Genomic DNA, 112,738 nt, shown 5'->3' on the forward strand with positions numbered 1-112,738 from the left:
GCTCGCGACGTCGACGCCCGGCGTGCTGCCGGCGAGCAGCTGCACCCGCTGGCCGGCGTGCCGATCGCCGTCAAGGACGTCGTCGTCACGAAGGGGATGCCGTCGACCGCGGGTTCGAAGATCCTCGAGGGATGGATCCCGCCGTACGACGCGACCCTCGTCGAGAAGATCCGGGCCGCGGGCCTGCCGATCCTCGGCAAGACGAACATGGACGAGTTCGCGATGGGCTCCTCCACGGAGCACTCGGCGTTCGGGAACACGCACAACCCGTGGGACCTGGACCGGATCCCCGGGGGCTCGGGCGGCGGCTCGGCCGCCGCGGTCGCGGCCTTCGAGGCCCCGCTGGCCATCGGAACCGACACGGGCGGCTCGATCCGCCAGCCGGGTGCCGTCACGGGCACGGTCGGCGTCAAGCCGACGTACGGCGGCGTCTCCCGCTACGGCCTCATCGCGATGGCGTCGTCCCTCGACCAGGCGGGCCCCGTGACCCGCACGGTGCTCGACTCGGCGCTGCTGCACGAGCTCATCGGCGGTCACGACCCGCGCGACTCGACGTCGATCCCGGAGCCGCTGCCGGCCCTGGTCGACGCCGCACGCCAGGGCGCCGCGGGCGACCTGTCGGGTCTCAAGGTCGGCGTCGTGACGCAGCTCCAGGGCGAGGGCTACCAGCCGGGCGTGCTCGCTCGGTTCCAGGAGTCGCTCGACCTGCTGACGCAGGCCGGTGCGGAGATCGTCGAGGTCTCCTGCCCGTCGTTCGACGCGGCGCTGGCGGCCTACTACCTGATCATGCCGTCGGAGGCGTCGAGCAACCTCGCGAAGTTCGACGGGATGCGGTTCGGCCTGCGCGTGGAGCCCGAGGAGGGTCCGGTCACCGCGGAGCGCGTCATGGCGGCGACCCGTGGTGCGGGCTTCGGCGACGAGGTGAAGCGTCGGGTCATCCTCGGCACCTACGCGCTGTCGGCGGGCTACTACGACGCTTACTACGGCAGCGCGCAGAAGGTCCGCACGCTCATCCAGCGGGACTTCGACGCAGCGTTCGCCCAGGTGGACGTGCTGGTCTCCCCGACGGCGCCGACGACGGCGTTCCCGCTGGGGGAGAAGCTCGACGACCCTCTCGCGATGTACCTCAACGACGTCGCGACGATCCCCGCCAACCTCGCCGGCGTGCCGGGCATCTCGGTGCCGAACGGGCTGTCGGACGACGGGCTGCCCGTCGGGTTCCAGATCCTCGCCCCGGCGAAGGCGGACGACCGGCTGTACCGCGTCGGCGCCGCGCTCGAGGCTGCCCTGGAGAGCGCGTGGGGCGGCCCGCTGCTCGACCGCGCGCCCGAGCTCGGCTGACGGACCCACGAAGGAGATGACTGTGACCCAGCTGGTCGACTACACCGACGCGGTCCGACGGTTCGACCCGGTGCTCGGCATCGAGGTGCACGTCGAGCTCGGCACGCGCACCAAGATGTTCTGCGCGGCGGAGGTGAGCTTCGGCGCGGACCCGAACACGCAGACGACCCCGGTGAGCCTGGGCCTGCCCGGTGCGCTGCCGGTCGTGAACGGCACCGCCGTCGAGTACGCGATCCGCATCGGTCTGGCGCTGAACTGCCAGATCGCGGAGTCGTGCCGCTTCGCCCGGAAGAACTACTTCTACCCGGACGTCCCGAAGAACTTCCAGACCTCCCAGTACGACGAGCCGATCGCCTTCGACGGCTGGCTCGACGTGGAGCTCGAGGACGGCACGGTGCACCGCGTCGAGATCGAGCGCGCCCACATGGAGGAGGACGCGGGCAAGAACACGCACGTCGGCGGCTCCACGGGACGGATCCACGGCGCGGAGTACTCGCTCGTGGACTACAACCGGGCGGGCATCCCGCTGGTGGAGATCGTCACGAAGCCCATCACGGGCGTCGGTGACCGTGGCCCCGAGGTGGCGCGCGCCTACGTGCAGGCGCTGCGGGACATCTTCCGCGTCCTGGACGTGTCCGAGGCACGCATGGAGCGCGGGAACGTCCGCGCGGACGTCAACGTGTCGCTGCGCCCGACGGCGGAGTCCCCGCTGGGCACGCGGACCGAGACCAAGAACGTCAACTCGTTCCGTTCGGTCGAGCGTGTGGTGCGCTACGAGATCTCCCGCCAGGCGGCGCTGCTGGACGCCGGCGAGAAGATCGTGCAGGAGACCCGGCACTGGCACGAGGACACCGGCGTGACCACGGCGGGCCGCGTGAAGTCGGACGCCGAGGACTACCGCTACTTCCCGGAGCCGGACCTGGTGCCGGTCGAGCCGTCGCGCGAGTGGGTCGAGGAGATCCGCGCCACGCTGCCGGAGCTGCCGCAGGCGCGCCGCCGTCGTCTGCACGACGAGTGGGGCTTCGCCGACGCCGAGATGCGTGACGTCGTCAACGCGGGTGCTCTCGACCTCATCGAGTCGACGGTCGCGGCGGGTGCGTCGCCGGCCGCGGCCCGCAAGTGGTGGATGGGTGAGCTCGCCCGCCGTGCGAAGCAGGACGAGGTCGAGCTGGCCGAGCTGGCGATCACGCCCGCCCAGATCGGTGAGCTGCAGGCGCTGGTCGACGCGGGGCGCATCAACGACAAGATCGCGCGCCAGGTGCTCGACGGCGTGCTCGCCGGCGAGGGCGACCCCGAGCAGGTCGTGGTCGCCCGCGGGCTGGAGGTCGTGTCCGACGACGGGGCGCTGCTCGCCGCGATCGACGAGGCGCTGGCCGCCCAGCCCGACGTCGTCGAGAAGGTCCGGTCGGGCAACCAGGGCCCGGTCGGAGCGATCATCGGCGCCGTCATGAAGACGACGAAGGGCCAGGCGGACGCCAAGCGCGTCCGCGAGCTGGTGCTGGAGAGGATCGGCCAGTGAGGACCGCCGTCCTCGTCGGGGAGATGATGCGCCTGCGGCCGCTGGAGGCTCGGGACGGCGCTCGGCTCTGGGAGGCCGTGAACGACCCCGAGGGCCGGCGGCTGACCGGCACGACGGCGGCGTTCACGCGCGCGCAGGTCGACCGGTGGGCCGCGACGGTGGCCGACGAGGACGGTCGCTACGACTGGGCGATCACCCCGGCGGCGGTGCGGGACGGCGGGCTGGTCAGCGACGAGCTGATCGGGGAGATCGTCCTCAACGACCTCGACCCGGTCGCGCGGTCGGCGAACCTGCGCCTCCAGATGCTTCCGGACTACCGGGGCCGCGGCTACGGCCGGGAGGCGATCGTCGAGGTGCTGCGGTTCGCCTTCGACGCGGATCCCGCCGACGGCGGGCCGCGGCTGCACCGGGTCAGCCTGGACGTGCTGAGCATCAACCCGCGGGCCAAGGCGCTGTACGGGTCGGTCGGGTTCGTCGAGGAGGGGCGGCTGCGCGACGCCTACCGGGACGGTGACGACTGGGCGGACGCCGTCGTCATGAGCATCCTGGAGGACGAGTTCCGGGCGACGCAGGACTGACGTCCTCCACGGCCGGGTGATGGTGCGCGAGCGCCGTCACCCGGCCGTCGCCGTCCCTGCGCCCGTGCCGCCGTCGGGCAGGGGCCGTCAGCGGCTCGTCCGCGCGCGGTGGAAGTCGTCGAGGGCGACCTTGCGCTCGGTCGCGTGGTCGACGAGGCGGGCGGGGTACCCCGGCGGTGGTGGGTCCAGCCGCCAGGGCTCGTGCGCCCGGGGGCCGTCGACGTCGCGCAGCTCGGGCACCCAGCGGCGCACGTAGTCGCCGTCGGGGTCGAACTTCTTCGCCTGGGTGACGGGGTTGAAGACGCGGAAGTAGGGGGCGGCGTCGTAGCCGGTGCCCGCGACCCACTGCCAGTTGAGCTGGTTCTGCGACACGTCGCCGTCGACGAGGTGCGCCATGAAGTGCTCGGCGCCGCGCTGCCAGCGCACGTGCAGGTCCTTGACGAGGAACGACGCCACGACCATGCGCACCCGGTTGTGCATCCACCCGGTCGCGAGGAGCTGTCGCATCCCGGCGTCCACGAGCGGGTAGCCGGTGCGTCCCTCGCGCCACGCGTCGAGCAGCTCGGCCTCGGCGTCGTCCTGGGCCCACGCGTCCTCGGGGACGACGGCGCGCAGGGAGCGGCTCCGCGCCCCGGGCTGGTGGTGCAGCACGTCGGCGTGGAACTCCCGCCAGGCGAGCTCGGAGCGGAACGTCGCGACGTCGTCGGAGGGCAGGCCCGGGGTGCCGGCGAGGTCGGCGAGCAGGGTGCGCGGGTGGACCTCGCCCCAGCGCAGGTGGACCGACATCGCCGAGGTCCCCGCGAGGTCGGGACGGTCGCGCTGCTCGGCGTACCCGGAGAGCCCGTCCCGCAGGAACGCGTGCCAGCGTCGGCGTGCCGCGGCCTCGCCGGCGCGGGGCAGCGTCGCGGTGGGTTCGACGGCGGGCAGGTCGTCCCGGCGCAGCGGGCGCCACGGGATCTCCCGCGGGCGTGGGGCGGGGGGACGCCAGCCGTGCTCGAGCCAGGCGCCGCGGAACGGCGTGAACACCTGGTACGGCGTGCCCGAGCCGGTGCGCAAACGGCCGGGGGAGACGGCGTACGCGGAGCCGGTCGTCACCAGCGGGACGCCGGTCGGCAGCGCCGCGCGGACGGCGTCGTCGCGGCGGGCACCGTACGGCTCGTGGCTCGCCGCGGCGTGCACCTCGGACGCGCGGGCCTCGCGCACGACGGCGGGCACCACCTCGCGGGGGTCGCCCCGGCGCACGACCAGCGCTCCCCCGCACGCCTCGTCGAGCGCGCGCAAGGAGTCCACGAGGTAGGCGAGCCGGTTCGCGCCGGCGCGGGACCACAGCGCCTCGTCGAGCACGTACAGGCCGACCACGTCGTCGCCGTCCGCGCGGGCCGCCTCGACGGCGGCCACGAGGGCGGGGTTGTCGGCCAGGCGGAGGTCGCGGCGGAACCACATCACGGTCGTCGGCACCCGGCCACCGTACGGGGCGCGGCCGGGCACCGCCGCACGGCCCGGTCGCAGGGCGCGGGCACCGGTGCCAGAGTTTGCTCATGACCGAGCAGGCAGCGGTACCGGAGCCCCGCCCGCAGCACGAGGGTGACCGGGCGTTCTTCGGCCACCCCCGAGGGCTCATGACGCTGGCGACCACGGAGCTGTGGGAGCGGTTCAGCTACTACGGCATGCGCGCGATCCTCTACCTCTACCTCGTCGACACCGTGCTCAACGGCGGTCTCGCGATGGACGAGACGACCGCTGCGGCGTTCGTCTCCATCTACGGCACGTCGGTGTACCTGCTGTCGATCCTCGGCGGGTGGCTGGCCGACCGGGTGATCGGCGCCCGCCGCTCCGTCCTCTACGGCGGCATCATCATCGCCGCGGGGCACGTGCTGCTGACCATCCCGACGTACGGCGCGTCGATGGCCGGCATCGGTCTCGTGGCGCTCGGTACGGGCCTGCTCAAGCCCAACGTGTCGTCGATGGTCGGCGAGCTCTACGCCCGCGACGACCCGCGCCGCGACCCCGCGTTCACGATCTTCTACATGGGGATCAACCTCGGGTCGTTCTTCTCCCCGATCGTGGTCGGCGCCGTCCAGCGGACCTGGGGCTACCACGCCGGGTTCTCGGTGGCGGCGATCGGCATGGCGATCGCGCTGGTGTTCTTCGTCGGCGGCTACCGCTACCTGGGCAAGGCCGGGACCGACATCGCCAACCCGATCACCCCGGCCGACCGGCCGAAGGTGGTCCGGCTCGGGCTGCTGGTGCTCGGCGCGATCGCCCTCGCGACCGTCGTCGCCGTCCTCGTGTCCGGCGAGTGGGGCATCACCACCTTCATCGACGCGACGTCTTACCTGGCGCTCGTGACGCCCGTCGTGCTGCTCACCGTGATGTACCGGTCCCCGCGGGTCACCGAGGCCGAACGCCCGCGCGTCCTGGCCTACGTGCCGCTGTTCGTCGCGGCGATGCTGTTCTGGATGATCTTCGAGCAGGCCGCGACCACGCTCACCCAGTTCGCCGACGAACGCACCCAGCTCTCCTTGTTCGGGTTCACGTTGTCGCCGGCGTTCTTCCAGTCGGTCAACCCGTTGTCGATCATCCTGCTGGCGCCGGTGTTCGCGTGGATCTGGACGAAGACGAACGACCGGCCGCCGACGGCGTACAAGTTCGTCATGGGTCTGGCGCTCGCGGCGCTGTCGTTCATCTTTCTCGCCGCCGCGTCGGCGGTCCTCGGCGACACCCTGGCGCCGCCATGGGTGCTTATCACCGTGTACGTGGTCCAGACGCTCGGTGAGCTGTGTCTGTCCCCGGTGGGCATCGCGGCGACGACGCTGCTCGCGCCGCGGGCGTTCCGCGGACAGGCGATGGCGCTGTGGTTCCTCGCGTCGGCCGCGGGCCAGGCGATCACGGCCCAGACGATCCAGGCCACCGAAGGGGTGTCCGACACCGTGTACTTCGGCGGGATCGGGGTCGTCGCGCTGGTGTTCGCGGGGATCCTGCTGCTGCTGGCGCCGTGGGTCACCCGGCACATCCGGCACGCGGACGAGCTGGAGGGCACCCGCACCGCGGGCGAGTGACCGACGGCAGGACGCCCGGGAGGAGCGGCGCGGTCGCCGCGCCTCCCGGGCGTCGCCGCGTCGGTGGTCAGGGCCCGTCGCGGTCGCGGGGCCGCCGGGCGGGTCAGCGCATCCAGGTGGCGGTGCCGGGGATGCCGGAGGCGGCCCAGGCGCGGCCGAGGCCCCAGGTGTCGCCGGAGCGGGTGAGGGCGAGCGCGGCGAGGAGCGCGACGTAGACGAGGTGCTGGTCGACGAGCGGGTTGTTCGACCCGGCGCCGAAGGGCCAGGACGCGACGTAGAGCATGGCCATGATGAGCCCGCCGGCGACGGCGGCGACCCGCAGGCCGATGCCGAGCAGCAGCGCCAGGCCGGTGCCCAGCATGCCGCCGATGAACAGGACGTCCGTGACGGGGCCGGCGAGGGCGGCGAAGAGGGCGGCCGGCGGCGAGTCGAGGTGGGTGAGGTAGCCGCCGGTGGGCGAGCTCCCGGCGATCCACGCCTGGTCACGGGGGGTGGCGTGGCCGAGCCCGAAGATCTTGTCGAGGGCGGGCCATAGGAAGACGGCGGCGAGCAGGAGGCGGCAGGTGGCGAGCGCGCGCCGGGCGGAAGGGCTGGAGACGAGCTGGTCTGACGAGGTGCTGGTGATGGTGCTGGCGGGTTCCTTCGTCGTGGCAGTCATGGCCCACGACCGTACTGACGAGTCCGGCCTGGTTGTCCAGAAAAACCGTTTCAGTCTGGAATCTTCTCGGTGGATGAGACTGGGACGCGCCGGGCCTGCGGTCGCCAGGCGGACGGGCCGTCGACCAGCGGACGGGACGGCGTACGCTGCCCTGACGCGTCGCCCCCATGCCGCGAGCGACACCGGTACGAAGGAGCATCCTGATGAGCCGCCCCCTGCGCTCCCGCACGTCCACCCACGGCCGCAACATGTCCGGCGCCCGCGCGCTCTGGCGCGCCACGGGCATGGGGTCGGAGGACTTCGGCAAGCCGATCATCGCCATCGCCAACTCGTACACGCAGTTCGTCCCCGGGCACGTGCACCTCAAGGACATGGGCGACCTCGTCGCCTCGGCGATCCGTGAGGCGGGCGGCGTCTCCAAGGAGTTCAACACGATCGCCGTCGACGACGGCATCGCGATGGGTCACGCCGGCATGCTCTACTCGCTGCCCAGCCGCGACCTCATCGCCGACTCCGTCGAGTACATGGTCAACGCGCACTGCGCCGACGCCCTGGTCTGCATCTCCAACTGCGACAAGATCACCCCGGGCATGCTCAACGCCGCCATGCGGCTCAACATCCCCGTCATCTTCGTCTCCGGCGGGCCGATGGAGGCCGGCAAGGCGATCGTCGCGGACGGCGTCGCCAAGACCCCCCTCAACCTCATCAACGCGATCAACTACGCCGCCGACGACAACGTCTCGGACGAGGCGCTGGCCCAGGTCGAGGAGAACGCCTGCCCCACGTGCGGGTCGTGCTCCGGCATGTTCACGGCGAACTCGATGAACTGCCTCACCGAGGCCCTCGGCCTGTCGCTGCCCGGCAACGGCTCCACGCTGGCGACGCACGCCGCGCGCCGCGACCTGTTCCTCGAGGCCGGGCGCACCATCGTCGACCTGGCCAAGCGGTACTACGAGGACGAGGACGACACGGCGGCGCCGCGGGGGATCGCCACCAAGGAGGCGTTCGCCAACGCGATGGCGCTCGACGTCGCCATGGGCGGCTCGACCAACACGGTGCTGCACGTGCTCGCCGCCGCTCAGGAGGGCGACGTCGACTTCACGCTCGCGGACATCGAGGAGATCTCCCGCCGGGTGCCGTGCCTGAGCAAGGTCGCGCCGAACCACCCGGACTACCACATGGAGGACGTCCACCGGGCGGGCGGCATCCCCGCGCTGCTCGGCGAGCTGCACCGCGCCGGGCTGCTCGCCAAGGACGTCACCAGCGTGCACACCGCCACCCTCGACGACTGGCTGGACGACTGGGACGTCCGCGGCGGCAAGGCCACCGACCGGGCCCTCGAGCTGTTCCACGCCGCGCCGGGTGGCGTGCGCACCACGCAGGCGTTCTCCACGCAGAACCGGTGGGAGTCGCTCGACACCGACCAGGTGAACGGCTGCATCCGCGACGTCGAGCACGCGTACACCGTCGAGGGCGGCCTCGCCGTGCTGCGCGGCAACCTCGCCCAGGACGGCGCCGTGTTCAAGACGGCCGGCGTCGACCCGGACGTCTTCCACTTCGTCGGCACCGCGCTCGTCTGCGAGTCGCAGGACGAGGCCGTCGAGAAGATCCTCACCAAGCAGGTCCAGCCCGGCCACGTCGTCGTCGTGCGGTACGAGGGCCCCGCGGGCGGCCCCGGCATGCAGGAGATGCTCTACCCGACGTCGTTCATCAAGGGCCGCGGCCTGGGCAAGGTGTGCGCGCTCATCACGGACGGCCGGTTCTCCGGCGGGTCGTCCGGCATCTCCATCGGGCACGTCTCGCCCGAGGCCGCTGCGGGCGGCGTCATCGGCCTGGTCGAGGACGGCGACGAGATCGTGATCGACGTCGACTCGCGCTCCGTCCACCTCAACGTGCCCGACGACGTGCTGACCGAGCGCCGCGCCGCGATGGAGGCCCGCGAGCACCCGTGGCAGCCCGTCGCCCGCGACCGCTACGTCTCGCCCGCGCTGCAGGCGTACGCCGCCATGGCGACGTCCGCCGACCGCGGCGCCGTGCGCGACGTCTCGCTCATCACGCGGCGCTGAGCGTCGATCGTGGCTGCTCGCGGTGCGGGGGGGACGGGACGCGCCGGGTCTACCATCCGCGCCGCTCGTCCCTCGCGGCGCTCCCGCCAGACCCGCCACGACCCGGCGCGTCCCGTCCCCCGAACCGTTCGCCGCCCACTTCCGGTGACCCCGGTCAGGAGGACGACGAGTCGTGCCGGGGGAGTCGTGCGTCGAGCCAGCTGATGAGGTCGCCGGTGCTGCGGGTCTGGATCCAGACGCGGCCGGGCCCGGAGAACTCGCCCACCAGGCCCTCGCCGCCGAGGAGCGTCGTCTTCCAGGACCCGGCCTTGCGGATCGAGTAGCGCACGCCCGCGTCGAACGCGACGACGTGGCCGGTGTCGACCGTCATCGTCTCGCCGGGCGCGAGGGTGGCGACACGGATGCCGCCGTAGGCGGCGACCAGCAGGTCGCCGTGCCCGGAGCAGCGCAGGAGCACCAGCCCCGCGCCGGAGAAGAACCCCTTGGCACCGCCCCACTTCGAGTCGACCTCGACCGTGGTGTCCGAGGCGAGCCAGCCGCCGGACTGGACGAGGATCTCCTCGCCGGTCAGCCGGACGACGGTGATGTCGCCGGGCAGCGCCGGTGCCACGCCGACGGATCCGCCGCTGCTCGACGCGAAGTCGTTGACGAAGAAGCTCTCACCGCCGATGGCGCGGCGCAGGCCCTTCATGAAGCCACCGCGGGTGGACGTGGTGACCTGGACGTCGCCACGGGTTGTGGCCATCGCGCCGCCCTCGAGCCGGACCGTCCCTCCGGGCGGCAGCGACACCTCCGCGAACGCGAACGCCGGACCGCCCTCGACCTGAACCTCCACGGAACCCTCCCCGTCGTCGGCGCGGCCCTCGATGGGCGGCGTCCCGAGCCCACTATCGCAGCGCGACGCCCCGGCTGCGCGGCAGCCGGCCGCGCCCCGACCCGGGCCTCGCCGGGCCGGTGGACGCCGTCACGCCTAGCCTGGCCAGCATGACCACCGACGCTGCCGCACCGACGACCCCGGACCTCAAGCCGCGCTCCCGTCAGGTCACCGACGGGCTGGAGGCGACCGCCGCGCGCGGGATGCTGCGCGCCGTCGGCCTGGGCGACGAGGACTTCGCGAAGCCGCAGATCGGCGTCGCCAGCTCGTGGAACGAGATCACGCCGTGCAACCTGTCGCTCGACCGGCTCGCGGCGGGCGTGAAGAACGGCGTGCACGCGGGCGGCGGGTACCCGCTGCAGTTCGGCACCATCTCCGTCTCGGACGGCATCTCCATGGGGCACGAGGGCATGCACTTCTCGCTGGTGAGCCGCGACGTCATCGCCGACTCGGTGGAGACGGTGATGCAGGCCGAACGCCTCGACGGGTCGGTGCTGCTCGCCGGGTGCGACAAGTCGCTGCCGGGGATGCTCATGGCGGCCGCGCGCCTGGACCTGGCGAGCGTGTTCCTCTACGCGGGCTCGATCATGCCCGGCTGGGTGAAGCTGTCCGACGGCACCGAGAAGGACGTCACGCTCATCGACGCGTTCGAGGCGGTCGGCGCGTGCTCGCGCGGCCTGATGAGCCGCGAGGACGTCGACCGCATCGAGCGGGCCATCTGCCCGGGCGAGGGCGCGTGCGGCGGCATGTACACGGCGAACACGATGGCGTCCGTCGCGGAGGCGATGGGGATGTCCCTGCCCGGTTCGGCCGCGCCGCCGTCGGCCGACCGCCGTCGCGACATGTTCGCCGTCCGCTCCGGCGAGGCCGTCGTCGAGCTGCTGCGGCGCGGCATCACCGCGCGCGACATCATGACGAAGGAGGCGTTCGAGAACGCCATCGCCGTCGTCATGGCGTTCGGCGGCTCCACGAACGCGGTGCTGCACCTGCTGGCCATCGCGCACGAGGCCGAGGTCGAGCTCACCCTGGACGACTTCTCCCGCGTGGCCGACCGTGTGCCGCACCTGGGCGACCTCAAGCCGTTCGGGCGCTACGTCATGTACGACGTCGACCGCATCGGGGGAGTGCCGGTGGTCATGAAGGCGCTGCTGGACGCCGGACTGCTCCACGGCGACGCCCTGACGGTCACCGGTCGCACCGTCGCCGAGAACCTCGCCGACATCGCCCCGCCGGACCCGGACGGCAAGATCCTGCGCGCGCTCGACCGCCCCATCCACCCCACCGGCGGCATCACGATCCTGCACGGCACGCTCGCCCCCGAGGGCGCGGTGGTGAAGTCCGCCGGGTTCGACACCGACGTGTTCGAGGGCACGGCCCGCGTCTTCGAGCGCGAGCGCGCCGCCCTCGACGCCCTGGAGGACGGCACCATCACCGACGGCGACGTCGTCGTCATCCGCTACGAGGGCCCGAAGGGCGGGCCGGGCATGCGCGAGATGCTCGCCATCACCGGTGCCATCAAGGGCGCGGGCCTCGGCAAGACGGTCCTGCTGCTCACCGACGGCCGGTTCTCCGGCGGCACCACCGGCCTGTGCGTCGGGCACGTCGCCCCCGAGGCCGTCGACGGCGGCCCGGTCGCGTTCGTCCGCGACGGCGACCGCATCCGCCTCGACGTCGCGAGCAAGACCCTCGACCTGCTCGTCGACGACACCGAGCTCGCCGCGCGCCGCGCCGACTGGGCGCCGATGCCGCCCCGCTACACCCGCGGGGTGCTCGCCAAGTACGCCAAGCTCGTCGGGTCCGCGTCGCGGGGTGCCGTCCTCGGCTGAGAGCCGCCCCTGAGACGACCTGGTGGGACGGGCGGCCACCTGCGACGATCCGGGCATGGGAAAGGTCCACGAGCAGATCGACGACCGGCTGCGCGCGTTCATCACCGCGCAGCACCTGTTCTTCGTGGCGACGGCGCCGCGCGCCGACGACGGGCACGTCAGCCTCTCGCCGAAGGGCATCGCCGGGACGTTCGTCGTCGTCGACGAGCACACCGTCGCCTACCTCGACATCACGGGATCAGGCGTCGAGACGATCGCCCACCTGCGCGAGAACGGCCGGATCACCCTGATGTTCTGCGCCTTCGACGGGCCCCCGAACATCGTGCGCCTCCAGGGCCGCGGCCGCGTCGTGAGCCTGTACGACGACGAGTACCCGCGCTGGGCGGCGCGGTTCGACGACCTGCGCGGCGCGCGGGCGGTGATCGTCGTCGACGTCGAGCGGGTGTCCGACTCGTGCGGGTACACCGTCCCGCTGATGGAGCACGTCGGGGAGCGGGACCTGCTGCAACCGTTCATGGACCGCAAGGGCACCGAGGGTCAGGCCGACTACCGGCGTCTGAAGAACCGCACCAGCATCGACGGGCTGCCCGCCTTCGACGACGACCCGCGGGTCGCGGCCGAGGGGCCACCGGTCGCCGACGCCCGATGAGCCAGGGCGGGCTGCCCGTCCGGGCGGACGACGTCCGCGCCCTGCCGCGCGGCGTCGGCTCCGTCGAGCAGTGGGTGGACGACGTCGACGTCCTCATGGACGCCGGTCGCCGCGTCGCCGCGGCGCGGGCCGTCACCGGGTGACCTCGCGAGGTCGCCCTCGACGGGGCATCGTGGGCAACAGACCCGAGGAGGCGTCATGACCGACGACAGGATCACGGCCGAGGAGTTCGGCCGTCACGACGGCGTGGACGGCTGGACGGTGGCCGACGGCGCGGCGCAGGCGGTGTTCGACACCGGCTCGTTCGCCGCCGGCGTGCAGCTCGTCGACGCGATCGGCGAGCTCGCCGACGCCGCCGACCACCACCCCGACGTCGACCTGCGGTACCCCACCGTCACCGTGCGGTGCACGTCCCACGACGTCGGCGGGCTGAGCGAGCGCGACGTGGCGCTCGCGGCCCGGATCACCGCCGCGGCGCGGGAGCTGGACGTCCCGGTGCGGACCGGTACGGGCTGACCGGACGGGCCCGACCGGACCGGCTGCCCGTCCGGGCCGGGCGTCTGCGCGCCGACCTGCGGCGACACCCCGTGGACGGTCCTTCCCCGCGGGCCTGCCGATGCCCTACTGTGCGGGCAGCACCGCGTCGTGGCGGTGCGTGTTCAGGCCGCCGGGCGGCCACGGAGGGGGAGCGGTGGCGGTCTCAGAGCTCGCGATCGAGACGCACGGTCTGCGCAAGACGTACCGCACGGTGCGCGGTCGCACGGTCGGTGTCGAAGGGCTCGACCTCGCGGTCCCGCAGGGTGGTGTGCACGGCTTCCTCGGGCCCAACGGCTCCGGCAAGACGACGACGATCCGCATGCTCCTCGGCCTGGTGCGTCCGGACAGCGGCACCGCCGCCGTGTTCGGCGTCCCGGTGCCGCAGCGCCTGCCCGAGGTCGTGGCCCGCGTGGGCGCGATCGTCGAGAGCCCGAAGTTCTTCCCCGCGTTCAGCGCGCGCCGCAACCTCCAGCTCCTCGCCGACGGCATCGGCGCGCCCCGCGCGCGGGTCGACGAGGTCATCGAGCAGGTCGGCCTGCACGGCCGGGCACGCGACCGCTACCGCACGTACTCCCTGGGCATGAAGCAGCGGCTCGCCATCGCCGCGACCCTGCTCAAGGACCCCGACCTGCTGATCTTCGACGAGCCCACCAACGGGCTCGACCCGGCCGGCATCCACGAGATCCGCCAGACCATGCGGGCCCTCGGCGACCAGGGCAAGACGGTGCTCGTCTCCAGCCACATCCTGGCCGAGGTCGAGCACGTCGCCGACACCGTGTCGATCGTGACCCGCGGCCGGCTCGTCGCGTCGGGTCGTGTCGCCGACCTCCTCGGCGACGCGACCGGCGCCACGGTGCAGGTGCAGGTCGCGCAGGCCGACGTCGAGCAGGCGACGCGGGTGCTCGCCACCGCGGGGTACGTCGTGCGGTCCGACGGCGGGCGCCTCGTCGTCGACGGCGCCGCCGACGCGGCCGAGCTCAACCGGCTGCTCGGCGGGCAGGGCGTGTGGGCGAGCGAGCTCGTCGTGCGCCGTCCCGACCTGGAGTCGGTGTTCCTCGGTCTCACCCAGCACGACGTGCCCGGCGGGACCTCCCACCGCGGTGAACGGCGCCTGTGGGGCGGCGGGGGTGCCGGAGGGCGGCACGGCGACGACGGCGTCGGGCCGGTCGGCGCGACGGACGAGAGCACGGACGGGGTGCGGGCATGATGCGGCTGTTCCGGGTGGAGCTGCGCCGGCTGTGGTGGCGGCGCGTCACGTGGGGTGCCTGCCTCCTGGCGGTGGTCGTCGCGGGGATCACCGTGTTCAGCGGGCTGGGGAACGCCAGTCCGCCGAGCGCGCAGGAGATCGCCGACGCCGAGCGGTACTACGCCGAGGAGCTCGAGTGGTGGGAGCAGGACGGCGAGGAGCAGGTCGCGCAGTGCCGCGAGGACGAGGCGGCGGACGCCGACCCGGCGGCGGACTACGGCTGCGACCAGATGGCCCCGCAGCTCGAGTTCTTCCTGCCCCCGACGGTCGAGTACTTCCCCGACGCCGGCGCCCGGGAGTGGTTCACCGGCGTCCCGGTCGAGGGTGAACCGGGCACCGACCCGCAGGTCGCCGAGATCCAGGCCGGCTTCTGGCACGGCTGGGGCGGGCTGCCGGGCACCGTGACCGCGACGTGGTTCCTGCTCATGCTGGCGCTCGTCGTCGGCGTCAGCTTCGTCACCGCGGAGATCGGCGCCGGGTCGCTCGGCATGTGGCTGACCTTCGAGCCGCGGCGCCGGCCCGTCTATCTGGCCAAGGCCGCGGCCGCCGCCGTCGGCGCGCTGCCGGTCGTGCTCGCGGGGTGGCTGGTCGTCGTCGGTGGTCTGTACGCGGTGCACGCGGCGTTCGGGACCGTCGGCGACGCGAGCGCCGCCGCCTGGACCGAGGTCGCGACGTTCACCGGACGTCTCGCGGTCGCGGGGGCGGCGGCTGCGGCGATCGGCGTCGCGCTGGGGATCCTGCTCAAGCACGCCGCTGCGGCGATCGGGGTGGCGGTCGGGGTGCTGTGGGCCACCGCGTTCCTCGGCTTCGGCACGGGGGCGGCGCAGCGATGGATGCCGGTCGTCAACCTCGACGCGTGGATGCGCGGTGGGTCGACCTACGGTTTCTCCGTGGTCTCGAGCGACGACTCCGGCCAGTACACCGACCAGTGGGTCGAGCGGGCGGTGACCCAGGCGCAGGGCGGCCTGTACCTGCTCGCGCTGGTCGTCGTGCTGAGCCTCGCGGCCCTCCTGGTGTTCCGGCGTCGCGACGTCTCCTGAGTCCGCAGGTCGTCGAACCGATGTCCCAGATGCTGGGACGATCGAACCGCAGCGTGACATCGGCGCGACGACGGCGTAACGTGCGTCACGTGCAGACGATTCTTCTCGTAGTACTTCCAGGGCGCGCCGGCTGAGGCCACCGCACCGGGCTTCGTCAGCGCGCTCACCCCTCGTCAGTCCCCGCAGCAGCATCAGGGACCGAGGGGTTTTTCGTTGCACCGAGCAGGTCAGCACCACCCCAGCACCACCCCCAGACACCCAGATCGAGCGGCAGGAGAGACCGATGGCCCAGCCGAACCCGACACCCGCCCAGGTGGCAGCGCGCACCGCACCGCGCGGTGTCGAGCAGTCCGCGGGCGTGCCCGTGACCGGCGCGGAGTCGATCGTCCGCTCCCTCGAGGCCGTCGGTGTCGACACGGTCTTCGGCATCCCCGGCGGCGCGATCCTGCCGACCTACGACCCGCTGATGGACTCCGCCTCCGTGCGCCACATCCTCGTGCGCCACGAGCAGGGGGGCGGCCACGCGGCGTCCGGGTACGCCCACGCCACCGGCAAGGTCGGCGTGACCATGGCGACCTCCGGGCCCGGCGCCACCAACCTGGTGACCCCCATCGCGGACGCCAACATGGACTCCATCCCCATGGTCGCCATCACCGGCCAGGTCGGTGAGTCCCTCATCGGGACGGACGGGTTCCAGGAGGCGGACATCGTCGGCATCACCATGCCGATCACCAAGCACTCCTACCTGATCACCGACCCGGCCGAGATCCCCCGCACCATCGCCGAGGCGTTCCACATCGCCTCCACCGGTCGCCCCGGTCCCGTGCTCGTCGACATCGCGAAGTCCGCCATGCAGGCGGCGACCACGTTCTCGTGGCCGCAAGAGCTGGCGCTGCCCGGCTACCACCCGGTGACGAAGCCGCACGCCAAGCAGGTCCGGGAGGCCGCGCGGCTGCTGGCCTCCGCCCGCCGCCCGGTGCTCTACGTCGGTGGTGGCGTCATCCGCGCCGGCGCCGCGCAGGCCCTGCGCAAGCTCGTGGACCTCTCCGGCGCCGCCGTCGTGACCACCCTCATGGCCCGGGGCGCCGTTCCCGACTCCCACCCGCAGCACCTCGGCATGCCCGGCATGCACGGCACCGTCCCCGCCGTCGCCGCCCTGCAGAAGGCCGACCTCGTCGTCGCCCTCGGCGCGCGCTTCGACGACCGCGTCACCGGCAAGCTGTCCAGCTTCGCGCCGCACGCCGCGATCGTGCACGCCGACATCGACCCCGCCGAGATCGGCAAGAACCGGGCCGTCGACGTCCCCATCGTGGGCGACCTGCGCGAGGTGATCACCGACCTCGTGCCCGCGCTCGAGGCCGAGCAGGCGACGGCCGGCAAGCCCGACGTCGAGGCCTGGTGGCGGCAGATCGACACGTGGCGCGAGACGTACCCCCTGGGATACACCGCCACCGCCGACGGCCACCTCGCCCCGCAGCACGTCATCTCGCGCCTCGGCGAGCTCACCGGCCCCGACGCGATCTACGTCTCCGGCGTCGGCCAGCACCAGATGTGGGCCGCGCAGTTCATCCGGTACGAGCGCCCCAACACCTGGATCAACTCCGGCGGCCTGGGCACCATGGGCTACTCGATCCCCGCCGCGATGGGTGCCAAGGTCGGCGCGCCCGACCGCACCGTGTGGTCGATCGACGGTGACGGCTGCTTCCAGATGACCAACCAGGAGCTCGCCACCTGCACGATCAACGACATCCCCATCAAGGTGGCGCTGATCAACAACAGCTCGCTCGGCATGGTCCGGCAGTGGCAGACCCTCTTCTACGAGGAGCGGTACTCGAACACCGACCTGCACACCGGGCACGGCACCGCGCGCGTCCCCGACTTCGTCAAGCTCGCCGACGCGTACGGCTGCATCGGGATCCGCGTCGAGCACGCGAGCGAGGTCGACGACGCCATCAAGCGCGCCAACGAGATCGACGACGTGCCCGTCGTCGTCGACTTCACCGTCTCCCGCGACGCCATGGTGTGGCCGATGGTCGCCTCCGGCGTCAGCAACGACGACATCCAGTACGCCCGCGGCATCTCGCCCGCATGGGACCGCGAAGACTGAGGACGGAGCCACCACCATGTCGTCACGCCACACCCTGTCCGTCCTGGTCGAGAACAAGCCGGGCGTCCTGACGCGGGTCGCCGGCCTGTTCGCCCGCCGCGCGTTCAACATCCACTCCCTCGCGGTCGGTCCGACCGAGCACGAGGAGATCTCCCGCATCACCGTCGTCGTGGACGTCGACGAGCACCCGCTCGAGCAGGTGACCAAGCAGCTCAACAAGCTGATCCACGTCATCAAGATCGTCGAGCTCGACGCCGAGTCGTCCGTGCAGCGCGAGCTGCTGCTCGTCAAGGTCCGCGCCGACGCCGCCACGCGGTCCGGCGTGCTGGAGGTCGTCGAGCTGTTCCGCGCGAACGTCGTCGACGTCGTGCCCGACACGGTCGTCATCGAGGCCACGGGCACCCGCGCCAAGCTGGAGGCGCTGCTGGGCGCACTCGAGCCGTACGGCGTCCGCGAGATCGTCAAGTCCGGGACCCTCGCCGTCGGGCGCGGGTCGCGATCCATCACCGACCGGGCGCTGGAGCGCGTGCGCAGCGCCTGAGACGCGTCGCGGGTGCCGTCACGGCACCTGCCAGAATCACCCCGAGCTTCACCACCGAGGAAAGAGGAGCACCACCGTGGCCGAGATGTTCTACGAGGACGCAGCCGACCTGTCCATCATCCAGAGCAAGAAGGTCGCCGTCATCGGTTACGGCAGCCAGGGTCACGCCCACGCGCTGAACCTCCGCGACTCCGGTGTCGACGTGCGCGTCGGCCTGCGCGAGGGCTCGCCGTCGGGCGTGAAGGCCCAGGACGCCGGCCTGCGCGTCCTCACCGTCGCCGACGCGGTCAAGGAGGCCGACGTCGTCGTCATCCTCGCGCCGGACCAGAACCAGCGCGACCTCTACCGCGACCAGATCGCCCCGAACCTCAACGAGGGCGCTGCGCTCGTCTTCGGGCACGGCTTCAACATCCGCTTCGGCTACATCAAGCCCGAGGCCGGCCACGACATCCTCATGGTCGCCCCCAAGGGCCCGGGCCACCTCGTGCGCCGCGAGTACGTCGACGGCCGCGGCGTGCCCGTGATCGTCGCCGTCGAGCAGGACGCCTCCGGCGCCGCCTGGGACCTCGCGCTGTCCTACGCGGCCGGCATCGGCGGCCTGCGGGCCGGTGGCATCAAGACCACCTTCACCGAGGAGACCGAGACCGACCTGTTCGGCGAGCAGGCCGTCCTGTGCGGTGGCGCGTCGCAGCTCGTCCAGTACGGCTTCGAGGTCCTCACCGAGGCCGGCTACCAGCCCGAGGTCGCCTACTTCGAGGTGCTGCACGAGCTCAAGCTCATCGTCGACCTCATGGTCGAGGGCGGCATCGCCAAGCAGCGCTGGTCCGTCTCCGACACCGCCGAGTACGGCGACTACGTCTCCGGCCCGCGCGTCATCTCGCCCGAGGTCAAGGAGAACATGAAGGCCGTGCTCGCGGACATCCAGTCGGGTGCCTTCGCCGAGCGCTTCATCGCCGACCAGGACGCCGGCGCCCCGGAGTTCAAGGAGCTCCGCGCCAAGGGCGAGACGCACCCCATCGAGACCACCGGTCGCGAGCTCCGCAAGATGTTCGCGTGGATCAAGCCCGCTGACTCCGACTACACGGAGGGCAGCGCCGCTCGCTGACACCACCCCTGTCACGAGCGTCGCGCGCGGCCGTCGTCCCCACCCCGGGACGGCGGCCGCGCGTGCATTCCCGGCCCGCCGCGAGTCAGCGCACGATGGCGCGAGTCAGCGCACGATGGCGCGAGTCAGCGCACGATGGCGCGAGTCAGCGCACGATGGCGCGAGTCAGCGCACGACGGCGCGGGACGGCGCGAGTCAGCGCGAGGGGACGACGACGCCTGCCAGGTCGAGCCCGGTGTCGACGAGCTCGGCCCGCTCCAGCCCCGCGACGTCCTCCAGCCGGTGCCAGGCGACGTCGTCGGTGGAGCCGTCCACCTCGACCCGGAGCTCACCGCCGACGACGTGCGCCCGGTAGAGGATGCGCAGCCCGTGCATCGCGGACGGGTCGTCGACGTGCGTCGGCGCGAGGACCCGTCTGCCCTCGGCCACGACGATGCTGTCGATGCCGAGCAGGCCGTCCAAGACGACGTCGTAGCCGGTCTCCTCCCGCACCTCGCGCACGGCGGCGTCGGCCGGGTCCTCACCGGGGTCGAGGCCGCCGCCGGGGAGCGTCCAACCGGACTGGTGGTCGCCGGACCGCCAGTGGGGGAGCAGCACCCGGCCTTCGTCGACGATCACGGCGTAGGCCGCCACCCGCAGTCTCATGCCGCCATCCTGGCGTGCCGTGCCGCGCACTGCTGCCCGCAACGTCCGTCCCCGTCCCCGTCGGCTCGGGGCCGGCCGCCTCGCCGGCCGGTGCGCTGACTCGCGGTGGTGTGCGCTGACTCGGGTGGTCCGTGCGCTGACTCGCGGTGGTGTGCGCTGACTCGCCGACCGGTGGCGGGGGCGGCGGCCGGTGGCGCAGGGTGGCAGGATGGCCGCATGACTGACGACGTGACCTCGGGCGACGTCCCGCAGGACCCGCAGCAGAGTGGTCTGGACGACCTCGTGCAGGCGGAGCGCATCACCGCGTTCTGGGAGTCGGCCCGGCCGAAGGCGGGGCGGACGAGCCACGGCGGCGCCGTGGGGGAGCGGTCGGAGAACGTGGTGCCGCCGCCCGCATGGGCCTTCGGGGACTCGCCGGGGCTCGCCGACGAGCTGCTGGGTCTGGTGCTGGCGGGGACGAAGACGGCGACGGCGAGCGCGCTGTGGGAGTTCGAGGTGGCGGAGGAGCCGCTGCCACGGCGCGGCGACCTGTCGATCGTGCTCGACGGCGAGGGCGCCCCGCGAGCCCTGATCCGCACGGACGCGGTGGAGACGGTGCCGTTCGACGAGGTCACCGCCGAGCACGCCCGGCTCGAGGGCGAGGACGACCTCTCGCTGGCGGCATGGCGCGAGGGCCACGAGACGTACTGGCGGCGCACGCTGGAGGCGGCGGGTCGCACGTTCGACCCGTCGATGCCGGTGGTCTGCGAGCGGTTCACCGTCCTGTACTCCGAGTGATGTCGGTGGCCCGCGCTAGCGTGCGGGTCACCGAGAGGAGACGACGATGACCCTGCGCTGGTACTCCACGGTGGTGGAGTCGACGGACCCGGGTGCGCTCGCCGCGTGGTGGGCGGGGGCGCTCGGCTGGGAAACGGCGTACGCGGCCGACGACGAGGTCGTCCTCGTGCCGCCGTGGGCGCGTGAGCTCACCGAGCAGCTGGAGTTCCACCGGGTGCCGCCGGGCATGGTGTTCGTCCGGGTGGAGCACGAGAAGGTGGGCAAGAACCGGCTGCACTGGGACTTCGCGCCGCACACGAGCGACGACCGGGACGCGGAGATCGCGCGGCTGGTCGGGCTGGGGGCGACGGTGGTCGACGTGGGGCAGCCCGCGGACGCGTCGTGGACGGTGCTCGCGGACCCGGACGGCAACGAGTTCTGCGTGCTGTCGGCACGCGAGTTCTGACACAGGCTGCCATCCGCATCGTGAGACAGGTGTCCCGCATCCTGGTAGGTGCGGCGTAGCATCGCCGCATGACGCGCAACATCGACCTGGCAGTGGTGGCGGGTGACGGCATCGGGACGGAGGTCGTCGAGCAGGGCCTCGCGGTCCTCGAGGCGGCCCTGGCCGGCTCCGACGTCAAGGTCGCCACCACCGAGTTCGACCTCGGGGCGCGTCGCTGGCACGCGACCGGTGAGACGCTCACCGACGACGACCTCGGCCGCATCCGCGAGCACGACGCGATCCTGCTCGGCGCCATCGGCGACCCGACCGTGCCCTCCGGCGTGCTGGAGCGCGGTCTGCTGCTCAAGCTGAGGTTCGCGCTGGACCACTACGTCAACCTCCGCCCGGGCAAGCTGTACCCGGGCGTGAAGAGCCCGCTCGCCGAGCCGGGCGAGGTCGACTTCGTGGTGGTCCGCGAGGGCACCGAGGGTCCGTACGTCGGCAACGGCGGTTCGGTCCGCACCGGCACCCCGCACGAGATCGCGACCGAGGTGTCGGTCAACACGGCCTTCGGTGTCGAGCGCGTGGTGCGGGACGCCTTCGCCCGCGCCCAGGCGCGCCCCCGCCGGCACCTGACGCTGGTGCACAAGCACAACGTGCTCGTGCACGCCGGGCACCTGTGGCGCCGCACCGTCGAGGCCGTGAACGCCGAGTTCCCGGACGTGACGACCGACTACCTGCACGTCGACGCCGCCACCATCTTCCTCACGACGAACCCGTCGCGCTTCGACGTCATCGTCACGGACAACCTGTTCGGTGACATCCTCACCGACCAGGCCGCCGCGATCACCGGTGGCATCGGCCTCGCGGCGTCGGCGAACATCAACCCCGACCGGACCGCGCCGTCGATGTTCGAGCCGGTGCACGGCTCCGCGCCCGACATCGCCGGTCAGGGCAAGGCCGACCCGACCGCCACGGTCCTGTCGGTCTCCCTCCTGCTCGACCACCTCGGCCTCACCGCCGAGGCGGCGCGCGTCGAGGCGGCGGTCGCGGCCGACCTCGCCGAGCGTGGCGGGCGAGTACGGTCGACGGCCGAGGTCGGGCAGGAGCTCGCTGCCCGCGTCGCCGGCTGACCGGCGCACCTCGACGACCTCGGCCGTCGTCCCCGAACCGTCCCCCCGACTCCCGTCCGGGGTGGCCGTGTGGTGGACGCGTCCGACCGGTGCCCGCGGGACCGCGAGTCGTGGAAAACTACAGGGGTCACCCGGTGAAAGGCCCTTGCGATCATGACCACGACCTCCCCCATCCTGCCCACCGAGCTCGAGGACCTCGTCGAGCTGTTCGACGTCGCCCCGACGGACTCGCCCACGCCTGACGACGAGCGCGAGGCCGCGCTCGCGAGCCCGCGCTTCGGCACGGTGTTCACCGACCACATGGCGCGCATCACGTGGCGCAAGGACACGGGCTGGATCGACCGCCGCATCGAGAAGTACGGCCCGCTCCAGCTCGACCCGGCGACCGCCGTCCTGCACTACGCGCAGGAGATCTTCGAGGGCATGAAGGCGTACAAGCACGCCGACGGCTCGGTGTGGACGTTCCGCCCGGACGCCAACGCGGCGCGGTTCGCCCGCTCGGCGCACCGGCTGGCGCTGCCCGCCCTCAGCGTGGACGACTTCATCGGGTCGATCGCCGCCCTGGTGCGCACCGACCTCGCCTGGGTGCCCGGCGGCGAGGACTCCAGCCTGTACCTGCGCCCCTTCATGTTCGCCTCGGAGGCGTTCCTCGGCGTGCGCCCGGCGACCGAGGTCGAGTACCTGTGCATCGCGTCGCCGGTGGGCCCGTACTTCGCGGGCGGTGTGAAGCCGGTGTCGATCTGGGTGTCGCAGGACTACCACCGTGCGGCCCCGGGCGGCACGGGCGACGCCAAGTGCGGCGGCAACTACGCGGCCAGCCTGCTCCCGCAGACCGAGGCGCAGGAGAACGGCTGCGACCAGGTGTGCTTCCTCGACTCCACGACGAACACGTTCCTCGAGGAGCTCGGCGGCATGAACGTGTTCGTCGTCAAGGCGGACGGCACGGTGCACACGCCCGAGCTCACGGGATCGATCCTCGAGGGCGTGACGCGCTCGTCGATCCTGCAGCTCGTGACGGACCGCGGCCACGGGGTGGTCGAGCGTCGGATCCCGCTGACGGAGATCGTCGACGGGCTCGCCGACGGCAGCATCACGGAGATCTTCGCCTGCGGCACGGCGGCGGTCGTGACGCCGATCGGCCGGCTCGCCGGTGGCTCGTTCGACCACCAGGTCGGTGGCGGTGAGCCCGGCGAGCTGACGATGGCGATCCGCACCGAGCTCACGGACATCCAGTACGGCCGTACGCCCGACCGCCACGGCTGGATGCGCCGCCTGGCCTGACGGCACCGCACGACGACCTGACCGTCCGACGGGAGGGGCCGGGACGCGTGGCTTCCACGACGACCCTCGCGGAGCTGAACCGGACGACGCTGGCGCGCCAGCACCTGCTCCGCCGGTCCGGCGCCCGCCGGACGGCGGAGCAGATCGCCGGTGACGTCGGCGGGCTGCAGGCGCAGCACGCCGACATGCCGTACCTCGGCCTGGCGGCACGGCGGACCGGTGCCGCGGTCGACGCCGTCCAGGACGCACTGACGGCACGCCTCCTCGTCAAGGCCACCGCGATGCGGTCGACGCTCCACCTGCTGCCGGCCGCACGGTGGGCGGCCGCCGACGTGGTGTCGGCGGAGGCCCGGCTGGCGGCGTGGCGTCCGAGCGCACGTCGCGCCGGCATCGATCTCGTCGAGCTCAACGCGGCGGTGCGTGAGCACTGCGCGCAGCCCCGCACGGTCGACGAGGTGGAGGCGTTCGTCGTCGACCGGCACCCGGGGGTCGACGCCGCGGCGGCAGTCCCGGGCGGCGTGTCCCGGGCGTGGTGGCGGCTCGCGTCGGCCGGTGGCGGGCTGGTGCACGTGCCGCCGAGCGGGTTCTGGCACGAGCACGGCACCCACCGGGTGGTGGCCGGTGCCACGTGGCTCGGTTCCGCCGACCGTCCGGACCCCGACGGCGCGCGAGCCGACGTCGTCGAACGCTACCTGCGGGCCTTCGGGCCGGCGACGCGCGCCGACGTGGCCCGCGGCGTCGGGATCCGCGGTCGACGGCTCCTCGAGGCCGCCCTGGACCGCCTGGACCTGCGGGAGCTGACCGGTCCTGACGGTGCGGGGCTGCTGGACCTGGCCGACGCCGAACTGGTGCCGGGCGACGCCCCGGCGCCCGTCCGCCTCCTGCCGCGCTGGGACCACCTGCTGGTGGCGTTCGACGACCGCTCCCGGCTGCTCGACCCGGCCGTCGTCGAGCACGTGTACCGGCGCAACGGCGACGTGCTGCCCACGGTCTGGGTCGCCGGGCGGGTGGTGGGCACCTGGTCGTGGGACGGCGGAGCGGTGCGGCTGACCGCCGTCGCGGACCTGGCCCCCGACGTGCGGGCCGCCATCGAGGCCGAGGCGCGCACGGTCCTGGCCGCGGTCGCGCCGGGCCGGCGGGGGTCGGACCTGGAGATCAGATGGGCCGACGATGCACGAGGGTCCGGCCGAGCACGCCGCTGAGCATCGAGAACACGGCGATGCCGAGGACGATCCAGACCAGTCCCGTCATCGTGGCGTCGAGGGGGTCGGCGCCGCCGGTGAACGGCAGCGCCACGAGGATCACCGTGGTCAGGGCGACGAGCCAGCCGAAGAACATGCGGGCCCGGGGCGCCGCGAGCACGAGGAGCTGCAGCACCACGGCCGCGACGAGCGCGTACACGGCCCCCGTGAAGACCCACGACACGTGGTGCCCGACACCGAGCGGGTCGGGCGCGACGAGCGTGAGCCCGAACACCTCCTCGAAGATGACGGAGCACGCGAGGCCGAGGAGCGCGCTGACGAGCACCGTCACGGCGGCGCCCGACCAGTACCGGCTGACGACGAGTCCTGGCTGCGTGGGCCGGGTGTCGTCGACGACGGGGTCCCAGGCGGGGTCGTCCGCGGCGGGCACGACACCGGGCGGGACGTCCGCCTGACCGGCCGCGTAGCCGGCGTCGTAGGCCTGACCGGCCGGGTGTCCGGCGGTGGGGGTCGTGCCGTGGGGGGCAGGCTGGTGCGAGCCGCCCGCGGTGCGGTACGGGTCGGGCTGTGCGGGGTACGCGCCGGGGTCGTCCTGCGCGCCGGGCCGCCGAGGGTCGTTCACGTCTGCCTCCTCCAGGAGTGGTGGGACACAGCGGACCACAGATCGGGCGAACCCACCACACATCGCCCGAGCCGGACGTCCCGGCGGCGGGTGTCCACGTCGCGGAACCGCGTGACCGCGGCGTGGACGGTGTGGCACCATGTGACGCATGACTCGCGCGTACCCGCGTCCGCAGCACCACAGCCGGTGGCTCTGCCTCATTAGCTAGCGCGTCCGGCCCACCCGCCGGACGCGCAGACCTTCCGTACCCGGAGGGTCTTTTTTGTTGTCCCGAATCGTTCAGCCCCTGGGGAGCCCCCGATGGTCACCGCCCCGTTCCACGTGTACGACACCACCCTGCGCGACGGTGCGCAGCAGGAGGGGATGAACCTCTCCGTCGCCGACAAGCTCGCGATCGCGCCGCTGCTGGACGAGCTCGGCGTCGGGTTCATCGAGGGCGGCTGGCCGGGCGCGATCCCCAAGGACACGGAGTTCTTCCGGCGCGCGGCCAAGGAGCTGGAGCTGCGGAACGCGGTGCTCGCGGCCTTCGGCTCCACCCGCAAGGCCGGCACCCGGGCGTGGGACGACCCGCAGGTGCGGGCCCTGCTGGACTCCGAGGCTCCCGTCGTCACGCTGGTGTCGAAGTCGGACGTGCGGCACGTCGAGCGGGCCCTGCGGACCACCCCCGACGAGGGCCTGGCGATGATCCGCGACACCGTCGAGTTCCTCGTGCGCGAGGGACGCCGCGTCGTGGTCGACGCCGAGCACTTCTTCGACGGCTACCGGTTCGACGCCGCCTTCACCACCGAGGCCGTGCGGGTCGCCTTCGAGGCGGGCGCCGAGGTCGTGGCGCTCTGCGACACGAACGGCGGCATGCTCCCGGCGTGGGTGAGCGACACGGTGGGGGCGCTGCGCGACACCCTCGGCCTCGTGCACGGCCGCGACGCCCGCGACGGCGACCCGCTGCTCGGCATGCACGCCCACAACGACTCGGGCTGCGCCGTGGCGAACACCCTCGCCGCCGTCGACGCCGGGTGCGCCCACGTGCAGGGCACGGTCAACGGGTACGGCGAGCGCACGGGCAACGTCGACCTGGTGACGGTCGTGGCGAACCTCGCGCTGAAGAGCGGCATCGACACCCTCGCAGGGGACGGCCTGGCCGAGGCCTCGCGCATCGCGCACGCCGTCGCCGAGATCACGAACATCTCCCCGTACGGACGCCAGCCCTACGTCGGCGCGAGCGCCTTCGCGCACAAGGCGGGCCTGCACGCCAGCGCCATCAAGATCGACCCCGACCTGTACCAGCACATCGACCCCACCGCCGTGGGCAACGACATGCGGATGCTCGTCTCCGACATGGCCGGCCGCGCGTCCATCGAGCTCAAGGGCCGCGAGCTCGGCTTCGACCTCGCCGGTCAGGGCGAGCTCCTCACCCGGGTGACCACCCGGGTCAAGGACGCCGAGGCGCGCGGCTACACGTTCGACGCCGCCGACGCCTCCTTCGAGCTCATCCTGCGCGAGGAGCTCACCGGCGAGCGGCCCCACTACTTCCGCATCGAGTCGTGGCGCACGATCGTCGAGACCACCGGCGACGCCCGCAACGCCGACCGGCACGACGCCGAGGCCGTGGCCGAGGCGACGGTCAAGCTGCACGCCGGGGGCGAGCGGATCGTCGTCACCGGAGAGGGCAACGGCCCGGTCAACGCGCTCGACCAGGCGCTGCGGCACGCCCTGACCCGCGTCTACCCGGCCATCGAGAAGTTCGACCTCATCGACTTCAAGGTGCGCATCCTCGACGCCGAGCACGGCACCGACGCCACCACCCGCGTCCTGGTGGAGACCAGCGACGGCGAGCGGTCCTGGTCGACGGTCGGCGTGGGCCCCAACATCATCGAGGCCGCCTGGGAGGCGCTCATCGACGCGCACGTCTACGGGCTGGTGCACGCCGGCGTCGAGGCGCTCTGAGGAGGCCACGGCTCCCGCGTCGGTCGGTTCCTCCCCAGACGAGCAGAGGGCCCTGGCGCACGATCGTCTCTTCCCGAAGTGGAGCGCCCCCTGGGGCGCGTGAACGCGATCGTGCGCCAGGGCCCTCTGCTCGTCGTCGGCGGGCCCGGGTCACCGCGTGCCGGTTAGGCTGGCCGGGTGCGCGGTGAGTACAAGGTTCCCGGTGGCAAGCTCGTGGCGGTCGACCTGACGGTCGACGACTCGTCGGGACCCGGCGTCCTGCGGGACGTCCGGATCTCGGGCGACTTCTTCCTCGAGCCCGACGAGGCTCTCGAGGTCATCGACCGGGCGCTGACCGGGCTGGCTGCCACGACGTCGTCCGCCGAGCTGACCCGGGTCGTCGACGACGCGCTCGCCGCGGCGGAGGCGTCCGGCGAGGTGCCCGGCCCGGTGGCGATGGTCGGTTTCGACGCCCGGGCCGTCGCGGTCGCCGTCCGCCGTGCGCTGGGACTCGCCACCACGTGGGACGACCACACGTTCGAGGTGCTGCGGCCCGGCCCGCTGCCCCCGCGCACGCTCGGCGCCCTCGACCAGGTCCTCACCGAGGAGCTCGCCCAGGGCCGTCGCGGCCCCACCCTGCGGTTCTGGGAGTGGGACGAGCGCGCCGTGTTCATCGGCTCCTTCCAGTCGTACCGCAACGAGATCGACGACGCGGGGGTCGAGAAGCACGACGTCACGGTGGTGCGCCGCATCTCCGGCGGCGGCGCCATGTTCATGGAGGCGGGCAACTGCGTGACGTTCTCCCTCGTCGTGCCGGCGTCGCTGGTCGACGGGCTGAGCTTCGAGGCGTCGTACGCGTTCCTCGACGACTGGGTGCTGGGTGCGCTCGCCGAGCTGGGTGTCGAGGCACGGTTCGCCGGGATGAACGACGTCGCCTCTCCCGCGGGCAAGATCGCCGGGTCGGCGCAGAAGCGGCTGGCCGGGGGAGCGGTGCTCCACCACATGACGATGGCCTACGACATCGACGCCGACAAGATGCTCGAGGTGCTGCGCATCGGCCGCGAGAAGTTGTCCGACAAGGGCACGAAGAGCGCCAACAAGCGGGTGGACCCCCTGCGCTCGCAGACGGGGCTGCCGCGCGAGAAGGTCGTCGACGCGTTCGCCGACTACTTCGCCCAGCGGTACTCGACGGTTCCCTCCGCGCTGCGGCCCGACGAGCTGGCCCGCGCCGAGGAGCTCGTGCGCACCAAGTTCGCCACGCCGGAGTGGACCCACCGGGTGCCCTGACCGGCCGGACGGCGGCGTGCCGCGGCGCATCGTCGTCGGGCGGAGCGGTCAGGCGGCGGGACGCGCCCCGAACACGGCGGTGCCGAGCCGCACGATCGTCGCACCCTCCGCGACGGCGAGCTCGAGGTCGGTCGACATCCCCATGGACAGGTCGCGGGCGTCCGCGGTGCCGGGCGCCCCGGACGCCAGCACCTCGTCGCGCACGTCGCGCAGGCGTGCGAACCCGGCGCGCACGACGGTCGTGTCGTCGGACCGCGCGCCGATGGTGAGGAAGCCGGTGAGCCGCAGCCCGTCGAGCCGGGCGACGGCGGCGGCCAGCGCCGGGGCGTCCGCTGGAGTCACGCCGGACTTCGTCGCCTCGCCCGAGACGTTGACCTGCACCAGGACGTCGAGCGTGCGCCCGGCGCGCACGCACCGCTGCGCCACGGCCTCGGCCAGCGGGAGCCGGTCCACCGACGCGAGCCCTGTGACGACGGGCAGCATCTGGTTGACCTTGTTGCGCTGCAGCGGGCCGATCATCTGCACCTCGAGGCGGCCGGCCGCCACGAGGTCCGCCAGTGCCGGCGCCTTGGCCACGAGCTCCTGCACCCGGTTCTCGCCGACCAGGACGGGGGCGTCGTCCCCGCGCGCGGCGGCGAGCTCGGTCGCGGCGGCGACGGCGTCCAGCACGGTCGCGGCGTCCTGCGTCTTGGTCGCGAGCATCATCCGGACGGACGCCGGGTCACGGCCCGCGGCGGTCGCGGCAGCGTCGAGGCGGGCGCGCGCGGCGAGCACCCGGTCGTGGAGCGTGGAGGGCATGGGACCAGTCTAGGAACCGGTCCGGGGGTTCCCTGATACCGCGGGGGCGCCTCGTCGGGGGACAATCGGTCCATGAAGGCGCTGCTCAACATCATCTGGCTCGTGTTCGGCGGGTTCCTGCTGGCTCTCGGCTACGTCGTGGCGGGCATCCTGTGCTGCATCACGATCGTGGCGATCCCGTGGGGCATCGCGTCGTTCCGCATCGCGGGGTACACCCTGTGGCCGTTCGGCCGGTCGGTCGTCGACAAGCCGGGCGCCGGCGGCTGGTCCGTGCTGGGCAACGTCGTCTGGTTCGTCTTTGCCGGCTGGTGGCTCGCCCTCGGGCACGTGGCCACGGCGATCGCGCAGGCGATCACCATCATCGGGATCCCGCTGGCGATCGCGAACCTCAAGCTCATCCCGATCTCCCTGCTCCCGCTGGGCAAGGACATCGTGGACAGCGACGCCCGGTACCCGGCCTACCAGCACTGAGTCGCGGTCCCGACCGGCTCCCCGCAGGAGCCGGGCCGTCTCAGAAGAGCGTCGCGATGAGCAGCGCGGTGGGCACCGAGACCGCGGCCATGACGAGCGTCGGCAGGATGAACGAGTGGTTCACCACGTACTTGCCGATCCGGGTGGAGCCGGTCCGGTCGATCTCGACCGCGGCGAGCTGGGAGCCGTTGGCCGGCAGCGTCATGACGCCGCCCATCGCGGGCAGGTAGGCCGCGAGGGTCGCCGTCGGCAGGCCGAGGCTCATGCCCAACGGGATCATCGTGTTCACCGCCGCCGACTGGCTCGTGGTGGCCGCCGCGACGAGGAACAGGCCGACGGCGAGGAACCACGGGTTGTTGGTCGCCACCTCCGTGAGCCCGCCGATGACGGTCTCCTCGTTCCCGGCGATGAACGTGTTCGCCAGCCACGCGATACCGAGCAGGGCGATGATCGCCGTCAGTCCGGACTTGGTGAGCGGGGCGTCCAGCACCTCGGCCGGCTTGACCTGGCCGACCAGCATGACGACGAGCGCGACGGCGAGCATCACCATCGTCAGCAGGGTGGTGAGGCTGAGCGTCACCGTCTCGCCGTCGACGGTCCACGACGGCAGCAGCCCGTCGAACGCGCCGAGCAGCACGACCAGCGCGACGCCGAGGAAGAACACGCCCGCCGCCCGCTTGGCGCGCGGCTCGACGGCGGTGACGGTCGTCGTGGCGGTGGCCGCGCCGTCGGCACCCCCGGCGGAGCGCGGCGGCGTGACGAGACCTTCGGCCAGGCGGCGCTGGTACTCGGGGTCGTCGGCGAGCTCGCGACCGACCCGGGACTGGACGAGGGCCGCGACGATCGTGCCGAGCAGGACGGCGGGCAGCGTGATGAGCAGGATCTCGCCGAGCGAGAGCGCGTCGTCCCGGTTGCCCGTGAGGCCGACGAACGCCGCCATCGCCGCGGCGACGGGGCTGGCCGCCAGCGCGAACCCGGACACGGCGACCGACGTCGCCAGCGGTCGTTCGGGCCGGATGCCGCGCTCGTAGGAGACCTCGTAGATGACCGGCAGCAGCGGGAAGATGATGTTGCCCGTGCCGGATCCGGCGCAGAACAGGAACGTCATGAGCGGCGCGAGGTAGTTGACCAGGCGCGGACGCGAGCGGATGACCTTCTCGGCGAGCACGACCAGGTAGTCGATGCCGCCGGCGGACTGCATGGCCGACGCGGCGGTGATCACCGCGAGGATGACGAGGATCGCCTCCCACGGGATGTCGCCGGGCTGCTCCTGGAAGACGAAGACGAGCACCAGGACGCCGACGGCGCCCCAGAGGCCGAGGCCGATGCCGCCCATGCGCACGCCGAGGTAGATCCCGGCGACGACGACGAGCGCTTCCAGCACGAGGACGAGGGTGTCCACGGTGCTCCTTCCGTTCGGCGGGGCACGGCTGCGGGCTGCCGGCCCGCGCGGCGGGTCAGTCCTGGGCGAGCGCCTGGAGCAGGAGCGCCTGCGCGAGGGCCATGTGCTCGATCTCGCTCGGGTCGACGCTCTCGTCGGGCCCGTGGATGTTGGCGTGCTGGGCGTCCTCCGGTCCGACGAGCACGAAGTCGGCGTGCGGCGCGACGGCGCGCAGGGTCTCCAGGAGCGGGATCGAGCCACCGGAGCCGACCGTCTCGACGGGCCGTCCGTAGGACGTGGCGAGCGCGTCCCGCATGAGGCCGAACGCCCGCCCGTCGGTGGGCTGCGAGAACGGCGGCGACTTCTTGTCCTCGGTGACGGTGACCCGCGCGTTGCCGGGCACGTGCGCGCGCAGGTGCGCGACGAGGGCGTCCATCGCCTCCTGGGCGTCCTGCCCCGGCGGGATGCGCATCGCCACCACGGCCTTCGCCCGCGGCTGGAGCACGTTGGACGCCTCGGCGGTCGGGGTCACGTCCATGCCGAGCACGCTGACCGACGGGCGGGCCCACAGCCGGGACGCGACGCGGCCCGTACCGACGAGGTCGACGCCGTCGAGCACGCCCGCGTTCGCGCGCAGCAGCTCCTCGGCGTGGTCCGCGCCGTCCCACTCGCCCGACGCGACGCCCTGGACCGCGCACGCGCCGTCGTCGTCGACGAGCGTGGCGAGGGCCCGGATCAGCGCCATGAGGGCGTCGGGCGCGGCGCCGCCGAAGAGGCCGGAGTGGACGGGTGCGGCGAGCGTCTCGACCTCGATCACGGCCTTGACGTGGCCGCGCAGCCCGACGCTCAGCACGGGCTCGCCCACCACGAGGTTGCCCATGTCGGCGACCACCATGACGTCGGCCTGGAAGTCGTCCGGGTGCGCCACGACGTGCGCCTCCAGGTGGGAGATCGTCTCCTCCTCGCCCTCGACCACCAGCCGCACCCCGACGGGCGGGCGACCGTCGAACGCGGCGAGCGTGGCGAGGTGGATCGCGACGCCGCCCTTGTCGTCGGCGGCGCCGCGCCCGTGCAGGCGTCCGTCCACCCAGGTCGGCGTCCACGGGTCGGTGGACCACTGCTGCGACGCGGGCACCGGCTGGACGTCGTAGTGGGCGTACAGCAGGACGGTCGGGCGGCCCGGGGGAGCCGGGATCTCCGCGGTGACGGCGGGGTACCCGCCGTCGACGGGCGTCACGTGCGCCTCGACGCCGTGCCGGCCGAACGCGTCGACGATCCGCTGTGCCGCCGCGTGGACGGGCTCGGGCGGGAAGCCCGGGAACGCGCACGACGGGATCGCGACGAGCGCCTCGAGCTCGGCGAGCACCTCGGGCATGAGGCCGGCGATCTTCGGGCGCAGCACGGAGTCGTCGAGGGCGGGGCCGCCCGGTCCCGGGACGCCGTCGCTGGTGGGAGCGGTCATGGCTCGACGGTAGCGCCGGGCCGCGGGCTCGGCGCGACGAAGCCGGCCGCCCGGACCCGGTCGGTGCGGACGGCGCTCAGCGGGCGACGTCGGCGGTGACGCCCCCGGTGAGCCGCAGCAGGTCCGCCGGGGCGAGGGAGAGGTCGAGGCCGCGGCGTCCGGCCGAGATGTAGACGACGTCGAACCCGGTCGCGGTGGCGTCCAGCACGGTGCGCAGCCGCTGCTTCTGCCCGAGCGGGGAGATGCCGCCGACGACGTACCCGGTGGCGCGCTGCGCGACGGCCAGGTCGGCCATCGTGGCCCGCTTGCCGCCGACGGCGCGGGCCAGCGCCTTGAGGTCGAGGCTCCCGGCGACGGGCACGATCCCGACGACGAGCGCGCCGTCGACGTCCGCGAGGAGCGTCTTGAACACCTGGGCGGGGTCGGCGCCCAGCGCGGCGGCGGCCTCCAGCCCGTAGCTCAGACCGGAGGCGGGGTCGTGCTCGTAGGGGTGCAGGGTGTAAGGGACGCCCGCCCGGTCGAGCGCGACGATCGCCGGGGTGCCGTGGGAGGTCTGCGCGTTCTTCTTCGCCACGCGGCCGATTGTGCCGGACGGCACCCACCGGGCGCCCGGTCGCGTCCGGTCCGTGGGCGCAGTCCCGTACCGTGGGCGGGTGCTCGCCCTCCTCGTCCTGGCCATCCTCGTCGGCGGGGCGCTCCAGCGTGTGACGGGGATGGGCTTCGGGCTGGTCGCCGGACCGTTCATCGTGCTCATCGTCGGCCCGCTCGAGGGTGTCCTGTTCGTCAACCTCGCGGGCGCGATCGCCTCGACGGTGATCCTCGGGCGCGTGGTGCGCGACGTCGAGTGGGCGAAGTTCGGCTGGCTGCTCGCCTCGTCGCTGGTCGTCACCGTGCCCGCCGCGCTGCTGCTGCGCGACGTCAGCGCCCCGGTCCTGGAGATCACGGTCGGCGCGATCGTGATCCTCGCGATGACGCTCGCCGTGGTCACCTCGCGGCTGCGCGCGCACGGCACCCACGTGGTGCGGCCGGACGCCCGCTGGCCGCTCACGCTGACGGGGATGTCCAGCGGCGTCGGGTCGGTGGCCGCCGGGATCGGCGGCCCGCCCGTGGCCGTCTACGCCGTCCTCAGCGACTGGGAGCCGAAGAAGTTCGCCGCGACCGCCCAGCCGTACTTCGCCGCGAACGCGCTGGCCGCGCTCACCGCCAAGCTGGTCCTCGCCGACGCGTCGTTCCCCGCCCTCGACCCGTGGCAGTGGGTGGTGGTGATGGCGGCGATCCTGGGCGGCCTCGGCATCGGCGAGGTCCTCGCGCCGCGCGTGTCGGCCGCGCGCACCCGTCAGGTGCTCGTCGCGCTGGCGTACGTCGGCGGCGCCGCGACCCTCGTGCGCGGCGCCGTCGGCCTCTGAGCCCTGGTCGTCGGGCTGGTCAGAGGCGCCCGACGCCGAGCACCCGCACCGCCGGTGCGCCCGCCTCGTCGCTCGCGGCGAGGTCGACGTGGGCGGTGATCGCCCAGTCGCGGTCGCCGTCGGCGTCGTCGAGCACCTGCCGCACCCACCACACGCCCGCCGGGACCGCGGACGAGTCCGCCGGCAGCGCGCCGGACGGCAGCTCGGCGCCCGGCTCCAGGATCGTCACGAGCGCGCTGGCGCGGGACTGCGGCCCGATGCCGATCGCCTCGTCGCCCTGCGCCTCGAACAGCGCGTCGAGGGCGTCGGCCCACGCGTCGCCGTCCCAGCCGGACGCGGCGTCGAGCCGGCCCAGGGCGTCGTAGTCCTCGCGGGCGGCGAGCTCGACCCGGCGGTACAGCGCGTTGCGCACCAGGCGGCGGAACGAGCGCGGGTTGCCCGTGACCGGGCGGGCCGGGGCCTCGGCACCCGCCTCGGCGAGCTCACCCTCCACGACGTCGTCGGCGTCGTCGTCGACCGGGTTCTGCAGCCGCTCCCACTCGTCCAGCAGCGACGAGTCGACGCCGCGCACCAGCTCACCGAGCCACTCGACGACCTCCGCGACGTCCTCGGTGCGGTGCTCCTCGGGCACGACCTGGCGCACCGCGCGGTAGGCGTCGGCGAGGTAGCGCAGCACCACGCCCTCGGTGCGCTCCAGCGCGTAGGTGCTGACGAGCTCGGCGAACGTCATCGCCTGCTCCAGCATGTCCCGCACCACCGACTTGGGGGCGAGCTCGGCGTCGGCGACCCACGGGTTCGAGCGCTTGTACATCTCGAAGGCCGGGCCGAGGAGGTCCGCCAGCGGCTTCGGCCAGGACACCTCCTCGAGCAGCTCCATGCGCTCGTCGTACTCGATGCCCTCGGCCTTCATCGCCGCGACGGCCTCGCCGCGTGCCTTCTTCTGCTGGCCGTAGAGGATCTGGCGCGGGTCGTCGAGGGTGGCCTCGATGACGGAGACGACGTCGAGGGCGTGCGTGGGCGAGTCCACGTCCAGCAGGTCCATCGCGGCCAGGGCGAACGGGGACAGCGGCGCGTTGAGCGCGAAGTCGCGGGGCAGGTCGACGACGAGCCGCACGCTCGGCCGGTACCCGGCGGGGCGCGAAGCGTCGGGCACGCGGACCTTCTCCACGACGCCCGCGACGCGCAGCGACCGGTAGATGCGCAGCGCCTGGCGCACGTGCTCGGCCTGCTGGGCGTCGGTGTCGTGGTTGGCGGTGAGCAGGTGCCGCATCGCCTCGACCGGGTCGACGGCGTCGTGCCGGGCGCCGTCGCCGCGGGTGCGCGCCAGCACGTTGAGCACCATCGCGTGGTTGACGGAGAACCGGCTCGACAGCGGCTCCGGCGGGGCGTCCCGCAGCCGCTCGAACGTCGAGTCCGTCCAGTTGACCGACCCGGTGGGGGCCTTCTTGCGGACGATCTTCTTCAGCTTCTTCGGGTCGTCGCCCGCCTTGGCGACGGCCTTGCGGTTCTCGATGACGTGCTCGGGCGCCATGACGAGCACCTCGCCGAGCGTGTCGAACCCGGCCCGCCCGGCACGGCCCGCGATCTGGTGGAACTCGCGCGCCGACAGGTGACGCATCCGCTCGCCGTCGAACTTCACCAGCGACGTCATGAGCACGGTGCGGATCGGCACGTTGATGCCGACGCCGAGCGTGTCGGTGCCGCAGACGACCTTGAGCAGACCCTTCTGGGTGAGCCGTTCGACGAGCCGCCGGTACTTGGGCAGCATCCCTGCGTGGTGGACGCCGATGCCGGAGCGCAGGTACTTGCTCAGCACCTTGCCGAACCCGGTGCCGAACCGGAACGCGCCGATCTCGGCGACGATCGCGTCCTTCTCCTCCTTGGTCGCGATCTTCGAGCTGAGCAGCGCCTGCGCCCGGTCGACGGCGTCCTTCTGCGTGAAGTGCACGACGTACACCGGGGCGCGGCGGGTCTGGACGAGCTCGTCGATGACCTCGGGCAGCGGCTCCAGCACGTAGGAGAAGGTCAGCGGGACGGGCCGCTCGGCGTCCGCGACCTCGGCGACGTCACGGCCCGTGCGCTCGGTGAGGTCCTCGCGCAGCCGCGTGGTGTCCCCGAGGGTGGCGCTCATGAGCAGGAACTGGGTGTGCGGCAGCTCCAGCAGCGGCACCTGCCACGCCCAGCCGCGCTGCGGGTCGCCGTAGTAGTGGAACTCGTCCATGACGACCTGCGCGATGAAGTCGTCGTCGCCGGGCGTGCCGGCGCCGCGGCGCAGCGCGAGGTTGGCGAGGATCTCCGCGGTGCAGCAGATGATCGGGGCGTCGGCGTTGACCGCGGAGTCGCCCGTCATCATGCCGACGTTGCGCGAGCCGAACGCCGCGACGAGGTCGAAGAACTTCTCGCTGACCAGCGCCTTGAGCGGCGCGGTGTAGTAGGTGCGGCCGCCGCCGCCGGAGCGGCGGGCCGCGAGCGCCGCGAACTGGGCGCCCATCGCGACCATCGACTTGCCGGACCCGGTGGGGGTCGCCAGGACGACGTGCGAGCCCGTCATGAGCTCGAGCAGCGCCTCCTCCTGGTGCGGGTAGAGGCTGCGGCCACCGCCGGCGGCCCACTGACCGAAGCCCTCGAACAGCACGTCCGGGTCCGGTGCCTTGCCGGTGGGGGCGGGCAGGTACGGCAGGAGCGTGCCGGCGGGGCGGGCGGTCGTGGGGGCGGCGTCGGTGGCAGTCATCGTGCGGTCATTGTGTCAGCCGGGACGCCGGGCCCGGGTGCCGGTGGGCGAGGGGTGCCCGACGTGCCCCCGGCGCGCGACGCGCGCCGGCTCTCTCCACGAGGAGTCGCGGGGAGAACCGGCACGCTCGATGCCGTGCACGCCCGGGATCGGGGGACCGGGCGGTCGTCCGGGGTGCTGCGTCAACAGGCTCCGAGGTCCTGCCAGACGCCCCACTGGCCGGCGGACGCCGGGCTCTCGCCGCGGGTCCACCACTTGGCCTTGTAGACGTGGCCCTGGTAGGTGACCTCCGTGCCGCCGACGTAGGCGGTGCCGGCGTCCCAGACGGTGCCGGTGCAGTCGCCCGGCGGCGTGGGATCGGTGGGCGTCGGGGTGGGGGTCGGGTTGCCGCCACCGCTGCCGACGGTGACGTCGACGCAGGAGTAGAACGCCATCGCGGTGTCGGCGACGTTCCAGCGCGCGAGGATGGTGTGGTTCCCCTGGGGCAGGTTGTCGAGCGAGTGCTCGACGATCTGGTTCGGGCGTGCTCCGTTGTCGTTGAACGTGCGGTGCAGCACGCCGTCGACGAAGTACTCCCAGGTGCTCGTGGCGTGCATGGCCGTGAGCTTCCACTTCATGGTCACCGAGGAACCGATCTGGGTGCGGGGCCACGGCTTGGAGGTGTCGTCGAGGATCGCGAACCCGGCGTTGTCGCCGGAGCACTTCATCGAGCCCTTGGGGGCCTCGACGCTCTGGGGCTCGTACTTGACGCCTCCGCAGTCGAAGGACACGGCGCCGCTGGCGCAGTGGTCCTGGCGGCTCGGGGGGTTGGTGATCCAGCCGTGGGCCGAGGCCGCGGGGGCCAGGGCCACGGGGGCGAGCAGGGCGGCCGCGCCGACCACGGCACCGACCAGGGCTGAACGCCATCGCATGGGGAACTCCTGTTCGTCAGGAAACTGGACAAATTCGACGCTAGGTCGTCGTCCGTCCCCGCACATCAGGAGAACCGCGTAGATCTGCCCACTTTCCCGAGGCGTGCGGGTACGTGGTCGCCCGTATGCGGGCGACCACGTACCCGCACGGCCTCAGGCGACGGGGGTCACCGCGACCGGGACCGCCCGGCGGGCCGTGGCGGCCTCGCCCTGCTGGACGGCGACGACGCCGCCGAGCACCAGCAGTCCGCCGAGCAGCTGGACGGGGGCGGGCAGCTCGCCGAGCAGGAGCCAGGCGAGCACGACGGCGGAGACCACCTCGAGCAGCCCGACGAAGGACGCCCGCCGCGCGCCGAGCCGGCGTCCGGCGGCGATGCCCGAGACGTAGGCGAGCCCGGCGGTGACCAGGCCGAGCGCGCCGAGCACCACGCCGACCGGCACGGTGGCGCCGCCGAGGGTGGCGGGCTCGGCCGCGACCGTCAGGGGCAGGAGGCCGACGGCGCCGAGAGTGCCCAGCAGCACCGTGCCGACGGTGAGCCCGCCCGCGGCGAGGGTGAGCGGGGGCAGGCCCGTGTCGGCCCGGGCGTTGATGACGAAGTAGGTCGCCGCACCCACCATGGCGCCGAGCGACCAGGCCACGCCCACGGGCGAGGGTGCCGCGCCCGACAGGTCGAGCACGAGCACCAGGCCGGCGGCGGCCAGGCCGACGCCGAGCAGCGTCAGGCCGCCCGGGCGCTGACCGTGGCGGACCCAGAACCAGCCGACGACGGCCGCGGGCGCCGTGTACTCGATGAGCAGCGCCGGCCCGACCTGCATGTGCTGGATGGCGGCGAAGTAGCAGAACTGGGCGCCGGCGACGCCGAGCGCACCGTAGGCGACGACGATCCGCCAGCTCCGGCGCACGGGCGTCCAGTCGCCGCGGAGGGCGGCGATGCCGAACGGCAGGACGACCAGCGCCCCGGTGGCCACGCGCACGAGCACGACGGCGCCGGGCGACCACCCGGTGGCGAAGAGGCTCGCGGCCAGTGGGCCGGACAGGCTGAAGCTGAGCGCGGAGACGACGGCGAGGGCCAGGCCGACGGTCGTCGTGGACCGGAATCCGGTCGAGGAGGGCGCGCCCCCCGGGGCGGCGTCATGCGCCATCGATGTCATGGCACATGACGCTACGCGGGGGCCTGATAACGTGTCAACATGGTCTTCGCGCATGACACCGCGTCCGCGCTCGTGTCCGCCGCCGCCCTCGCCAACGCCGTCGAACCCCCGCGGACGATCACCTCCGTCGCGGACCTCGACGCCTTCTACCGCGAGCAGGGGTACACCGGACGCCACGACCGCACCACCGCCGAGCTCGACGCCGTCCTCGCCCTCGCCCCCCGGCTGCGCGCCCTGCTCCTCGCCGACCGCGACGACGCCCCCGACCTCGTCAACGCCGCCCTCGCCGAGACCCGCGCCGTGCCGCGCCTCGTCCGGCACGACCCCGAGGACTGGCACGTCCACGCCGTCCCCGACGACGCGCCCCTGGCCACCCGCATCCTCGTGGAGACCGCCATGGCGATGATCGACGTCGTGCGCGCCGACGCCCACGACCGCATCGGCACGTGCGCCGACGACACCTGCGAGGGTGTCGTCGTCGACCTGTCACGCAACCGGTCGCGCCGCTACTGCTCCACGACCTGCACCAACCGCAACGCCCAGGCCGCCCTGCGCGCGCGCCGCGCCGCCGAGGTCTGAGGCCGCCCCGCCGGGCTCAGGCCAGCGCGTCGCACACGGCCAGCAGCCGCGCCCGCACCGCCTGGCCGCGCTCGGCGAACCCGCGCTGACGGCGCACGTACTCCGCCTTGCCCTCCGGCGTCTCGATGGCCACCGGCTGCACGCCGTACGAGGACACGTCGTAGGGCGCCGCCGCCATGTCCGTGTACCGGATGTCGCGCGCCAGCTCGAACGCGTCCAGCAGCAGGTCGCCCGGCACCGCGGGCCCCAGCTTGAGGCACCACTTGTACAGGTCCATGCCCGCGTGCAGGCAGCCCGGCTGCTCCAGGGCGGGCTGGCGCTCGCGGGTCGGGGCGAGCAGGTTGCGGTCCCGGGCCTCGGGCGTGAAGAACCGGAACGCGTCGAAGTGGGAGCAGGCGATGCGGTGCGACTCGACGACGGCGTCGGTGCCGTCGTGGCCGAGCCGCAGCGGCAGCGGGTGCCGGTGGTCCCGCCCGGCGCGCGCGTCGCGGTAGACCATCGCCCACTCGTGCAGCCCGAAGCAGCCGAACGACCCCGGGCGGGACGCCGTCGCACCGACGAGCGCCCGCACGTAGGCCACGGTGTCACCGCGGTCGGCGAGGAACGCCGCGACGTCGAGCGCTGCGCCCGAGCCGCCGTCGGGCAGGGTCGTCTCGCGGTACCACCGCCACGACGCGTGCTCGTCGGCGTCGGCCAGCACCGTGCCCGCGCCGGGGTGCCAGCGGCGTAGCTGCGCGACCCGCGTCGGGTAGTAGGTGAACAGGAAGTCCTCGATCGCGTGCTTCTCGCCGCGCTCGCGGGCCTCGCGCCAGACGCGCGTCAGGTCGTCGGCGCGGTCGGCGTGCGCCTGCGCCCGCGGGTGCCAGACGTCGGCGGGCAGCACGCGCGCGGACGCCGTCGGCGTCGAGACGGGGGCGGGAGGCACTCGTCCAGGGTACGAGCCGGGCGCGGCGACCCGGGGGCGGGCGCCGCGCTAGCGTGGGTGGCGTGACCCACACCCTCGCCTTCCGCCAGGTCGACGTGTTCGCGCCCGGCCCGCTCACCGGCAACCCGCTCGCCGTCGTGCACGACGCCGACGACCTCACCGACGCCGAGATGGCCGCGTTCGCCCGTTGGACGAACCTCTCGGAGACGACGTTCCTGCTGGCGCCGACGGACCCGGCCGCCGACTACCGGGTGCGGATCTGGACGCCGTCGGGCGAGCTCCCGTTCGCGGGCCACCCGACGCTCGGCACCGCGCACGCCTGGCTGGAGGCCGGGGGCGTGGCGCAGGCCGCCGACGGCGCCGGCGACCTCGTGCAGGAGTGCGGCGTCGGCCTGGTCACCGTGCGGCCCGACAGTGGCCGCCTCGCGTTCGGGGCGCCTCCGCTGCTCCGCTCCGGGCCGGTCGCGCCGGACGACCTCGCGGACCTCGCCCGCGCGCTGAGGGTCGCGGCCGACGACGTCGTGGACGCCGCGTGGATCGACAACGGTCCCGGCTGGGTCGGGGTGCGCCTCGCCGACGCCGCCGCGGTGCTCGCCGTCCGCCCCGACCCGGTCGCGTTCGGTGACTGGAAGGTCGGGGTCGTGGGGGAGCACGCCGCCGGCGAGGCGGCCGTCGAGGTCCGGGCGTTCCTCCCCGGCGACGGCGGGGTGGTGGAGGACCCGGTCACCGGCAGCCTCAACGCCGGGCTCGGCCAGTGGCTCGCCGGGTCGGTGCTGCCGGGCGAGTACGTCGCGGCGCAGGGCACCGTGCTCGGCCGTCGCGGGCGCGTGCACGTGCGCCGCGACGGCGCGGGCACCGTGTGGGTCGGCGGGGACACGCGGACCACGATCGCCGGCACCGTCACGCTCTGACCGCTCGGTCGCTCACCCACCCCACCAGCCGCTCCAGCGGGCCCCGGCCCAGCGCGAGCCGCCAGGCCGTGGCCGCCGCCAGCGTCACCAGCACCATGACGACCAGCGGCCCGTTGGTCGCCGAGCCCACGAGGTCCCACCACCAGATCGCGACGATCTGCGCGGAGTAGACGGTCAGCGCCATCGACCCGGTGGCGGCCAGCGGCGACAGCGCCCACGCGCCGACGCCCCGGACGAACAGGCAGGCGGCGAGCACGGCGACGGCGAAGCCGCCGGAGCCGAGCACCTCGAAGAACGTGTCGTCGTGGGGGCCGGACTGCACGAGGTACCAGGAGGTGGGCCACGGGTCGGACCAGGCGTGCACGGCGCCGGCCGTGCTGGTGGTCGCCCCGACCTGCGCCTCGACGAGGACGTCGCCGGGGAGCTGGCCGGGCGGGCCGGCGACCACGTCCCCGGGCACGTCGATCACCAGCCCGCTCAGCAGCACCCCGGACACGGTGTAGCCCACCGCGGTCGCCGCCAGCCCGCCCACGAGCAGCCGCTCCCGCAGCCTCGGCGCCGTGAGGTCGCAGCGCCCGATCGCCATCCCGGCGAACACGTACGCCATCCACACGACGGCGGGGTAGTGGCCGGTGACGACGAAGTCGGTCACGGCGCCCGAGCCGTCGTCGGGCAGGTGCAGCCCGGCGCGGGCCAGCACCTCGGGCCCCCAGTAGGCGATCGGCGGCCCGACGACGGCCACCAGCGCCGCGGCCGCGGCGAGCCGGCGCGGCCCCCAGGTGAGGAACGGCAGCGCGAGGACGAAGTAGGCCGCGTAGAAGCCGAGGATGAGCAGCACGGGGGTGCCCAGCAGGTCGAGCACCGCCACGACGACCAGCAGCATCACGGCCCGCACCAGCAGCCGGGTGCGGGCGTGCACGAGCCGGTCCCCGGCGAGCGGGCGCGGCCCGCCCGACACGACGGCGAGGGACACCCCGGCCACGAGGGCGAACAGGACCGAGGAGCGTCCGTCGGCGATCTCCAGCCACGACGCGGCCCCGTCGGTCGAGCCGACGTGGGCGGCGAACATGCCGAGGATCGCCAGCCCGCGCGCGACGTCGAGGCCCACCACCCGGTCGGGCCCGCCGAGCAGGCGGTCGCGCAGCGTCATGGCCGCAGCGTGCCAGACGTCCCGGCCCGTGAGAAGGACGTGTCCGTCCGCGGCGGCGTGTCTTACGTTAGGTCCATGAACGCAGCGACCGACCCCGGACCCGACTTCCCGGACCCGCCGAGCCTGGGCAGCCCCGTCGAGGGACCCTCGAGCGGGGAGCCGTCGGGTGCGGCGTTGTCGGACGCGATCGAGGCGCCCAGCACCCACCACACGGTCCCCAGCCAGGAGTCCGAGTCGTACACGCACGGCCACCACGAGTCCGTGCTGCGCGCCCACCGGGCCCGCACCGCGCAGAACTCCGCCGGGTTCCTGCTGCCGCACCTCAAGGACGACCTGCGGCTCCTCGACGTCGGCTGCGGGCCGGGCACCGTGACAGTCGACCTGGCGCGCGTCCTCGCGGGCGGCGAGGTCGTCGGCGTCGACGCCTCGGCCACCGTGCTCGACGCCGCCCGCTCGCACGCCGAGGCGCTCGGCGCGCAGAACGTGCACTTCGAGCAGGCCAACGCCTACGAGCTGCCGTTCGACGACGACTCCTTCGACGTCGTCTACGCCCACCAGCTCCTGCAGCACCTGTCCGACCCCGTCGCCGCGCTGCGCGAGATGAAGCGCGTGACGAAGCCGGGCGGGCTCGTGGCCGTGCGCGACGCCGACTACGCCGCGATGGCCTGGTACCCGGAGTCGCCGGGGCTGACGGAGTGGAACACGCTCTACCACGAGGTCACGCACGCCTACGGGTTCCAGCCCGACGCCGGGCGGCGCCTGTTCTCCTGGGTGCAGCAGGCCGGGTTCGACGTCGCCGGGGCGGTGCCCGGCGCGTCGTCGTGGTGCTACGCCACCCCGACCGACCGGCAGTGGTGGGGCCAGGTGTGGGCCGAGCGCTGCGTCGAGTCGAACTTCGCGCGCCAGGCCGTCGAGTCCAACCTTGCCGACGACGTGGCCCTGGAGCAGCTCGCCCAGGACTGGCTCGCCTGGGCGCAGGCGCCCGACGGCTGGTTCGCAGTCCTGCACGGCGAGGTGCTGGCGCGCGCCTGACGCGCCGGCGCCCCGCGGCTCAGTAGCTCTGTTCCATCTCGTCCATCTGCTGCTGGAGCTCCTCCTGGAACTCCTCCTCCCAGAAGGGCGCGTTGTTCTCGAAGGCCGTCACGGCGATGACGGTGACGACGATCGAGAGCACGATCGCGGCCACGGACAGCGCGGCACCGGTGATCGCCATGCCCCGCCCGCCCGCCGTGCCCTTGGAGATCTGGACGAGCGCCACGATGCCGAGCACGAGGCCGACGATGCCGAGGACCACCGAACCCAGGTTGAGGAACGGGATCCAGAAGCCGAGCAGCGCGACGATGCCGAGCACCAGGGCGGCGATCGCGAAGCCCTTGCGCTCGGACGCCGGCCGCGGCTGCGGCGGCCCGTAGTAGCCGGGCTGCCCGGGCGGCGGGGCACCGTAGTACCCCGGGGGCTGGGCTCCGTACGGGGCGCCGGGCTGCGGGGCGTTCGGCTCCCCCGAGCCCGACGGCGCCGGGCCGGGCCGGCCGTACGGGTCCCCGGGAGGGGTCGGGGCGGAGTGCGGCTGCGGCGGCTCGGGCTGCTGGCCGGACGGGTCCTGCGGGCCGTACGGAGGCGTGCTCATGATCGTCCTTCGTCCGTCGTCGGAGGTGGTCCTTCGACCCTATCCCCGCAGGCCCCGGGACGGGCGGACGGCGCGGGCGTCGCGTGCCGCGCGCGCCGGATAGCCTGGGTCCGTGCGCATCGCGAGATTCACCACCGGAGACGACCCCCGCTTCGCCTTCGTGCAGACGGAGGGTGATCGGACCTACCTGGCCGTGCTCAGCGGCGACCCGCTCTACATGCCGGCCATGCCGACCGGGGAGCGCGTCGAGCTCGGCGACGGCGTGCGGCTCCTGGCGCCCGTCATCCCGCGCTCGAAGGTGGTCGCCGTGGGCCGCAACTACCTGGACCACATCAAGGAGATGGGCAACGAGCCGCCGGCGACGCCGCTGCTGTTCCTCAAGCCCAACACGTCCGTCGTCGGCCCCGACGACCCGATCGTCCTGCCCGACTGGACGGCCGAGGTGTCCTACGAGGCCGAGCTGGCCGTCGTGATCTCCCGGCTGTGCAAGGACGTCGAGCCGGAGAACGCCCGCGCCTACGTCCTCGGCTACACGGTCGCGAACGACGTCACCGCTCGGGACGCCCAGCGCACCGACGACCAGTGGGCCCGCGCCAAGGGCTTCGACTCCTCGTGCCCGCTCGGGCCGTGGATCGAGACCGAGCTGAACCCGGAGGACGTCGGCGTGCGCTCCCGCGTCAACGGCGAGACCAAGCAGGACGGCCGCACGGCCGACATGATCTTCGACGTCAACTACCTGGTGTCGTACGCGTCGAAGGCGATGACCCTGCTGCCCGGTGACGTGCTGCTCACCGGCACCCCGGCGGGCGTCGGCCGGATCGACCACGGCGACCGCGTCGAGTGCGAGGTCGAGGGCATCGGCGTGCTCTCCAACCCGGTGCTGCGCCGCCAGGACTGAGCTCGTTCCCGCGCGTGCCGGGGCGCCCGGGTGCTACGGCATCTCGGCGCCCCGGCCCGCGCGGGACAACTAGGCTGTCTCCCGTGATCCCCGCAGCAGGTACCTCTGACGTCCGTGTCCGCTTCGCGCCCTCGCCCACCGGCATGTTCCACGTGGGCGGCGCCCGGTCGGCCCTGTTCAACTGGACCGTCGCCAAGCAGACCGGCGGGACGTTCGTCCTGCGCATCGAGGACACCGACGCCTCGCGCAACAAGCCGGAGTGGGTGGACGGCATCCTCGCCGCGCACGCCGCGCTGGGCATGCACGCCGACGACCCGACGTTCGAGGGCCCGTACTTCCAGTCCCAGAACCTGGAGAAGCACAGCGAGGCACTCCGTGTCCTGCGCGACGCGGGCCGCGCCTACTACTGCGACTGCACCCGCGACGACGTGCAGGCCCGCACCGGCAACCAGCACTCCGGCTACGACGGCCACTGCCGCGACCGCGGGCTGACGCAGGCGCCGGGCCGCGCGCTGCGCTTCCGCACGCCCGACGACGGCGAGACGGCCGTCGTCGACCTCATCCGCGGCAACCCGACGTTCCCGAACGCGGCGATGGAGGACTTCGTCGTCGCGCGCGGCGACGGCTCGCCGGTGTTCCTGCTCGCGAACGTCGTCGACGACCTCGACGAGCGGATCACCCACGTGATCCGCGGCGAGGAGCACCTGCCGAACACCCCCAAGCAGCAGCTGCTGTGGGAGGCGCTCGGCGCGCAGCCGCCCGTGTGGGCGCACCTGCCCGTCATCGTCAACGAGAAGCGGCAGAAGCTCTCCAAGCGTCGCGACAAGGTCGCCCTCGAGGACTACCTGGCCGAGGGCTACCTGCCCGAGGCGATGGTCAACTACCTCATGCTGCTCGGCTGGGCGCCGGGCAACGACGAGGAGATCCTGCCGTTCGAGGAGATGATCTCCCGGTTCCGCATCGAGGACGTCAACTCTGCGTCGGCGTTCTTCGACCTGAAGAAGCTGACCGCGTTCAACGGCGAGTACATCCGTGCGCTGTCCGTGGACGCGTTCGTCGCGGCCGTCGGTCCGTGGCTGCAGGCGCCGCACGCCCCCTGGGCCGCCGAGCAGTTCGACCCGGAGGCCTTCGCCGCCGTCGCGCCGCTCGCCCAGTCGCGCGTCGCGCTGCTCAGCGACATCACCGCCAACGTGGACTTCCTGTTCCTCGACGCGCCCGTCGAGGACGAGCAGTCGTGGAACAAGGCGATGAAGGCCGGGGCGCCGGAGCTGCTCGCCGACGTGCGGGCCGCGTTCGCCACGCTCGAGCCGTGGACCGCCGAGCCGCTCAAGGAGACGGTGCTGACGGTGGGGGAGCGGCACGGCCTCAAGCTCGGCAAGGCGCAGGCGCCCGTGCGCGTCGCCGTCACCGGGCGGACGATCGGCCTGCCGCTGTTCGAGTCCCTCGAGGTGCTCGGCCGCGACCGCACGCTGGGCCGGATCGACGTCGCGCTCGCGCGGCTCGCCGAGAACCCGCCCGCGGCCCCCGCGTCGTGACGGAGCCCGCCGGGCACCCGGCGTTCGGGGCACGCGTCGACGGCGTGCTGCTCGACGTCGACGACACGCTCGTCGACACGCGGGCCGCGTTCGCCACGGCGCTCGTCGCTGTGGCGGACGCCCACCTGCCCGCGGACGTCGACCACGCGGCCCTGCTGGACCACTGGCGCTCCGACCCGGGCGGGCACTACCTGCGGTACACCCGGGGCGAGACCGACCATCGCACCCAGCGCCGGCTGCGCGCCGACCTGATGCACCGCACGTTCGGCGGCGCACCCGTGGGCGAGCAGGCGTTCGACGCGTGGGACGACCTGTTCTGGGGCACGTTCGAGCGGTCCTGGCGGGCGTTCGACGACGCCGCGCCGTTCCTCGCGGGCCTGCGGGCCGCGGGGCTCGCCGTCGGCGTCGTGACGAACGCCGCGGTGGAGCTCCAGGAGCGCAAGCTCGCCGCCGCCGGGCTCGACGTGCCCGTCCTCGTGGGGGTCGACACCCTCGGCTACGGCAAGCCGCACCCGGACGTGTTCACCGAGGGCGCCCGCGGGCTCGGCACAGCTCCCGAGCGCACCGCGTACGTCGGCGACGAGCCGCGCGTCGACGCCCGCGCCGCCCACGACGCCGGGCTGCTCGGCGTGTGGCTCGACCGCCCGGGTGCGCGCCGGTCCTCCGAGCACGACGCCGACGTCGCGGCGATGCGCGCCGACGGCATCGTCGTCGTGGCGGGACTGGCCGAGGCCGGCGCGGCGCTGCACGCCTGAGCCGCCCCGCCGGTCAGGTCAGGGCGAGGACCGCGACCAGCGACGTCCCCGTGAGGACGACGGCGGAGCCGGCGCCGAGGGCCAGCGGACGACGGGCGGTACGTGCGAGGCGGGGCACGTCGACGCCGAGACCGAGGGCGAACATCGCCGCGACGAAGAGCGTCGTGGTGACCTGCGCGGCGGCGTCGAGGACGCCTGGCGGGAGCACCCCAAGGCTGCGCAGCGCCACCGCGGCGAGAAACCCGAGCACGAACCCCGGGACTGGCGGCGGTCCGCCACGGCGGAGCCGGCCGCTCCCGGGGGCCGGGGCGGTCGGCGCGCTGCGGCGCCCCCGTACCGCGCCGGCGCCCGCGACGAGCGGTGCCAGCAGCGCGACCCGGGCCAGCTTGGCGACCGTCGCCGTGGCCAGCGCTGCCGTCCCGGCGACCGTGCCCGCGGCGGCCACGACCTGCGCCACCTCCTGGACGCTCGCCCCGATCCAGAGGCCCGCCTGAGCCGCTGTGAGGTCGAGCAGGCCCGCCAGCCACGGCAGCACGACGACGGCGGCCGTGCCGAACAGGGCGACCAGCGCGAGGGCGGTGGCAACGGCGTCCGCGGGTGTGTCCTGCGAGCGCCAGCCTGACCCGCCCTCCGGCGGACGGGCCGGGCCGGCGCCGGGCGACGGGATCCTGGCCCCGCCGCGGACGCGCCGCGGCGTGCGGTCGACGACGCCGGTCATCGCGGAGATCGCGGCGGCCCCGCAGATCGAGAACCCGGTGGCGACGAGCAGCGTGGTGTCCCGGTCGACGCCGAGCCGCCGACCGAGGGCAAGGGTGGCGGCGAACGTCGTCGCGACCGTGACCGCGACGACGGCCAGGCCGCGCCAGCCCAGGCCCACCACGTCGCCGACGGCGAGCTGGAGGCCCAGCAGCACGACTCCGGCCCGCAGCAGGTGCCGGGCGGCCCAGTCGGTGCCGGGGCGTGCCGCCGTCAGCAGCCGGGCCGCGCCGCGACGCTGCGCCACCGCGCCGGGGCCCCGCCGGGACCGTACGCCCACGACGGACCCGACGAGCGCCCCGACGAGCAGGGCGAGCACGAGCGGCGACAGTGACGGCGCCGTGCGGGCCAGGGCGGGCGCGACGGCGAGCAGCGCGGCGGTGGCGCCGGCCGTGAGCCCGAGCCCGGGGAGCAGTCGTGCCATGGACCCACCCTCGCCGTGGCGCCGTGCGCCCGGTAGGCCGAGGTGCCGATCCATCCATAGACTCGGGCTATGGCGGACCGGACCTCGCTCGCAGCGCTCGAGCTGCTCGTCGCGCTCGACGTGCACGGCTCGATCAGCGCGGCCGCCCGCGCGCTCGGGATCGCCCAGCCCACCGCGTCGGCGGGGCTGCGACGCCTCGAGCGCCACCTGGGCCTGGAGCTCGTCTCCCGCGGCCCCCGCGGCACCGTCCTGACCCCGACCGGGCGCGCCTGCGCCGGGTGGGCCCGCGACGTCGTCGCCGCCGCCGACCGGTTCGAGACCTCCGTCGCCGGCCTGCGGGCGGGCCCGCCGACGGCGCTGCGGGTCGCCGCGAGCCTCACGGTCGCCGAGTACCTGGTGCCGCGCTGGCTCGCCCGGCTCGCGGCCGCCGGGGACGGCGTCGACGTCGAACTCGTCGTGCGCAACTCCGCCGACGTCATGGACCTCGTCCTCGACGGCGCCGCCGACCTCGGCTTCGTGGAGAGCGTCGGGGTGCGGCGTGGCCTGCGCAGCCGGACCGTCGCGGGCGACGAGCTGGTCGCCGTCGTCGCGCCCGGGCACCCGTGGGCCGGACGACGCTCCGTGGGGCCGGCGGACCTCGTCGAGTCGCGGCTCGTGCTGCGCGAGGCCGGCTCCGGCACGCGCGAGATCCTCGAGGGCGCGCTGGCCCGTGCGGGGGAGTCGCTGCCCGAGCACCTGCCGACGCTCGGCTCCACGGCCGCCCTCAAGGCCGCCGTGCAGCACGGCGGGTCCGTCGCGGTGCTGTCCGCGCTCACCGTGGCCGACGACGTCGCCGCCGGACGCCTCGTCGCCCTCCCGATGGCGGGGGTCGACCTCACCCGGCGGCTGCGCGTCGTGTGGCGCGAGGGCGCGACGCCGAGCGCCGCCGCCCGGCGCCTCAGTGCCGTCGCGCTCGATACGCCACCGTGACGTAGGGCATCGCCACCTCCGCGCCGGCGAGGTCCGGGTGGGTCACCACGAGGTCGTCCACGCGGCCCAGCAGGGCCTCGCGCTCGTCGTCGGCCAGTGTCAGCAGGAAGCTGCGCGTGCCCGCGAGGTCGCGCAGGCGCGACGTCGGCAGATGGTGCAGCCAGCGGAACTCCGCCGACTCCGGTCGGCCGAACGCCGTGCCCAGGTCCGGGGTGGCGGGCCGGGCGGTCACCCGGGCGTGCAGCCGGTCGCCGGTGTGGACGATCTGCCCGAACCGCCGCACCCAGTCGATCCGCTCGTCGCGGTCGTTCCAGCACAGGCCCAGGGTGCCTCCCGGGCGCAGGACGCGCGCGATCTCCGCGGTGGCGCGCGGCTCGTCGAACCAGTGCCAGGCGTGCCCGACCACGACGGCGTCGACGGAGGCGTCCGGCAGGGGGATGTCCTCCGCCGAGCCGTGGAGGGCCTGGACGTCCGGCAGCTCCGCCTCGAGCTCCGCGAGCATGGCCGCGGCCGGGTCGATCGCGACCACCTCGTGCCCCGCGTCGACGAGCCCGCGCGTGAGGAGACCGGTACCGGCTGCGAGGTCGAGCACGCGCGACGACGGCGCGGGGACCAGCCACTCGACGGCCTCGGACGGGTAGGACGGCCGCACCCGGGCGTAGACGTCGGCGCCGTGCGTGAAGGCGGCGGCGCGGTCGGACACGGACTGCGGGTCGGGCGTCGTCGGCATGGTGGCAGCGTGCCACGAGCGGTGCCCGGATGTCAGCGCCCGGGCCCCGAGACCCGTGACGTACGGCACGTGTCGGCCGGTTTGGTTCCAGGGCTCCGGTCCGGTAATGTTTCCGGTCGTTGGGCCTTCACGGAACGGCGCCGCAGGGTGTCTGTTTTCTCCGGGTAGGTCTACATACCATGGGGTATGGTGTAATTGGCAGCACGAGAGATTCTGATTCTCTTAGTCTAGGTTCGAGTCCTGGTACCCCAGCGCAGCGCTCTACGTCACACAGACGGGTCCCTGATCAGGCCCGACGGTGCGCTAGAGTTCTCACCGGCACGTCGATCCTCGGACCGACGAACCATAGGCCCCCATCGTCTAGCGGCCTAGGACGCCGCCCTCTCACGGCGGTAACGCGGGTTCAAATCCCGCTGGGGGTACGCAGCAGTCCGGCAACGGACGCAGCAGCGGTTCCGGCGACGGAACCTCGTCCGGCCCCCATCGTCTAGCGGCCTAGGACGTCGCCCTCTCACGGCGGTAACGCGGGTTCAAATCCCGCTGGGGGTACAGCAGAAGGACCCGATCCACACGGATCGGGTCCTTCGTCGTTCCCGGACCGTTGCGGGCCGCTCGGCCGTTCCGTCCCAGCACTGAGCGTCGGGCCCGGTCGGGGCGGACGTCAGAGGAACGGGTCGGGGACGTGCGGGCCCGCGCCGCTGCTGGGCGGGGGAGCGTACGGCGGGCGCTTCGCCGGGCGCCGCCACCACGGACGCCCGCCGTTCCCGGACGGGGCGGCCGGCCAGCCCGAGGACTGTCCGCCCGTCGGCGGCGGCGTCGGCGGGGAGTCGGGGTGGTCGTCCGGTCCGTCCGTGCGGTCGTCGCGGGACCGCTCGGCGACGTCGGCGTCGGTGATCACGGGGAGCTCGGCGGTGATCGGCCGCTGGTCGCGCTGCGTGGGCGGGAACATCGCGGGCGGGGTGCCGCGCCCGGCCGGCTTCTGCGGCGGGGCCATCGGGATGAACATCGTGTCGCACAGGGTGCGGTACGTCCGGTCCGGGTCGGGGACGTAGTCGATCTGGCGCAGCGCCTGGTCCTGGCCCGCGGACTCCATGACGAAGCGGCCGTAGCCGAGGAGCTGTCCCGTCGGCGTGCGCGAGTAGCCCATGTCCGTGACCTTGGTCAGCGGCATCATCGCGACCTTGTGGATGACGAACCCGTAGGTCAGGATCAGCCGCTTGTCCGTCGCGACGAACCACTCGTAGTTCCACTCGGCGATCTTGAGCAGCAGCCGCCCCGCGACCACGAGCCAGAGCAGCCAGACCCAGCCGACGCCGGTGACGGAGTGCAGCCAGCCCGCCAGGACCGTCGCCGCGAGCGTGGTCGCGACCGGTTCGAGCAGCGAGGACCAGTGCAGACGGGTCGCCAGGGCCACCCGCTCCTGGCCGAGCACGTACCGGCGCAGGTGGCGGTGCGTGCGGACGGCGTGGTCGGGCGAGTCCACGTCAGTTCAGCAGACCGCCCAGGAACTCGCCGAACGCGGCGACCGCGTTGACGACGACGTCCCAGATCGCCGAGACGACCTCGGACGCACGGTCCGGGCTGTTGTAGATCGCGAAGATCACGAAGATCACCACGAGCCAGATCAGAACGGTCTTGGCCTTGGCCGGCATCGGGTCCTCACGCCTCTCGGTCGGCGGGGCAGGGTCGCCACGCTTCTCGGGAGCCTACTGACATTCCGGGCGCGGTCGCCATCATCTCGACGGCGTGCCGCGTCACTCGCCGGCGCGCTGGACGACCTCGGTGAGGCGGTTCGCCGCCGCGACGACGGAGGCGGAGTGCAGGCGTCCCGGCTGGCGGGTCAGGCGCTCGACCGGCCCCGACACCGAGACGGCGGCGACGATCCGCCCGGACGGGCCGCGCACGGGCGCGGACACCGACGCGACGCCGAGCTCGCGCTCGGACACCGACTGGGCCCAGCCGCGCCGCCGGACGCCGGACAGGATCGTGGCGGTGAAGACGGCGTCGCGCAGGCCGCGGTGCAGGCGGTCCGGCTCCTCCCAGGCGAGCAGGATCTGCGCGGCGGAACCGGCGTGCATGGTGAGGGTGGCGCCCACCGGGATGGAGTCGCGCAGGCCGACGGGACGCTCGGCGGCGGCGACGCAGACGCGGTGGTCGCCCTGGCGCCGGTAGAGCTGGGCGCTCTCGCCGGTGTGGTCGCGCAGCGCCGTGAGCACGGGGTTCGCGGCGGCGAGCAGACGGTCCTCGCCGGCGGCGGTCGCGAGCTCGTTGAGCCGCGGGCCGAGCACGAAGCGACCCTGCATGTCGCGCGTCACGAACCGGTGGTGCTCGAGCGCCACGGCGAGGCGGTGCGCGGTCGGTCGGGCCAGGCCCGTCGAGCTGACGAGCTGCGCCAGGGTGGCGGGTCCGGCCTCGAGTGCCCCGAGAACGGACGCGGCCTTGTCCAGTACGCCGACTCCGCTAGTATCGTCCATAGGTCGATACTGACGTCTCGCTTGCTGAGATTGCAAGTCCTGGGAAAGAACCCGCGTCGGTGTCGCGACACCAGAGAAGGACGACAGCCGCCACCAGGGCGGCGGACGAGGAGCTCGAGATGGCCGGGACGCTGGCAGAGAAGGTCTGGGAGGCGCACCTGGTGCGCCGCGGTGCCGACGGGGCGCCCGACCTCCTCTACATCGACCTCCACCTCGTCCACGAGGTGACCAGCCCGCAGGCGTTCGAAGGCCTCCGGCTCGCCGGGCGCCCCGTGCGCCGGCCGGACCTCACGATCGCCACCGAGGACCACAACACCCCCACCCTCGACATCGACCTGCCCATCGCGGACCTCACCAGCCGCACGCAGATCGACACCCTGCGCAACAACGCGAAGGAGTTCGGGGTCCGCATCCACTCCCTCGGCGACGCCGACCAGGGCATCGTCCACCAGGTGGGCCCCCAGCTCGGCCTCACCATGCCTGGCCTCACCGTCGTCTGCGGCGACTCCCACACCTCGACGCACGGAGCGTTCGGCGCCCTCGCGTTCGGCATCGGCACCTCCGAGGTCGAGCACGTGCTCGCCACCCAGACGCTGCCGCTGGCCCCGTTCAAGACGATGGCGATCACCGTCGACGGCGAGCTGCCCCCCGGCGCCACCAGCAAGGACATCATCCTCGCGATCATCGCCAAGATCGGCACCGGCGGCGGGCAGGGCTACGTGCTCGAGTACCGCGGCGAGGCCATCCGCCGCCTCTCCATGGAGGCGCGCATGACCATCTGCAACATGTCCATCGAGGCCGGTGCCCGCGCCGGCATGATCGCGCCCGACGACACCACCTTCGAGTACCTCGAGGGCCGCCCCCACGCGCCCGAGGGCGAGGACTGGGACGCCGCCGTCGACTACTGGCGCACCCTGCGCAGCGACGACGACGCCGTCTTCGACGCCGAGGTCGTGCTCAAGGCCGAGGACCTCGAGCCGTTCGTCACCTGGGGCACCAACCCCGGCCAGGGCCTGCCCCTGTCCGCCAACGTGCCCGTGCCCGCCGAGATCGCCGACGCCAACGAGCGCGTCGCCGCCGAGCGCGCCCTGGAGTACATGGGCCTCGAGGCCGGCCAGCCGCTGCGCGACATCAAGGTCGACACCGTCTTCATCGGCTCCTGCACCAACGGCCGCATCGAGGACCTCCGCTCCGTCGCCAAGGTCGTCCAGGGCCGCCACAAGGCCGACGACGTCCGCGTCCTCGTCGTCCCCGCCTCCGCCCGCGTGCGCCTCCAGGCCGAGGCCGAGGGCCTCGACGTCATCTTCAAGGACTTCGGCGCCGAGTGGCGCAACGCCGGCTGCTCCATGTGCCTCGGCATGAACCCCGACCAGCTCACCCCCGGCGAGCGGGCCGCCTCCACCTCGAACCGCAACTTCGAGGGCCGCCAGGGCAAGGGCGGGCGCACCCACCTCGTGTCGCCGCTCGTCGCCGCCGCCACCGCCATCCGCGGCACCCTGTCGTCCGTGTCCGACCTCGACCTCGGCCACGACGTCGACCTCACGACCTTCGACGGCACGCCGCTGACGCCCCTCGCCGCGCCGTCGTTCGTCTGACCCGACCCCTCGCTAGGAGCACCGCCATGGAGAAGTTCACCACCCACACCGGCGTCGGGGTCCCGCTGCGCCGCAGCAACGTCGACACCGACCAGATCATCCCCGCCGTCTACCTCAAGCGCGTCACCCGCACCGGCTTCGAGGACGCCCTCTTCGCCGCCTGGCGCAGCGACCCGTCGTTCGTCCTCAACCAGGACGCCTACCGTGCCGGGTCCGTGCTCGTCGCCGGCCCCGACTTCGGCACCGGCTCGTCCCGCGAGCACGCCGTCTGGGCGCTCAAGGACTACGGCTTCAAGGTCGTCCTCGCCTCCCGGTTCGCCGACATCTTCCGCGGCAACTCCGGCAAGCAGGGCCTCGTCGCCGGCATCGTCGCGCAGGAGGACATCGAGCTCCTCTGGAAGATCCTCGAGGCCCACCCCGGCACCGAGATCACCGTCGACCTCGACGCGCGCACCGCCACCGCCGACGACGTCACCGTGCCCTTCCAGATCGACGACTACACCCGCTGGCGCCTCATGGAGGGCCTCGACGACATCGGTCTCACCCTCCAGAACGAGGCCGACATCACCGCGTTCGAGGCACAGCGCGCCGCTTGGCGGCCCAAGACCCTGCCCGCGAAGCACCTCCCGAAGGTGGAGATCGAGCCGGCTCGCCCCGTCTCCTGACCTTTCCCGGGACTCGTGCGTCCTTGGGCCTCGCTAGTGCGTCCGCGAGGGTGGTGAGGACTCCGCGCGCGGTCGCGCTCACGGTCGCTGCGCGACCTGCGCTTCCCGTCTGACGACCGCGCGCGGAATCCTCACCACCCTCGCTCCGTTCGTCGGGTGCGTCCGTCGTGGCGCGAGTCAGCTCAGGTTCCGTCAGTCAGCGCAGGTTTCCGTCAGTCAGCGCAGGACGGCGCGAGTCAGCACCGGGTTGCGCGAGTCGGCGCACATGTCGTCGAGTCAGTGCGGGTTTGCGTGAGTCAGCGCAGGGTCTCGCCAGTCAGCACGGGTCGGTGCCACTCAGTGCAGTGTCGCGTGGGTCGTGGCCGACGACGTCGGTCGGCCTGGGGCGGACGCTCGGCGCTGGGGTCGTCAGACAGTCGGCGGGCCCTGCCGGACTCGGTCGAAGAGGGACTCCGGGGTGGTCGCCGGGTCCCACCAGGACTCCATCCACCAGGTGGCGCCCGCCTCTGCTGCTTCGGCGGCCTGCCGGCGTGCGACGTCGGGATCGGGGTCGAGGCGGCCCTGATGGACGACGTCGAACGGCGGGGCGTCGGGGCCGCGCTGCTCGGCGAGCCATGCCGTGAGGGAGCGGAGGTCGTCGGCGTCGGGCTCGGCGTCCTCGGGGGTCTCGCCGCCACGGACCTGGACCACCATCCCGTCCCAGCGCAAGGCGCGCTGCAGGCTGCGCAGCGGCGGCTGCTCCGCGTCCCAGACGGCGACGGGCCACACCGGCACCCGGCCGTTCACCGGCGTCTGCGGGAGCTGGAACGGACCCGTGGCCGCCCACTCGCCGTCGTGCTCGAACAGCTCGCCCGACCACGACCGCTGCAGCCAGTCGAGGACCTCGTCCAGGGCGTGGGCCCGGTCCCGCAGCGACGTCGGCTGGCCCGGCACGGACGTGAACGCGCGGTCGTTCGGGACGCCCACCCCCACGGGTAGCACCAGCCGGCCGCCCGACAAGTGGTCGACCGTGAGGATCTGCTGCGCGAGCTCCCACGGGCGACGTCGTGGCGGAGCGAAGACCACCGCACCCAGCGTGATGCGGTCGGTCACCGCGGCGACCGCACCGAGCAGCGCGAACGGGTCCCACGTCGGGACGACGTCGAAGCCGGGCTCCGCGAGAGACACCCCGTCCCAGGTGAAGAAGCCGTCCCAGCCATGCTCCTCGCACTCGCGCGCGAGCCGGACCTGCTGCTGCGGCGAGCCGAAGCTGCCGATGAACCCGAACCTCATGCCGACCTCCCCGTCGTCAGGCTCCGACGCCGGCCCCAGCCCGCCGTCGTCGCTACCCGTCGACCGTACGGGCCGCCCCTGACACCCGCCGCCCGTCGAGCTCCCCGTAGGCAACGAGCGTGCGGACTCGGCACCTCATCGAGCCCTTTGAGGTGCCAAGTCCGCACGCTCGATGGCTTGCGGGGAGGGCAGGGCGGGGGAGCGGCATAGGGTGTCCCGCGTGAACGACACCCCCACCGTGGAGATCTGGACCGACGGCGCGTGCAAGGGCAACCCCGGGCTCGGCGGCTGGGGGGTGCTGCTGCGCTCCGGCGAGCACGTCAAGGAGCTGTTCGGCGGCGAGAAGCTCACCACCAACAACCGGATGGAGCTCACCGCCGTCGTCGAAGGGCTGCGCGCCCTCAAGGGACCCAGCTCGGTCACCGTGCACACCGACTCGTCCTACGTCATGAACGGCATGAAGACGTGGATCGCGGGATGGAAGCGCAACGGCTGGCAGACCTCCGCGAAGAAGCCCGTCAAGAACGTCGACCTGTGGCAAGCCCTCGACACCGAGGTCGCCCGCCACGACGTGCACTGGGTGTGGGTCAAGGGCCACGCCGGCGACCCCGGCAACGAGCGCGCCGACCAGCTTGCCAACAAGGGCGTCGACTCCGTCCGCTGAAACCCTGCGACCGACGTCACAACACACCGGTCGCCCCGCCCGAATAGGCTGTCCCCATGGCTTCTCACTACGACGTCGTCCTCCTCGGAGCTGGCCCCGGCGGCTACGTCGCCGCGATCCGTGCGGCCCAGCTCGGCAAGTCCGTCGCCATCATCGAGGAGAAGTACTGGGGTGGTGTGTGCCTGAACGTGGGCTGCATCCCCTCCAAGGCGCTCCTCCGCAACGCCGAGCTCGCCCACATCTTCCACACGCAGGCCGACTTCTTCGGCATGTCGGGAGACGTGACGTTCGACTTCGGCAAGGCCTTCGACCGGTCCCGCGACGTCGCGGACGGCCGGACCAAGGGCGTCCACTTCCTCATGAAGAAGAACAAGATCACCGAGTACGACGGCCGCGGCACGTTCCGCGACGCCAACACGATCGAGGTGACGCTCAACAAGGGCGGCACCGAGACGGTGACCTTCGACAACGCGATCATCGCCACCGGCTCCAAGGTGCGCCTGCTGCCCGGCGTCGAGCTCAGCGACAACGTCGTGACCTACGAGAAGCAGATCATGACCCGCGAGCTGCCGAAGTCGATCGCCATCGTCGGCGCCGGCGCCATCGGCATGGAGTTCGGCTACGTCCTCAAGAACTACGGCGTCGACGTCACCATCATCGAGTTCCTCGACCGCGCCCTGCCCAACGAGGACGCCGACGTCTCCAAGGAGATCGCCAAGCAGTACAAGAAGCTCGGCATCAAGCTCCTCACCTCCACCGCCGTCCAGACCGTCAAGGACAACGGCTCGTCCGTCACCGTCTCCTACAAGGGCGTCAAGGACGACAAGCCCGGCGAGATCGTCGTCGACAAGGTGCTCTCCGCCGTCGGGTTCGCGCCCAACGTCGAGAACTTCGGCCTCGAGAACACCGGCGTCCAGCTCACCGAGCGCGGCGCCATCGCCATCGACGACCACATGCGCACCAACGTGCCGCACATCTTCGCCATCGGTGACGTCACCGCCAAGCTCATGCTCGCCCACGTCGCCGAGGCCCAGGGCGTCGTCGCCGCCGAGACCATCGGCGGCGCCGAGACCATGACGCTCGGCGACTACCGCATGATGCCGCGCGCCACGTTCTGCTCCCCGCAGGTCGCCTCCTTCGGCCTCACCGAGGCCCAGGCCAAGGACGAGGGCTACGACGTCAAGGTCTCCACCTTCCCGTTCATGGCCAACGGCAAGGCCCACGGCCTCGGCGACCCCACCGGCTTCGTCAAGATCGTCGCCGACGCCAAGTACAACGAGCTCCTCGGCGCCCACATGATCGGCCCCGACGTCTCCGAGATGCTGCCCGAGCTCACCCTCGCGCAGAAGTGGGACCTCACCGCCGACGAGGTCGCCCGCAACGTCCACACCCACCCCACGCTGTCCGAGGCCGTCCAGGAGTCCATCCACGGCATCGCGGGACACATGATCAACTTCTGACCGCGATCACGTCGGCCAGGCTGGATCGGCCGAGGAGAGGCCCGGGTCTGCGAGCTGTCGCAGGGCCGGGCCTCTCTCGTGTTGCGGGAGGCCTGGGCACCTCAGACAGGAAGACCCAGGACTAGCCGGGAAAGGTTGGCCCGCCTCGGGAACCCAGCACGACCGGGGGCGTGTCCGCGGAAGCGGTACGCCAGCGCCTCGTCCGCAAAGGCCGCCGTTGTCAGGCAGGCCTGTTGAAGCGGGCCAGACCTGGAGCGGGGTCGTCGCGACGCCATTCGCCGCCGAGGGAAGCTGCGGATCGCCCGCTGTCGTCCCTCATGATCAGGAGGTCCGGTGCGGCAGCCACGACACCCGGACGGATGACGTAGGTGTCCCAGTCGAAGTCGGCCGTCGCACCTCGACGATCGACGACGAGTGCCACGACCTCGGCGGGAGATCGGGTGACGCGTTCTGTCGCCGCGCGCGTGGCAGCGTCGATCTCGGCGGCGTCCAGCCCGTCCAGGTAACAGGTGACGCTGTACAGCTGGTCGCTCACGCGTCGAGCGGTGACGATCATGTCGTCCGATTCGGAGAGCCACGTCTGGAAGGTGCGGTTCAGCTCCTCGTCGGCGAGGGACCGATGGAACGTGCTGAGGTCGACAAGATGTCGGTCACCGTCGAAGTCGATGAGGGCGACCAGCTGTTCGGCGCCGGGAGATGTCAGGCGGGCGCCCAGGGCCGTGAGCCAATCAGGGAGCCAGTTGTGCGGGGCGGAATCGCCGTAGAGGGTGAAGAAGCCGTCAGACATCTGCTAGTCCTTGGGGAAGGTGAACTGAACCGCACTCGCTTTCTCGGCACTCGGAGTCGTAACGACTGCAGACGTAACCACGGCCCGCGCTTGCGCTCGCGTACGCCGTCGGGCGACGAGCGCCACGAGAACTGGGGCAGGAGTGGACATGCAGACCAGGAGGGCGATTGGGCCCTGGGCGAGGAGTGCGAGTTCGCGCAGCGTGGAGGCATCGACGTTGCTTGGACCGATCGGTGCTGGGTGGCTGTGCCATTCGCCGACGTAGCCTGTCGGATCGTCGGGATCACGGTCCGCGATGAACTGCCGCAGCAGCTCGTTGGCACCGACGTCGTCCCTCACGTAGACGTGCCGGCGGTGTGTTGCATCCGGGACCACGATCGCGTGGGTGACGACGATCGCGTCACCATCCCGGTATCCGGTCAGGACGCCGCCCGCCTCCAGTGGGTGCTGGCGTGCCGTCTCGAGCTCGATGGCTCGCTTCGCGGCCTGCGACACCCAGACTTCTGTTTGCCTGACCACGTCAAGGAGCATCCGGTGCCGGGGCGAGGTTGCGTACTTCGCCAGATCGGTTGATGGGTTTCCCGAGCAGAAGGCCGACTGCGTGTCGGACAGTCGCCGCGGCGGCTTCGACGACGGCGTGTGGCGGTGTCGGAGAGATCGGGCTCCCACAGCCAGCCTCGAAGTACTCATCGGAATGGTCGGGCCTCGATGTCGACGAGTCCGGTAGCGGCGAGGCGCTTTCGAGGGGCGGGAGCACATCGAGACGGTAGGAAGTCCCGTCGTTCTGCAGCGCTGCGGACAACGAGTGCTTGCCCGTGGCTCGCGACACCGCGTGGACCGCAGCCGTCACGGCGAAGTCTGCCGTGGCGTTGATAACGAGGTCGTGGTCTCGAACAAGAAGGAGGACGGAGTCGGGGTTCGCGCTCTCCACGCGTGGGTCGAGCTTCAGGTCAACCGCATGCTGGTACTTCAGGTGGGTAGCGACGGCGTCGACCTTGGACATGCCGATTGCTGCTGGTCCGACAAGGTGACGTACGAGGTTGCCAGGCTTGATCACGTCGTCGTCGATGAGGGTCAGCTCGGTCACGCCAGCGCGCACAAGGAGATCGGCGACGAACGAGCCGAGGGCACCCAGACCGATGACAGCGACCTTATACCGAGTGAGTTCAGAGGACGCGAGGCCGGACCTCGCGACCCGCGCAGCCTTCGTGTCGGGCGCGCTCGAGAGACGCGTGACGTGGATGCCGCTGCCTTCCTCATGGCTTACGCGCAGCAGAATCGCGCCCGGATGCCCGCCCCGGTCGTACCGCAGCGCAAGCACCTGCAGTACCCGGTCTCGGATCTTGCGCTCCAGCGTCTCGCTGTTCTCGAGGCGCCGGGCGAGGTCATCCCAGGACCGCGGTGGGATGGCGAGGCTCCCGAGGTCTGCCACGTACGCAAACGCGTCTTTCAGGTGCTTCGTGCGCTTCCTCGGCGGGACTCCGCTACTTGCGAGGCGCATGGTGTGGTGCTGCCCGGGGCGAAACCGCACCCAGGTCCCGACCCGATGTTCGAGCTCGTCGTACAGGTACAGGCGAGGGTCGGGACCCGGGGTGAAGTAGCGGTCGAGGTCGAGATCCGGGCGGTCTTCTGCCCACGATGCATCCGCGCGCTCGAACCATTCTGCGACGTGCTCGATGAAGGCTTCAGCCTCGGACCACCAGAGGTTCTCGTGGTCGCCTTCGGCGACGAGGCACAGTGACCCATCGAGCTCGCGGTGCCATGACCAAGGCGTGCCGTCCGGGTCTGTCGGTGTGACCTTGGGCTGCCTAAAGGGAAACGCTGGCGTCAATTCGATGCGGACTTTGGTCGACCCTGAGGGATGCTTGATCGATCCCACCCAGCCGCGAGCTTGTTCTACGAACCCGAGCCTGAGAAGCCCTTCGGCGAAGTGCAGGCGGGAGTGCTCGATGTCGTCGCGGAAAGTGCCAAGGTTCACCCGAACGTCCTCTTGCCGGCCGGCACGAGCCGGTCGCCAGCCGAGATGAGCGACGCCCGCTTGGTGCCGTCCTCGTTGTACCCCGGCGGCATCGGGAACACGATCTCGTCGTCGCCGTTCTTCGCGAGCAGCTCGCGGTACGCGAGCGCGGCCTTCCCTTCGTCGGCTTCCGCCAATGCGTCCTCGGCGGCCGCTGCCGCGTCGTCGAACTTGTCACGGGCGGTGGTGAGCTCGTCGTCCGTGGCGCGGATCGTGATCTTGGAACTGGGCAGCGTGGGGTCATCGACCCCGATCCCGTAGTCGACGAAGGACTTGATGAGCGTGCTCACAGCCCTGAGCGTGGACACGAAGTACTCGGCCTGGTCGCTACCGGCCACCTCTCCGTTCTTGAACGCCTGGTAGGTGGCAGCCTCGATGAAGAAGCCCCCGGGCTTGTGCTTGCCGAGCAGGGCCCGCCGAGTCTGGCGCAGCAGCTTGACGGTCGGGACGTAGAACCCGTCGTGCGCCTTGTTCATCTCGCTGGACAGCGAGGTGAGCGCCTCCGGGTTGGTGCGCACCCACTCATCGTCGTCCCCCTTCTGCGGGATCTCCCAGGTCTCGCCGTCACCGTATGGGCGAGCCGGAACCGCATCGACGTACAGGTCGTACTCGGGGAAGCTGACCTGCAGACTTCGGTCTTGACGCTTGGTGCGGCGGTGACCGTCGTCGTCCGTGCCGAACTCGGCGTGCAGGACCTTGAAGAACCTGTCGAGGATCTCGGACGACGTGACGTCCTCCGAGATGTCGGGGAGTCGAACGAACACATCGACGTCCTTCACGCGGCGGATCGCGACATTCCGCTTGTAGGAGCCGATGAGCACCGAGTCGACGCGGTAGCCGGCGAGCGTCGGATCTGCTTCGAGAGCGGCCCGGACGGTCTTGTGGGCCTCGGGGGCGTTGACCTTGTCGTCACTGGGCTCGATGTTGCCCAGGGCGTCCTTGAACTGCGAGTTGAGGTGAGCCACGTGGGCCTCTCCGATCGTGGTAATGGGGCTGGTTCTGGTGCCGAGTCTCGCGCGCGCCACCGACAGCGGGCGCGAGACTCGGCAGAGTTGGCCGTTACTTCTTCTTGCCGGACTTGCCGGTGGACTCGTTCACCGTCGTGGACGGGTGCCGCTTCACCGTCGACTGCTTGACGAACCGGCCCGTCGACGCGCTACGACCACGCTTGGCTCCTGCCATCTGACTCACCCCCTCTCGCGCCGAAACTGACCCAGTGTTTCAATACTAACACCGTGTGCCGACGTCGCCGCAACGTTGCACTTGTGAGACACTGGATGAATGGCCAAGACAACGATCGACACGGCCGCGCTTTACGCCGCGCTTGATGCGGCTCGGACGCAGCGCGAGCTCTCATGGCGTGCCCTCGCCAAGGAGATCGGCGTCAGCCCATCCTTGCTCTCGCGAATCGGGAACGGGCTCAAGCCTGACACCGACGGTTTCGCGACGATCGTGGGATGGTTGCGTGTGCCCGCCGAACAGTTCTTCGAGGGTGTCGAGGGTGGTGCGACACAAGAGGCGCCAGACCTGATGGTTCAGCTCGCGCCTCTGCTTAGGGCCGACAAGAACCTGAACGAGACCGATGTCGAGTACCTGGAGCAGGTGATCGGCGCGACGATCAAGCGCGCCCGAGCCAAGGAATGAACATACGACGCGGCTTCAAGACCGAGGCCAAGTCCCTTGCGTTGGAACTGCGCACCGAGCTCGGGCTCGGGCCGTATGTCCCGTTCGACCCCTACGCGCTCGCCGCCGAGTACGGAATCAGCGTGGTGGCTCTCAGCGAGCTCGATTGCGCTGAGCGGGCGCATTTCCTGAAGCGTGACGGCAGCGCGCTCTCGGGGGCACTGATCCCCGACGGCACCTCGGTCATCATCCTCGACAACGACGCCCAGATGGTCGTCCGGCGCCGCACCACCATGAGCCACGAGCTCGCACATGTTGTTCTCGAGCATGCGTTCGGCCTCTCTCTTGCGGACGAGCGCAAGTGCGGGCTCGGCGGCGCCCAGGAGGAAGAAGCCGACTGGCTGGCCGGCGAGTTGCTTGTCCCATACGGGGCGGCACTCAGGCTTGCCCGCGCGGGAGCGACCGACGAGATCGTTGCCCAACGGATGGATGTCAGCCTTGCGGTCGCCCGCTGGCGGATGAACGGAAGCGGAGCCCGCAAGGTTGCCGCGAGGGCGCGCAGTCGTTGGGCGAGCACCCGTCGCTAGGCATCCATTCGCCCCCTCGTCCCACGATTCCGAAAGAGGTAGTCGCCCGTGGCAGAGCCGTTCGACCTCGGCAAGGCCTTCGGTGCCAAGCAGGAGCACATGCTGACCGGCCTTGGGCTCATGCCGAGCTTCACGGACCACCCGACATCGAAGGGCGACGCGACCGAGGGCCAATGGATTACCGTCCTCCAGGAGTTCCTGCCACGTCGCTACGGCGTGGGGCGTGTGTTCGCCATCGATTCCCGTGGCGGGCAGAGCCAGCAGATCGACCTCGCGATCTACGACCAGCAGTACTCACCGCTCTTCTTCGAGCAGGAGGGGCTGCGCTTCGTTCCCGTGGAGAGCATTTACGCGGTGTTCGAGGTCAAGCCCACACTCAACAAGGCCTACGTCGAGTACGCACGAACGAAGATCGCGAGTGTGCGATCGCTCCACCGGACCACGGTCCCGATCCGCCACGCCGGCGGCGAGTATCCTGCCCAGGACCCCGCGTCCAAGCCGATCATCGGCGGAATCCTTGCGACAGACTCCGAGTGGACCGACCTTAGCTCGGCGGCTGCGAGAGACGCCATTCTCGCCGGTGACGCTGCGGAGTCCCTCGACTTCGCGATCGCGGTCCGCCACAGTGCGGCCGAGCGGGTCCAAGGCGAATTGCACTTTGCTCCCACGGGGCAACACCTGATCTGGTTCGCGGTCCAGCTCTTCCAGCGACTCGCGAAGATCGGAACCGTGCTCGCTCTCGACCTTGACGCGTACGCAATCCCGATCCGGTCGGGTCAAGACATCGCGGTGTCCGACGACATCGGCCCCGCGTAGGGGCGCGACCGACAACCGCCCGAGACTGCGGGTGTGCGCGAAGGCGTGAGCGGGGGCGTGCGCCCAAGGGGCCTGCGAACACCCGTATCAGTATCTGGATGCCGATGAGGGCTCGCGTGGCGGCATGCAGGTCGCCGAACTCGGTGGTGATGTGTGTGTGGAAGTCGGTTCACGGGATTGGGTGATCCTAGGGCGTTTGTCGTTGCGGGAGGCCGAAGGTTGCGGTGACGGGCCTGTCATGTGTTGGACGGAACACATGTTGTGAAACTGTCCGCACCCCCTGATTCGAGTTGCACGCGAGTTGCACGGCCGCACGGAACGAGTTCAGAAACCGCGGAACTCAAATCCTGAGACCTCGGACTTGACAATCAACTTCTAGTGAGTCGGTCGGATCGGACATCGTCCGATCGCCAGGTCTGAGGCCCGGATCCGCGGAATGCCGCGGTCCGGGTCTATCTTTGTTCTGGGAGCGGTGGCGATGTCGCCTTCACCGGTTACCCTCCGATCATGTCTGACCCCGTGCGCCTGACCGGCGACGAGATCTTCACCGACGTCGACGCCACCGTCCGCGACTTCTGGGCCTACGCGCTCTCGAACCTGAAGGAGAACACCGCCCGCGGATACCTCGCCGAGTTCCTCGTAGCGCGCGCCGTGGGCGCGACAGGCCCACGCATCGAGTGGGATGCGTACGACGTTCTCGCTCCGGACGGCACCACGATCGAGGTCAAGACCAGCGGCCACACACAGGCATGGGAGCGTCGCGGCCCAGCCGTGCTGAAGTTCGGCGGCCTGCCTGGCGGCCAGGAGGCCACGAAGATCAAGCGTTCCTGGAGCGCAGCGACGGGCGAGACGATCGAAGCCTTCGTTGCCGACGCATATGTCTTCTGTGTCCAGACCACCACGACCGATCAGGAGTACGACGGCCTCGACATCGGCGCATGGGACTTCTATGTGTTGCCGGGCAGCCTGGTCGCCGAGAGCGGCCAGAAGTCGATGGTGCTCTCCACCGTGAAGAGACTCGGCGGTGAACGCTTCGGCTGGCGGGATCTCGCTCCTGCAATCGCCGCCAGTGCCGAGATGAACTCTACGTGGGGTCAGGCGGCGGGCGCTACGGCCGTCGTGGCTTCGGACCAGTAGGGCCCTCGTGGATCACCCGAAGCTGACACTGCGCACGGAAGTGCTCCGGGTACGCATCGCGGTAATCAGTCGCCTGGGGCCACACCGGTTGGCACGGGCAGGATCCCGGGGTTCCTGCAGGAGCTGGCCGAGCGCCACGGAGAGTGACGCCGCCGGGGCCCTGCGCAGTACGGTGGTCGGGTCCTGGTGGCGCGAGGAGCGGAGTCCTGGTGCGAGCGGTGCTGCAGGAGGTCTACGGCCCGCCGGGCGTGGTGCGCGTGGCCGACGTGCCGGAGCCGACGCCGGCGGACGACGAGGTGCTGCTGGACGTGCGAACGGTGTCGCTCAACGGGTCGGACCGCGAGAACCTGGCCGGTCGCCCGCTGTACTCACGGGTCGCGGGTCTGCGCCGTCCCCGGAACCCGGTGCCGGGCTCGGACGTCGCGGGCGTCGTCGTGGCTGCCGGTCCGGCCGTCACCGGTTTCGCCCCGGGCGACGAGGTGTTCGGCGAGCTGCCCGGCTATCGGGGCGGCCTGGCGGAGCGGGTGGCGACGTCGCCGCGCACCCTCGCGATCAAGCCGCCCGACCTGTCCTTCGTCGTGGCGGCGTCGATCCCGCAGGCGGGCTGCATCGCCTGGCGGGCGCTGCAGGGCGTGAGCGCGGGTGACCACGTGCTGGTCAACGGTGCGGGAGGCGCGGGCGGGGCGTTCGCCGTCGGGCTGGCGCGGCACCTCGGCGCGGAGGTGACGGCCGTCGACCTCGCGCGCAAGGTCGAGCACCTGCGCCGCCTCGGCGCGGACCACACGGTCGCCGCCGACGAGGACGACTGGGCCGCCCACCGCGACCGCTATGACCGCGTCGTCGACCTGGCGGCGCACCGCGCCCCGTGGCGGGTGCACCGGGCGCTGCGCCGCGGCGGCCGCTACCTCATGGTGGGCGGGCGCGCCGACCTGCTGCTGACGATGCCGACGCTCGGCGCGCTGATCGGGCGGGCGCGGGGCCGGCGGGTCGGCGTGCTCGTCGCGCCGCAGTCGGCCAGCGACCTGGCGGAGGCCACGGCGCTCGTGACGAGCGGCGCCGTCGTCCCGGTGATCGACGCCGTCTTCGGGCTGGAGGAGGCGCCGGCGGCCTTCGCACGCCTCGCGGCGGGGGAGAACCGCGGCAAGGTCGTCGTCGAGGTCCGCTGAACCCTGCCCTCGAGAGCCACGGCCGCCCGCCCCGCCGGCCCACGACGGTCAGGCGTGCCCGGCCTCGCCCTCGACGGTCTCCTCGAGGACCTCGGCCGCGGTGACGCGGCGCGCGCGCCGCAGCGACAGGTTCGCCACCACGGCGACGACGGCGACGAGCACGGCCGCGGTGAGCAGCGCCCGGTGCATGCCGGTGACGTACGCGTCTTCCAGCACGGCGCGCGTGGCGGCGTCGACGCCGTCGGGGAGGGTGGCCAAGGCCAGGCCGTGCGCGTCGTCGGGCGACAGACCGAGCCCCGCGGCGCCGGACGCGGTGGAGGCCGCGATGATCGCGGAGAGCACGGCGGTGCCGATCGCGCCGCCGAGCTGGATGCACGTGGCCTGGAAGCCGCCCGCCACGCCTGCGTACCGCAGGGGCGCGGAGCCGACGATGGCCTCGGCGGCGGCGGTCATCGTCATGCCGGTGCCGAAGGCGAGGAGCACGAACCCGACGGCCAGCATCCCGTAGGGGGAGGTCACCGTGGTGGTGAGCAGCACGAGCAGGCCGGCCGTGGTGAGGCTCAGGCTGACGGTGGCGGCCACCCGGGTGCCCGCCTTGGCGACGAACAACGCACCGATCGGCGCGGTGACGATCGACAGCGCGCTGAGCGGCACCAGCATGAGACCGGCCTGCAGGGGGTCCGCGCCGCGCATCCCCATGAAGAACATGGGCAGGAAGAACGTGACGCCGACGAGGACGAACATGTTCGCGACGAGGACCAGGCCGCCGGCACCGACGGTGGTGCCGCGGAAGATGTCCAGCGGCAGCAGGGCGTGCGGAGTGCGGGCTTGCAGGGCGACGAACCCGACGAGGAGCAGGACGCCCACGGCGAGGAGGCCGAGCGTGCGCGAGTCGCCCCAGCCCCACGACTCGGACTGCACGATGGTGAAGACGACGGCGACGAGGCCGAGGGCCAGGACGACGACGCCGCGCACGTCGAGCCTCGTCTCGCCGGGGAAGCTGGTGCGGGGGAGGAACAGGGCGGCCATGACGAGGCCGACGACGACGACGGGCAGGTTGATCCAGAAGACGGCCTCCCAGCCGAAGGCGCCGTCGAGGGCTCCGGCGACGGTCGGCCCGGCGGCGATGGCGATGGAGGAGACGCCGCCCCAGATGCCGACGGCCATGCCGAACTTCTCGCGGGGGAATGTGGCGCGGAGCAGGGCGAGGGTCTGCGGCATGAGGAGGGCGGCGCCGACGCCCTGGAGCACGCGGAAGCCGATGACCCCGGCGATGGTCCCGACGGTCGCGATGCCGACGGAGGCGATCGCGAACACGACGAGGCCCGCGACGAACAGCCGGCGATGCCCGTACCGGTCGCCGAGCTTGCCCGCGAGGATGAGGAAGACGGCGAGCCCGAGCAGGTAGCCGTGGGTGACCCACTGGAGCTGGGCGAAGCTGGTGTGCAGGTCGGCGGCGATGGACGGGTTGACGATCGACACGACGGTGGCGTCGAGGCCGACGAGGAACAGGCCGAACGACACGCTGAGGAGCACGAGCCAGGGGCGGCCCCGCAGGGGCGGCCGGGCGGTCGCCGTGGTGTCGGCGACGGTCGGGGTGGGCACAGCGGTGGTCATCGGGCTCCTTCGAGGGTGTCCGGCGGTCGGGGACGGCACGACCTGTCGGGCAGGACGACGCGACGGTCGTCGGCTGATAGTTATAGAACTATAACTATCAGCGAAGCCTAGGATCTGACCATGGACGACGAGACGCTCGTCACCCCCACGCCGGGGCTGACCTCAGGACTGGGCGGCCTCGCCGACGTCGTCGTCGAGCTGTCCCGGCACCTGGACCTGCGCTCGCCCGAGCTGCGCGGGATCGTCGAGCTCACCGGCACGGAGGTCGCCGTCATCCGCGCGATCCACCACCACCCGCGCACCTCGCCGTCCCAGGTCGCCATCACGACAGGCCTCGCGCGCAGCAACATCAGCACCGCGCTGCGCACGCTGGAGGCGCGTGGGCTCGTCGTGCGCGAGCACCCGCCGGGGGACCGGCGGACGGTCGAACTCGTCGCGACCGACCTCGCCGAGGAGAACGTCGCCCTCATCCACCGGTTCTGGGAGCAGCGGCTCTCCGCCGCCCCGCCGGACGTGCGCGCGGCCGCGCTGCGGGCGCTCCCCGCCCTCCAGGACCTCGCCGCGGCACTGGCCCGCGGCTGATCCTCGTCCGGCCGGCTCGACCTGTCCTCCGTCGACCTGGACGGCCTGCCGTGGCCGATCGCGGACCGGCTCAGCCGTGCAGCCCGGCGAGCACCTCGTCGCCATGGGCGGAGGGCGACGACAAGCGCCGGTCGCGCCCGCGCGGCTACGAGCCCAGGGAGTCGACGAACCGGACGCTGGCTGCGGAGATCTGGTCGCGCGCGTCGTCGTGGGTGATGGCCGGGTCGCCGTCGCCCGGCTGCGGGCCGTAGTCGGCGAAGTAGGCGTGCACGGCGCCGTCGACGACGGTGAAGGTGCTGCCCGCCGGGAGGTCCGCCCGGGACGCCTCGACCTTGGCCGGCGTGGACAGCCCGTCGCGCGACCCGGAGATCGACTCGACGGCGGCGGTGAGCGTGCCGCTGACGTCCCCGGCGGGGTACGACGCGTACAGCAGCAGCCCGGCGACGGGAGCGGACCCGTCGGCGTGGTTGTCACCCTCGTCGGCCTCGGACGACGCGACGACCCCGCCGAGCGAGTGCCCGCCCACGACCCACCGCTCGACCTCGGGGTGCTGCGCGCGGGCGTCGTCGAACGCGCCGGTGGCGAGGAACGCGATGCCGAGCGGTTGCTGGGCGATGACGACGGTGTGCCCGGCCTCGGCGAGCGGCCGCAGCACGGCCGCGTACGCCCGGGCCTCGACCTTCGCGCCGGGCTGGAAGAACACGGCGGTGCCGTCGCCGCCGTCGGCCGGGGCGAGCTCGATCCGGGTGGCGCTCGCGGTGACGGTCACCTCGCCGTCGGAGGTCAGGGCCGCGAGGGCCGGCTCGACGGCGGTGAACGGGCGCAGCCAGGCGGTCGCCGCGATCCACACGACGGCGCCGACGACGAGCGCGACGTCGAGGGCCCGCCGCCAGCCGCGATGCGCGCGCCGCGGGCGCAGCGAGCGCCACAGGACGAGCGCGCAGCCGAGCACGGTGAGCCCGAGCCAGACCGCGTACGCCGGGTGGCCGTGGACGACGGCTTCGCCCGCGGTCAGGCAGGCCCACGCCACGACGGCCAGCCCGGCGGTGGCGACCGCCCGGACCGTCCACGTGTGCCAGGCGGGCCGGGAGTCGGGGAGCGGTTCAGGTGCGGGGCGGTCGGCGCGGGTCACGACCCCATCGTCGCGGGTCGGCGGCGGTCGCGGGCCTCCCGTGCGGGTGGTCCTCGTCACGCGGGGTCGACCCGCGGCGCGACGTCCAGCGGGCACCCAGGCTCGTCGCGTATCGTCCTGCGTCCCGCTCCCAGCCCTCGGAGGCCCCGTGACCCCCCTCGACGTGATCCTTGTCGTGATCCTCGTGGTCGCGCTCGCGGCCGGGCTGAGCCGCGGCCTGCTCGCCACGCTGGGCGGACTGGTGGGCCTCGTGGTCGGGGGGATCGCCGCCTACCTTCTGGTTCCGCTGGTGCTGGACCTGCTGCCGACGGCGCAGTGGCGCGGGCCGGTGACCGTGCTCCTCGCCGTCGCGCTGCCGCTGGTGGGTGCGTCCGTGGGGTCGAGCGTCGGGCACAGCGCCCGGGCGCAGGTGGACCGCACCCCGCTGCGTCCCGTCGACCGTCTGCTCGGCGGCGTCGCGAACCTGCTGGTGGCCGTCCTCGCGGTGTCGTTCGTCGCCTCGACGATCAAGGCCGCCGGCATGCCCGTCCTCACGCCGGCGATCTCGTCGTCGGTGGTGCTGCGCACCATCGAGGAGAACACCCCCGACCCGGTGCAGCGCACGATGGCGCAGGCCCGGGCCGCCGTCCTCGACGACGGGCTGCCGCAGATCGACGCCCTGCTCGACCCGGCGCGCACCCGCACCGCCCCGGACGTCGACCTCGACGACCCCGCCCTGGAGGTCGCCGCGCAGTCCGTCGCCCGCGTCTGGGGGACGGCGTACGCGTGCGGGATCAGCTCGACCGGGTCGGGATTCGTCGCGTCCCCGGACCGCGTCGTCACCAACGCGCACGTCGTGGCGGGGGTCGAGCGACCCGTCGTCGAGCTGCCGGGACGCCCGGCGGCCGAGGGGCGCGTCGTCTACTACGACCCCGCTGCCGACCTGGCCGTGGTCGCGGTCGACGACCTCGACGGCGACCCGCTGCCCGTGGCGCCGACGCTCGCCACCGGCGACCCCGCCGTCGTGCAGGGCTACCCCTACGGCGGGCCCTTCACGTCGGTCGGCGCGGAGGTCCTCGACGTCGGCACGGTCCGCACGCAGGCCTCCGACGACAGCGGCGACGTCGAGCGGGACGTGTACGCGCTCGCGGCGCAGGTGCGGGCCGGCAACTCGGGCGGGCCGGTGCTGTCCACGGACGGCGAGGTCGTCGGCGTGGTGTTCGCCCGCTCCGACTCCGACGACGACCTGGCCTACGGCGTCACGACGACGGAGCTGATGCCGGTGGTGGCGCAGGCGCCCGACCTGGCCGACGCCGTGACTCCCGGTCGCTGCGCCGGCTGAGCCCCCGACCGGCCTCAGGCGTCCAGGTGCACCGGGTGGTGCTCGAACGCGGCGATGTCGTCCGACGTCGCGGCGAGCAGCCGGTCGGCGAGGTCGCGCAGGGCCCGGGCGGTGGCGAGCTCCTCGCCGATCTCCGGCACGGGCGGGTCGTCGGGGTTGCGGCGCGCCTCGCCGTGCGCCTCGAGCGTCGTGCCGGCCGACGTGGTGAGGACGGCGTGGGCCGTGGTGAGGCGGCCCTCGCGCACGAGGTCGTCGGCGTCGAAGAGCTGGACGGTGACGTTCCAGGTGTGGGTCATGGCAGTGCTCCTGTCGGGTGGGTCGGCGGACGCGCGGGGTCACGGCCGCCGAGGTCGAGGCGGAACGGCGGGTAGACGTCCGTCATGAGTGCCGCGTAGGCCGTCACGCGCCAGGCCCAGCGCTGCATCCCGACGACGAGGTCGAACATGCCGTGGGGGTACCGGCCCCGGAACAGCAGCACGACGGCGGCGAAGAGGACCAGCACCCCGACCAGGCCGACGTACGGCGGGGTGTCGACGACGACGGTCTCGCCGGACACGGTCTCGACGGTCTGGCTGCTGCCGGCGCCGAGGAAGAGCGCGACGACGACGTAGTGCGGCAGGGCGAGCAGCCACCACTTGACCAGCACGAGGCCGCGGGACAGCCGCCCGGGCTGCGCGATCTCGAGGTGTGCCGGGTAGTCGGGCACGTCGGCGAGGGTGAAGGGCGCGTAGCGGTCGGTCCCCAGCACGCCGTAGCCGTAGGCGGTGACGCGCCAGGTCCAGCGCAGCACGCCGACGTTGAACCGGAAGATCCCCGCGGGGTACCGGGCGGTGAGCAGGATCGCGAAGAACACGACCACGGTGAGCGCCCCGAACGCGATCCAGAGGAACACCAGGACGACGACGTGCGGGACCAGGAGGACCCACTTGACCAGCCACAGCCAGCGCGAGAGGTCTGCGGGAGCGCCCACGTCCACCAGGACGGGCGGGCCGACCGGCCGACGTCCCTCGGCGAGCACGGCGGACACGTCCGTCACCCCTTGCCGGTCACGAGCCGGACGAGCCCGGCCAGGATGACGAGCACGCTCCCGACGGCGCCGAGCACCAGCAGGATGCGCACGAGCAGCTCCCAGTCGAACGTCTGCCCGGGGAACGTGAACGGGAAGACGTTCCAGACCGTCACGATCGCGACGAGCCCGACGGCGGTGACGACGACGTCACCGAGCGCGCGCAGCCGCGGCGGGTCCGCGACGACGTAGACGAGCTGGGCGACGAGCCCGACGACGATCGCGGCGTCCACCGCGGGAAGGACCTCGACGGTCCGGGCCGTGAGGAACGGTGCGGACTCCCAGCCGGGCCAGCCGTGCAGCCCCACCAGGAGCAGGACCTGGACGGCCGCGCCGACGAGGTAGCCGGCGCGGCGGCTCCCGACGGCCGGTCGCGCGGCGGCGGTGGTGGGCGCCTCCATGACGGTCTCCGATCGCAGGCGGGACGGGCGGTCTCGCTCGATCGTCCCGCGCGGGGGCGCCGCCGGTCAGGGCCGTTGGTCCCGGCCCGGCCGGGACCTTCGCTGTCGCCGGACCGTGCGCAGCCGTGGAGCCGAACCCCGCCGGGGAGCATGATGGCTGCCATGAGCACCGACACCGGGCGGACCGTGACGCCGTTGGTCGACCTGCACGGCCGTTCCGCGTGGAGCGTGCTGCCCCCGCTGATCCTCGGCTTCTTCATGATCATGGTGGACACCACGATCGTGAACATCGCCATCCCGACGCTGACGGACGCGTTCTCCGCGTCGCTGGTCGAGGTGGGCTGGGTGAACAGCTCCTACCTGCTCACCTACGCGACGCTCATGCTGCTGGCGGGCCGACTGGGGGACCGGTACGGGCAGAAGGCGATCTTCGTCGCGGGACTCGTCGTCTTCACGGTGTTCTCGTTCCTGTGCGGGTTCTCCGGGGAGCTCGGCAGCACCCCGGAGATCGGCTGGCTCATCGCGTTCCGCGCCCTGCAGGGCATCGGCGCGGCCCTCATGACGCCGCAGACGATGTCGATGATCACCCGGGTGTTCCCGGCGCAGCAGCGCGGCGCCGCGCTGGGTCTGTGGGGCGCGACGGCGGGCGTCGCGACCATCACCGGACCCCTGCTGGGCGGTGTGCTGGTCGAGACGGTCGGCTGGGAGTGGATCTTCTACGTCAACATCCCCGTCGGGGTGGTCGCGCTGTGGTTCGCCGTGACCCGGCTGCCGCACCTCGCCTCGCGCGAGACGTCCATCGACGTGCTCGGCGTCGTGCTGTCGATCCTGGGCCTGGGGCTGGTGGTGTTCGGCCTGCAGGAGGGCTCGACCTACGACTGGGGCCACCTGTGGGGTCCGTTCACCGTCTGGAACGTGGTGGGTCTCGGCCTGGTGCTCGTCGGGGTGTTCGTGTGGTGGCAGCACCGGCTGGGCGACGTCGCCCTGCTGCCGCTGCGGCTGTTCCGCAGCCGGAACTTCTCGCTGGCCAACGTGGACGGCATGGCCGTGTCGTTCGCGATGATCGCGATCTTCTTCCCCCTGACGATCTTCCTGCAGTCCGTGCTCGGCCTCACGCCCATCCACGCGGCGCTCGTCATGGCGCCCGGCTCGCTGGTGTCGGGGGTCGTGGCACCGTTCGCCGGGCGGTGGTCCGACCGGGTGCCGGGCAAGTGGGTGGTGGCGGCGGGCTTCGCGGCGATCGCCGCCGCGGTGGGCTGGCTCGCGCTGGTCCTCGACCCGGCCGCGTCGCCGTACGTGCTGCTGGCACCGATGGCGCTGTTCGGCGTCGGCACGGGCCTGACGTTCTCCCCGCTGTCCAACCTCGCGACGTCGGGCCTCGACGCCCGCACCGCGGGGGCGGGGGCGGGCGCGTTCAACACCAACCGGCAGGTCGGCGGCGTGATCGGTTCGGCCGCCGTCGTCGCGCTGCTGTCCTCCCGCCTCGGGGTGACGATCCCCGCCGCCGCGCAGGACGCCGCGGCGGGGCTGCCCGAGCAGTACCGCGCCGCGTTCGTCGACGGCGTCTCCGCCGCCGCGGGCAGCGCCGAGGGGATGGGCCAGGGCGCGTTCCGGCTCCCGCCCGGCGTGCCCGACGACGTCGCCGCGCAGCTCGCCGCCGCCGCGCAGGACGCCGTCGGCACCGGCTTCGCGACGGCCGCCGCGCAGACCCTCCTGCTCGTCGTCGCGGTGCTCGTCGTCGGCGTCGTCTGCGCGGCGTTCATGTCCGCGGCCCCGGCGTCGTCCGCGGCCCCGGCGACCCCGGAGGCGCCGGCCCGACCGGCGGGGTGAGGCCGTGTCACGGGACGGTCGAGGAGTGGTCACGTCGTGGCCAGGCGCCGCGGCGCGCCGCGCGAGTCCGCGCGTGCGGGGTGAAGGTGTGGTGAACGTGAATACGGCGGGCGTGCCGGATGTTGGCACCACCGGCACCGCGGGGGCAGGATCGATCGCGGCGCGCGGCCCCCGCACCACGAGGGCTGCACGACGCGGGCCGCACCACCGCCCCCGGCCGCAGCGGACCCGCTGCGACACCCGAGCGAGGACAGGACGAACCACAGGCCATGACTGATCTGCTGTACGTGAACGGCGGCACGCCGCTGCAGGGCACCATCTCGGTGCGTGGCGCGAAGAACTTCGTGTCGAAGGCGATGGTGGCCTCCTTGCTGGGCGAGTCCCCGAGCGTGCTGCGCAACGTGCCGCAGATCCGTGACGTGGGCGTCGTGTCCGGCCTGCTGGAGCTGCACGGCGTGGGGGTGAAGTACGACCCCGAGGCGGGTGTGCTGGACCTCGACCCGTCGGACGTCGAGGCGGCGCACGTGGCGGACATCGACGCGCACGCGGGCTCGAGCCGCATCCCGATCCTGTTCTGCGGCCCGCTGCTGCACCGGCTGGGCGAGGCGTTCATCCCGGACCTGGGCGGCTGCCGCATCGGTGACCGGCCGATCGACTACCACCTGGAGATCCTGCGCCAGTTCGGCGCCGTGGTGGACAAGCGCCCCAACGGCATCCACCTGCGCGCCCCCCGGCGCCTGCAGGGGACGAAGATCTCGCTGCCGTACCCGTCGGTCGGCGCGACGGAGCAGCTGCTGCTGACGGCCGTGCGCGCGGAGGGCATCACCGAGCTCACCGGCGCGGCGACCGAGCCCGAGATCATGGACCTCATCGCGGTGCTGCAGAAGATGGGCGCGATCATCTCGGTGGACACCGACCGGGTGATCAAGATCGAGGGCGTGGACCGTCTCGACGGCTACTCGCACACCGCGCTGGGCGACCGGATCGAGGCGGCGTCGTGGGCGTCGGCCGCGCTGGCGACCGGCGGCGACGTGACGATCAAGGGCGCGACGCAGCCCGAGATGATGACGTTCCTCAACACGTTCCGCAAGGTCGGCGGGCAGTTCGACGTCCAGGAGGACGGCATCCGGTTCTGGCACCCGGGCGGCGATCTGCGCTCGATCGTGCTGGAGACCGACGTGCACCCCGGCTTCATGACGGACTGGCAGCAGCCGCTGGTGGTCGCCCTCACGCAGGCCACCGGCCTGTCGATCGTGCACGAGACGGTCTACGAGAACCGGTTCGGGTTCACCGAGGCGCTGCGCCAGATGGGCGCGACGATCCAGGTGTACAAGGAGTGCCTCGGCGGTGGCGCGTGCCGGTTCGGCGCCCGCAACTTCCACCACTCCGCGGTCGTGTCGGGCCCGACGCCGCTGGAGGCCGCGGACATCGAGGTGCCGGACCTGCGCGGCGGGTTCTCCCACCTCATCGCCGCGCTCGCCGCGAAGGGCACGTCCACGGTGCGCGGGATCTCGCTCATCGACCGCGGCTACGAAGCCTTCCAGGACAAGCTCGTCGCCCTCGGCGCCGACGTCGCCCGCGGCTGAGACCACCGGCCCGCCCGCCGTCGGACCCGGCGTCCGCACGGCGGGCGGGTAGGCTCTGGACCCGTGCCGAAAGCCAGACCCGAGTCGCGTCTCTACCGCCTCATCGCCGTCGTCGTCCGCAACTCGATGTTCGCGATGTGCCGGTACGAGTGGAGCGGCGGTGAGAACCTGCCGGCGTCCGGCGGGTTCATCGCCGCGGCGAACCACGTCACCGAGCTCGACGCGCTGACGTTCGTCCACTACCTGTTCGACCACGGCTACGAGCCGCGCGTCATGGCGAAGAAGAGCCTGTTCACCGCCCCGGTGCTCGGCGGCGTCATGCGCGCGACGAAGATGATCCCCGTCGACCGCGGCAGCGCCGCCGCCGCGGAGTCGTTGGAGCGCGCGGGCCAGGAGCTCGGCGACGGCGCCTGCGTGGCGATCCTGCCCGAGGGCACCCTCACCCGGGACCCGGACCTGTGGCCGATGGAGCCGAAGACCGGTCTCGCCCGCGTGGCGCTGGTCACCCGGCTCCCCGTCGTGCCGATCGCCCAGTGGGGCGTCACCGAGATCCTGCCGCGCTACGGCCGGTGGCTGAAGCCCTTCCCGCGCAAGCGGGTGCAGGTCCGGGCCGGCAAGCCCGTCGACCTGTCCGACCTCTACGACCGACCGATCGACTCGGCGACGCTGCGCGAGGTGATGAACCGCGTCATGGACGCCGTCACCGCCGAGCTCGCCGTGCTGCGCGCGGAGCAGCCGCCCGCGCGGCGCTTCGACCTGCGCAAGCACCCCGACCACGAGGAGAAGAAGATGCACTACCCGCCGGTGGAGCGCCCGTGAGCGGCGTGAGAGCCGCCGTCCTCGGCTCGGGCTCCTGGGGCACCACGTTCGCGATGGTCATGGCCGACGCCGGCTGCGACGTCACGCTGTGGGGCCGCGACGAGGCCGTGGCGCGCGAGGTCGCCGAGCAGCACAGCAACACCAAGTACCTGCCGGGCGTCGAGCTGCCCCCGATGTCCGCGACGACGGACGCCGCCGCCGCGCTCGCCGGGGCCAGGATCGTCGTCGTCGCGATCCCCTCGCAGGTCTCCCGCGTCACCCTGGAGGGCCTGCGCGAGCACTTGGAGCCGGACGCCGTCGTCGTCTCCCTCATGAAGGGCGTCGAGCTCAGCACCGACAAGCGGATGAGCCAGGTCGTCTCCGAGGCGCTCGACATCCCGCTGGAGCGGGTGGCCGTCGTGTCGGGGCCCAACCTGGCCAAGGAGATCGCGGCCCGGCAGCCCACCGCGACCGTCGTGGCGTGCCCGGACGAGGACAACGCCCGGCTGGTGGCCGAGGCCTGCTCCAACACGTACTTCCGCCCGTACACCAACACCGACGTCGTCGGCGTGGAGCTGTGCGGCGCGGTGAAGAACGTCATCGCGCTCGCGATCGGCATGGCGCAGGGCCGCGGCTTCGGCTGGAACACCACCGCGACCGTCATCACGCGCGGTCTGGTGGAGATCACCCGGCTCGGGCGCGCGCTCGGCGCGCAGCCGGAGACGTTCGCCGGCCTGGCGGGCATGGGCGACCTCGTGGCGACCTGCGCGTCCCCGCTGTCGCGCAACCACACCCTCGGCAAGCACATCGGGCAGGGCATGACCCTGGACGAGGCGCTGGTCGCCACCGGCACGACCGCGGAGGGCGTGAAGTCGTCCCGCTCCGTGCTGGAGCTCGCCGAGAAGCACGGCGTCGACATGCCCATCACCGCGGGCGTCGTCGCGGTGCTGCACGAGGGGCTCTCCGTCGAGGAGATGGCCCGCGCGCTGCTGTCGCGCCCCCAGAAGGCCGAGGGCGTCGTCTCCTGACGCACCCCCCGCACGACCCCCGGGCGGCGGTCGGTCAACGCTGGACGTCGACCACCACCGCCAGGGGGTCGTCGTGCGTCTGCACCCGGAACGGCCGGGCCTGCCCGGTGACACCGACGAACGCCGTCGTGGCGCCCTCGAACACGAACCGGTAGACGACCTCCGCCACCGCCACCGCCTCGCGGGTGCCGGCGACCGGGTCGCCGCCGTACTCGGTGACGCCCGAGTCCATCGGCATCGCGGTGCCGGTCAGCGCGACCTCCAGCACGGCGTCCCCGGCGACCGGGACCACGTCGCCCGTGCCGGCGTCCAGCGCCTCGTCGACGTACCCGACCCGCCAGCCCGGCGTCCCGTCGCCGTCGAGCGCGAGCACCACGCGGTCGAACCCGTCGTGCTCCTCCACCGTGACGTCGGTGACCGTGAGCAGCTGCGCGCCGCCCGGCTCGGCCACGGACGTCTCCGCCGGGTCGGTGAACGACGCGCCGTCGTCGGCGGGGGCGCTGCCGGAGGTCGTGCCGGAGGGCGCCGCGGCCGACGACGAGGGCCGCACCCCGGAGCCGTAGCCGGGCAGGTCGCTGCCCTCGCAGGCCGCCAGGAGCAGCACCCCGGCCACGGCGATCGCCGCCGTGCGGAACCGCGTCGTCGTCATGGGGACCTCCCGTCGTCGGGGCCCTGCCGGCCCGTCACCCGAGCCTAGGCCGAGGGCCGGGCCACCACACCCGCTCCCGGCGGGGAGGGTCAGCCGCCGACGACGTCCAGCGCCTGGGCGAGGTCGGCCCAGAGGTCCTCGACGTCCTCGATCCCGACGGACAGCCGCAGCAGGTCCTCGGGCACGGTGACCGACTCCGTGGCGAAGCGTCGGCGACGCTCCAGGGTGGACTCCACGCCGCCGAGGGACGTCGCGGGCACCCACAGCCGCAGGGCGGCGACGAGGGCGTCGGCCCCGGCCGCCCCACCGGCGGGACGCAGCCCGACGATCCCGCCGAAGCCGTTCATCTGCGCGGCGGCGCGCTCGTGCCCGGGGTCGGTGGGCAGCGAGGGGTGCCGCACCTCCACGACGCCGGGGTGCTCGGCGAGGCGCCGCGCCAGCTCGGCCGCGTTCGCGTTCGACCGCTCGACGCGCAGGTGCAGGGTGCGCAGGCCGCGCAGCGCCAGGTAGACCTCCATCGGGCCGGCGATCGCCCCGTGCATGGTGCGGTAGGCGCGCACGTCGGCGGCGGTGGCGTCGTCGTCGGTGACGACGGCACCGAGCACGACGTCGGAGTGCCCGGCGAGGTACTTCGTCACCGAGTGCACGACGACGTCCGCGCCGAGCGCGAGCGGCTGCTGCCCCAGCGGGGTCGCGAACGTGTTGTCGACGACCGTGCGGACGCCGCGGGCGCGCGCCTCGGCGAGCAGCCGCGGGAGGTCGGCGACCTCGAGCATCGGGTTCGTGGGGGACTCGGCCAGCAGCACGGTCGCACCGTCCAGCGCTGCGACGACGGCGGCGGTGTCCGCGACGTCGACCCGGCGCACCTCGACGCCGCGGCGGGCCGCGCGGTCGTCGAGGAAGCCGAGCGTCGCCTGGTACGAGTGCCGCGGCACCACGACGACGTCGTCCGCGCCGAGGTCACCCAGCGCGGCGGCGATCGCCGCCATGCCGGAGGCGAGCACGATCCCGTGGCGGCCGCCCTCGAGCGCGGCGAGCGCCTCCTCGAACGGCTCCCACGTCTCGGTGCCCATCCGGGCGTAGAGGCGGGCGCCGGCGGGGTCGCCCGCGGAGACGTACGTGGAGCTCAGCACCACCGGCGGGTTGACGGGCCCGCCCTGGACGCGGGGCGGGCGGCCGGCGGTGACGGCGATGGTGCCGGGCGCCGGGTGGCGGGAGTCCGAGGGGGAGGCGTGCTGCGACGACATGGGCGTCAGCCTACGTCCGTGCCACGGTTGCCCGGGGCGGCGTCCGGGGCGTCAGCGCGGCTCGACCAGCCGCGCCAGGAGCTCGACGAGCAGCCGCTCGGCGACGGGGGCGGGCAGCGTCTCGACGGCGGCCAGCAGGGGAGCCATCGGCCCGACGCCGGGGCCGTCGTCCCCGATCCGGGACGGGTCGAGGCCGAGGCCGCCGAGCACGGCCCCGGCGGTCGCGGAGTCCAGCGGACCAGCTCCGGTACCCGCGTCGGCACCGTGCCCGGCGCCGCCCGACAGCGCGGCGGCGAGCGGCGCCACCACGGCGCCGGCGTCCGGGCGCGGCGTGCCGCGCACGTCGTCGGCCGCCGCCACCAGCGCGGGGACCAGCGCGTCGAGGACCCGCTCGGTCACGGGCGTCACCGTGAGGTGCGTGGTGTGGGGGAGCACGGTCCCGTCCGGCTGGGCGCACGACGGCTGCGCCTGGAGCACCCAGCCGTGACCGGCGACGGCGTCGGCCCACACGTGCGGGTCGACGCGCCGCTCGGGCGCCACCGTGTCGTCGGTCGCGACGGCGAGCAGCGGGCCGGTCGGGTCGCCCACGACGCGCAGCCCCTCGATCGCCCGGACCGCCTCCACCAGCGCCGCCGTCGCGCGGTACGAGCGCCCGGCGAGCTCGGCGAACCCGTCGTGCCCCAGGGCGTGCGTGATCGCCCACGCGGCGGCCAGCGGCCCGCCCGAGCGCGAGCCCAGCAGCGTCGGGTTGACCACGGGGTAGCCGGGCCAGCGGGTGGTCGCGAAGTACTGCCCGCGCTGGCGGTCTCGGCCGCGGTGCAGCAGCACCGAGACACCCTTGGGGGCGTACCCGTACTTGTGCAGGTCCACCGACAGGCTCGTCACGCCCGGCACCCGCAGGTCCCAGGCCGGCAGGCCCGGCCAGAACGGCAGCGCCATCCCGCCGATGCACGCGTCCACGTGCACGGGGATCCCGGCGGCGCTCGCGGCGGCGGCCACCTCGACGACGGGGTCGAGCGCGGCGTGCGGGTACGACGGCGCGGAGACGACGACGAGCGCGACGTCGTCGCCGAGCCGCTCGGCCACGGTGCCGGCGGCCACGGCACCGTCGTCGCCGACGGGCAGCAGGTCCAGCGCGAGCCCGAAGTAGTGGGCGGCCTTCTGGAACGCGGCGTGCACGGTGACGGGCGCGACGAGGCGGGGGCGCGCGGCGCCCGGTTCCAGCCCGCGGGCGGCGAGCCAGGCGTCCCGGGCGGTCTTGACGGCGAGCAGGCAGCTCTCGGTGCCGCCGGACGTCACCGTGCCCACGACGTCGTCGTCCCCGCCGAGCAGCGTGCGCGTGAAGGCGACGAGGTCGCGCTCGAGGGCCGCCACGGAACCGAACGTCGTCGGGTCGAGGCCGTTGACGGGCTGCATGGTGCGGATCGCGGCCGCGGCGAGCTCGTCCAGCTCCGGCTCGCCGGAGTCGTAGACGTAGCTCAGGACGTGCCCGCCGTGCGTGGGCGCGTCGCCGGCGCGCAGGGCGTCGAGCCGCGCCAGGACGTCGGCGGGAGCGGTGGCGAACCTCATGCGGTCTCCTCGGGGAGGGCCGCGGGTCGCGCGGCGTCGATGTCGGCCTTGCGCAGCGGGTAGCGGCGCAGGGTCAGCAGGCTGAGCGCGACCAGGACGGCCGGCAGGACGGAGAAGGCGAGCACGATGCCGAGGACGGCGGACTCGGGCTGGGCGACGTCCTGCCCGGCGCGGGAGGACACGTACCCGGTGGCGGCGAGCGTCACCGACATCACCGTGGTGCCGAGCCCGAACCCGGTGGTCTCCCCGGCGGTCCAGAGCCCCGAGAACGCGCCCGCCCGGCCGGGGCCGCGGGTCGCGGCGTCGTGGGAGACGACGTCGGGCAGCATCGCCATCGGCAGCGACTGGAGCCCGGCGTACGCGGCACCGGCCACCGCGACGACGGCGTACACCCAGGCGCCCGGCGCCCACGCCAGACCGACCAGGCAGACGGCGGCCACGGTGAAGACGACCGAGGCGACGAGGAACGCCCGCTCCTTGCCGACGCGGTGCGCGACCGCACCCCACACCGGCGCGAAGACGACGGCGGGGGCGACGAGGGCGGCGAAGAGGAACGTCACCGCGGCCTCGTCGTGCAGCACCCACCGGGCCACGTACTGGGCGCCGGCGAGCATCGTGCCCGTGGCCAGCGCCTGGAGGACGAACGTCGCCAGCAGCAGCCGGAACGGCCGGCTCGCGCGCAGCGCCTCGACGCCGTGGCGGTACGACGCGCCGACGCGCCGGTGCCACGGGGCGCCGACGACCGGGCGGACGCCCTCGGCCCCGGCCGCAGGACGGCTCGCGGGGGCACCGGCGGGCGCCGCGGTGACGTCGCGACGACGTTCCACGCCCGCCGCGACGAGCAGCGAGGCGCCCAGCACGAGCCCCGCGACGGCGGCCATGAGCAGGTAGCCGTCGTGCTCGTCCGGCACCACCGAGCGCAGCGCGGGGGCACCGCCCCCGAACGCGAGGATCGAGACGGTGAGCACGACGACGCGGGCGGTGAGCAGCCGGGTGCGCTGACCGTAGTCGTCGGTGAGCTCGGCGGGCAGGGCGATGTAGGGGACCTGGAAGAGGCTGAACGCGGTGGCGGCGGCGAGGAACGCGAGCAGCACCCAGGCCGCGCCCGCACCAGGGCTCCACGACGCGGGCACCGCGAACGTCAGCAGGAAGAACACCGGGAGCGCCACGCCGCCGACGACCATCAGCCGCCGGCGGGTGCCGCGGCGGGCCCGGTCGGTGTCGCTGGCCGTGCCGATGACCGGGTCGATGACGACGTCCCACACCTTGGCGAGCGTGACGATCAGGCCGGCGGCCAGGGCCGCGACCCCGAGCGTGTCGGTCAGGTAGTAGACGAGCACCAGGCCCGGCAGCGTGCCGAACCCGCCGGTGCCGACCGAGCCGGTCGCGTAGCGGGCGACGGTGCCCCGGCCGAGAGTCATGGCGGGCATCCTAGGCGACGTGCCGACACCCCCGTGACCCCCGCCCGGCCGCGCGAGGTAGTACCTCCGGCGTCGAGGTCGGGTCCCCGGGGTACGACCTCGACGCCGGAGGTACTACCTCGCGGTCAGTCCTGGACGGGGCCCAGCAGCGACTGCGCCACCGTGGAGTGCGCGGACTCGTCGTCGCTGGGGTGGAAGATCCCCGCGAGGACGTCGCGGTACAGGCGCCCGAGCTCGGACCGGTTGAAGTAGGTGGACCCGCCGGAGCAGCGGATGGCCTCGTCGACCACCTGGCGGGCCGTCTCGGTGACCCGCACCTTGAGGCCGGCGGTGTCGCGGAACCAGCGCGCGCCGCGGTCCTCGCCCCGGGCGGGCTCGGCGTCGAGGGCGCCCGCGAGGTGGTCGATCTGCGGCCACACGCCGTCCTGCGCGAGGGTCGCCGTCGCGATGCGCCACCGGATGTCCGGGTCCTGGGAGTACGCCCTGCCGGTCTTCATCGACGTGCGCCGCCCCACCGTCTCCACGGCGAGCGCCAGCGCGCGGTCCGCGATGCCGGCGTACACCGACGCGAGCAGGATCTCGAAGCTGGTGAAGATCCCCAGCACGTACGGGTCGAGGCTCGGGCCGGGGGCGATCCGCCGCATGACGCGGTCGGCGGGGGCACGGGCGCCGTCGAGCAGGGTGGTGCAGGACTGCGAGGCCCGCATGCCGAGCGTGTCCCAGTCGTCGAGGATCTCGAAGCCGCCGCCGTCGCGGGTGATGAACGCGTGCACGATCCGCGGGTCGTCGGGGTCCGTCGTGGTGTCGAGGCCCATGACGCCGAGCCGCGTCCAGCCGGGGGAGTTGGAGGTGAAGATCTTGCGGCCGTGGAACGTGTACCCGCCCTCGCCGTCGGGCCGGGCCTCGGTGCGCGAGCCGAGCAGCACCAGGTCGTTGCCCGCCTCGGAGTAGCCGAACCCGAACACCTCGCCGCGGGCCGCCTCGGCGAGCAGCCAGTCGAGGGAGTCGTCGCCGCGCTCGTGGAGGTAGCGGCCGACGCCGGTCCACACGTGGTGCATGTTGACGGCGAGCGCGGTGGCGGGGGCGGCGCCCGCGAGCCGCGCCTGCTCGTGGCACAGCTCGCGCAGGCTCAGGCCCGCGCCGCCCAGGGACTCCGGGACGAGGGCGCCGAGGTAGCCGGCGGCGCGCAGGTCGGCCAGGTCGTCGGCGAAGTAGGTGTTCTCGCGGTCGTGGATGGCCGCCCGGCCGCGGACGGACGCGACGAGGTCGTCGTCGAGCATCGAGGTCATGCCTCGATTCAAGCACCGATGCCGGATCGCCGGGACGTCGCGAACACTCGGCATACCGTCCGGTCGGTCTTGTCCGGTACGCTGGGCGTCAGCGTGGTCGACGAGGACCGCACCGCCGAGAGGAGCCACCGTTGGTCATCCGCAGCCCGCACCCCGACGTCGAGATCCCGGACGTCTCGCTCTACGACTTCCTGTTCACCGGGCTCACCGACGACGACCTGGCCCGCGCCGCCGTCGTCGACGGCCCCAGCGGGGCCACCACCACCTACGGCGAGCTGCGCGGCCAGGTCGACGCCGTCGCCGGCGCCGTCGCGGCCCGCGGCTACCGCCCCGGGGACGTCGTCGCCCTGCACAGCCCCAACGTCCCGGCGTTCGTCGCCGTCTTCCACGGGCTCCTGCGTGCCGGCGTCACCGTCACCACCGTCAACGCCCTCGCCTCCGGGCCCGAGGTGGCCAAGCAGCTCCGCGCCTCCGGCGCTCGCGGGCTCGTGACCGTCTCGCCGCTGCTCGCCCAGGCGCTGGAGGGCGCCGACGCCGCCGGCCTGCCCCGCGACGCCGTCGTCGTCCTCGACGGGGCCGAGGGCCACGCGAACCTGCGCGACCTGCTCACCGCCGGCGCGCCCGCCCCCGACGTCACCCTCGACCCCGCCACCCACCTCGCCGTGCTGCCCTACTCGTCCGGCACCACCGGGCTGCCCAAGGGCGTCATGCTCACCCACCGCAACCTCGTGGCGAACGTGCTCCAGGCCGAGCCCTACATCCCGCTCACCCGCGACGACGTCATCCCCGCCGTCCTGCCGTTCTTCCACATCTACGGCATGACGGTCCTCATGAACGGGGCGCTCTACCAGCGCTCCAGCGTCGTCACCCTGCCGCGGTTCGACCTCGCGGAGTACCTGCGGATCATCACCGAGCACCGCGCCACCGTGCTGTTCGTCGCCCCGCCCATCGCGCTCGCCGTCGCGAAGCACCCCCTGGCCGCGCAGGCCGACCTGTCCAGCGTGCGCCTCATGATGTCGGGCGCCGCCCCGTTCGACGAGCACCTCGCCGGCCTCGTCGGGCAGCGGCTCCCGCACGCGAGCGTCACCCAGGGCTACGGCATGAGCGAGATGTCGCCCGTCTCCCACACCATCCCCGTGGGGCGCGACGACATCTCGCCCGGATCCATCGGGCTGCTCATCCCCAACATGCAGGCGCGGATCGTCGACCCCGCCACCGGCGAGGAGATCCACCAGCCCGCCGTGGGGACGAGCGCGCCCGGCGAGCTGCTGTGCGCCGGACCCAACGTCATGGTCGGCTACCTCGGCGACGAGCAGGCGACCCGCGACACCCTCACCGACGACGGGTTCCTGCACACCGGCGACATCGTCACCGTCGACGCCGACGGGGCCTTCTACGTCGTGGACCGGCTCAAGGAGCTCATCAAGTACAAGGGCTACCAGGTGCCGCCCGCCGAGCTGGAGGCGCTGCTGCTCGCCCACCCGCAGATCGCCGACGCCGCCGTCGTCGGCGTGCCCGACGGCACGGGGGAGGAGCTGCCCAAGGCGTTCGTCGTGCTCGCCGAGGGTGCCGAGCTCACCGCCGACGACGTCATGGCGTACGTCGCCGCGAAGGTCGCCCCCTACAAGAAGATCCGCCTCGTGCAGTTCACGCACGCCATCCCCAAGTCCGCCGCGGGCAAGATCCTGCGCAAGGACCTCCGGGCGGCCTGACCTGGTGCGCGGGGACGTCGGCCCGGCCCGGTCCGGTAGGGTCGGGCCGATGTCCCAGACGCAGCCTGAAGCCCCCGCGCGCAAGCCGCGCGTCGCCCTCCTGTTCGGCGGCCGTTCCGGCGAGCACGCGATCTCCGCGGCCACCGCCGCGGGCGTGCTCGGCGCGATCGACCGCGACCGCTACGACGTCGTCCCCGTCGGCATCACGCGACAGGGCCGCTGGGTCGTCGCCGCGGACGACGTCGACCGCTGGCGCATCACCGACGGGCGGCTGCCCGAGGTCACGGCCGACGACGGGGCCGAGGTCGTGCTGTCCCTCACCCAGGGGGAGAAGGCGCTGCGCGTGCTCGAGCCCGGCGAGGTGCCGTCCGTCCTCGGGGACGTCGACGTCGTCTTCCCGCTGCTGCACGGGCCGTTCGGCGAGGACGGCACCGTCCAGGGCCTGCTCGAGCTCGCCGACGTGCACTACGTCGGCGCAGGCGTGCTCGCCTCAGCCGTCGGCATGGACAAGCACTTCATGAAGCTCGTCCTCGCGGGGCACGGCCTGCCCGTCGGCCCCTACGAGGTGCTCAAGCCCCACGAGTGGACCGCCGACCCCGAGGCCTGCACCGACCGCGTCGCCGCCCTCGGGCTGCCGCTGTTCGTCAAGCCCGCCCGCGCCGGCTCCTCCCTCGGGATCTCCCGCGTCGACGACCTCGCCGACCTGCCCGCCGCCGTCGAGGCCGCCCGCGAGCACGACCCCAAGGTCGTCGTCGAGGCCGGGATCGTCGGCCGCGAGATCGAGTGCGCCGTCCTCGGCGGCCGCGACGGCGAACGTCCCCGGGCGTCCCTGCCCGGCGAGATCGTCGTCGACGACACGCACGCGTTCTACGACTTCGAGGCCAAGTACCTCGACGAGGCCCACGTGCAGCTCTCCTGCCCGGCCGACCTTCCCGACGACGTCACCGCCCGCGTCCGCGACCTCGCCGTGCGCACCTTCGAGGCCGTCGAGGCCGAGGGCCTCTCCCGGGTGGACGTCTTCGTCACGCCCGACCACGAGGTCGTCGTCAACGAGATCAACACGATGCCCGGCTTCACGCCGTACTCCATGTACCCGCGCATGTGGGAGGCGACCGGCATGACCTACCCCGAGCTCGTCGACGAGCTCATCCGGCTCGCGCTCGAACGCCCCACCGGCCTGCGCTGACGACCGGCACCGGTCAGGGCAGCACGATCCGGCCGACCTCGCCCGGGTTGTGCGCCACCTCCCAGCGGAACCCGTCCGGGTCCGCGAAGTAGCCCGACCGCCCGCCCCAGCTGCGGTCCTGCGCCGTCGACACGTGCGGCGCACCCGCCCGGCGGGCGTCGTCCAGCACCGCGTCCACCTGCGCCGGGTCCGCGACGTTGTGCGCCAGCGTCACCGGCGGCGTCCCGCCCCGCGTGACCGGACCGATCTCCGCGGCCGCCGCGGCCTCATCCCAGAGGGACAGCACCACCCGGTCCGCGACCCGGAACATCAGCACCTCGCCCGGCGCTTCCAGCACGGGCTCCCACCCGAGCCCCTCCACGTAGAACCGGCGGGACGCGGCCAGGTCCGCGACGACCAGGGTGACGAAGCTCAGACGAGGTTCCATCGGACCACGCTCGCACGACCCCGCACGTCGCGCCGCCGCGACGCACCCCTCAGGTGCACTCCTTCGTCGCGGGCACCAGCTCCACCGCCGACGTCAGGTCCCCGACGAACGACGACGAGTGGTCCGTCAGGACCGTCGGCGGGATCGTCACCTCCATCGCCGGCTCCCGCCCGTACGTCGTGAACCGCCACGTGCCGTCCTCGCCCGTCACGGTCACCCAGTCCACGCTGCCCTGCCCCGACTCCACCCGCTGGCAGTCCGGTGACGGCGGCGGCTGGTCCACGCCGCAGCGGAACGTCACCGCCGCGCCCGAGACCCCCCACGCCGCCGTCGCCTGCGCGTTCGTGTCGACCTTCTCCAGGTCGCCCGCCACCACGTCCGGCAGGGCCAGCATCACCGGCGCGCAGTCCGGGTCCGCGGCACCCGGAGCGGCCTCCACCCCGATCATCGGGGTGCAGGCGGACAGCAGGACCAGGCAGCCGAGAGCCACCGGGGCGGACGCACGGGGGAGAGGCACGGGCCCACGCTACCGGCCCGCCAGGCACCCTCCGGCCGGTTAGGGTTCCGTCGTGACCGACCCCACGACCCGCGTGCACGACCTCGACGAGACCGAGCTGCTGGCCCGCATCTTCCCGCTGCTGCCCACCGGTCCCGCCGTCGTCGTCGGCCCCGGCGACGACGCCGCCGTCGTGCGCGCCCCCGACGGCCGGTTCGTCGTCACCACCGACGTCCTCGTCCAGGACCGGCACTTCCGGCGCGACTGGTCCACCGGGTACGACGTCGGCCGCCGCGCCGCCGTGCAGAACCTCGCCGACGTCGCCGCCATGGGCGCCCACGCCACCTCGCTCGTCGTGTCCCTCGTCGTGCCCGGCGACCTCGAGGTCGACTGGGTCACCGGCCTCGCCCGCGGCCTCGCCGAGGCGTCCGCCCCCGCCGCCGTCGTCGGCGGCGACCTCTCCGGCGGCGACGCCGTGGTGGTGTCCGTCACCGTCCACGGCGACCTCGCCGGCCGCGACCCCGTGCTGCGCTCCGGCGCCCGCCCCGGCGACGTCGTCGCCCACGCCGGCACCCTCGGCACCTCCGCCGCCGGCCTCGACCTCCTCACCTGCGGCGCCGCCGAGCCGCGCGACGGCGCCCCCGACGGCGGGGGACCGCTCCACCCGTACGTCAGCGCCTACCTGCGCCCCCGCTCACCGCTCGCCGCCGGCCCCGCGGCGGCGGCCGCCGGGGCCACCGCCATGCTCGACGTGTCCGACGGGCTGCTGCGCGACGCCGGCCGCCTCGCCCGCGCCGGCGGCGTCACCCTCGACATCGCCCGCAGCGACCTCGGGCCCGACGTCGTCGCGCTCCTGCCCGCCGCCGTCCAGGTGTCCGTCACCACCGGCGACGACGGCGACCCCGACCGTGCCCTGCGCTGGGTCCTCGCCGGCGGCGAGGACCACGGCCTCCTCGCCACGTTCCCCGCCCACGTCGCCGCCACGGGGCTGCCCGCACCGTTCCGGCCGATCGGGGTCGTCACCACCGCCGACGACGCACCGACCGTCCTCCTCGACGGCGAGCAGCCCGACGTCGCACCCGGGTGGGACCACTTCCGCCCCTGAGCCCGCGCCGGGTCCGCTGCGCTCCGGGTCAGCGGCTGTTCCTTCGGTCGCGTCAGCCGACGTTCCGCTCGGGTGCCCGGGCGAAACGGATCTCCGTCACCGGCACGTCCGCGATGTCCTCGATGCGCTCCACACCGTCCGGCTGGAAGCCGTGGCGGCGGTAGAAGTGGTGGGCACGGTCGTTCTGCGCGAGCACCCACAGCGTCATCCGCACCTGCGGCGGGACGTCGGCGAGCACCGTGCGCATGAGGTCCCGGGCCACGCCGCGCCCCCACGCCTCCGGGTCGAGGTAGATCGCGTACAGCTCGAGGCAGCCCTCCTCGGCGTCCTCGTCGCGGGACGCGCCGTAGCTCGCGAACCCGAGGGTGCGGCCGTCGGCCTGCGCGACGAGCGTCGTCCCCGTGCCCGCACCGAGGATGCCCTCCCAGCGGGTGGTGCGCTCGGCCACGTCGAGGGAGTCGAGGTAGTCGGCCGGCAGCACGTGGGCGTACGCGCCGCGCCACGAGATGATGTGCACCCGGGCGATGTCGGCGGCGTCGGCCGGTGTGGCCGAGCGGATGAGCACGTCGTTGTCGGTCTCCACCTTCATGGGCTCAGCCTGCCACGCGCCACCCGCCGGGCCAAGAGGAATTGGGAAAGACTTCACCATCTCTTTGCATGGAACGAGGTCGCGCGGGGACGACGAAGAGCCCGCCGGGTTCTCACCCGACGGGCTCGTCGTCGATCACGGCGCCCAGGCGCCGGCAGAGATCAGGCGCTGCGGCGCTGCACCTTGCCCGCCTTGAGGCACGACGTGCACACGTTCACGCGCTTGGGCGTGCCCGCGACGACGGCGCGCACGCGCTGGATGTTCGGGTTCCAGCGGCGCTTGGTGCGGATGTGGGAGTGCGAGATGCTGTGCCCGAAGCCCGGGCCCTTGCCGCAGACGTCGCAGTTGGCAGCCACGGTGTCTCCTGAATCGTCGATCACGTCCCGCGCACGGGGCAGCAGGGCGTGATGGTGAGTGGTCTTGGGGGGTGCCCGGATCACCCGGGCAACCACACGATGATAGCCGATCGGCGGAGCACCCCTCAACGTGCCCTGGGTCACCGCTACGGTGGGGGACGTGGACCGGCCCGAGCTGATCGACCCCGACGTCGTACGGACGTGGCTGCGTGCGGCCACCGCCGCGCTCGGCGCGTCCCGGGAGGACCTGGACCGCGTCAACGTCTTCCCCGTCGCCGACGGCGACACCGGCACCAACATGTACCTCACCGTGCGGGAGGCCTCCGCGGCGGTCCACGACGCGGACGACGACGCGAGCGGACGGCGGCTGCTGCGCCTGGCGGCCCGCGCCGCCCTGCTCGGTGCGCGCGGCAACTCCGGGGTGATCCTCAGCGAGTGGCTGCGTGGCCTCGCCGTCGCCGCGAGCCGGGGCGAGGGTCTCGGGCCCGGCCTCGACGTCGCCGCGCGGTCGGCCCGTCAGGCCGTCGCCCGGCCGGCTCCCGGGACCATCCTCACGGCGGCCGAGTCCGCCGCCGCGGCCGCCCGGCACGCCGAGGCCGGGGGGATGGTGGGCCCGCTGGGCGCCCCCGCCCACCTGCCCGTGCTGGACGCCGCCCGGCGGGGCGCCCGCGAGGCCGCGCTGCGCAGCGTCGGGGCGCTCGCCCCCCTGCGCGACGCCGGGGTGCTCGACGCCGGCGCCTGCGGCCTGGTGCTCGTCCTCGACGCCCTCGCCGCCGCCCAGCGGCACGTCGACCTGCGCGCGGGCGCGGTGTCGGAGGCGGACGCCAGCATGGGTCCCGTGCTGCTCGACATGGACCTGCGCGGCCACCGGCCGCCCCCGGACGCCGACCCGGCCGCTCCCGCGCCCGCCGGGACGGAGCACGCCGCCGCCGACGAGGTCGAGCTCATGTTCGTGCTGCACCGCCCCCACCACGCCTCCGGGTTCCGCGACGGCGCCGTCGCGGACGCCCTGCGGGCCGACCTCGACGAGGTCGGCGACTCGGTGGTCGTCGTGGGCGGCAGCGACGGCGGCGAGGGCCACGACGACTCCCTGTGGCAGGCGCACGTGCACACCCCCGACCTGGAGGCCGCGCTCGAGGTGCCCCGCCGCTGGGCCCGCCGCGGCGAGGTGTCCCGGGTGTACGTCCGGCACCTCGCGGTGGCCGCCGAGGACTGGGCGGTCGTCGTCACGACGTCGGCGCCGCACCTCGCCGCCGAGCTCGCCTCCGGCGGTGCCGTCGTCCTGCTCGACCTCGACACCGCGCCCACCGTCGACGACGTCGCGCAGACCGTGCTCGGGGCCGGGACGCCGCACGTCCTCGTCCTCGCGCCCAGCGACGTGCTCGACGACGGTCGCCTCGCCGACGCGACGGCGGCGATCCGCGCCCGCGACGTCGCCCGCGACGACCGGGCCGCGATCGCCCCGGCACCGGGCGTCACGGTCGTCGCCGCCGACGACGACGTGCACCTCGTGACGGCGGTCGCCGCGCTCGCCGACGCCCTCGACGCCGCCGGACCGGCCGGCCCGCCCGACGTCCCGCACGTCGTGCGGGCCGCCCTGGGCCGCCTGCGCACGGCCCGCACGGCCGCCGCGGAGGCCGTCGGGGTGCTGGGCGGGCTCGTCGCCGACGTCCCGGCGCCCGGCATCGTCGCGCTGCTGCCCGACACAGGTCTGCCGGCGTCCGTCCTCGACGACCTGGCGGAGGCGGCGGCCGCGCTCGCGCCCGACGCCGACGTCGTCGTGCTGCCCACCGGTCGCCCCGGCACGGGGGTCGGGATCGGCGTCGAGCCGGCGTCCGACGACGCCGCGCCGCAGCCCGTCGGAGGACCCGTCGACGAGGAGGCCCGGTGAGCGACCGCCTCGCTGAGCCCCTGGCCAAGAGCCTCGGGGCGCGAGCGGCGAACCCGCTCGCCACGATGGGCCTGGAGACGGTCGACGACCTCCTGCGCCACTACCCGCGCCGCTACGGCGAGCCCGGCACCATGACGGACATGGACCAGCTCGCGCTCGGCGAGCACGTCACCGTCATGGCGCAGGTCGCCCGCGCCACGGTCCGCCAGATGCGCAGCAGGGGCGGTGCGCTGCTCCAGGTCACCGTGACCGACGGCCGGCACGAGCTCGCCCTGACGTTCTTCGCCAAGCGGCCGGGCGCGCTGCGCCCCCACGAGGACAAGCTGCGCCCCGGCCGCCACGGGCTGTTCACCGGCGTCGTGACGGAGTACCGCGGCACCCGGCAGCTCACCCACCCCGACTACGTGCTCGTCGGGGTGGACGCCGACGACGACGCCGACGCGATCGACGAGGCGTCGCGACCCATCCCGATCTACCCCGCCACCGCCGCCGTGCCGACCTGGCGCCTCCAGCGGGCCGTCCGCACCGTCCTCGACCCCCTCACGGAGGACGACGTCCCGGACCCGGTGCCGGCGGAGGTCCGCGACCGGCTCCGGATGCCGACCCGGCTGGCCGCGCTGCGCGCCGTGCACGTGCCCGAGGACGCCGCCACGTGGCAGGCCGGACGACGCCGGCTCCGCCTCGAGGAGGCGTTCGTGCTGCAGACCGTGCTCGCGCAGCGCCGGGCCCGGGCCGCGGAGCAGGACGCCGCCGCCCGCCCGCCCCGCGCCGACGGGCTGCTCGCCGACTTCGACGCCGCGCTGCCGTTCACCCTCACCGCCGGGCAGCAGGAGGTCGGCAAGGAGGTCGCCGCCGAGCTCGCCCGCCCTCGTCCCATGCAGCGGCTCCTCCAGGGCGAGGTCGGCTCCGGCAAGACGGTCGTCGCGCTGCGGGCCATGCTCCAGGTCGTCGACGCCGGCGGGCAGGCCGCCCTGCTCGCCCCCACCGAGGTGCTCGCCGCCCAGCACGCCCGCAGCCTGCGGGCGATGCTCGGTCCGCTCGCCGAGCAGGGGATGCTCGGCGGCGCCGACCGCGCCACCACCGTCGCCCTCCTCACGGGCTCCCTCGGCGCCGCCGCCCGCAAGGAGGCGCTGCTCGACGCCGCGAGCGGCCGGGCCGGCATCGTCGTGGGCACGCACGCCCTGCTCGGCGACCAGGTGCAGTTCGCCGACCTCGGCCTCGTCGTCGTCGACGAGCAGCACCGGTTCGGCGTGGAGCAGCGCGACGCGCTGCGCGCCAAGGGCCGCACGGCGCCGCACCTGCTCGTCATGACGGCGACCCCCATCCCGCGCACCGTCGCGATGACCGTGTTCGGCGACCTCGAGACCTCCACGCTGCGCGAGATCCCCGCCGGTCGCTCCGGCATCACCTCCCACGTCGTGCCGGCCGCGAACGAGCGGTGGATGGAGCGGGTCTGGGAGAAGGTCCGCGAGGAGGTCGACGCCGGACGGCGCGCCTACGTCGTGTGCGCCCGCATCCACCCCGACGACGACGCCCCCGCCAAGGCCACCGCCGACGTCGAGGAGATGCCCGAGCTCCTCGACCTCGACGGCGCCGCGGACACCGGACGCGCCCCGCTGCGGGCCGTGCTCGAGGTCGCCGACGAGCTCCGCCGGGTGCCACGCCTCGACGGCGTCGGCGTCGGGGTGCTGCACGGGCAGATGGCCCCCGCCGACAAGGACGCCGCGATGGCGCGCTTCGCGTCCGGCGACGTGCCCGTCCTGGTGTCCACCACCGTCGTCGAGGTCGGCGTGGACGTCCCCGAGGCGACCGTCATGGTGGTCTTCGACGCCGACCGGTTCGGCATCTCCCAGCTCCACCAGCTGCGCGGTCGCGTCGGGCGCGGCAGCGACCCCGGCCTGTGCCTGCTCGTCTCCACCGCGCAGCCCGGCACGCCGGCCGCCGCCCGGGTCGAGGCGCTCGCCGCGACCACGGACGGGTTCGAGCTCGCCTCCCTCGACCTGGAGCTCCGCGCCGAGGGCGACGTGCTCGGCGCGGCCCAGTCCGGCCGCGCCAGCTCGCTGCGGCTGCTGCGCGTCGTCCAGGACGCGGACCTCATCGCGCAGGCCCGCACCGAGGCCGCCGCCGTCGTCGACGCCGACCCCGGCCTCGCCACCCACCCGGCGCTCGCGGACGCCATCGCCGCCCAGGTCGACGCCGACCAGGAGGAGTACCTGGAGCGTGCCTGACCGGTGCCGGCCGCGTCCGGGCCGCCGGTTAGGCTCGACGCCATGACCAGGATCGTCGCGGGCACCGTGGGCGGGCGGACGCTCGCCGTGCCGCCGTCGGGCACCCGTCCCACCAGCGAGCGGGTGCGGGAGGCGATGTTCTCCCGGCTGGAGCACCTCGGCGTCGTCGACGGCGGCCGCGTCCTCGACCTGTTCGCCGGCTCCGGCGCTCTCGGGCTGGAGGCCGCCAGCCGGGGGGCCGCCCACGTCACCCTGGTCGACTCCGGTCGCAAGGCGGCCGACGTCGCGCGGCGCAACGTCGCCGCCCTGGACCTGGCGCGCGACGTCCGGGTGGTCGCCGAGCCCGCCGAGCGGTACGCGGCCCGGCTCGCCGAGGCCGCCCGCGCCGGCGCGGGCGACGCGCTGGACCTCGTGCTGCTCGACCCGCCGTACGACCTCGCTGGTGCCGCCCTCGACGCGATCCTCGCCGACCTCGCCGTGCCCGGCGTGCTGGCGCCCTCGGCCGTCGTCGTGGTGGAGCGCGCCAAGCGCAGCGGCGAGCCGACCTGGCCCGGCAGCCTCGCCGCGTTCGCGGCGAAGACCTACGGCGACACGACGGTCCACTACGCCGAGGTGATCGAGCCCGATCCGCGCGACGCCGCCGAACCTCCCACGGATCGGTGAGACCGGCGCCTACGGTGGCGGCGTGAGCATCGCCGTCTGTCCCGGGTCCTTCGACCCGATCACCCTCGGTCACCTCGACGTCGTCCGCCGGGCCGCCCGGCTGTTCGACGTCGTCGTGGTCGGTGTCGCCGTCAACGCGTCGAAGAACGCCCTGCTGAGCCCGGTCGAACGGGTCGAGGTGGCCCGCGCGGCCGTCGCCGACGACCCGGAGCTGTCCGGCGTGCGGGTCGAGGAGGTCCCCGGCCTGCTCGTCGACTTCTGCCGCGACGTCGGCGCCGTCGCCGTCGTCAAGGGCCTGCGCGGCGGGGCGGACTTCGACGGCGAACAGCCCATGGCCCTGATGAACCGGCACCTCAGCGGTGTCGAGACCGTCTTCCTGTCGGCCGAGCAGCGTTTCGCCCACGTGGCGTCGTCGCTCGTCAAGGACATCGCCCGCCACGGCGGGCCGATCGATGACCTCGTGCCGCAGGCAGCGGCCGAGGCGGTGCGCGCCGCGATCGCGCACCGAGCGTGAGGAGCACCGTCATGACCCAGACCGCACCCAACCCCACCGCCGGGCTGCTCGAGATCATCGACGACCTGGCCGCGCTCGTCGAGAACGCGCGGACGTCACCGCTGTCGACGAACGTCAAGATCGACCGCGACGAGGCGCTCGGGCTCGTCGCGGACCTGCGGGCGAGCGTGCCCACGCAGGTGTCGCGCGCCGACGAGGTCCTCGCCGACGCCGAGCAGGCGCTCGACGACGCCCACCGGCAGGCGGAGGAGATCCTCGCCACCGCGCGGGCACGGGCCATCGAGCTCGTGCGCGACGAGCAGGTCGTCGTGCAGGCCGAGTCGCGCGCCGCCGAGATCGTGGCCGAGGCCGAGCAGAAGGCCGCCGGGCTGCGTGCCGACGCCGACGAGTACTGCGACGGCCGCCTCGCCGACCTCGAGGCGGACCTCGCCCAGCTCTCCACGCAGGTGCGGGCGGGACGGGCCCGCCTCGCGGAGCGCCTGGACAGCAGCGGGCCCCGCGTCCGCTGGGACCACGTGCAGGACCCGCGGTGGCCGGGTGACGACCCGGGCGAACCCGGTCGCTGACCCTGGTCGGGGACGCCGTTCCGCGGGTCGTGGGGCGTTGCCTACGTCACGCGCAGGGGGCGTTGGCCCACGTCGGCGGATCGCGTAGACTGGGTCGCTGGCCCATCCGGCCGTCATCCACCTGCACACCGCCCGCTGCGGCGTGCCTGGCCCCTGGAGCACCTCATCACCACCGAGAAGCGCTCGCCGCTCGTGCTCGACACGCACGAGCTCACGCGGCGTCCCGGCACCCTGCGGGAGGTCGCGCGCGTCGTCGCTGCGCCCCCCGACCTGGGCACCGGCGTGATCGGCGTGCCCGAGGGCGCCGACATGACGCTCGGGCTGCGGCTGGAGTCGGTCCTGGAGGGTGTGCTGGTCTCGGGGGTCGTGCGCGCCACGGCCGTCGGCGAGTGCGCCCGTTGCCTGGACGAGATCTCCACCCAGGTGACGGTCCGGGTCCAGGAGCTGTTCGTGTACCCCGAGCGGGTCGTCGCGGCCGAGGAATCGGGTGACGAGGACGTCGAGGACGAGCCGGTGCTGACCGACGACCTCGCGGACATCGAGCCCGCGGTTCGGGATTCGCTGGTCACTGCACTACCATTTCAACCGCTGTGCCGGCCGGACTGTCCTGGTCTGTGCTCCGAGTGTGGAGCACGACTCGCGGACGACCCGGGGCACCATCATGACGTCGTCGACCCGCGATGGGCGGCGCTGCAGACCATGCTCGAGGAATCGGGCGTGTCCGACGAGACGAAAGAGAGCTGACCGTGGCTGTTCCCAAGCGCAAGATGTCGCGCAGCAACACCCGTGCGCGCCGCTCGCAGTGGAAGACCACCGCGACGCCGCTCGCCACGTGCCCGAACTGCAAGGGCCAGAAGCTGTCCCACGCGGCGTGCCCGACGTGCGGCGCGTACAAGGGTCGCCAGTACGCCGAGGCGCTGCGCACCGAGCACGCGGGCTGACATGCCGGCACGCGGTACCGCTCGACCGGAGCCGACCGCCCTTCTCGAGAAGCTCGGGGTCCACCTGGACCCCGAGCTTCTCGTTCTTGCGCTGACGCACCGGTCGTTCGCGCACGAGGCGGGCGGCATCCCCACCAACGAACGGCTGGAGTTCCTCGGCGACACGGTGCTGGGGCTCGTCGTCACCGAGGCGCTCTACCGCCGCCACCCGGACAAGTCCGAGGGCGAGCTGGCGAAGATGCGCGCGGCGACGGTCTCGCAGCGCTCCCTCGCCGCCGTCGCGCGCGAGCTCGACCTGGGCCGCTACGTGCTGCTCGGCAAGGGCGAGGTGCACACCCGCGGCTTCGACAAGGACTCGATCCTGTCGGACACGGTCGAGGCGCTGCTCGGCGCGACCTACCTGTCGCACGGCCTGGAGGTCGCGCGCGGCCTGGTGCACCGGCTGGTCGACGACACCCTGGAGCACGCGGCCGACCTCGGCGCGGGGCTCGACTGGAAGACCTCCCTGCAGGAGGTGGCCGCCGCCCACGGCTTCACCGCGCCCGTGTACGAGGTGACCGGCGAGGGCCCCGAGCACGCCCGGCACTTCCACGCGCGCGTCACGACCGGTCCGGTCGTCGGGCTGGGCGAGGGGTCGGCGAAGAAGCACGCCGAGCAGGCCGCCGCCGAGGAGGCGTACCACGCGGTCGTGGCGCTCCCGCTGCCCGGCCCTGACGCCGACGGTGCCTGAGCTCCCCGAGGTCGAGACCGTCCGTGCCGGTCTCGACCGGCTCGTCGTCGGTGCGGTGGTGCGCGACGTCGAGGTGTTCCGCGAGTACTCGGTGCGGCGGCACGCGGGTGGCCCCGCCGGGTTCGCCGACCAGCTCCGCGGCGTCCGCGTCACGGGTGCCGCGCGGCGCGGCAAGTACCTGTGGCTGCCGGTGGCGCCCGCGGGCGGCGGCGAGCCCGCGGCCGCGCTGCTGGCGCACCTGGGCATGTCGGGCCAGCTCCTGGTCCGCGACCCGGCCGTCGCGGGGGAGTGGGAGCACCCGCACCTGCGGGTGCGCCTCCACCTCTCCGGCGCGCCGTCCGGCGCGCGGTACCTCGACTTCGTCGACCAGAGGACGTTCGGCCACCTGTCGGTGACCGACCTCGCGCCCACGCCCGACGGCGCCCCCGGCGGTCACGGCTCCCCGCTCACGGCGGTGCCGGAGCCCGTGGCGCACATCGCCCGTGACCTGCTCGACCCGGCGCTCGACCGGGACGCCGCCGTGGAACGGGTCCGCCGCCGTCGGACCGGGATCAAGCGCGCCCTGCTCGACCAGACCGTGGTGTCCGGCGTCGGGAACATCTACGCCGACGAGGCGCTCTGGCGGGCCCGGGTGCACTTCGCGCGGGCCACGGACACCATGACCCGTCCGGTGGTGCGGCGCGTGCTCGACGCCGCGACCGAGGTCATGACGGAGTCCCTCGCCCAGGGCGGCACGAGCTTCGACGACCTCTACGTCAACGTCAACGGCGAGTCCGGCTACTTCTCGCGGTCGCTCGCCGCCTACGGCCGGGCGGGGGAGCCGTGCCCGCGGTGCGGCACGCCCGTGCGGCGCGACGAGTTCATGAACCGCTCGTCCTTCACGTGCCCCCGCTGCCAGCCGCGTCCGCGACAGGGCCGCTGGTAGCCGGCACGTCCGGCCGGCACGTACCGCCGCCGCGCTCTCAGCGGGCGACGACGTTGTGCAGGCCGTCCGGGCCGTCGGCGAGCCAGCGCCGCACCTGCGCGGTGACGAATCCGGCGGCGCCCTGCGGGCGGCCACCGGCGACGTGCGGGGTGAGGATCAGGTTCGGCACGTCCCAGAGCGGTGAGTCCTCGGGCAGCGGCTCGGACTCGGTGACGTCGAGCGCCGCCCCGGCCAGCGCCCCGGACCGCAGGGCCTCGACCAGGGCAGTCTCGTCGACGGTGGCACCGCGGCCCACGTTGACGAACCGGGCGTGCGGGGGCAGCAGGGCGAGCAGCTGGGCGTCGAGCGCGTGCCGGGTCCCCGGTGTCGCGGGCAGCAGCGAGATCAGCACGTCGGCGCCGGGGAGGACCTCGGACAGCCGCTCCTGGGCGACCACCGGGTGCCCGTAGCGCTCGCCGTCCGACGTGGCCACGCCCGTCACCCGGGCACCGAGGGCGGTGAGCAGCGGCGTCAGGCGGGCGGCGATGGAGCCGAAGCCCCACACGACGACGTGCCGGCCCTGGAGGCTGAACATCTCCTGCTCGCGCACCTGCTCGCGGCCGAGCGCCCGGTCCCACTCGTGCCGGCGCTGGGCGTCCAGGGAGCGGTCGAGGCGGCGCACGGACGCCAGCAGCAGGGCGACCGTGTGCTCGGCGACCGTCGCGTCGTGCAGGCCGCGACCGGACGCGATCGTCACGTCGGGCCCGAACCCGGCGGCCAGCGCGAGGTCGGGGCCCGCGTTGAGGGTCTGCACCCAGCGCAGGGCGGTCAGCCGTGCGGCGGCGTCGCGCAGCACCGTGCCGGAGCTGGCCCAGGTGACGATCGCCTCGGCGTCGGTGTGCTCGTCGGGGACGGGGTCGCGCATGACGTAGGGCGCGACCTCCACCCCCTCGACGTCGATCGTCAGGTCGAACGGGACGTTGCTCGGGACGAGGATCTTCACGTCCCGGACGCTACCCGAGCGCCGGGCTGACCCGCGGTCGTCCGCCCGCGGGTCCACCGGACTCGCAGGTCAGCGGACCTCCACGCGCAGCACCCGCCGCAGACCCAGGGCGAGCGGGAGCGCGATCCACACCAGGGCGGACGTGCCGACCTGCGCCCACTGCTCGCCGGTGATGTCCGGCGAGGTGACGTACTGCATCGACCAGGACAGGTCGAGCCAGGCACCGTGCTGCGCCCACCAGCCGAACAGGGCCGCCGCGACGCTGGAGATCATGGGGAACACCAGCATCGTGCCGAGGAACACCACGAGCGCGGGCGCCGAGCTGCGGATCACGACGGCGACGGTGAAGCCGAACGCCACCGCGACGAGGTTGGCCAGCGCGAGCCGGGCCGCGAGGTCCACCGGCAGGTTCCACACGGGCTCGATGCCGCGGGCCGCCGACGCGACCAGGGTGCCGACCGCGCTGAGGACGAACGTCAGGGCCGTCGCCGCGAGGGTCACCAGGAGCGCGGCCAGGGCCTTCGCCCCCATCACCCGTGCGCGGCGGGGGACCAGGGCGAACGTCGTCAGCGCTCCGCGCTGGCTCCACTCGCTCGTCGCGGCGAGCACCGCCACGAGCGGCAGCAGCAGCCGCAGCGGGAACGAGTTGTTGCTCGCGAACGACCCGAAGGACACCTCGTCGTCGGAACCCCAGAAGCCGAGCGCCGCGACCACGCAGGCGACGAGGGCGGCCACGCTCACCAGGAGCCACAGGCTGGACCGCGTGTCGACCATCTTGCGGGACTCGACGTCGACCAGGCGGGCCAGGGGGACGGGGTCCTGCGGGTCCGGCCGCTGCGCGGGGGCGAGCCCGGCGAGGGTGGGTGCGGTCATGACGGGACTCCCGAGGTCGTGGCGGGCGCGGCGGCGCGGGCGAGGGCGGGATCGCGCTGGTCGTCGGCGGTGAGCTGGAGGAACATCTCCTCCAGGCCGGCGCCGTCGGCGGCGCGCAGCTCCGTGACGGCGAGCCCGGCGGCGAAGGCGGCGCGACCCGCGGTGGCGGGGTCGGCGTCCGTCAGCACGGTGCCGTCCGGGCCGAGCGACGCCTGGTGCCCGGCCGCGACGAGCGCCGCGGCGAGCCCGCGGCCGTCGTCGGCGCGGACCAGCGTCCCGGCCCCGGCGAGCAGGTCGGACTTCGTCCCGGACGCGACGATCCGACCGTGCCCGATGACGACGATGTCGTCGGCGATCGTCTCGATCTCGGCGAGCAGGTGGCTGGACAGCAGCACCGTCCCGCCCGCGTCGGCGAAGCCGCGCAGCAGGTCCCGCATCCAGCGGATGCCCGCCGGGTCGAGGCCGTTGGCGGGCTCGTCGAGCACCAGCACGCGGGGACCGCCGAGCAGCGCGGTGGCGATCCCGAGGCGCTGACGCATGCCGAGGGAGTAGTCACGCACGCGCCGCCGGCCCTCGGTACGGGTCAGGCCGACGAGCTCGAGCATCTCGTCGACCCGGGCCGGGGCCAGGCCCATCGTGCGCTGCGCCAGCACGAGCGTCTCCCGGCCGGTGCGGCCGCCGTGCTGCGCCGACGCGTCCAGCAGCACCCCGACCTCGAGCCCCGGGTTCGGCAGGTCGGCGTAGCGGCGCCCGAGCACGGTCGCCCGGCCCGACGTCGCGACGGCGAGGCCCGTCAGGACCCGCAGCGTGGTGGACTTCCCGGCGCCGTTCGGCCCGAGGAAGCCGGTGACGCGGCCCGGCAGGGCCGTGAAGGTGACGTCGTCGACGGCGGCGAGGTCGCCGTACCGCTTCGTGAGCGAGTCGATCCTGATCATGGCTCGACGCTAGGGGAGCGCCCCGGCCGGCCGGAACCGGGGAACACCCTGGGACCGACCCTGAAAGGCTGGACGCCGTGCGGCCGATGTCTCGTCAGCCGGTCGCAGGGAGCGTCGCGGTGTCCTCCTGGGCGGCGGCCCAGCCGTACCCGGGCACGTCGCGCACCAGGTCGGCGTGCCGGCCCCGGGCCACGACGCGTGCCGTGCCGCCGGTGCCGGCGGCGCCCAGCAGCAGCACCTCGTCGGCGGTCGCGAGCGGCCTGAGCCGGTGCGAGGCGACGACGACGGCGCGCCCGGTCGACCGGGCAGCCTCGGCGAGCGTGGTGACCAGCGCGTCCGCGGTGGCGGCGTCCAGGTGCTCGGCTGGCTCGTCGACCAGCAGCACCCGGTGCGGCGCCAGCAGCGCGCGGGCGACGAGCAGCCGGCGGCGCTCGCCGCCGGACACGTCCGTGCCGCCGGCGCCGAGCACGGTGCCCAGGCCGTCGGGCAGCCCGGCGAGCCAGGTGCCCAGCCCGGCGGCGGCGAGCGCGGTGGTGGCCTCGTCGGCCGTGACGTCCGCGCGGGCGACGCGCAGGTTCTCCAGCACGGTGGTGCCGAACACGTGCCCGTCCTCGGCGACGAACAGCCCGCCGCCCTCCACCCGCCCGGCCTGCGGGGCGAGCAACCCGGCCGCCGTGAGCAGCAGCGTCGTCTTGCCGACGCCGGACGGCCCGGCCAGCGCCACCACGGAACCCGGCCGCAGCGTGAGGCCGACGCCGTGCACCACGGGCGGGTGCCCGGGCCAGCCCGCGTCGACGCCGTCGAGGGCGAGCAGCACGCCTCCCGTGGCGGCGTCCGCCCGGCCCTCGTCCGGGTCGACGGCGAGAGGCTGCGTGGACCCGGCGCCCACGTCGTCGGGCAGCAGGTCGAGCAGCCGCCGCGCGGCGGCGCGCGACCGGCGCAGCTGCACGGCGGCGCCGGGCAGGGCGGAGGTCACCTCGAACACGGCCAGCGGTGTCAGGACGACGACGGCGAGCTCGGTCGCGGCGAGGTCCCCGGCCAGCGCCGCGGGGATGCCGACCAGCAGGCAGCCGAGCACCGCGAGGGTCTGCGCCCCGGCCTCGACCGCGGCGGCGACGCCGGACACGCGGGCACCGTCGGCGGTCGCGGCGGCGAGCCGGTCGTCCGCGCCGCGCAACCCGTCGAGGCGGTCGGCGACGCGCCCCGCCACGCGGAGCTGCTGGCCGTCCTCCACCAGCTCCAGGGTGCGCGCGGACACCTCGCCGCGCGCCGCCGCCCCCCGGACCTCCACCGCGGCCGACGCCCGCGAGGCCAGCCACGGGGACAGCACGCCGGTGAGGAGCAGGCAGGCGAGCAGGACCAGCGCGGCCGCGGGCAGGAAGACACCGACGAGCGCCACCGCCGCGGCCCCGGTCACGACGGCCACCGCGCCGGGGACCAGTGCCCGCACGACGAGGTCACCGACGTCGTCGACGTCGCGCCCCACCCGGGCGAGCAGGTCGCCGCGGCGCAGCGCCACGACGTCGGCGCCACCGCGGGCGAGGCGGTCGTAGAGGTTGGCGCGCAGGGCCGCCATGCCCCGCAGTGCGACGTCGTGGGAGGCGAGCCGCTCCAGGTAGCGGAAGAACGCCCGACCGGTGCCGAACGCGCGCACCCCCACCGTCGCGATCGACAGCGTGAGCACCGGCGGCATCTGGGACGCCCGGGCGATGAGCCACGCCGCCGCGGCCGCGAGCCCGATCGCGCACGTCAGGGTCAGGACGCCGAGCCCGACGGCGCGGGCGACCCGCGTCCAGCGGATCTCCAGCAGGGGCAGCACCCGGCGCAGCGGGTCGCGCGCGGACCACGGACGCTCAGGCACGGGCCACCTCCTCGGCGGTGACGTCGACGACCTGGTCGGCCAGCGCCAGCAGCGAGGCGCGGTGCGCGACGACGACGACGGTGCGGCCGGCGTCGCGCCAGGCCCGCACGGTGTCCAGCACGCACCGCTCGCCGCGGGCGTCCAGGTGGGCGGTCGGCTCGTCGAGGACGACGACCGGCCGGTCGGCGGAGCCGACGAGCGCGCGGGTCAGCGCGACGCGCTGCCGCTGCCCGACGCTGAGGCCGACCCCGCCGAGGCCGACGGGGGTGTCCCACCCGGTGGGGAGGTCCGCCAGGACGTCGTCGAGGCCGGTGGTGGCCGCGGCGACGGCGAGGGCGTCGGCGTCCACGGGACGTCCGTCGGTGACGACGTCGCGCACGGTGCCGGGCCCGATCGCGGGGCGCTGCGGCACCCAGGCGACGCGGTCCCACCAGGCGGCGGCGTCGACGTCGGCGACGTCCACCGGTTCGACGGCACCGGCCGCGGGGGAGCGGAGCGCGACCCGTCCGGCGTCGGGGCGCAGCAGCCCCAGCAGGAGCAGCACGACGGTCGACTTGCCCGCGCCGCTGGGACCACGCAGCGCGACGACGCGCCCGCCTCCCGGCGACCCGTTGCCGAGGTCGATCCGCGCCGACAGGCGCGCTGGGGCGAGGACGTCGCGGCCGGGCGCGCGCACGCTCACGTCGTCCAGCTCGATCGAGGCACCCACGAGGTCGGGGACCGGGCGGGTGCCGGGCCGGGGAGAGGGGGCGTCGAGCACGGCGAACGCGCGCTCGCCCGCGGCCAGCCCGTCGGTGGAGGCGTGGAACTCGAAGCCGACCCGCCGCAGCGGCAGGAAGATCTCGGGGGCGAGGACGAGCACCGCGATCGCGGGCACCAGCTCGACGTGGCCGTACACGAGGCGCAGGCCCACGCCGACGGCGATGACGGCGACGCAGAGCGTGGTGAGCAGCTCCAGCACCGCCCCGGACAGGAACGCGATCCGCAGGGTGCCCATGGTGGCGCGCCGCGAGGACTCCCCGAGGGCCCGCACACGCGCTCCGGGGCCGATCTCGCGCCCGAACGCCCGCAGCGTGGGCAGCCCGGCGACGAGGTCGAGGACCTGGGAGCCGAGGCGCTCGACGGTGGCCAGGCGCCTCTCGGAGGTGCCCGCCGTCATCGTGCCGATCAGCCACATGAAGAACGGCACCAGGGGGATCGTGACCACCGCGACGACGGCCGACACCCAGTCGAGCCCCCACACGACTAGCACGGCCGCGGGGGTGACCAGCGCCGTCAGCAGCAGCTGGGGCAGGAACCGCACCAGGTACGGCTCCAGGTCTCCCAGCCCGCGGGTGGCGAGCGTCGTGACGTCGGCCGGGGACGTGCCGGCCGGCGGGCGGGGCCCCAGCGCCACGGCGTGCTGCACCACCTGGCGGCGCAGGTCCGCCACGACGAGCGTCGCGGCGCGGCGGCCGAACCGCTCCTGCGCCCAGGCGACGCCCGCGCGTCCGACGACGACGCACGCCAGCACGGTCAGCCACCGGGCCAGGGCGCCGTCGTCGACCGCGCCGCTCCCGCCGGGGCTCGTCGCGGCCACGACGGGACCGAGGGCGTGCGCGATCGCGAACGCCTGCACCACCACCAGCGCGGCGGAGAGCACGCCGAGCGCGGCGGTGAGGACGACGTAGGAGCGGGCTGCACGGGCCTGCCGCAGCAGCCGGGGGTCGAGCGGTCTCACGTCAGAACGCCGCGTCCTTGATCTTCTGCCAGGTCAGCCCCGCCGGCGCGGGGATGTCCTTCGTGGACAGCCGGCGCCGGAACACCCAGTAGGTCCAGCCCTGGTACAGCAGCACCAGCGGCGTGAGGACGACGGCGACCCAGCTCATGATCGTCAACGTGTAGTCGGTGGACGACGCCTCGGCGACGGTGAGGGAGTTGCCGCCGTCGAGGCCGGGGATCACGTCGGGGTACATGGACCCGAAGATGAGCACCACGGCGGCCACGATGGTCACCGCCGACAGCGTGAACGCCCAACCCTCGCGGCGGGCCCGGGTGGCGACGACGACCCCGACCAGGGCGCCGGCGGCGACGAGCACCGCGACCCAGGTCCAGGCCACCGAGAAGGCGAGCTGCGCCCAGATCGCCCACCCGCCCGCGACGACCAGCGCGACGACCGCCAGGCCGGACGCGAGCCGTGCGGAGCGCTCGCGGACGTCGCCGTCGGTCTTCAGCGCGACGAACACGGCGCCGTGCAGCAGGAACAGCACCGTGGTGGTGAGCCCGCCGACGAGCGCGAACGGGTTGAGCAGGGCCCAGAACCCGCCGACGTACTGGTGGGCGTCGTCGAGCGCCAGCCCGCGCACCAGGTTGCCGAACGCGACGCCCCACATCACGGCCGGGACCCACGAGCCGAACTGGATCGCCCAGTCGCAGCGGCGGGCCCAGGCGGCGTCGGCGATCTTGCCGCGGTACTCGAAGGCGACGCCGCGGGCGACGAGCCCCAGCAGGATGATCAGCAGCGGGATGTAGAAGCCCGAGAACATCGTCGCGTACCACTCGGGGAACGCGGCGAACGTCGCACCGCCGGCGGTGAGCAGCCACACCTCGTTGCCGTCCCAGACGGGGCCGATGGTGTTGACGAGCACACGCCGCTCCTTCTCGCGGTGCTCCTTGTCACCCCGGGGCAGGATCGACAGCAGCATGCCGACGCCGAAGTCGAAGCCCTCGAGCACGAGGTAGCCGGTCCACAGGACGGCGATGAGGACGAACCAGAGGATCGCGAGGTCCACGTCAGGTCTCCAGTACGGGTTCGGCGCTCAGTACGCGAAGGACAGGGGGCGGTCGGTCTCGTCGGGGTCCTGCGCCTCGGGCGACTCGTCGCGCGCGACGTCGGGGACCCCCTCGATCGCGTACCGGTGCATGAGCCGGAACCAGACGACGGCGAGGACGGCGTAGACGAGGGTGAGCACGATCATCGAGGTGAGGATGACGCCCGGTGGCACGGCCGTGGAGACCCCGCGGTCGGTGAGGAGCCGCACCTGGTCGATGCCCGTCGGGTTGGGGGCCACGACCCACGGCTGGCGGCCGACCTCGGTGAAGATCCAGCCGAAGGAGCAGGCGAGGAACGGCATGGGGATGGCCAGCAGCCCCAGGCGGGAGAGCCAGACGTTGTCGCTGACGCGCCCCTTGCGGGTGAACCACAGGGCGGCGGCCGCCAGGGCCACGGAGAAGGCGGCGAGCCCGATCATGAGGCGGAACGACCAGTAGGTGACGGCGAGCGGCGGGGTGTAGGTGACGGGCTCGCCGTCGACCGTGAGATCGCCGTAGCGCTCGGTGTACTCCCGCTGGACGTCGTAGACGCCGGGCAGGTAGGACTCCTCGCCGGAGAAGTGCCCGGTGCCGAGGTAGCTGGTGAGACCGGGCACGGACAGGACGTGGTTGACGTCCTCGCAGCCCGCCTGGAGGGGGCCGATGGCGAGGATGGAGAACTCGGCGGACTCGGTGCCCTCGCAGAGGGCCTCGGCGGACGACATCTTGCCGGGCTGCTGCTCGTACATGAGCTTGCCCTGGACGTCGCCGGAGAGGCCGACGCCGATCCCGGCGAAGATCATGACCCACACGCCGACGAGGATCGCGGGCCGGTACACGGTGCGTGCCTTCTCGACGTTCTCGGGGACCTTGGTGCGCACGAGCCGGACCATCCACCAGGTCGCGATGCCGGTGACGAACGTCCCGGCGGTGAGGAACGCGGCGGTGATGGTGTGCGGGAAGGCCGCCAGCAGGGTGTTGTTGGTGAGCACGGCCCAGATCGACTCCATCTCGGCGCGCCCGGTCTCGGGGTTGTAGACGGTGCCGACGGGGTGCTGCATCCACGAGTTGGCGGCCAGGATGAAGAAGGCGGACAGGCTGGTCGCCAGCGCGAAGAGCCAGATGGACGCCAGGTGGACCTTCTTGGACACGCGGTCCCAGCCGAAGATCCACACACCGAGGAACACGGACTCCACGAAGAACGCGGCGAGGGCCTCCATGGCGAGCGGGGCGCCGAACACGTCGCCCACGAACCGCGAGTACTCGCTCCAGGCCATCCCGAACTGGAACTCCTGCCAGATGCCGGTGACGACGCCGAGGGCGAAGTTGATGAGCAGGAGCTTGCCGAAGAACTTGGTCAGACGCAGCCAGTGGTCCTTCTTCGTGACGACCCAGGCCGTCTGCATGCCCGCGACGATCGGGGCGAGCCCGATGGTCAGCGGCACGAAGATGAAGTGGTAGACGGTGGTGATGGCGAACTGCCACCGGGCCAGTTCGAGTGCGTCCACGGGGACTCCTTCGGTGCGTGCCGTCACGGCGGGGCCGGCGGGCCGGGGCCTGTGGTTCGACGGTAGGTCCGTCGTCGCAGGTCCGCACGGTGGAGCGGATCTCCCGGCCCGGCGGTTGTGAAGACTTTCACGAACCATTCGTGAAGACGTTCACAATGTCAACCCGGTGGGCCCGGATGTGGTGCACGCCACGCCGCCGTCCCGGCCGCGCGGCCCCGGGTGGCGGAAGGTGCGATACTGGACCGAAGGTTGCCGGGGCACCACATCCCCTGGCAGCCGGCGAGCTTGCGGCCCCTGCGTCCGCACGCGGTGCCGCGACCGGGCGCGAAGGGACCGGTCGCGCGGCGTCAGCGAAGACCACGGGGCCCAGGCCGAGACCGAGACTTCCGTCCGGGCGGCTCCTCAGCGGTGCCGCCGACCGACGACGACCGCCGCGGCGGCCCGCAGGTGTGGGTGGGCTCCCGTGGAGCAGGAGCACTTCCGTGACGTCCGAGACCCCCGAGCAGAACGACAGCACGACGCCCGCACGCCGCGCACCGCGCCGCCGTGCGACCCGCGCCGCCGCCGCGCCGCAGCCGACCCCCGCGCCGATCGTCGTCCCCGCCACGCCGGCCGCCGAGCCGACGCCCGAGCCGACCCCCGTGCCGGCGGCGACCGAGGCCCCCGCCGTCGAGACCCCCGTGGAGAAGCCCGCGCGTCGTTCGCGCCGCGCCACCCGGTCGACGACCGGGGCCGCTCCCGCAGACGCCGGCACGCCGACCGCCCCCGAGGCCCCCGCCGCTGCCACGCCGGTCACCGCGCCGGCCGCCGAGGAGCCCGCCGTCGCGGAGCCCGCCGAGGAGTCCGCGGCCCCCGCGGTCGCCCTGGACCTGCCCGTCGCCACCGACCCCGGCGCGGCGACCTCGTCCACCCTGAGCCTGGACGACATCGTGCTGCCCGCGGGACCCGCCACCCCCGCCGCCAAGGCCCCGGCGCGCGGTCGCAAGCGCGCCGCCGCCGCCGACGTCGAGCCGGCCGAGAAGGCCGCCGCACCGGCGCAGGAGGCCCCGGCCCAGGAGGCGCCGACGAAGCGCCGCCGCGCCTCGCGCGGGACCGGCGCCGCCACGAAGGCCGCCGAGGTCCCGGCGGCGCCCGCCGAGACCCCGGCCGCGGACGCACCGGCCGTCGAGGACGCCGCCGAGCAGGCGCCCGCCGCGCAGGAGGCGCCGACCCGCTCCGGGCGCGCCCCGCGCGGTTCCGCCGCCCGGGAGAAGAAGCAGGGTGGCACGCGGCGCGGTGACGTACCGGCGCCCGACGAGCAGCCCGCGGGTACCCCGCGCCTGGCCACGACCGCGCTGCTGTTCCAGGCGCCGGACCTCTCGGCGCCCCGGACGCGGCGCCGTGCCCCGGGCCGGGCCGCCGAGGCCGCCGCGCCCACCTTCGCCGGCGTCAGCACGGCCGGGTCCGCGACCGAGGCGCCCGACGCGCAGCCCGCCGAGAAGTCCGCCGCGAAGACGGGGACGAAGGCCGGTGCGAAGACCGGCGCGAAGTCCTCCGGAAGGTCCCGCCGGGCGTCGGCGGAGCCGGCTCGCGAGCAGGCGCCCGCCGTCACCCCCGAGGACACCGTCGCCCCGGACCCGAGCGAGGGCACGGTCGCCCCGGACCCGAGCAAGGAGGCCGCCGCGCCCGCCGAGGCCGCCGTCGAGGTCGAGACGCAGGACGCGCAGTCCCTCGACCTCACCGAGGCCGACGAGGCCGCGGTGGGCGAGATCGCGGAGATCGAGTCCGAGCTGGCCGCCGAGGGCGTCGAGCTGGTCGAGCTCGGGCCGGCGGACTTCCTGGACGACGGCGAGGAGACGGAGATCCGTCCGCGCCGGCGTCGTCGTCGCGGGGGCCGGGGCCGCCGTAGCGGCCGCCGTCCCGAGGACGACGCGACGGACGACGGCCACGACGGGGCGGACGACGACGAGTCCGACGCCTCGGCCGACGAGCCCGTCGACGACCAGGAGTCCGACACCGGCACGACCGCTGTCGAGGACGAGGGGGCCGGCACCGGTCCCGTCGACGACGCGGACGCCGAGGGTGACGACGAGGGGTCGTCGTCGAGCCGTCGTCGTCGCCGCCGTCGTCGTGGTGGCCGGACCGCCGAGCGCGAGGCGCGTACCCCGCGCGTCGACGACGAGATCGCCGCGCTCAAGGGGTCGACCCGCCTCGAGGCGAAGCGTCAGCGCCGGCGGGAGGGTCGCGACCACGGCCGTCGCCGGCAGATCATCACCGAGGCGGAGTTCCTCGCCCGGCGCGAGGCCGTCAACCGGTCGATGATCGTGCGCGAGCAGGGCGGGCGCACGCAGATCGCCGTGCTCGAGGACGGCGTGCTCGTCGAGCACTACGTCTCCCAGCAGGCGCAGGCCTCGATGGTCGGCAACGTCTACCTCGGCCGGGTGCAGAACGTCCTGCCGTCGATGGAGGCCGCCTTCGTCGACGTCGGCAAGGGCCGCAACGCCGTGCTGTACGCGGGTGAGGTCAACTGGGACGCCGCGGGCGTCGAGGGGCAGCCCCGCCGCATCGAGGAGGCCCTGAAGTCGGGCGACTCCGTGCTCGTCCAGGTCACCAAGGACCCCATCGGGCACAAGGGTGCCCGCCTCACGTCGCAGGTCACCCTCGCGGGGCGCTACCTCGTGCTCGTCCCCGGCGGCGGCATGACCGGCATCTCGCGCAAGCTCCCCGACACCGAGCGCAGCCGGCTGAAGAAGATCCTGCGCGACGTCGTCCCCGACGGCGCGGGCGTCATCGTGCGCACCGCGGCGGAGGGCGCCTCGGAGGAGGAGTTGCGTGCCGACGTCGAGCGGCTGCAGTCGCAGTGGCAGGCGATCTCCGCCAAGGCGGAGAAGTCGTCCACGAGCGCCCCGGCGCTGCTGCAGGGCGAGCCGGACATGGCGATCCGCGTCGTGCGCGACATCTTCAACGACGACTTCAGCTCGCTGGTCGTCCAGGGCGAGAACGCCTGGTCGGAGATCTCGTCGTACGTGGCCGAGCTCGCCCCCGACCTGCGCGAGCGGGTCACCCGGTTCGTCGAGTCCGGCGACGTGTTCGCCCGGCACCGCATCGACGAGCAGCTCGCCAAGGGCATGGACCGCAAGGTCTGGCTGCCGTCGGGCGGCTCGCTGGTCATCGACCGCACCGAGGCGATGACGGTCGTCGACGTCAACACCGGCAAGTTCACCGGCTCGGGCGGCACGCTCGAGGAGACGGTGACCCGCAACAACCTGGAGGCGGCCGAGGAGATCGTCCGTCAGCTCCGGCTGCGGGACATCGGCGGCATCATCGTCATCGACTTCGTCGACATGGTGCTGGAGTCGAACCGGGACCTCGTGCTGCGCCGGCTCGTCGAGTGCCTCGGGCGGGACCGCACGAAGCACCAGGTCGCCGAGGTCACGTCGCTCGGGCTCGTGCAGATGACCCGCAAGCGGGTCGGCCAGGGCCTGGTGGAGGCGTTCTCCTCCACCTGCGAGCACTGCAAGGGACGCGGCTTCATCGTGCACGACGAGCCGATCGAGCGCGGTGGCAGCACCGGCGCCCCGGCCGCGGCCGAGCCCGAGGCCAAGCGGTCGTCGTCGCGCCGCAAGCGCGGCGGCCGTGCCGACGAGCAGCCGCACGGCGAGGTCCCGAAGCTGCCCGAGGACGAGTCGGAGGCGCGCAAGGCCGTCAAGGCCACGCTCGCCACGATCGCCGCCGCGGCGGCGCACGCCCACGAGCACGGCCAGGAGGACGACGCCGCGTCCGCGGCGCCCGTCGAGGACGCCGCCGGGTCGACCGGGTCGCCGGCCGAGGTGGCCGACGCCGCCGCCACGGCCCCCGGGGCCGAGGCGGCCACGACGGAGGAGCCGACGTCGGACCAGGCGCAGGACGCGCCGGCCGAGGACGCCGAGCCCGCCGTGGCGCCCGCACCCAAAGGAGCCGGCGCCGAAGGGTCTCCTGAGCAGGCTGATGACACGGATCAGGCGCTGACCGCCACCCCGTGAGGCCCGCCGCCGGCCGGGGTGCTTGACTGTCCGCATGGACGACGGTCGAGCCCCCGGTCGGCTGGCGGTGATCGGCGGACCGATGTTCGCCGGCAAGTCCACCGAGCTCGTGCGGCGGGTGGAGCGCGCCCGCATCGCCGGGCGCGGCACGCTGGTCGTGGCGCACGACCTGGACGTGCGCAGCGGCGCCGGACGGGTCGCGACCCACTCCGGTCTGGGCGTGGACTCCGTGAGCGTCGCCGACGCCGCGGCGATCGTCCCGCTGGTGACGGCGGGCCTGACGCTGGTCGCCGTGGACGAGGCGCAGTTCTTCGGACCAGCCCTGGTCGACGTCGTCCAGGGGCTCGCCGACGACGGGCTGGACGTCGTGGTCGCCGGGCTGACCGTCACCTTCGACGGTCAGCCCTTCGAACCCCTGCCGAGCCTCATGGCGCTGGCGGAGTCCGTCACGCGGCTCACCGCGGTCTGCGTCGTCTGCGGCCGCGACGCGGCGTACCACGTGCGGCTGGTCCCGGACGACGGCGACCCGAGGGTCGCGAGCCCGACCCACGTCGGTGGCGCGGAGACCTACGAGGCGCGCTGCCGCGCCCACCGGTCTCCCGGGCGTCAGTAGCCGCGCAGCTCGCGCCGCATCGGGCAGTCGAACGGGTCGCGGGCGGCGAGCCCGACCTGGTTGAGGTGCCGCACCACGATCGCGTAGGACGCCAGGAGGCTGGTCTCGGTGTAGGGCACGCCGTGGCGGGCGCAGTGCTCGCGGACCAGCACCCGGGCGCGGCCGAGGTGGGGGCGCGGCATGCTGGGGAACAGGTGGTGCTCGACCTGGTGGTTGAGGCCGCCCATGAGCACGTCCATGAACCAGCCGCCGGTGATGTTGCGGGAGGTGAGGACCTGCTTGGACAGGAAGTCGAGCTTGGTGCCGGGGGCCACGAGGGCCATCCCCTTGTGGTTGGGCGCGAACGACGCGCCCATGTAGACGCCGAACACGGCGAGCTGCACGCCGAGGAACGCCGCGGCGAGGCCGAGGGGGAAGATCCAGACGAGCAGGGCGACCCAGGCGGTGAGCCGGGCGGCGATGACGATCAGCTCGCGCCGGCGCGTGCGCGCCGTCGCCGGGTCGCCGGTCAGCAGCGACCGCACGGAGACGACGTGCAGGTTGAGCCCCTCGAGCGTGAGGAGCGGGAAGAACAGCCAGCCCTGCCGACGGACCAGGTGCCGCATCGGGCCACGGACCTCGGCGGCGGACTCCTCGGTGAACCGGATCGTGTCCGGCGCGATGTCCGGGTCCTTGCCGACCTGGTTCGGGTTGGCGTGGTGCCGGGAGTGCTTGGTCATCCACCACGAGTAGCTGATCCCCACGACGGCGTTCGCGAGCCAGCGCCCCACCGCGTCGTTGACGGGCCCGGTCGCGAAGACCTGGCGGTGCGCGGCCTCGTGGGTGAGGAAAGCGACCTGCGTCAGCAGGATCCCGAGCGCCGCGGCCATGAGCAGCTGGAGCCAGGAGTCGCCGAGCAGGACCATGCCGGTGACGACCCCGCCGATCCCCGCGGCGATGACGATGCCTGCCGCGAGGTAGTAGCCGTGTGCCCGCCGCAGCAGGCCGGCGTCGCGGACCTCCCGGGAGAGCTGGGCGTAGCTGCCGGTGTGGCGTG

The 112,738-nt window shown here is 73.5% G+C and carries 107 protein-coding genes and 3 tRNA genes (2 of these 110 only partly in view); 62 read left to right on the forward strand and 48 right to left on the reverse strand.

Going from position 1 to position 112,738, the window contains the following annotated elements:
• The 3 genes in view from gatA to I598_RS00235 are tightly spaced (at most 23 nt apart) and all read left to right on the forward strand, a layout consistent with a single transcriptional unit that may run on beyond the window.
• Positions 1 to 1,341 carry the 3' portion of an Asp-tRNA(Asn)/Glu-tRNA(Gln) amidotransferase subunit GatA gene (gene gatA, locus I598_RS00225; protein WP_068200092.1) on the forward strand. Its footprint begins 165 nt before the window's first position, so 1,341 of the gene's 1,506 nt are visible here — the last part of the coding sequence; its start codon lies off the left edge, out of view; the stop codon is at positions 1,339 to 1,341.
• 16 nt (positions 1,342 to 1,357) lie between these two features.
• The gene (gene gatB / locus I598_RS00230; RefSeq protein WP_068200095.1) at positions 1,358 to 2,860 is read left to right on the forward strand and encodes an Asp-tRNA(Asn)/Glu-tRNA(Gln) amidotransferase subunit GatB; all 1,503 of its coding nucleotides are present in this window, start codon (positions 1,358 to 1,360) and stop codon (positions 2,858 to 2,860) included.
• Positions 2,861 to 2,883: 23 nt separating this feature from the next.
• Positions 2,884 to 3,438 (forward strand): GNAT family N-acetyltransferase, encoded by a 555-nt coding sequence (locus I598_RS00235; RefSeq protein WP_068204645.1) that lies wholly within the window; start codon positions 2,884 to 2,886, stop codon positions 3,436 to 3,438.
• A gap of 87 nt (positions 3,439 to 3,525) precedes the next feature.
• Here I598_RS00235 and I598_RS00240 read toward each other — a convergent pair whose 3' ends face one another.
• Entirely contained in the window at positions 3,526 to 4,881 is a 1,356-nt protein-coding gene (locus I598_RS00240; RefSeq protein ID WP_068200098.1) for a cryptochrome/photolyase family protein, read from the reverse strand.
• Between the two features lie 95 nt (positions 4,882 to 4,976).
• On the opposite strand from I598_RS00240, the gene I598_RS00245 reads away from it, so the two are divergent.
• A complete protein-coding gene (locus I598_RS00245; protein ID WP_068200101.1) occupies positions 4,977 to 6,497 on the forward strand; it encodes a peptide MFS transporter in 1,521 nt (506 codons plus the stop codon).
• A gap of 103 nt (positions 6,498 to 6,600) precedes the next feature.
• Here the strand turns inward: I598_RS00245 and I598_RS00250 are convergent, their stop codons facing one another.
• Positions 6,601 to 7,155 carry a hypothetical protein gene (locus I598_RS00250; protein WP_068200104.1) on the reverse strand — a complete coding sequence of 185 codons (555 nt, stop codon included), beginning with the start codon at positions 7,153 to 7,155 and terminating at the stop codon, positions 6,601 to 6,603.
• A gap of 203 nt (positions 7,156 to 7,358) precedes the next feature.
• Here I598_RS00250 and ilvD (I598_RS00255) point away from each other — a divergent pair, with 203 nt between their 5' ends.
• Positions 7,359 to 9,221 (forward strand): dihydroxy-acid dehydratase, encoded by a 1,863-nt coding sequence (gene ilvD, locus I598_RS00255; protein ID WP_068200107.1) that lies wholly within the window; start codon positions 7,359 to 7,361, stop codon positions 9,219 to 9,221.
• Positions 9,222 to 9,375: 154 nt separating this feature from the next.
• Here the strand turns inward: ilvD (I598_RS00255) and I598_RS00260 are convergent, their stop codons facing one another.
• Complete coding sequence (locus I598_RS00260; protein ID WP_068200111.1) at positions 9,376 to 10,056, reverse strand: TIGR00266 family protein; 681 nt, start codon at positions 10,054 to 10,056, stop codon at positions 9,376 to 9,378.
• 149 nt (positions 10,057 to 10,205) lie between these two features.
• Between I598_RS00260 and ilvD (I598_RS00265) the strand changes: the two genes are divergently transcribed.
• The 9 genes from ilvD (I598_RS00265) to ilvC all read left to right on the forward strand — a co-directional run bounded on the left by ilvD (I598_RS00265) (position 10,206) and on the right by ilvC (position 19,146).
• Positions 10,206 to 11,921 (forward strand): dihydroxy-acid dehydratase, encoded by a 1,716-nt coding sequence (ilvD, locus tag I598_RS00265; RefSeq protein ID WP_068200115.1) that lies wholly within the window; start codon positions 10,206 to 10,208, stop codon positions 11,919 to 11,921.
• Between the two features lie 55 nt (positions 11,922 to 11,976).
• Positions 11,977 to 12,570, forward strand: a complete 594-nt coding sequence (locus I598_RS00270) for a pyridoxamine 5'-phosphate oxidase family protein (RefSeq protein WP_068200118.1) — start codon at positions 11,977 to 11,979, stop codon at positions 12,568 to 12,570.
• Positions 12,567 to 12,713 (forward strand): hypothetical protein, encoded by a 147-nt coding sequence (locus tag I598_RS17525; protein WP_157557107.1) that lies wholly within the window; start codon positions 12,567 to 12,569, stop codon positions 12,711 to 12,713. Before I598_RS00270 ends, I598_RS17525 begins: the two co-directional genes overlap by 4 nt.
• Positions 12,714 to 12,768: 55 nt before the next feature.
• Positions 12,769 to 13,086, forward strand: a complete 318-nt coding sequence (locus I598_RS00275) for a 4a-hydroxytetrahydrobiopterin dehydratase (protein ID WP_068200121.1) — start codon at positions 12,769 to 12,771, stop codon at positions 13,084 to 13,086.
• A 175-nt stretch (positions 13,087 to 13,261) separates the two neighbouring features.
• Positions 13,262 to 14,314, forward strand: coding sequence for an ABC transporter ATP-binding protein (locus I598_RS00280; protein WP_232314216.1), 1,053 nt, complete (start codon positions 13,262 to 13,264; stop codon positions 14,312 to 14,314).
• Positions 14,311 to 15,393 (forward strand): ABC transporter permease subunit, encoded by a 1,083-nt coding sequence (locus I598_RS00285; RefSeq protein ID WP_083972732.1) that lies wholly within the window; start codon positions 14,311 to 14,313, stop codon positions 15,391 to 15,393. Before I598_RS00280 ends, I598_RS00285 begins: the two co-directional genes overlap by 4 nt.
• A 283-nt stretch (positions 15,394 to 15,676) precedes the next feature.
• Complete coding sequence (locus I598_RS00290) at positions 15,677 to 17,500, forward strand: acetolactate synthase large subunit (RefSeq protein WP_068200153.1); 1,824 nt, start codon at positions 15,677 to 15,679, stop codon at positions 17,498 to 17,500.
• A 16-nt stretch (positions 17,501 to 17,516) separates the two neighbouring features.
• Complete coding sequence (gene ilvN / locus I598_RS00295; protein ID WP_068200157.1) at positions 17,517 to 18,041, forward strand: acetolactate synthase small subunit; 525 nt, start codon at positions 17,517 to 17,519, stop codon at positions 18,039 to 18,041.
• A gap of 76 nt (positions 18,042 to 18,117) precedes the next feature.
• Positions 18,118 to 19,146 (forward strand): ketol-acid reductoisomerase, encoded by a 1,029-nt coding sequence (gene ilvC / locus I598_RS00300; RefSeq protein WP_068200160.1) that lies wholly within the window; start codon positions 18,118 to 18,120, stop codon positions 19,144 to 19,146.
• A gap of 195 nt (positions 19,147 to 19,341) precedes the next feature.
• Here ilvC and I598_RS00305 read toward each other — a convergent pair whose 3' ends face one another.
• Positions 19,342 to 19,791 carry an NUDIX hydrolase gene (locus tag I598_RS00305; RefSeq protein ID WP_068200163.1) on the reverse strand — a complete coding sequence of 150 codons (450 nt, stop codon included), beginning with the start codon at positions 19,789 to 19,791 and terminating at the stop codon, positions 19,342 to 19,344.
• 216 nt (positions 19,792 to 20,007) lie between these two features.
• Here I598_RS00305 and I598_RS00310 point away from each other — a divergent pair, with 216 nt between their 5' ends.
• From I598_RS00310 to I598_RS00330, 5 genes are all read left to right on the forward strand, one after another.
• Entirely contained in the window at positions 20,008 to 20,568 is a 561-nt protein-coding gene (locus tag I598_RS00310) for an ASCH domain-containing protein (protein WP_068200167.1), read from the forward strand.
• A gap of 46 nt (positions 20,569 to 20,614) precedes the next feature.
• Entirely contained in the window at positions 20,615 to 21,013 is a 399-nt protein-coding gene (locus I598_RS00315; protein WP_068200170.1) for a VOC family protein, read from the forward strand.
• A gap of 68 nt (positions 21,014 to 21,081) precedes the next feature.
• Positions 21,082 to 22,125, forward strand: coding sequence for a 3-isopropylmalate dehydrogenase (locus I598_RS00320; RefSeq protein WP_068200173.1), 1,044 nt, complete (start codon positions 21,082 to 21,084; stop codon positions 22,123 to 22,125).
• Between the two features lie 153 nt (positions 22,126 to 22,278).
• Positions 22,279 to 23,406 (forward strand): branched-chain amino acid aminotransferase, encoded by a 1,128-nt coding sequence (locus I598_RS00325; protein ID WP_068200177.1) that lies wholly within the window; start codon positions 22,279 to 22,281, stop codon positions 23,404 to 23,406.
• Between the two features lie 47 nt (positions 23,407 to 23,453).
• Positions 23,454 to 24,608, forward strand: a complete 1,155-nt coding sequence (locus I598_RS00330; protein WP_068200180.1) for a winged helix DNA-binding domain-containing protein — start codon at positions 23,454 to 23,456, stop codon at positions 24,606 to 24,608.
• Here the strand turns inward: I598_RS00330 and I598_RS00335 are convergent.
• Positions 24,562 to 25,230 (reverse strand): hypothetical protein, encoded by a 669-nt coding sequence (locus I598_RS00335; RefSeq protein ID WP_068200183.1) that lies wholly within the window; start codon positions 25,228 to 25,230, stop codon positions 24,562 to 24,564. The two genes, I598_RS00330 and I598_RS00335, sit on opposite strands and share 47 nt — an antisense overlap.
• Positions 25,231 to 25,530: 300 nt before the next feature.
• On the opposite strand from I598_RS00335, the gene cimA reads away from it, so the two are divergent.
• Both cimA and I598_RS00345 read left to right on the forward strand, forming a co-directional pair.
• Positions 25,531 to 27,174 (forward strand): citramalate synthase, encoded by a 1,644-nt coding sequence (gene cimA, locus I598_RS00340; RefSeq protein ID WP_068200188.1) that lies wholly within the window; start codon positions 25,531 to 25,533, stop codon positions 27,172 to 27,174.
• A 177-nt stretch (positions 27,175 to 27,351) separates the two neighbouring features.
• Positions 27,352 to 28,440: a lipoate--protein ligase family protein gene (locus tag I598_RS00345; RefSeq protein ID WP_068200189.1), complete on the forward strand. Its 1,089-nt coding sequence runs from the start codon at positions 27,352 to 27,354 to the stop codon at positions 28,438 to 28,440.
• A gap of 48 nt (positions 28,441 to 28,488) precedes the next feature.
• On the opposite strand, the gene I598_RS00350 is transcribed toward I598_RS00345, so the two are convergent.
• Complete coding sequence (locus tag I598_RS00350) at positions 28,489 to 29,238, reverse strand: YggS family pyridoxal phosphate-dependent enzyme (protein WP_068200192.1); 750 nt, start codon at positions 29,236 to 29,238, stop codon at positions 28,489 to 28,491.
• Positions 29,239 to 29,310: 72 nt separating this feature from the next.
• Here I598_RS00350 and I598_RS00355 point away from each other — a divergent pair, with 72 nt between their 5' ends.
• Positions 29,311 to 29,709 (forward strand): YccF domain-containing protein, encoded by a 399-nt coding sequence (locus I598_RS00355; protein WP_068200195.1) that lies wholly within the window; start codon positions 29,311 to 29,313, stop codon positions 29,707 to 29,709.
• A gap of 40 nt (positions 29,710 to 29,749) precedes the next feature.
• Here the strand turns inward: I598_RS00355 and I598_RS00360 are convergent, their stop codons facing one another.
• The 3 genes from I598_RS00360 to ybaK all read right to left on the reverse strand — a co-directional run bounded on the left by I598_RS00360 (position 29,750) and on the right by ybaK (position 33,126).
• A complete protein-coding gene (locus I598_RS00360) occupies positions 29,750 to 31,111 on the reverse strand; it encodes an anaerobic C4-dicarboxylate transporter family protein (RefSeq protein WP_068200198.1) in 1,362 nt (453 codons plus the stop codon).
• 55 nt (positions 31,112 to 31,166) lie between these two features.
• Complete coding sequence (locus I598_RS00365; protein ID WP_083972733.1) at positions 31,167 to 32,552, reverse strand: M20/M25/M40 family metallo-hydrolase; 1,386 nt, start codon at positions 32,550 to 32,552, stop codon at positions 31,167 to 31,169.
• A gap of 76 nt (positions 32,553 to 32,628) precedes the next feature.
• A complete protein-coding gene (gene ybaK, locus I598_RS00370) occupies positions 32,629 to 33,126 on the reverse strand; it encodes a Cys-tRNA(Pro) deacylase (protein ID WP_068200200.1) in 498 nt (165 codons plus the stop codon).
• 79 nt (positions 33,127 to 33,205) lie between these two features.
• Here ybaK and I598_RS00375 point away from each other — a divergent pair, with 79 nt between their 5' ends.
• Entirely contained in the window at positions 33,206 to 33,958 is a 753-nt protein-coding gene (locus I598_RS00375) for a sulfite exporter TauE/SafE family protein (RefSeq protein WP_068204650.1), read from the forward strand.
• Between the two features lie 19 nt (positions 33,959 to 33,977).
• Here I598_RS00375 and I598_RS00380 read toward each other — a convergent pair whose 3' ends face one another.
• The 3 genes from I598_RS00380 to I598_RS00390 form a co-directional block, all read right to left on the reverse strand.
• The gene (locus I598_RS00380; protein ID WP_068200203.1) at positions 33,978 to 36,689 is read right to left on the reverse strand and encodes a DEAD/DEAH box helicase; all 2,712 of its coding nucleotides are present in this window, start codon (positions 36,687 to 36,689) and stop codon (positions 33,978 to 33,980) included.
• Between the two features lie 182 nt (positions 36,690 to 36,871).
• Positions 36,872 to 37,600, reverse strand: coding sequence for a lytic polysaccharide monooxygenase (locus I598_RS00385; protein WP_068200206.1), 729 nt, complete (start codon positions 37,598 to 37,600; stop codon positions 36,872 to 36,874).
• Positions 37,601 to 37,753: 153 nt separating this feature from the next.
• Positions 37,754 to 38,752, reverse strand: a complete 999-nt coding sequence (locus tag I598_RS00390; RefSeq protein WP_068200209.1) for an EamA family transporter — start codon at positions 38,750 to 38,752, stop codon at positions 37,754 to 37,756.
• 39 nt (positions 38,753 to 38,791) lie between these two features.
• Between I598_RS00390 and I598_RS00395 the strand changes: the two genes are divergently transcribed.
• Positions 38,792 to 39,331 (forward strand): CGNR zinc finger domain-containing protein, encoded by a 540-nt coding sequence (locus I598_RS00395; RefSeq protein WP_068200212.1) that lies wholly within the window; start codon positions 38,792 to 38,794, stop codon positions 39,329 to 39,331.
• Between the two features lie 16 nt (positions 39,332 to 39,347).
• On the opposite strand, the gene I598_RS00400 is transcribed toward I598_RS00395, so the two are convergent.
• On the reverse strand, positions 39,348 to 40,256 hold the full coding sequence (locus I598_RS00400) for a 3-methyladenine DNA glycosylase (protein WP_418268504.1): 909 nt from the start codon (positions 40,254 to 40,256) through the stop codon (positions 39,348 to 39,350).
• A gap of 62 nt (positions 40,257 to 40,318) precedes the next feature.
• On the opposite strand from I598_RS00400, the gene I598_RS00405 reads away from it, so the two are divergent.
• Complete coding sequence (locus I598_RS00405; protein ID WP_068200215.1) at positions 40,319 to 41,167, forward strand: PhzF family phenazine biosynthesis protein; 849 nt, start codon at positions 40,319 to 40,321, stop codon at positions 41,165 to 41,167.
• Here I598_RS00405 and I598_RS00410 read toward each other — a convergent pair.
• Positions 41,157 to 42,317: a heparan-alpha-glucosaminide N-acetyltransferase domain-containing protein gene (locus I598_RS00410; protein WP_068200219.1), complete on the reverse strand. Its 1,161-nt coding sequence runs from the start codon at positions 42,315 to 42,317 to the stop codon at positions 41,157 to 41,159. The two genes, I598_RS00405 and I598_RS00410, sit on opposite strands and share 11 nt — an antisense overlap.
• A 75-nt stretch (positions 42,318 to 42,392) precedes the next feature.
• On the opposite strand from I598_RS00410, the gene I598_RS00415 reads away from it, so the two are divergent.
• Positions 42,393 to 43,349, forward strand: coding sequence for a methyltransferase domain-containing protein (locus I598_RS00415; RefSeq protein WP_083972734.1), 957 nt, complete (start codon positions 42,393 to 42,395; stop codon positions 43,347 to 43,349).
• A 19-nt stretch (positions 43,350 to 43,368) separates the two neighbouring features.
• Here I598_RS00415 and I598_RS00420 read toward each other — a convergent pair whose 3' ends face one another.
• Positions 43,369 to 43,944 carry a DUF4190 domain-containing protein gene (locus I598_RS00420; RefSeq protein WP_083972735.1) on the reverse strand — a complete coding sequence of 192 codons (576 nt, stop codon included), beginning with the start codon at positions 43,942 to 43,944 and terminating at the stop codon, positions 43,369 to 43,371.
• Positions 43,945 to 44,056: 112 nt separating this feature from the next.
• Between I598_RS00420 and I598_RS00425 the strand changes: the two genes are divergently transcribed.
• From I598_RS00425 to I598_RS00435, 3 genes are all read left to right on the forward strand, one after another.
• Entirely contained in the window at positions 44,057 to 44,842 is a 786-nt protein-coding gene (locus tag I598_RS00425; RefSeq protein ID WP_068200224.1) for a fumarylacetoacetate hydrolase family protein, read from the forward strand.
• Positions 44,843 to 44,925: 83 nt separating this feature from the next.
• Positions 44,926 to 46,377 carry a glutamate--tRNA ligase gene (gene gltX, locus I598_RS00430; protein ID WP_232314217.1) on the forward strand — a complete coding sequence of 484 codons (1,452 nt, stop codon included), beginning with the start codon at positions 44,926 to 44,928 and terminating at the stop codon, positions 46,375 to 46,377.
• Positions 46,374 to 47,132 carry an HAD family hydrolase gene (locus I598_RS00435; protein WP_068200228.1) on the forward strand — a complete coding sequence of 253 codons (759 nt, stop codon included), beginning with the start codon at positions 46,374 to 46,376 and terminating at the stop codon, positions 47,130 to 47,132. The genes gltX and I598_RS00435 overlap by 4 nt, the downstream gene beginning before the upstream one ends.
• A 13-nt stretch (positions 47,133 to 47,145) precedes the next feature.
• Here the strand turns inward: I598_RS00435 and I598_RS00440 are convergent, their stop codons facing one another.
• Positions 47,146 to 48,312: a YeiH family protein gene (locus I598_RS00440; protein WP_068200232.1), complete on the reverse strand. Its 1,167-nt coding sequence runs from the start codon at positions 48,310 to 48,312 to the stop codon at positions 47,146 to 47,148.
• Between the two features lie 69 nt (positions 48,313 to 48,381).
• On the opposite strand from I598_RS00440, the gene I598_RS00445 reads away from it, so the two are divergent.
• Positions 48,382 to 49,281 (forward strand): LysR family transcriptional regulator, encoded by a 900-nt coding sequence (locus tag I598_RS00445; RefSeq protein WP_068200236.1) that lies wholly within the window; start codon positions 48,382 to 48,384, stop codon positions 49,279 to 49,281.
• Here I598_RS00445 and I598_RS00450 read toward each other — a convergent pair.
• Positions 49,250 to 50,011 carry a class I SAM-dependent methyltransferase gene (locus I598_RS00450; protein WP_068200239.1) on the reverse strand — a complete coding sequence of 254 codons (762 nt, stop codon included), beginning with the start codon at positions 50,009 to 50,011 and terminating at the stop codon, positions 49,250 to 49,252. The two genes, I598_RS00445 and I598_RS00450, sit on opposite strands and share 32 nt — an antisense overlap.
• A 180-nt stretch (positions 50,012 to 50,191) precedes the next feature.
• Between I598_RS00450 and I598_RS00455 the strand changes: the two genes are divergently transcribed.
• From I598_RS00455 to I598_RS00465, 3 genes are all read left to right on the forward strand, one after another.
• Positions 50,192 to 50,263: transfer RNA gene (locus I598_RS00455), tRNA-Gln, on the forward strand.
• Positions 50,264 to 50,360: 97 nt separating this feature from the next.
• Positions 50,361 to 50,433, forward strand: a tRNA-Glu gene (locus I598_RS00460).
• Between the two features lie 54 nt (positions 50,434 to 50,487).
• Positions 50,488 to 50,560 (forward strand) — tRNA-Glu (locus I598_RS00465).
• A 112-nt stretch (positions 50,561 to 50,672) separates the two neighbouring features.
• Here I598_RS00465 and I598_RS17775 read toward each other — a convergent pair.
• The 3 genes from I598_RS17775 to I598_RS00475 all read right to left on the reverse strand — a co-directional run bounded on the left by I598_RS17775 (position 50,673) and on the right by I598_RS00475 (position 52,485).
• Entirely contained in the window at positions 50,673 to 51,494 is an 822-nt protein-coding gene (locus I598_RS17775; RefSeq protein WP_068200242.1) for a PH domain-containing protein, read from the reverse strand.
• Position 51,495: 1 nt separating this feature from the next.
• Positions 51,496 to 51,663: a hypothetical protein gene (locus I598_RS17780; protein WP_198155719.1), complete on the reverse strand. Its 168-nt coding sequence runs from the start codon at positions 51,661 to 51,663 to the stop codon at positions 51,496 to 51,498.
• A 102-nt stretch (positions 51,664 to 51,765) separates the two neighbouring features.
• A complete protein-coding gene (locus I598_RS00475) occupies positions 51,766 to 52,485 on the reverse strand; it encodes an IclR family transcriptional regulator (RefSeq protein ID WP_068200245.1) in 720 nt (239 codons plus the stop codon).
• A gap of 119 nt (positions 52,486 to 52,604) precedes the next feature.
• Between I598_RS00475 and leuC the strand changes: the two genes are divergently transcribed.
• Positions 52,605 to 54,080, forward strand: coding sequence for a 3-isopropylmalate dehydratase large subunit (leuC, locus tag I598_RS00480; protein ID WP_068200246.1), 1,476 nt, complete (start codon positions 52,605 to 52,607; stop codon positions 54,078 to 54,080).
• Between the two features lie 26 nt (positions 54,081 to 54,106).
• Positions 54,107 to 54,745 carry a 3-isopropylmalate dehydratase small subunit gene (leuD, locus tag I598_RS00485; protein ID WP_068200249.1) on the forward strand — a complete coding sequence of 213 codons (639 nt, stop codon included), beginning with the start codon at positions 54,107 to 54,109 and terminating at the stop codon, positions 54,743 to 54,745.
• A gap of 408 nt (positions 54,746 to 55,153) precedes the next feature.
• Here the strand turns inward: leuD and I598_RS00490 are convergent, their stop codons facing one another.
• On the reverse strand, positions 55,154 to 56,017 hold the full coding sequence (locus tag I598_RS00490; protein ID WP_068200253.1) for an LLM class flavin-dependent oxidoreductase: 864 nt from the start codon (positions 56,015 to 56,017) through the stop codon (positions 55,154 to 55,156).
• Positions 56,018 to 56,237: 220 nt separating this feature from the next.
• On the opposite strand from I598_RS00490, the gene rnhA reads away from it, so the two are divergent.
• Together rnhA and lpdA are read left to right on the forward strand one after the other, a co-directional pair.
• The gene (rnhA, locus tag I598_RS00495) at positions 56,238 to 56,681 is read left to right on the forward strand and encodes a ribonuclease HI (protein WP_472382565.1); all 444 of its coding nucleotides are present in this window, start codon (positions 56,238 to 56,240) and stop codon (positions 56,679 to 56,681) included.
• A gap of 56 nt (positions 56,682 to 56,737) precedes the next feature.
• Complete coding sequence (lpdA, locus tag I598_RS00500) at positions 56,738 to 58,141, forward strand: dihydrolipoyl dehydrogenase (protein WP_068200259.1); 1,404 nt, start codon at positions 56,738 to 56,740, stop codon at positions 58,139 to 58,141.
• A gap of 220 nt (positions 58,142 to 58,361) precedes the next feature.
• Here the strand turns inward: lpdA and I598_RS00505 are convergent, their stop codons facing one another.
• The 5 genes from I598_RS00505 to I598_RS18245 are packed head-to-tail and all read right to left on the reverse strand — an operon-like array spanning position 58,362 to position 62,127.
• Positions 58,362 to 58,928: a hypothetical protein gene (locus I598_RS00505; protein ID WP_068200262.1), complete on the reverse strand. Its 567-nt coding sequence runs from the start codon at positions 58,926 to 58,928 to the stop codon at positions 58,362 to 58,364.
• 3 nt (positions 58,929 to 58,931) lie between these two features.
• Positions 58,932 to 59,459, reverse strand: coding sequence for a Mov34/MPN/PAD-1 family protein (locus I598_RS00510; protein WP_068200265.1), 528 nt, complete (start codon positions 59,457 to 59,459; stop codon positions 58,932 to 58,934).
• On the reverse strand, positions 59,449 to 60,906 hold the full coding sequence (locus I598_RS00515) for a ThiF family adenylyltransferase (protein WP_068200269.1): 1,458 nt from the start codon (positions 60,904 to 60,906) through the stop codon (positions 59,449 to 59,451). The genes I598_RS00510 and I598_RS00515 overlap by 11 nt, the downstream gene beginning before the upstream one ends.
• On the reverse strand, positions 60,903 to 61,970 hold the full coding sequence (locus tag I598_RS00520) for a nucleotidyltransferase domain-containing protein (RefSeq protein WP_232314219.1): 1,068 nt from the start codon (positions 61,968 to 61,970) through the stop codon (positions 60,903 to 60,905). Before I598_RS00520 ends, I598_RS00515 begins: the two co-directional genes overlap by 4 nt.
• Positions 61,971 to 62,004: 34 nt before the next feature.
• Complete coding sequence (locus I598_RS18245) at positions 62,005 to 62,127, reverse strand: hypothetical protein (RefSeq protein ID WP_257722473.1); 123 nt, start codon at positions 62,125 to 62,127, stop codon at positions 62,005 to 62,007.
• A gap of 99 nt (positions 62,128 to 62,226) precedes the next feature.
• Here I598_RS18245 and I598_RS00525 point away from each other — a divergent pair, with 99 nt between their 5' ends.
• From I598_RS00525 to I598_RS00545, 5 genes are all read left to right on the forward strand, one after another.
• Positions 62,227 to 62,589 carry a helix-turn-helix domain-containing protein gene (locus I598_RS00525; protein WP_068200274.1) on the forward strand — a complete coding sequence of 121 codons (363 nt, stop codon included), beginning with the start codon at positions 62,227 to 62,229 and terminating at the stop codon, positions 62,587 to 62,589.
• The gene (locus tag I598_RS00530; protein WP_068200277.1) at positions 62,586 to 63,155 is read left to right on the forward strand and encodes an ImmA/IrrE family metallo-endopeptidase; all 570 of its coding nucleotides are present in this window, start codon (positions 62,586 to 62,588) and stop codon (positions 63,153 to 63,155) included. The genes I598_RS00525 and I598_RS00530 overlap by 4 nt, the downstream gene beginning before the upstream one ends.
• A 48-nt stretch (positions 63,156 to 63,203) precedes the next feature.
• Positions 63,204 to 63,971, forward strand: coding sequence for a DUF6602 domain-containing protein (locus I598_RS00535; protein WP_068200280.1), 768 nt, complete (start codon positions 63,204 to 63,206; stop codon positions 63,969 to 63,971).
• A gap of 507 nt (positions 63,972 to 64,478) precedes the next feature.
• Positions 64,479 to 65,108, forward strand: a complete 630-nt coding sequence (locus tag I598_RS00540) for a hypothetical protein (RefSeq protein ID WP_068200283.1) — start codon at positions 64,479 to 64,481, stop codon at positions 65,106 to 65,108.
• 209 nt (positions 65,109 to 65,317) lie between these two features.
• Complete coding sequence (locus tag I598_RS00545) at positions 65,318 to 66,274, forward strand: NAD(P)-dependent alcohol dehydrogenase (RefSeq protein WP_068200286.1); 957 nt, start codon at positions 65,318 to 65,320, stop codon at positions 66,272 to 66,274.
• A 48-nt stretch (positions 66,275 to 66,322) separates the two neighbouring features.
• Here the strand turns inward: I598_RS00545 and I598_RS00550 are convergent, their stop codons facing one another.
• Positions 66,323 to 67,891 carry an MFS transporter gene (locus tag I598_RS00550; protein ID WP_068200288.1) on the reverse strand — a complete coding sequence of 523 codons (1,569 nt, stop codon included), beginning with the start codon at positions 67,889 to 67,891 and terminating at the stop codon, positions 66,323 to 66,325.
• Between the two features lie 120 nt (positions 67,892 to 68,011).
• On the opposite strand from I598_RS00550, the gene I598_RS00555 reads away from it, so the two are divergent.
• Positions 68,012 to 68,473, forward strand: a complete 462-nt coding sequence (locus I598_RS00555; protein WP_068200290.1) for a MarR family winged helix-turn-helix transcriptional regulator — start codon at positions 68,012 to 68,014, stop codon at positions 68,471 to 68,473.
• A gap of 145 nt (positions 68,474 to 68,618) precedes the next feature.
• On the opposite strand, the gene I598_RS00560 is transcribed toward I598_RS00555, so the two are convergent.
• Positions 68,619 to 69,605, reverse strand: a complete 987-nt coding sequence (locus I598_RS00560) for an alpha/beta hydrolase (RefSeq protein WP_157557109.1) — start codon at positions 69,603 to 69,605, stop codon at positions 68,619 to 68,621.
• 148 nt (positions 69,606 to 69,753) lie between these two features.
• On the opposite strand from I598_RS00560, the gene I598_RS00565 reads away from it, so the two are divergent.
• Positions 69,754 to 70,926, forward strand: coding sequence for a MarP family serine protease (locus tag I598_RS00565; RefSeq protein ID WP_068200292.1), 1,173 nt, complete (start codon positions 69,754 to 69,756; stop codon positions 70,924 to 70,926).
• Positions 70,927 to 70,940: 14 nt separating this feature from the next.
• Here I598_RS00565 and I598_RS00570 read toward each other — a convergent pair whose 3' ends face one another.
• The 3 genes from I598_RS00570 to I598_RS17970 are packed head-to-tail and all read right to left on the reverse strand — an operon-like array spanning position 70,941 to position 72,393.
• Positions 70,941 to 71,222 carry a DUF1876 domain-containing protein gene (locus tag I598_RS00570; protein WP_068200294.1) on the reverse strand — a complete coding sequence of 94 codons (282 nt, stop codon included), beginning with the start codon at positions 71,220 to 71,222 and terminating at the stop codon, positions 70,941 to 70,943.
• Positions 71,219 to 71,953 (reverse strand): DUF4389 domain-containing protein, encoded by a 735-nt coding sequence (locus I598_RS00575; RefSeq protein ID WP_232314220.1) that lies wholly within the window; start codon positions 71,951 to 71,953, stop codon positions 71,219 to 71,221. The genes I598_RS00570 and I598_RS00575 overlap by 4 nt, the downstream gene beginning before the upstream one ends.
• 5 nt (positions 71,954 to 71,958) lie before the next feature.
• On the reverse strand, positions 71,959 to 72,393 hold the full coding sequence (locus I598_RS17970; protein ID WP_068200299.1) for a hypothetical protein: 435 nt from the start codon (positions 72,391 to 72,393) through the stop codon (positions 71,959 to 71,961).
• A 162-nt stretch (positions 72,394 to 72,555) separates the two neighbouring features.
• Between I598_RS17970 and I598_RS00585 the strand changes: the two genes are divergently transcribed.
• The 4 genes from I598_RS00585 to I598_RS00600 all read left to right on the forward strand — a co-directional run bounded on the left by I598_RS00585 (position 72,556) and on the right by I598_RS00600 (position 77,635).
• On the forward strand, positions 72,556 to 74,223 hold the full coding sequence (locus tag I598_RS00585) for a DHA2 family efflux MFS transporter permease subunit (protein ID WP_083972737.1): 1,668 nt from the start codon (positions 72,556 to 72,558) through the stop codon (positions 74,221 to 74,223).
• 269 nt (positions 74,224 to 74,492) lie between these two features.
• The gene (gene murA, locus I598_RS00590) at positions 74,493 to 75,809 is read left to right on the forward strand and encodes a UDP-N-acetylglucosamine 1-carboxyvinyltransferase (RefSeq protein WP_068200302.1); all 1,317 of its coding nucleotides are present in this window, start codon (positions 74,493 to 74,495) and stop codon (positions 75,807 to 75,809) included.
• A 63-nt stretch (positions 75,810 to 75,872) separates the two neighbouring features.
• Positions 75,873 to 76,628 (forward strand): lysophospholipid acyltransferase family protein, encoded by a 756-nt coding sequence (locus I598_RS00595; protein ID WP_068200305.1) that lies wholly within the window; start codon positions 75,873 to 75,875, stop codon positions 76,626 to 76,628.
• Positions 76,629 to 76,633: 5 nt separating this feature from the next.
• The gene (locus I598_RS00600) at positions 76,634 to 77,635 is read left to right on the forward strand and encodes an NAD(P)H-dependent glycerol-3-phosphate dehydrogenase (protein WP_068204664.1); all 1,002 of its coding nucleotides are present in this window, start codon (positions 76,634 to 76,636) and stop codon (positions 77,633 to 77,635) included.
• 34 nt (positions 77,636 to 77,669) lie between these two features.
• Here the strand turns inward: I598_RS00600 and I598_RS00605 are convergent, their stop codons facing one another.
• From I598_RS00605 to I598_RS00625, 5 genes are all read right to left on the reverse strand, one after another.
• Positions 77,670 to 78,284 (reverse strand): AMIN-like domain-containing (lipo)protein, encoded by a 615-nt coding sequence (locus I598_RS00605; RefSeq protein WP_068200308.1) that lies wholly within the window; start codon positions 78,282 to 78,284, stop codon positions 77,670 to 77,672.
• A gap of 89 nt (positions 78,285 to 78,373) precedes the next feature.
• The gene (locus tag I598_RS00610; RefSeq protein ID WP_068200312.1) at positions 78,374 to 79,531 is read right to left on the reverse strand and encodes a trans-sulfuration enzyme family protein; all 1,158 of its coding nucleotides are present in this window, start codon (positions 79,529 to 79,531) and stop codon (positions 78,374 to 78,376) included.
• 51 nt (positions 79,532 to 79,582) lie between these two features.
• Positions 79,583 to 81,100, reverse strand: a complete 1,518-nt coding sequence (locus I598_RS00615) for a pyridoxal phosphate-dependent decarboxylase family protein (RefSeq protein ID WP_068200315.1) — start codon at positions 81,098 to 81,100, stop codon at positions 79,583 to 79,585.
• On the reverse strand, positions 81,097 to 82,521 hold the full coding sequence (locus tag I598_RS00620; protein ID WP_232314221.1) for an MFS transporter: 1,425 nt from the start codon (positions 82,519 to 82,521) through the stop codon (positions 81,097 to 81,099). Before I598_RS00620 ends, I598_RS00615 begins: the two co-directional genes overlap by 4 nt.
• A 125-nt stretch (positions 82,522 to 82,646) precedes the next feature.
• Complete coding sequence (locus tag I598_RS00625) at positions 82,647 to 83,810, reverse strand: acyl-CoA dehydrogenase family protein (RefSeq protein WP_068200321.1); 1,164 nt, start codon at positions 83,808 to 83,810, stop codon at positions 82,647 to 82,649.
• Between the two features lie 131 nt (positions 83,811 to 83,941).
• Here I598_RS00625 and I598_RS00630 point away from each other — a divergent pair, with 131 nt between their 5' ends.
• Together I598_RS00630 and I598_RS00635 are read left to right on the forward strand one after the other, a co-directional pair.
• On the forward strand, positions 83,942 to 85,522 hold the full coding sequence (locus I598_RS00630) for an AMP-binding protein (RefSeq protein ID WP_068200323.1): 1,581 nt from the start codon (positions 83,942 to 83,944) through the stop codon (positions 85,520 to 85,522).
• Between the two features lie 49 nt (positions 85,523 to 85,571).
• Positions 85,572 to 86,708 (forward strand): D-alanine--D-alanine ligase family protein, encoded by a 1,137-nt coding sequence (locus I598_RS00635; RefSeq protein ID WP_068200325.1) that lies wholly within the window; start codon positions 85,572 to 85,574, stop codon positions 86,706 to 86,708.
• A gap of 13 nt (positions 86,709 to 86,721) precedes the next feature.
• Here I598_RS00635 and I598_RS00640 read toward each other — a convergent pair whose 3' ends face one another.
• Together I598_RS00640 and I598_RS00645 are read right to left on the reverse strand one after the other, a co-directional pair.
• Positions 86,722 to 87,135, reverse strand: coding sequence for a VOC family protein (locus I598_RS00640; protein ID WP_068200327.1), 414 nt, complete (start codon positions 87,133 to 87,135; stop codon positions 86,722 to 86,724).
• 49 nt (positions 87,136 to 87,184) lie between these two features.
• A complete protein-coding gene (locus I598_RS00645) occupies positions 87,185 to 87,652 on the reverse strand; it encodes a DUF3515 family protein (protein ID WP_068200328.1) in 468 nt (155 codons plus the stop codon).
• Between the two features lie 52 nt (positions 87,653 to 87,704).
• Here I598_RS00645 and I598_RS00650 point away from each other — a divergent pair, with 52 nt between their 5' ends.
• Complete coding sequence (locus I598_RS00650) at positions 87,705 to 88,736, forward strand: thiamine-phosphate kinase (RefSeq protein ID WP_068200330.1); 1,032 nt, start codon at positions 87,705 to 87,707, stop codon at positions 88,734 to 88,736.
• A 52-nt stretch (positions 88,737 to 88,788) separates the two neighbouring features.
• On the opposite strand, the gene I598_RS00655 is transcribed toward I598_RS00650, so the two are convergent.
• Both I598_RS00655 and rpmB read right to left on the reverse strand, forming a co-directional pair.
• Complete coding sequence (locus I598_RS00655) at positions 88,789 to 89,325, reverse strand: GNAT family N-acetyltransferase (protein ID WP_068200333.1); 537 nt, start codon at positions 89,323 to 89,325, stop codon at positions 88,789 to 88,791.
• 161 nt (positions 89,326 to 89,486) lie between these two features.
• Positions 89,487 to 89,681, reverse strand: coding sequence for a 50S ribosomal protein L28 (gene rpmB, locus I598_RS00660; protein WP_068200337.1), 195 nt, complete (start codon positions 89,679 to 89,681; stop codon positions 89,487 to 89,489).
• A gap of 160 nt (positions 89,682 to 89,841) precedes the next feature.
• On the opposite strand from rpmB, the gene I598_RS00665 reads away from it, so the two are divergent.
• From I598_RS00665 to mutM, 9 genes are all read left to right on the forward strand, one after another.
• Positions 89,842 to 91,572, forward strand: a complete 1,731-nt coding sequence (locus I598_RS00665) for a DAK2 domain-containing protein (RefSeq protein WP_068200340.1) — start codon at positions 89,842 to 89,844, stop codon at positions 91,570 to 91,572.
• Positions 91,569 to 93,800 (forward strand): ATP-dependent DNA helicase RecG, encoded by a 2,232-nt coding sequence (locus I598_RS00670; protein WP_068200342.1) that lies wholly within the window; start codon positions 91,569 to 91,571, stop codon positions 93,798 to 93,800. Before I598_RS00665 ends, I598_RS00670 begins: the two co-directional genes overlap by 4 nt.
• Positions 93,801 to 93,842: 42 nt before the next feature.
• Positions 93,843 to 94,463, forward strand: a complete 621-nt coding sequence (rsmD, locus tag I598_RS00675; protein ID WP_068200344.1) for a 16S rRNA (guanine(966)-N(2))-methyltransferase RsmD — start codon at positions 93,843 to 93,845, stop codon at positions 94,461 to 94,463.
• Between the two features lie 22 nt (positions 94,464 to 94,485).
• Positions 94,486 to 94,977, forward strand: coding sequence for a pantetheine-phosphate adenylyltransferase (coaD, locus tag I598_RS00680; RefSeq protein WP_068200347.1), 492 nt, complete (start codon positions 94,486 to 94,488; stop codon positions 94,975 to 94,977).
• A gap of 11 nt (positions 94,978 to 94,988) precedes the next feature.
• Positions 94,989 to 95,543 (forward strand): ATP synthase F0 subunit B, encoded by a 555-nt coding sequence (locus tag I598_RS00685; RefSeq protein WP_068200350.1) that lies wholly within the window; start codon positions 94,989 to 94,991, stop codon positions 95,541 to 95,543.
• A gap of 192 nt (positions 95,544 to 95,735) precedes the next feature.
• Positions 95,736 to 96,287 carry a YceD family protein gene (locus I598_RS00690; RefSeq protein ID WP_157557111.1) on the forward strand — a complete coding sequence of 184 codons (552 nt, stop codon included), beginning with the start codon at positions 95,736 to 95,738 and terminating at the stop codon, positions 96,285 to 96,287.
• Positions 96,288 to 96,289: 2 nt separating this feature from the next.
• Complete coding sequence (rpmF, locus tag I598_RS00695; protein WP_068200356.1) at positions 96,290 to 96,484, forward strand: 50S ribosomal protein L32; 195 nt, start codon at positions 96,290 to 96,292, stop codon at positions 96,482 to 96,484.
• Position 96,485: 1 nt separating this feature from the next.
• Positions 96,486 to 97,214, forward strand: coding sequence for a ribonuclease III (gene rnc / locus I598_RS00700; RefSeq protein WP_068200359.1), 729 nt, complete (start codon positions 96,486 to 96,488; stop codon positions 97,212 to 97,214).
• Positions 97,207 to 98,139 (forward strand): bifunctional DNA-formamidopyrimidine glycosylase/DNA-(apurinic or apyrimidinic site) lyase, encoded by a 933-nt coding sequence (mutM, locus tag I598_RS00705; RefSeq protein WP_068200362.1) that lies wholly within the window; start codon positions 97,207 to 97,209, stop codon positions 98,137 to 98,139. Before rnc ends, mutM begins: the two co-directional genes overlap by 8 nt.
• A 37-nt stretch (positions 98,140 to 98,176) precedes the next feature.
• Here mutM and I598_RS00710 read toward each other — a convergent pair whose 3' ends face one another.
• The 7 genes from I598_RS00710 to I598_RS00740 form a co-directional block, all read right to left on the reverse strand.
• Positions 98,177 to 99,121: an NAD(P)-dependent oxidoreductase gene (locus tag I598_RS00710; protein WP_068204667.1), complete on the reverse strand. Its 945-nt coding sequence runs from the start codon at positions 99,119 to 99,121 to the stop codon at positions 98,177 to 98,179.
• Positions 99,122 to 99,190: 69 nt separating this feature from the next.
• The gene (locus I598_RS00715; RefSeq protein WP_068200364.1) at positions 99,191 to 99,994 is read right to left on the reverse strand and encodes a hypothetical protein; all 804 of its coding nucleotides are present in this window, start codon (positions 99,992 to 99,994) and stop codon (positions 99,191 to 99,193) included.
• Positions 99,991 to 100,929, reverse strand: a complete 939-nt coding sequence (locus I598_RS00720; RefSeq protein WP_068200366.1) for an ABC transporter ATP-binding protein — start codon at positions 100,927 to 100,929, stop codon at positions 99,991 to 99,993. Before I598_RS00720 ends, I598_RS00715 begins: the two co-directional genes overlap by 4 nt.
• 94 nt (positions 100,930 to 101,023) lie before the next feature.
• Positions 101,024 to 102,790, reverse strand: coding sequence for a thiol reductant ABC exporter subunit CydC (gene cydC, locus I598_RS00725; RefSeq protein ID WP_068200370.1), 1,767 nt, complete (start codon positions 102,788 to 102,790; stop codon positions 101,024 to 101,026).
• On the reverse strand, positions 102,783 to 104,510 hold the full coding sequence (gene cydD, locus I598_RS00730) for a thiol reductant ABC exporter subunit CydD (RefSeq protein WP_068200373.1): 1,728 nt from the start codon (positions 104,508 to 104,510) through the stop codon (positions 102,783 to 102,785). Before cydD ends, cydC begins: the two co-directional genes overlap by 8 nt.
• A gap of 1 nt (position 104,511) precedes the next feature.
• Positions 104,512 to 105,561, reverse strand: coding sequence for a cytochrome d ubiquinol oxidase subunit II (gene cydB, locus I598_RS00735; RefSeq protein ID WP_068200375.1), 1,050 nt, complete (start codon positions 105,559 to 105,561; stop codon positions 104,512 to 104,514).
• Positions 105,562 to 105,588: 27 nt separating this feature from the next.
• Positions 105,589 to 107,088, reverse strand: coding sequence for a cytochrome ubiquinol oxidase subunit I (locus tag I598_RS00740; protein WP_068200376.1), 1,500 nt, complete (start codon positions 107,086 to 107,088; stop codon positions 105,589 to 105,591).
• Positions 107,089 to 107,570: 482 nt separating this feature from the next.
• On the opposite strand from I598_RS00740, the gene I598_RS00745 reads away from it, so the two are divergent.
• Both I598_RS00745 and I598_RS00750 read left to right on the forward strand, forming a co-directional pair.
• Entirely contained in the window at positions 107,571 to 111,089 is a 3,519-nt protein-coding gene (locus tag I598_RS00745; RefSeq protein WP_068200379.1) for an Rne/Rng family ribonuclease, read from the forward strand.
• Positions 111,090 to 111,123: 34 nt separating this feature from the next.
• A complete protein-coding gene (locus I598_RS00750) occupies positions 111,124 to 111,702 on the forward strand; it encodes a thymidine kinase (protein ID WP_068200380.1) in 579 nt (192 codons plus the stop codon).
• Here I598_RS00750 and I598_RS00755 read toward each other — a convergent pair.
• On the reverse strand, positions 111,696 to 112,738 hold the 3' portion of the coding sequence (locus I598_RS00755; protein ID WP_068200383.1) for a fatty acid desaturase family protein. The gene runs 58 nt beyond the window's last position; 1,043 of the gene's 1,101 nt are visible here — the last part of the coding sequence; the start codon falls outside the window, past its right edge — the gene reads right to left on this strand; the stop codon is at positions 111,696 to 111,698. The two genes, I598_RS00750 and I598_RS00755, sit on opposite strands and share 7 nt — an antisense overlap.

Source organism: Isoptericola dokdonensis DS-3 (genome assembly GCF_001636295.1).
In the GTDB taxonomy this organism is placed as follows: Bacteria; Actinomycetota; Actinomycetes; order Actinomycetales; family Cellulomonadaceae; genus Isoptericola; species Isoptericola dokdonensis.

Excerpts from the sequence above, each read along its gene's own strand:
- I598_RS00350 (WP_068200192.1), bottom strand. The coding sequence starts at position 29,238 with ATGCCCTCCACGCTCCACGACCGGGTGCTCGCCGCGCGCGCCCGCCTC.
- I598_RS00720 (WP_068200366.1), bottom strand. The coding sequence starts at position 100,929 with ATGATCAGGATCGACTCGCTCACGAAGCGGTACGGCGACCTCGCCGCC.
- I598_RS00750 (WP_068200380.1), top strand. The coding sequence starts at position 111,124 with ATGGACGACGGTCGAGCCCCCGGTCGGCTGGCGGTGATCGGCGGACCG.
- gatB (WP_068200095.1), top strand. The coding sequence starts at position 1,358 with ATGACTGTGACCCAGCTGGTCGACTACACCGACGCGGTCCGACGGTTC.
- I598_RS00270 (WP_068200118.1), top strand. The coding sequence starts at position 11,977 with ATGGGAAAGGTCCACGAGCAGATCGACGACCGGCTGCGCGCGTTCATC.
- murA (WP_068200302.1), top strand. The coding sequence starts at position 74,493 with ATGACTGATCTGCTGTACGTGAACGGCGGCACGCCGCTGCAGGGCACC.
- I598_RS00550 (WP_068200288.1), bottom strand. The coding sequence starts at position 67,891 with ATGACCACCGCTGTGCCCACCCCGACCGTCGCCGACACCACGGCGACC.
- I598_RS00380 (WP_068200203.1), bottom strand. The coding sequence starts at position 36,689 with ATGACTGCCACCGACGCCGCCCCCACGACCGCCCGCCCCGCCGGCACG.
- I598_RS00640 (WP_068200327.1), bottom strand. The coding sequence starts at position 87,135 with ATGGAACCTCGTCTGAGCTTCGTCACCCTGGTCGTCGCGGACCTGGCC.
- I598_RS00505 (WP_068200262.1), bottom strand. The coding sequence starts at position 58,928 with ATGTCTGACGGCTTCTTCACCCTCTACGGCGATTCCGCCCCGCACAAC.
- I598_RS00245 (WP_068200101.1), top strand. The coding sequence starts at position 4,977 with ATGACCGAGCAGGCAGCGGTACCGGAGCCCCGCCCGCAGCACGAGGGT.
- I598_RS00325 (WP_068200177.1), top strand. The coding sequence starts at position 22,279 with ATGACCACGACCTCCCCCATCCTGCCCACCGAGCTCGAGGACCTCGTC.
- I598_RS18245 (WP_257722473.1), bottom strand. The coding sequence starts at position 62,127 with ATGGCAGGAGCCAAGCGTGGTCGTAGCGCGTCGACGGGCCGGTTCGTC.
- I598_RS00355 (WP_068200195.1), top strand. The coding sequence starts at position 29,311 with ATGAAGGCGCTGCTCAACATCATCTGGCTCGTGTTCGGCGGGTTCCTG.
- I598_RS00385 (WP_068200206.1), bottom strand. The coding sequence starts at position 37,600 with ATGCGATGGCGTTCAGCCCTGGTCGGTGCCGTGGTCGGCGCGGCCGCC.
- I598_RS00715 (WP_068200364.1), bottom strand. The coding sequence starts at position 99,994 with ATGACCGCACCCACCCTCGCCGGGCTCGCCCCCGCGCAGCGGCCGGAC.
- I598_RS00320 (WP_068200173.1), top strand. The coding sequence starts at position 21,082 with ATGACGCGCAACATCGACCTGGCAGTGGTGGCGGGTGACGGCATCGGG.
- I598_RS00620 (WP_232314221.1), bottom strand. The coding sequence starts at position 82,521 with ATGACTCTCGGCCGGGGCACCGTCGCCCGCTACGCGACCGGCTCGGTC.
- I598_RS00315 (WP_068200170.1), top strand. The coding sequence starts at position 20,615 with ATGACCCTGCGCTGGTACTCCACGGTGGTGGAGTCGACGGACCCGGGT.
- I598_RS00610 (WP_068200312.1), bottom strand. The coding sequence starts at position 79,531 with ATGTCGTCGCAGCACGCCTCCCCCTCGGACTCCCGCCACCCGGCGCCC.
- I598_RS17780 (WP_198155719.1), bottom strand. The coding sequence starts at position 51,663 with ATGCCGGCCAAGGCCAAGACCGTTCTGATCTGGCTCGTGGTGATCTTC.
- I598_RS00490 (WP_068200253.1), bottom strand. The coding sequence starts at position 56,017 with ATGAGGTTCGGGTTCATCGGCAGCTTCGGCTCGCCGCAGCAGCAGGTC.
- I598_RS00420 (WP_083972735.1), bottom strand. The coding sequence starts at position 43,944 with ATGAGCACGCCTCCGTACGGCCCGCAGGACCCGTCCGGCCAGCAGCCC.
- I598_RS00475 (WP_068200245.1), bottom strand. The coding sequence starts at position 52,485 with ATGGACGATACTAGCGGAGTCGGCGTACTGGACAAGGCCGCGTCCGTT.
- leuD (WP_068200249.1), top strand. The coding sequence starts at position 54,107 with ATGGAGAAGTTCACCACCCACACCGGCGTCGGGGTCCCGCTGCGCCGC.
- I598_RS17525 (WP_157557107.1), top strand. The coding sequence starts at position 12,567 with ATGAGCCAGGGCGGGCTGCCCGTCCGGGCGGACGACGTCCGCGCCCTG.
- I598_RS00275 (WP_068200121.1), top strand. The coding sequence starts at position 12,769 with ATGACCGACGACAGGATCACGGCCGAGGAGTTCGGCCGTCACGACGGC.
- lpdA (WP_068200259.1), top strand. The coding sequence starts at position 56,738 with ATGGCTTCTCACTACGACGTCGTCCTCCTCGGAGCTGGCCCCGGCGGC.
- I598_RS00570 (WP_068200294.1), bottom strand. The coding sequence starts at position 71,222 with ATGACCCACACCTGGAACGTCACCGTCCAGCTCTTCGACGCCGACGAC.
- I598_RS00390 (WP_068200209.1), bottom strand. The coding sequence starts at position 38,752 with ATGACATCGATGGCGCATGACGCCGCCCCGGGGGGCGCGCCCTCCTCG.
- ilvD (WP_068200115.1), top strand. The coding sequence starts at position 10,206 with ATGACCACCGACGCTGCCGCACCGACGACCCCGGACCTCAAGCCGCGC.
- I598_RS00635 (WP_068200325.1), top strand. The coding sequence starts at position 85,572 with ATGTCCCAGACGCAGCCTGAAGCCCCCGCGCGCAAGCCGCGCGTCGCC.
- I598_RS00685 (WP_068200350.1), top strand. The coding sequence starts at position 94,989 with ATGACCCAGACCGCACCCAACCCCACCGCCGGGCTGCTCGAGATCATC.
- I598_RS00290 (WP_068200153.1), top strand. The coding sequence starts at position 15,677 with ATGGCCCAGCCGAACCCGACACCCGCCCAGGTGGCAGCGCGCACCGCA.
- rsmD (WP_068200344.1), top strand. The coding sequence starts at position 93,843 with ATGACCAGGATCGTCGCGGGCACCGTGGGCGGGCGGACGCTCGCCGTG.
- rnc (WP_068200359.1), top strand. The coding sequence starts at position 96,486 with ATGCCGGCACGCGGTACCGCTCGACCGGAGCCGACCGCCCTTCTCGAG.
- I598_RS00415 (WP_083972734.1), top strand. The coding sequence starts at position 42,393 with ATGAACGCAGCGACCGACCCCGGACCCGACTTCCCGGACCCGCCGAGC.
- I598_RS00310 (WP_068200167.1), top strand. The coding sequence starts at position 20,008 with ATGACTGACGACGTGACCTCGGGCGACGTCCCGCAGGACCCGCAGCAG.
- I598_RS00555 (WP_068200290.1), top strand. The coding sequence starts at position 68,012 with ATGGACGACGAGACGCTCGTCACCCCCACGCCGGGGCTGACCTCAGGA.
- I598_RS00445 (WP_068200236.1), top strand. The coding sequence starts at position 48,382 with ATGGCGGACCGGACCTCGCTCGCAGCGCTCGAGCTGCTCGTCGCGCTC.
- ilvN (WP_068200157.1), top strand. The coding sequence starts at position 17,517 with ATGTCGTCACGCCACACCCTGTCCGTCCTGGTCGAGAACAAGCCGGGC.
- I598_RS00240 (WP_068200098.1), bottom strand. The coding sequence starts at position 4,881 with ATGTGGTTCCGCCGCGACCTCCGCCTGGCCGACAACCCCGCCCTCGTG.
- I598_RS00440 (WP_068200232.1), bottom strand. The coding sequence starts at position 48,312 with ATGGCACGACTGCTCCCCGGGCTCGGGCTCACGGCCGGCGCCACCGCC.
- I598_RS17970 (WP_068200299.1), bottom strand. The coding sequence starts at position 72,393 with ATGGAGGCGCCCACCACCGCCGCCGCGCGACCGGCCGTCGGGAGCCGC.
- I598_RS00605 (WP_068200308.1), bottom strand. The coding sequence starts at position 78,284 with ATGACGACGACGCGGTTCCGCACGGCGGCGATCGCCGTGGCCGGGGTG.
- I598_RS00625 (WP_068200321.1), bottom strand. The coding sequence starts at position 83,810 with ATGACCTCGATGCTCGACGACGACCTCGTCGCGTCCGTCCGCGGCCGG.
- I598_RS00530 (WP_068200277.1), top strand. The coding sequence starts at position 62,586 with ATGAACATACGACGCGGCTTCAAGACCGAGGCCAAGTCCCTTGCGTTG.
- I598_RS00410 (WP_068200219.1), bottom strand. The coding sequence starts at position 42,317 with ATGACGCTGCGCGACCGCCTGCTCGGCGGGCCCGACCGGGTGGTGGGC.
- I598_RS00235 (WP_068204645.1), top strand. The coding sequence starts at position 2,884 with ATGATGCGCCTGCGGCCGCTGGAGGCTCGGGACGGCGCTCGGCTCTGG.
- I598_RS00510 (WP_068200265.1), bottom strand. The coding sequence starts at position 59,459 with ATGCTCCTTGACGTGGTCAGGCAAACAGAAGTCTGGGTGTCGCAGGCC.
- I598_RS00395 (WP_068200212.1), top strand. The coding sequence starts at position 38,792 with ATGGTCTTCGCGCATGACACCGCGTCCGCGCTCGTGTCCGCCGCCGCC.
- I598_RS00250 (WP_068200104.1), bottom strand. The coding sequence starts at position 7,155 with ATGACTGCCACGACGAAGGAACCCGCCAGCACCATCACCAGCACCTCG.
- I598_RS00585 (WP_083972737.1), top strand. The coding sequence starts at position 72,556 with ATGAGCACCGACACCGGGCGGACCGTGACGCCGTTGGTCGACCTGCAC.
- cimA (WP_068200188.1), top strand. The coding sequence starts at position 25,531 with ATGGTCACCGCCCCGTTCCACGTGTACGACACCACCCTGCGCGACGGT.
- I598_RS00450 (WP_068200239.1), bottom strand. The coding sequence starts at position 50,011 with ATGCCGACGACGCCCGACCCGCAGTCCGTGTCCGACCGCGCCGCCGCC.
- I598_RS00540 (WP_068200283.1), top strand. The coding sequence starts at position 64,479 with ATGTCTGACCCCGTGCGCCTGACCGGCGACGAGATCTTCACCGACGTC.
- I598_RS00305 (WP_068200163.1), bottom strand. The coding sequence starts at position 19,791 with ATGAGACTGCGGGTGGCGGCCTACGCCGTGATCGTCGACGAAGGCCGG.
- I598_RS00285 (WP_083972732.1), top strand. The coding sequence starts at position 14,311 with ATGATGCGGCTGTTCCGGGTGGAGCTGCGCCGGCTGTGGTGGCGGCGC.
- ilvD (WP_068200107.1), top strand. The coding sequence starts at position 7,359 with ATGAGCCGCCCCCTGCGCTCCCGCACGTCCACCCACGGCCGCAACATG.
- I598_RS00655 (WP_068200333.1), bottom strand. The coding sequence starts at position 89,325 with ATGAAGGTGGAGACCGACAACGACGTGCTCATCCGCTCGGCCACACCG.
- I598_RS00365 (WP_083972733.1), bottom strand. The coding sequence starts at position 32,552 with ATGACCGCTCCCACCAGCGACGGCGTCCCGGGACCGGGCGGCCCCGCC.
- leuC (WP_068200246.1), top strand. The coding sequence starts at position 52,605 with ATGGCCGGGACGCTGGCAGAGAAGGTCTGGGAGGCGCACCTGGTGCGC.
- I598_RS00615 (WP_068200315.1), bottom strand. The coding sequence starts at position 81,100 with ATGAGGTTCGCCACCGCTCCCGCCGACGTCCTGGCGCGGCTCGACGCC.
- I598_RS00525 (WP_068200274.1), top strand. The coding sequence starts at position 62,227 with ATGGCCAAGACAACGATCGACACGGCCGCGCTTTACGCCGCGCTTGAT.